A 115,343-nucleotide genomic window follows, 5' to 3' on the forward strand; every position below is an offset into this window, starting at 1 on the left:
GTCGATGCCCTGAAGGGATTGAGGCACGCCGTTGCGCCGGTACCTGAGGTGGGCGTACTGGCCGCTGCGCTGACGCGAGCCGAACGGCGCAGTACAAGTTTGACGGCGCAATTGGCGCAGCAGCAGCAGCGGGTAGACACCTTATTGGCCGAACGGCAACAGGCGACCGAGATGCCCTTGTTGACCAGCGATGTGGACAAACAGGCGTATGCCGCCGGCGTATCGCTGGGGCGCGACATTTTGCATCTGCAGCAGGAGAACCGGCGCGCGGGGCTGGAGGCGGACAGTCAGCTGTTGCTGGCGGGCATCGCCGATACCCTGGCCGGGCGGTCGCGGCTGGATGAGGCCACCATCGACAGCGCGCTGCGCACGGCGCAGCAGCGTTTGCAGCCGGTGCAGGCCCCCGTTTTGGACGGAAAAGCCTATCTGGCCGATTTCGCTCGTCAGGAAGGGGTCAAGAAAGATGCGCTCGGTTTCTACTACCGGGTGGACTATGCCGGCAGCGGCGCGATCGGCGCCGACGATCGGGTGGATATCGTGGTGCGCGAAAGCCTGACCGACGGCCGGGTGGTCAAAGACATGGAGCTGGCGGGGACGGTGATCTCGCAGCCGTTGACGCGCTATCCGCCGCTGTTTCGCGCCGCCATCGCGAAGCTGCAACGCCACGGTTCGATCACGCTGGCGGTGCCGTCGGCATTGGCCTACGGCAAGCGGGGCAGCCCGCCGGCGATCCCCCCGGACGCCACCATGATTTACACCCTGCGCATCGCTGACGTGCAGCCGTGAGCGGGGTGCTCAGCAGTAACCACTCAGGAGGAATGCTATGGCCAAGGCGCCGACAACGTTTGAAAGCAGAAAATCGCTGATGCTGAATGTGTTGCAAGGATTGTGCAGGGATCGTGTGGAAGGTTCCGGCGGGCATCATCCCCCGCCGGAGCAGTGGCCGAAGACGCGCGAGCTGGCGGATAAATGCGGTGAAAACATTTATACCACCCGCACCCTGCTGCTGGCGCTGGAAAAGGAGGGCAAGGTTCGCTGCACCCATCGCAGCATCAATAATTCTCTACGTTGGTACAGCTGCGACGAACAGGCGGCGATAAAAAAAGAGTGATTCGACCGTTGCGGTCGCTTTTGACTATTCCCACAGCCAATCATTAATTTTATTTATCATTTGGCGGGGCGTCTCGCTCCGCCAATCCGCCGCAACCCCCCACCTACACTGCACAGGCATTGCTAAGATGTTTTTTGCAGCCATATACTTATCGCTCAGATGGGAACAGGTGTAGGGAGCCGGCATCGTAATGAAGGAAAAGAAAGACATACTGAGATTGGATGATATTCATTATCAAATAGACCGCCAGGTGATCCTGGATTCCGTTTCTTTCAGGTTGGGCGAAGGGGAGTTCAAATTGATCACCGGCCCTTCCGGCTGCGGAAAGAGCACCCTGTTGAAAATCATCTCTTCATTAATGGATCCGACGAGCGGGAATATCTTTTTCGACGGCCGGGCGATGGCCGAAATGCCACCGGAAGAGTACCGCAAGCAGGTTTCTTACTGCTTCCAGACGCCGGCGCTGTTCGGCAATACGGTTTACGATAATCTGGCGCTGCCCTACCAGATCCGCCAACAGCCGCCGGCCGAGCGAAAAATGAAGGCCGACCTGGCGCGTTTCGGGTTGCCGGAAGCGATGCTGACCAAAAGCATCAATGAACTGTCCGGCGGTGAGAAGCAGCGCGTGTCCCTGATCCGCAATCTGCAGTTTATGCCTCGGGTGCTGTTGCTCGATGAGATCACCAGCGCGCTGGACGAGGAGAATAAGCGCAACGTCAACGACATCGTTCATCAACTGGTGGCGGAGCATCGGCTGGCGGTGCTGTGGGTGACGCACGATACCGAAGAGATAGCGCATGCGGACGAGGTGATCACCCTGCGCGCGCATCGCGCCGAGCAACAGGAGCAACATCATGAATCAGCATAACATCACCAATGAATCCTTAGGGTTGTCGATGGTCCTGGTGGTGGTCGCCATTCTGATCAGCCACCGGGAAAAGCTGGCGCTGGAAAAGGACATTATCTGGAGCATCTGCCGCGCGGTGGTGCAGCTGATCATCGTCGGCTATGTGCTGAAGTATATTTTCGATTTGGATAACGCCGTTCTCACCGTGTTGATGGTGTTGTTCATCTGCTTTAATGCGGCCTACAACGCCAAGAAACGCAGCAAGTACGTCGAGCACGCGTTCGTGACGTCGTTTATCGCTATCACCACCGGTGCGGTGCTGACGTTGGCGGTGCTGGTATTAACCGGATCTATCGAATTTACGCCGATGCAGGTGATCCCCATCTCCGGGATGATCGCCGGCAACGCCATGGTGGCGGTGGGATTGTGCTACACCAACCTCGGCCAGCGTTTTAAAAGCGAGCAGCAGAAGATCCAGGAGATGCTCAGCCTGGGGGCGACGCCCAAGTTCGCTTCGGCGGCGCTGATCCGCGACAGTATCCGCGCTTCGCTGATCCCGACCGTGGACTCGGCGAAAACCGTCGGGCTGGTCAGCCTGCCGGGCATGATGTCCGGGCTGATCTTTGCCGGCATCGACCCGGTGAAAGCGATCAAATACCAGATTATGGTGACCTTCATGCTGCTTTCCACTGCCAGTCTGTCGACCATCATCGCCGGCTATCTGGCCTACCGTAAGTTTTACAACGAGCGCCACCAGCTGGTGGTCGGCAACCTGAAGTAACGCCATGAAAAACGGCCTCCGCGGAGGCCGTTTTTTTTACCCTTGCAGCAGGGCGATGCTCTGGCGGATTTCCCGTTCGATATCCGCCTCGCTCCAGCTACCCAGCTGCGAAGAGAACGGCTCGAAGGCATAGACGCCGGTATAGCCCAGGCGCTCCAGATTCTGCACCTGGCGACGGCTCTCCAGCCGATCGCCCTCGCTCAGCATGATGCGCTCTTCGTCGCTCAGCGCGCTTTTCTCCCGCCCGTCTTCCACGCCGGACAGATGCACCAGTCCGATCTGCGCCACCTGGATCTGCGCGTCGAATTCGGCCTGCACCACGCCGCTCAGGTAGTGGTGGAAGGTATCGAGCACGATGCGGTACGGCGCACCCGAATCGCGGATGATCGCCTGGGCCAGCAGCGACGATCGCAGCGAACTGATGCCGAAACCCAGCGGCTCGACGTACCCCTGCACACCATAGCGTGCAAACAGCGGCGCCAGCAGCCGCAACGCGGCGAGGGTGTCGTCCCGCTTTTGCTGCTCGTTGCGCTTGTCGCCGGCGCTGCAGTGCGGGCACAGCACCAGTGCCCGGCTGTGGATGGCCTGAGCCTGCACCAGCAACGCTTCGGCACGCTGCAGCAGCGCCGCCGGGTCGTCCACCAGATTGAACATGCCGAGGGCGTTGATCGTGATGATCTCGATGCCGTATTGCGCGGCGAGCGCGTTGAGCTGCGCGTCGCTCAGATCGTCGGCCACCTTGCCGCTGGGCATGTCGTTGCGCAGCTCAACTTTGCTGAGCCCGCAGCGTTTCACCAGGCGGAAAAAACTGTCCAGATCGAGATTCGGCGCGATCTTGCGGTTAATGCAGAAGCGGTCCAGCGCAATGGTCATGAGGCATTACTCCAGCGGTCAGGGTTGAGAGATCAGGATTTACCGTTTTCCAGCGGCAGCGGCTCACCGTCGGGCAGGGGGTGGCGGTGGCGTTTGGCCAGCACCACTTGTTCCATTTTTTCCAGTGAGACACCTTTGGTTTCCGGGATATAGCGGCCGATAAACCAATAGCTGAACAGGCAGCAGGCGGCGAAGATCCACATCGGGAAGGCGCCGTGGAAATGCGAGAACAGATAAGGGTGCTCGTTGATCATCGGGAACGACTGCGACACCGCGAAGTTGGCCACCCACATGCAGCCGACGGCAATGCTCATCCCCTGCGCGCGCATGCGGTTCGGGAAGATCTCCGACACCAGCACCCAGGCGCCGACGCCCCAGGACAGCGCATAAAACACCATGAAGAACAACATGCCGAACAGCGCGAAATAGCCGGTGGCCTGCGTGTAGAGCGCGTACGAGGTGAGCAGCAGGCCGGCGATGGCACCCAGCGTGCCGTAGCGCATCAGCGGAATGCGGCCCATGCGATCCATCAGCATGGCGCCGATCACCGAGCCGACCAGTTGCAGCACGCCGATCCAGATGGTCTGGAACAGCGCTTCCTGCGCGTTTTCGGTGACGGTTTTCAGCACCACCGGCGCGTAGTACATCATCACGTTGACGCCGGTCACCTGCTGCAGCATGGCGATCATGCAGCCGACGAACAGGATGAAGCGCACCCGCACATCGCCGTAGTTCAGCTTCCGGTGCTGCTGCTGTTGATCCTGCCGCAACGACTCTTTGATTTCCTTCAGCAAATTCTGCGCGTGGGCGGCGTTGGAAACCTTGGTCAACATCGCCAGCGCCTGATCGTCGCGGCCAACCATGACGTTCCAGCGTGGGGATTCCGGGATAATCAGCACCAGGATCAGGAACAGGATGCAGGGAATGACTTCCGAGCCGATCATCCAGCGCCAGCCCATCTCCACCAGCCAGGCTTCGCTGGCGTAGCTGGCGATTTTGAAGTTGACGTAGAAAATCACGATCTGGCCGAACACGATGGCGAACTGCTGCATACTGAGCGCCCGCCCACGCATGTCTTTCGGCGAGACTTCCGACATGTACATCGGCGACACGGTGGCGGCTATGCCGACCGCCAGCCCGCCGATGATGCGATAGATGACGAACCAGGTGAAGGTCGATACCAATGCCGCACCGACGGCGGATACGGTGAACAGCAGCGCCGCCAGCATCAGCGCCTTTTTACGGCCCCAACGCGCCGCCAGCGGCCCGGCGGCGAAGGCGCCGACCACGCAACCGATCACCACGTTGGAGACCGCCCAGCCGGTTTCGGCCGGGCTGAGATCGAAATAGGTTTTCAACGCTTCGATCGCGCCGGAGATCACGGCGGTGTCGTAGCCGAACAGAATGCCGCCCAGGGCGGCGATGCCGCAAATTCGCAATATGTAGCCGGTATTGTGCTTACGCTGATATGACATGTGTTGCTCCGATTTTTATCCTGGCTTCCGTCCGCACGGTTGGGTTGTCGGGAAGAGGGCGAGCGGAAGGGTGTGAACCGTGCCTGTCATCAAGGCGATGTCGTCGATAAATGCTGGAACAAACAAGAACATTTATTTCATAATTAGTGAATAATGGAATATTGATTTTTAGATCCAGTTCAAAAAAAACCGTTGTGTCTGATCCGGATACCTTGGGCGTTCGGGGGTGTGCGATAACGGCGACAGGGCAGGCGCTGCGCGGATTTTCTGTAGCAAAGTCAGCGTGCATTGCCCACAATTTCTCTCCTGCCGCTGCGTTTTTCCTGGCACGGTAATGAAAGCGACAACCCGATCGACACCACAAAACTGCGACCTCACGCACTAAAAACAAATTTTCCAAAACAATTTATTTGAAACTTTTTTTTCAATGAAATAGAGTTTGCCGTATCCGGTCAGGATTTAGCCGGCTTGCCGACGGGGTTTGGCGAGCGGGACGATTAACGCCGCGCCGCCTGCGTGTGGCCAGGCGACAGCGGACTTGAAAAGAGGGCGTGACATGAAAACCGTGGGTAACTTTATTGACGGGCAGGTGTGCCTGAGCAGCAGCAATCAAACCGTCGACGTGTATAACCCGGCCTGCGGGCAGGTTGAGCGGCGCGTCACGCAGAGCACCGCCGCCGAAGTCAAACAGGCCATCGACGTGGCGCATCGGGCGTTTGCCGATTGGTCGCGCACCACGCCGCTGCGCCGTGCGCGCATCATGTTCAATTTCAAGGCGCTGCTGGAACAGCACCGCGACGAGCTGGCGGAACTTATCGTCAGCGAGCACGGCAAAGTGTATTCGGACGCGCTGGGCGAACTGACGCGCGGCATGGAAGTGGTCGAGTTCGCCTGCGGCATCCCGCATCTGATCAAGGGCGAGTATTCGCCGGACGTCGGCAGCGGCGTCGACAGCTTCTCGCTGATGCAGCCGCTGGGCGTGGTGGCGGGCATTACCCCGTTCAACTTCCCGGCGATGGTGCCGATGTGGATGTTCCCTATCGCGCTGGCCTGCGGCAACACCTTTATCCTCAAGCCGCCGGCGCTGGTGCCTTCCGCCTCGGTGCGCCTGGCGGAACTGCTGAAAGAAGCCGGTCTGCCGGACGGCGTGTTCAACGTGGTGCACTGCGCCAATGAAGACGCGGCACAGCTGTGTACCGATCCACGCATTCAGGCGGTGAGCTTCGTCGGCTCCTCTACCGTGGCGGAACACATCTATACCACCGCCAGTGCGCACGGCAAGCGGGTGCAGGCCTTCGGCGCGGCGAAGAATCAGGCGATCGTCATGCCGGACGCCGATCTCGACGCCACCGTCAACGCATTGATGGGCGGCGCGTTCGGCTCCGCCGGTGAGCGCTGCATGGCGTTGCCGATCGCCGTGGTGGTCGGTGACGACACCGCCGACAAACTGATCGCCAAATTGAAGCCGCTGATCGCGCAGCTGCGCGTCGGGCCGGGCTTGCAGCAGGGCGGCGAAGAGAATGAAATGGGGCCGCTGGTGTCGTCCGCCCACCAGAAGAAGGTGCTGGGCTATATCGATCTGGGCGTAGAAGAAGGCGCGACCCTGGTGGCCGACGGCCGCAATTATCAGGTGTCGGGCTATCCTGAAGGCTACTACGTCGGCGGCACGCTGTTCGACCATGTGAAACCGAGTATGCGCATCTACCGCGAAGAGATCTTCGGGCCGGTACTGGGCATCGTGCGGGTGCCGGACTATCGCACCGCCATCGACACGGTGAACGGCCACGAGTTCGGCAACGGCAGCGCCATCTTTACCGGCAGCGGCCACTATGCGCGCCAGTTCGTGCAAGAAGTGCAGGCCGGGATGGTCGGCGTCAACGTGCCGGTGCCGGTACCGATGGCGTTCCACAGTTTCGGCGGCTGGAAGCGTTCGGTGTTCGGCGCGCTGAACGTGCACGGTACCGACGGCGTGCGCTTCTACACGCGTATGAAGACCGCCACCGCGCGCTGGCCGGCCGGGCAGCAGACGGTGTCCGAATTCAGCATGCCGACGCTAGGTTAAGTGCTGTCATATTCAGGCCAGGCCGTTGCTCCTTCGGGGCAGCGGCCTTTGCACGGGTCATTAACAGGAGAATCGAGATGTCTTCACTGCTTGCCAAATGTCAGACGCCGAACGCCGAAGGGCGTATCCAGCACGTGACGCCGGAAAATGCCGGTTGGCGCTATGTCGGCTTTGACGTTTACCGCCTGGCCGCCGGGCAGTCGCTGCAGCTTGAGTGCGGCGACAAGGAGCTGTGCCTGGTGCTGGTGGCCGGTATCGCCTCCGTCGCCACGCGGCGTGCCGAGTACCCGCATATCGGCAAACGCATGAGCCCGTTCGAGCGCACGCCGCCTTACGCGGTGTATGTGCCGCATCACGATCGCATCGACGTGCGGGCAGAAACCGATCTGGAACTGGCGGTGTGCAGCGCGCCCGGCAGCGGCCACCTGCCCTCACGGCTGATTACGCCGGCGGATATCGGCGTGGAGCGGCGCGGCAAGGGGCGCAACCAGCGGTTGGTGCACAACATTCTGCCGGACAGCGAGCCGGCCGACAGCCTGCTGGTGGTGGAGGTTTACACCGACGAGGGCAACACCAGTTCCTACCCGAGCCACAAGCACGATCGGGAAGACTCGCCGGACGAAACCTATCTGGAAGAAACCTACTATCACCGCATTCAGCCGGAGCAGGGGTTCTGCATGCAGCGTGTCTATACCGACGATCGCACGCTCGACGAGTGCATGCCGGTCTACAATCGCGACGTGGTGAAAGTGCCGTGCGGTTACCACCCGGTGGCGACCCTGGCAGGCTACGATAACTATTATCTCAACGTGATGGCCGGGCCGGTGCGGCAGTGGAAATTCACCTGGGAAAAAGACCACGCCTGGATTAACGGCGACGGCTATCCCGCCGCGCAATAAGCGCTTGAGGCCCGGCTTGCCGGGCTTTTTTGTCAGCCTTACTCGTCCCGGGCGTTATTCAGCGCCAGCGAGACCGCCAGCGTCTGCGCCAGGCACATCGAGGCCACCTGCGAACGGAAGCCGTCCACCTGCGCTTCGCGCACCACGAAACAGACGTCGCTGAAGGCGGCCAGCGGGCTGACCTGGCTGTCGGTGATGGCGATCTGCTGCGCACCGCGCTTGGCGCCCAGTTCCACCAGTTCCACCGCCTCGCGGGCGTACGGCGAATAGCTGATGGCGATCACCACGTCCTTCGGTTTCACCATGCTCAGTTGTTCGGTGAACATGCCGCCCAGCCCGTCGATCAGAAACGCGCGGCGCTCCAGATGACGCAGCGCATAGGTAAGGTAGGAGGCGACGCTGAACGAACGGCGCAGGCCGATCACGTAGATGTTTTCGGCGTTGTTGAGCAGATCGACGGCGCGATCCAGCTGCTCGGGAGAGATCTGCATCGCCAGCTGCTGCAGTGCCTGCGCGTTGACCATGGTAAATACGTTGAGAATCTCCGCCGGCTTCTCCGGCGCGACGTTGTCGTCGGTGGAGGTTTGGCGGAACAGGCGCGCGCGCTCGGTATAGTTCACCGTTTCTTCCATCAGATGCTGACGGAACACCTGCTTCATTTCGTTGAAGCCGCTAAAGCCGAAGGCGTTGGCGAAACGGATCAGGGTGGAGGGCGGCACGCTGGCCTGTGCGGCGATGGAGGCAACGGTATCGAAAGCGATGCTGTTACTGTTATCCAAAATATAGCGCGCCACCTGCTTCAAACGCTTGCTCAGCGTTTCATAACGGTGGCGAATCTCGTCCTGTAACAGCGAAAGTTGAGTTGGGTTGTTCATCCATTCGGCTCGCAGTGGGGTGAAGGCGCATTGGCCTGATGCCTGAAATATTGACAAGGTATTTTAACAGACGGAGCGGAAATTTCATTTCCTCAAAAAGCGATTTATTCGATCGCACGTTGCGCGACTTCACAGAAAGTGGGCAAAAAAATCCCCTTAAAGCGGCGAAATGGCCTTAAGGGGACGTGAACTCGCAGTCGTCGTCAGTGAGCGCCGTTAGCCTGCGGGCGGTGTTGGCGCCAGAAACCGATCAGCGTCAGGTATTTTTGTTTCACCTGCTCGATCAGGGCCGCGTCGTCCAGCTCCCCTTGCAGCCAGCGGCGCGAAGGTTGGCCGAAGATGGTGCGGCCGACGGCGAAGCCTTTCACCCAGCGCGCATCCGCGGCGGCGGCAAAGCCAGCCTGCAGCACCGCCTCCGGGGAATCCAACCCCAGGATCAGCACGCCGCGGCAGAAGGGATCGTGGGTGTCGATCAACGCGCCGACTCGCTGCCAGTTTTCCGCGCTCAACGGCGGCAGTTTCCACCAGTCCGGCTGAATGCCCAATTGGTAGAAGTGTTCAATCATCTCCAGGTAATAGCGTTCGTCCTTGTCGGGGTTGCTGTCCGGCAGGATCACCTCCAGCAACAGCTCGTGGCCGGATTTGCAGCAGCCGCGGTAGACGTCGGCGATCAGCTCATCCTGCTCGCGGCGCAGTTCCGCCGCGTCGTGCGGGTGATAAAACACCAGGCACTTCACCACGTGCTCTTGCGGCCAGTCGATCAATTGCGAACCGATATTGCCGTGCTCCAGCCGCAGCGGGCGCGAGCTGGGCAGCTCCACCGGCCGGCCGATCCACCATCCCTGGCCGGTGATTTCGTTCAGCGCCGCTTGCCCGTAGGTGGTGTCGGCCAGAATGCCGCTGTTGCCGTTGAGGCCGGCCTGCACGGCGGCCTGTTGCGCCGCGGTCAGCAGCAGGGTTTTCAGGCGCGGGATGCGTTCCTCGCCGACGCCGGCTTCGCGTGCCATATCCGCCAGCTGCTTACGATGATCGAAGGCGAACACGCACAGTTCCGGCCACTGTTGCTTGCGGGTGGTCACCCGGTGCAGGTGGTTCAGGCGTGCGTCGCGATCCGGGCGCGTGACCTGTTGTTCACGTTGCAGATAGTCGTCCAGCTCCCGTTTGGTCGGCATCGCCGGCGCGCAGCCGTGGCGCGAGACCACCAACGCGCCGCAGGCGTTGGCGTAGCGGCAGGCTTGATCCCAGCCCTCATCGTTCAGGTAGCCGCGCAGCAGACCGGACATAAAGGCGTCGCCGGCCCCCAGCACGTTCAGCACCTCGACTCGCACGCCGGCGTGCAGCTTCACCTGCGCCCAGTCGTCGGCGATCTCGCCTTCGAACACCGAGCACCCCTGCGCGCCGCGCTTGCACACCAGCGTGGCCGCCGTGGCCCGGCGTACGTTTTTCAGCGCCGTCAGCGTGTCGGTGCTGCCGCCGGCGATATGAAACTCCTCTTCGGTGCCGACGATCAGATCGAAATGATGCAGCACTTCCTGCAGCTTGCGAGTCACCTGCTCGGATTCCACAAAGCGGGTTTCGCCGTCGCCCAGCGACGTCAGCCCCCACAGCACCGGGCGGTAATCGATGTCCAACGCGGTGCGCAGGCCGTGGCGGCGCGCGTATTCCAACGCCTTGAGCACGGCGGCGCGGGTGTTCGGGTGCGACAGGTGCGTGCCGGTGATGGCCAGTGCGCGCGAGGAGGCGATGTAGGCCTCGTCTATGTCGTCCGGCGTCAGCGCCATGTCCGCACAGTTTTCGCGATAGAAGATCAGCGGGAAGGTTTCCTGATCCTTGATGCCGAGGATCACCAGGCCGGTTAAGCGTTGCTTGTCGGTGATAAGACAGCGGGTATCGGCCCCGACGCGCTGCAGCTCTTCACGCAGAAAGCGGCCCATGTGTTCGTCGCCGACGCGTGCCAGCATGCCGGATTTTAACCCCTGAATGGCGGTGCCGTAGGCCACGTTGCCGGAGGAGCCGCCGAGGTATTTGGCGAATGTGCCGGCGTCTTCCAGACGCGCGCCGATCTGCTGAGCATAGAAATCGACGGCAATGCGCCCGAGACAAATGACATCAAGCTGTTTTTCTTGTGTAGCCATACCCGTTTCCTTCTGTTAAGCAAAACTCCGGCGGCGGCCCGAGCGTGGCGCCCTGCAGGATGCATGTGGACAGTATGGGGAATGAAAATTTCAATTTCAATATGGAATGAAATTTACACCCCAAAAATGTGATGCGTTTAAAACATCAGCAAAGGAGAGGGAAAAGTCAGTGAATTGGCCACGGAAGGGCGGCCAGGCGCGTGCAGAAAAGGGGCGTTGGGCAGGAGAAAGAGCGGTCGCCCCGCGTGTCGGAGGCGTTCACCGGCGGGTGCGTGGCGCTGAGTCAGTGAAGGCTAATCCACGAGATGAAACGGGCTTTTCATGTAATATGCGATCTTTATCGCAAAATGAAATGTTTCTTCTGTAATGTGATTTTATGAAAAATATATTTGTTTATAATCGCTTCACGTTTCAGGTTGTCGACTTCGTGAGCAGCGGGCATCGCCTGCTCAAGATAATAGCTGCCGCCGCGTAACACAAACACGGGATTGTCGGCTCGGCGCGACCTTTCCGGGGCGGCCCTCAATCTAAAGGGTGAGTAAATGGGCAAGATCAGGCTAACCATGGCGCAGGCGCTCGTCAGATTTCTCGATAACCAGTATCTGCTGGCCGACGGGGTGGAAACCAAATTCGTCGCGGGCATTTTCGCGATTTTCGGCCACGGCAACGTGCTGGGGCTGGGGCAAGCGCTGGAACAGGATAGCGGCGAGCTGCGGGTGCATCAGGGCCGCAACGAGCAGGGGATGGCCCACGCGGCGATCGGCTTCGCCAAACAGAAGCTGCGCCGGCAGATCTACGCCTGCACCTCATCGGTCGGCCCCGGCGCCGCCAATATGATCACCGCCGCGGCCACCGCCACCGCCAACCGCATCCCTTTATTGCTGCTGCCGGGCGACGTTTACGCCTCCCGCCAGCCGGATCCGGTGCTGCAGCAAATCGAGCAGTCTTACGATCTCAGCATCAGCACCAACGATGCGTTCCGCGCGGTGAGCAAATACTGGGACCGCATCGTGCGGCCGGAACAGTTGATGAGCGCCTGCGTCAATGCGATGCGCGTGCTGACCGATCCGGCGGAAACCGGCGCGGTGACGCTGTGCCTGCCGCAGGACGTGCAGGGTGAAGCCTACGACTATCCCGACTACTTCTTCCAAAAACGCGTGCACCGGCTCGATCGCCGCCCGGCGACCGACGGCATGTTGGCGGACGCGCTGGCGCTGCTGACCGCCAAGCGCAAACCGCTGCTGGTGTGCGGCGGCGGCGTGAAGTACTCGCAGGCTGGGCGGGCGCTGCGCGAATTCGCCGAGCGCTTCGGCATTCCGTTTGCCGAAACCCAGGCCGGCAAAGGCACGGTGCCGAGCGACCATGAATTTAACCTCGGTGGTATCGGCGAAACCGGCTGCCTGGCGGCCAACACGTTGGCCCGGCAGGCCGATCTGGTGATCGGCGTCGGCACCCGTTACACCGATTTCACCACCTCATCCAAATGGCTGTTCCAACACCCGGACGTCAGCTTCCTCAATATCAATGTCAGCGCCTTTGACGCCGGCAAGCTCGACGGCGTGCAGGTGCTGGCGGACGCCCGCGAAGCCCTGAGCGAACTGGGCGCAGGGCTGGCGCAGGCCGATTACCGCGCCGGCTGGGGCGACGCCATCGCCGCGGCGCGCAGCGCGCAGCGTGACGAGACCGCGCGGGTTTACGCGGTGGAATACGGCGGCGAAGGCTTTGTGCCGGAGATAGACGATCACCTCGACCGCGAGCGGGTGTTCGCCGAATTTATCGCCCAGACCGATTCCGCGATGACCCAGAGCCGGGTGCTGGGGGTGCTGAACCGCGAGCTGCCGCCGGACAGCGTGATCGTCGCTGCCGCCGGCAGCCTGCCGGGTGACTTGCAGCGGGTGTGGCACAACCACGGTGAGCACGGTTACCACGTGGAGTACGGCTACTCCTGCATGGGGTACGAGGTCAACGCCGCGCTGGGGGTCAAGCTGGCCGAGCCGCAGCGCGAGGTGTACGCGATGGTGGGCGACGGCGCCTTCATGATGCTGCATTCCGAACTGGTCACCTCGATCCAGGAAGGCTGCAAGATCAACGTGGTGCTGTTCGACAACATGACCAACGGTTGCATCAACAACCTGCAGATGGAACACGGCATGGACAGCTACACCACCGAATTCCGCTTCCGCAATCCACAGGGTGGCAAGCTCGACGGCAAGCTGGTACCGGTCGATTTCGCCATGCTGGCGGCGGCTTACGGCTGTAAAACCTATCGTGTTACTACCGAGCAGCAGCTGCTCGACGCGCTGGCCGACGCCCGCAGGCAAACCGTGTCCACGCTGCTGGACATCAAGGTGCTGCCGAAGACCATGGTGCACAAATATCTCAGCTGGTGGCGCGTGGGCGGCGCTCAGGTGGCCGACAGCGAGAAAATCGTCGCAGTGGCGCGCAAGCTGCAGGAAAACATCGATAAAGCGCGCGATTACTGATTCGTTTTCGAACACAGACACACTTTCCAGAGGGTAGCGAAAATGACATTGAACATTGGGGTTATCGGTACCGGCGCCATCGGCCGCGATCATATCCGTCGCTGCAGCAAGGTGTTGCAGGGCGCCCGCGTGGTGGCGGTGAACGACATCAACCGCGACAGCGCCGCCAAGGTGGTGAGCGATCTGCAGCTGGATGCGCGGGTGTATGACAGCGGCCACGATCTGATCAAGGCCGCCGACGTGCAGGCGGTGCTGGTCACCTCCTGGGGGCCGAGCCACGAAGAGTTCGTGTTGGCGGCCATCGCCGCCGGCAAACCGGTGTTCTGCGAGAAACCGCTGGCGGTGACTGCACAGGGCTGCAAAAACATCGTTGACGCCGAAGCGAAGCACGGCAAGCGGCTGGTGCAGGTCGGCTTTATGCGCCCCTACGACCAGGGCTATCGCGCGCTGAAACAGGTGCTGACCAGCGGCCAGATCGGTGAACCGCTGATGCTGCATTGCGCACACCGCAACCCGACGGTCGGCGAGGCCTACACCACCGATATGGCGATCACCGACACCCTGATCCACGAAATCGACGTGCTGCGCTGGTTGCTCGACGATGACTATGTGTCGGTGCAGGTGGTGTTCCCGCGTAAGAGTCCGAAGGCGTTCCCACACCTGAAAGATCCGCAGATTGTGCTGTTTGAAACCGCCAAAGGCACGCGCATCGACGTCGAAATTTTCGTCAACTGCCAGTACGGCTACGACATTCAGTGTGAAGTGGTGGGGGAAACCGGCATCGCCAAACTGCCGGAGCCGTCCTCGGTGCAGATGCGCAGCGGCGCCCGCCTGTCGACCGAAATCCTGACCGACTGGAAGGATCGCTTTATCGACGCCTATGACGTCGAGCTGCAGGGCTTCATCAACGACGTGGCGGCAGGCAAGCTGACCGGGCCTTCCGCCTGGGACGGCTACGCCGCTGCGGTGACCGCCGACGCCTGCGTGGCGGCCCAGCTCAGCGGCGAAATCGTGCCGGTGACCCTACCGGCGCGCCCGGCGTTTTACGGCAAATAACCGCTCGCAGCACGTAACCACGATTGCAGAGGAGTGACCATGAAGATCGCTTTTGATGTCGACGTTATACGGGATTTGGGCGTCACCAAAATGGTGCAGCAGGTGGCGGACTGGGGCTACAAATACATCGAGCAGTCGCCGCACCCGCAGATCAACCCGTTTTACAAGCATCCGAAGGCCAGCCGCGAAATCATGGCGGAGTATAAAAACGCCCTGAAAGCGACCGGCGTGGAGATCTCCTCGTTCATCGTGGTGTATCGCTGGTCCGGGCCGGGGGAAGATCGCCGCCAGGCGGCGGTCAAAAACTGGCGGCGGATGATCGAAATCGCGGTGGAGATGGGCGTGCAGGTGATCAACACCGAACTGGCGGGCAACCCTAACGAACCGGAGATCTGCGAGGAGCTGTGGTATCGCTCGATGGAGGAGCTGCTGCCGATCGTCGAACGCGAAGGCATCCGTCTGGAAATCCAGTCGCATCCGTGGGATTTCTGCGAGCTGAGCAACGAAACCGCCGATCTGGTGAAATCGCTGCGCAGCGACCACGTCAAATACCTCTACAGCGTGCCGCACACCTTCTACTACGACAAGGGGCAGGGCGATGTGGCCGGCATGCTGCAGTACGCCGGGGACGATCTTTCCCACGTGCTGGTCGCCGACACCATGAATCACACCAAGCATTGCCGCTATATCGTCAACCCGCCGGGCGTTGACGCGGCGGTGCACCAGCACGTCGGCATCGGCGAAGGCGAGGTGAATTTCGACGCCCTGTTCCAGACGCTGCGCGACATGGCGTTCGCCAACCGCAGCTTCAAGATCGGCGGCGAATCGATCATCTGCACCTCGCTGTTCGGCTACCCGGAAAAGATGCCGAGCCAGGCGGTGGCGACCAGAGAACGCATCGAGAGAGAGCTGTTGGGCAAATAATCTTATTCGGCTCGCCGGCGGCGTTTGCACCGGCGGCCCTCCAAGGACCGAGGCAAACCATGAATAAAGACAACGTGAAATTGGCCATCGCGCCGATCGGCTGGACCAACGACGACATGCCCGAGCTGGGCAAGGAAAACACCTTCCAGCAGTGCGTCAGCGAAATGGCGCTGGCCGGCTTCACCGGCAGCGAAGTGGGTAGCAAATACCCGCGCGATCCGGCGGTGCTGAAACCGATGCTGGATATTCGCGGCATCCAGATCTGCAACGCCTGGTTCAGCACCTTTTTCGCCGACGGTCAGAAAGACAAAACCATCGATGAATTTATCAACCACATGAATTTCCTGCATGCCATGGGCGCCAGGGTGATCGGCTGCTCCGAACAGAGCAAGAGCATTCAAGGCACCACGAAAGGGGTGTTCGAAGAGAAGCCGTACTTCAGCGATGAAGAGTGGCAGCGAGTGGCCGACGGTTACAACGCGTTGGCGAAGATTGCCGCCGGCAAGGGCATGCAGGTGTGTCTGCACCACCACATGGGCACCGGTATTCAGACCACGGCCGAAATCGATCGCTACATGAGCATGGTCAACGACGACGTCTATCTGCTGTTCGATACCGGCCACGCCTACTATTCGGAAGGCAGCCAGCAGGCAATGATGGCGATCCTGGAGAAGTATCTGCCGCGCATCAACCACGTCCACCTGAAGGATGTGCGCGATGAGGTGGTGGCGGAAGTGAAGGCCAATAAGCTGAGCTTCCTCGACGGCGTGAAGAAGGGCACCTTCACCGTGCCGGGTGATGGCGTGATCGACTTCAAACCGGTATTCAAGCTGTTGGACGAGCGCGGTTACAAAGGATGGATGGTGGTGGAGGCCGAGCAGGATCCGGCGCTGGCCAACCCGTTCGAGTATGCGGTGAAAGCGCGCCGTTATATTCGGGAAACCGCCGGCATTTAAGCGATAGGGGTTAATAAAGATTAAGGGGCGCTAGCGCCCCTTTTTTGATGGCGGCGCTTTAGCCGCCGAGCGTTTGCCAGGTTACGACTTGGCTGCCGGGCCACGGCGTGGCGGCATGCACGCCGCGGGCGATCGCCCTGGCCAGGGTGTCCGCCGCCAGCGCGCCGATTTGCAGCACCGCCAGTTCGCGGCTGCCCTGCACCTCGCGCTGCCCGGTGGACAGGGCGAATACCACGTCGCCGTCAAACGGGCTGTGCAGTGGGCGAATAGCGCGCGCCATGCCGTCTTGCACCATGATGGCCACCCGTTTCAACTCCACCCGCGTCAGCGCCAGATCGGTGGCGATGCAGGCCAGGGTGGTGTTCTTTCTGCCGCCCTGCGGCTCTTGTTCCATCCAGTCTTCGCCCTGGGCGCGCAGTTGCGCTAGCGCTGCCGCGCCGCCGTTGCCGAATTCACCGTCAATTTCATAGGGCGTCGCCCAGAAGGCGCGGGTGCCGGGTGCCACCACCGAGCCCAGACTGTTGACCGCTACCAGCGCACCGACGGTAGCGCCATTGGCGGCGACGATCGACGCCGAGCCGAGGCCGCCTTTCAGCTTGCCCATGCCGGTCATGGCGCCGTAGCCGGCGCCGACGGTGCCCAGCGGGAAGTCCAATCCGGCGTTGCCGACTGCGTCGATGCCCAGCTGGCGATACGGCGGCGTGAGTTGCCAGTTTTTGTCGCCGCCGTTGGCCAGATCGTACAGGCAGGCGGTGGGCACGATAGGAGAGACCGGTACGCCGGGCGCCGGGCGCAGCGCGTAGCCTCTGCCCTGTTGTCCCAGCCAGGCTGCGACACCATCCGCCGCCGCCAGGCCGTAAACCGAACCGCCGCTGAACGTCAGTGCATCGACGGTCTGTACCAAATTGTCTTCACCCAGCGCATCGGTTTCCCGGGTGGCGGGGCCACCGCCGCGCGCGTCTACGGCGGCGATCGCCGGGTTGTCCGGCAGGATCACCGTTGCGCCGGTGCGCACCCGGCTGTCCTGCGCCACGCCGACCTTCAGGCCCGGTACGTCGGTAATCAGGTTGCGGGCGCCTGGGCGCCCGGCGGCGGAAGTTGGCATAGTGGCACCTAATGGGGTGAGTGGAGAGAATATGCCGACGGCGGCGGTCAGGCCGGCCAGCGCTTGTAAAAAGGTTCGGCGGTTGATGCACAGGGGCCGGCGCAGCGGCCCCTGTGGGTGGGTACTATCACGCATCGCCGTGCGGCTGCCCGGAGCGCAAACGCGCCATATGGTAGGCGTCGACCAGCACGCCATCGCGCATGGCGTAGGCGCGGCTGGTACCTTCTATCTCGAAACCGAATTTGCGGTATAGCGCGATGGCCGCCGGGTTGTCGGTGAACACCGTCAGTTCGATGCGCTCAATGGCTGCCCAGTTGTCGCACAGGTCGATCATCGCCTGCATCAGGCGGCTGCCGACGCCTTTGCCGTGGTAGCGCGGATCGACGCCGATGCCGAAGGTGGCCACGTGGCGGCGGCGTACGCGCTGATTCAGCATCACGACCAACTGGCCGGCAAGCTGCCCGTCGATGATGGCCGCCAGGTTGTGCGTGCCCGGTTCAGGATTGGCGAGGCGTTTCTGCCAGAACTCGACGGACGGTAGCGGGAGCTGCAACGTGTCGCGGTAGACGGGCGCCTGAGAATAAAGATGATGCAGGGCCTGCGCATCCGTTGTTTCCACGTGGCGTATCACAATCTCGCTCATATTGCTGCTCCTGTTGCTTACCGGTTGAATAACCTCTGAATTTATCCGTTTACTGTATCGAGTCAATATTATTTCAACGGGTCAAAAAAAACGCTTTACAGACGCGAATGATAATGATTATTATTGCGATGCGTTCCGGGGAGGGTATCAACCCTTGATACTCTCGCTGCGAAGGCACGACATTGCTCACATTGCTTCCAGTGTTTACTTAGCCAGCTCGGGTGCTGGCTTTTTTTTGCCTTTTTTCAGCCGCTTCCGCCTTCAACAAATCCGTTGCCCATCCGCCGTTTCATTTCATCGAAATTTTTGAACAGAGGCATGAGTTTTTTACGCTTTCTTATTCTGCCGGCAGGACTAGACTGTTAAAAAACATTGAGGAGAGTTGAATATGATTTATGTACGTAAAGCGGAAGACCGCGGCCACGCCAATCATGGCTGGCTGGATAGCTGGCACACCTTCTCATTTGCCGACTACTACGATCCGAACTTTATGGGGTTCTCGGCGCTGCGGGTGATCAACGAAGACGTGATCGACGCAGGGCAGGGTTTTGGCACTCACCCGCATAAAGACATGGAAATTCTGACCTACGTGCTGAGCGGCACGGTGGAACACCAGGACAGCATGGGCAACAAGGAGCAGATCCAGGCCGGCGAATTCCAGATCATGAGTGCGGGCACCGGGGTACGTCACTCCGAGTACAACGCCAATCAGGATCGTCCGTTGCACCTGTACCAGATTTGGATCATTCCGGATCAGGTCGGGCTGGAACCGCGCTATGAACAGCGTATGTTTGACGCGCCGCAGGGCCGCCAGCTGGTGCTGTCGCCGGATGCGCGTGACGGATCGCTGAAGGTGTTCCAGGACATGACGCTGTCGCGCTGGGCGCTGAATAAAGGTGAGCAGGGAGAATACCCGATCGCCGCCGGCCGTCGCATTTGGATCCAGGTGGTGCGCGGCAAGGTATCGGTCAACGGCCAGGCCGCCGGCATCAGCGACGCGTTCGCTGTATGGGATGAATCGGCGCTGACGATTCAGGCCGACGAAGAGAGCGAAATCCTGCTGTTCGATCTGCCGCCGGTGTGATTAAGCGGTAAATATCAAAGGCTCACGGTGTGAGCCTTTTTTGCGTTGGCCATCGCATAACCGACAATATCGGCCCGCCGTTTTTTTTGCTAAAATGACTGCCCATTCACGGTTAGTCAGTTCATTGATAATGAAGAAAAAACGGCCGGTACTCCAGGATGTGGCGGACAAGGTGGGCGTGACCAAGATGACGGTGAGCCGTTATCTGCGCAATCCCGACCAGGTTTCCGCCGCCCTGCAGCAAAAAATCGCCGTCGCGCTGGATGAGCTGGGTTACATTCCCAACCGCGCGCCGGACATTCTCTCCAACGCCACCAGCCGGGCGATTGGCGTGCTGTTGCCGTCGCTGACCAACCAGGTGTTCGCCGAAGTGCTGCGCGGCATCGAAAGCGTGACCGACGCGCACAACTACCAGACCATGCTGGCGCACTACGGTTACCTGCCGGAGCGTGAAGAAGAGCGCTTGACCTCACTGCTTTCTTACAATATCGACGGGCTGATCCTGTCCGAACGCCACCACACGCCGCGCACCCTGAAAATGATCGAGGTGGCGGGCATTCCGGTGGTGGAGCTGATGGACTGCGTCTCGCCGTGCATCGATCTGGCGGTGGGCTTCAACAACTTCGAGGCGGCGCGCCAGATGACCCAGCAGATCATCGCGCACGGCCACCGTCACGTGGTCTATTTCGGCGCCCGTCAGGATGAGCGTACCCTCATCAAGCAGCAGGGGTATGAGCAGGCGATGCGCGAATCCGGCCTGGAGCCGTACAGCATCATGACCGCGCGCTCCTCCTCCTATTCCGCCGGCGGCGAGCTGCTGCGCCAGGCGCAGCGCGACTACCCGCAGATCGACAGTATCTTCTGCACCAACGATGACCTGGCGATCGGCGCGGCCTTCGAGTGCCAGCGGCAGGGGTTGTCGATCCCGCAGGAGATGGCGATCGCCGGTTTCCACGGCCATGACATTGGCCAGGTGATGGTGCCGAAGCTGGCCAGCGTGTTGACGCCGCGCGAACGCATGGGGCAGATCGGCGCCGAGCGTCTACTGGCCCGGCTGCGCGGCGAAACGGTTTGCCCGCGCATGGTGGACGTCGGTTTCACCGTGATCCCCGGCGGCAGCATCTGAGCCATTTTAACGTTATGTTTTAACACTCTTTCTTTTTGAAGCGCGCCGTCGAGCGCGCTTTTTATCCCGTCTGTAAGCCCGCCACTCGTTGCCGGCATAAGTTTGATCTCTGTCCCAGAACGCGAATTTTGGCCGCTTACCCGGTTCCGGTGCTTATTCTGTTACCGGTATCATGATACCGGTAACAACGAGTGTGCGGTCATCTTGCTGCAAGACTGAACCTCTGACTCAACAACACCTACAGCTCTTCTGATCGACACCGGGAAAGAGCCTAAAAATAAAACAACCGCACGCTTTACGCCTATTGTAAAGAGAGTCGCGATAAAAGGTTGGAGAAAAATTATGCCATTAGTGATTGTTGCAGGCGGCGTAGCGCTGCTGCTGCTGCTGATGATCCGCTTCAAGCTGAACGGCTTTATCTCTCTGGTTCTGGTTGCTCTGGCGGTCGGGATCGCGCAGGGTATGCCGGTCGATAAGGTCATCGGTTCCATCAAGGCCGGTGTGGGCGGTACGCTGGGCAGCCTGGCGCTGATCATGGGCTTCGGCGCCATGCTCGGCAAGCTGCTGGCGGACTGCGGCGGCGCGCAGCGCATCGCCACCACGCTGATCGATAAATTCGGCAGAAAACACATTCAGTGGGCGGTGGTGCTGACCGGTTTCACCGTCGGCTTCGCGCTGTTCTATGAAGTCGGTTTTGTGCTGCTGCTGCCGCTGGTGTTCACCATCGCCGCCTCCGCACGCATTCCGCTGCTGTACGTCGGCGTGCCGATGGCCGCCGCGCTGTCGGTGACTCACGGCTTCCTGCCGCCGCACCCGGGCCCGACGGCCATCGCCACCATCTTCCACGCCGACATGGGTAAAACCCTGCTGTACGGCACGCTGCTGGCGATCCCGACGGTGATCCTGGCCGGCCCGGTCTACGCCCGTTTCCTGAAAGGCATCGACAAGCCGGTGCCGGAAGGCCTGTACAACCCGAAAACCTTTACCGAAGCGGAGATGCCGAGCTTTGGCGTCAGCGTCGCCACGTCGCTGGTGCCGGTGATCCTGATGGCACTGCGTGCGGTCGCTGAAATGGTGCTGCCGAAGGGCCACAGCCTGCTGCGCTTCGCCGAGTTCTTCGGCGACCCGGTCATGGCGACCCTGATCGCCGTGCTGATCGCCATCTTCACCTTCGGCCTGAACCGCGGCCGCACCATGGATGAAGTGATGGGCACCATCACCGACTCGATTAAAATCATCGCCATGATGCTGTTGATCATCGGCGGCGGCGGCGCCTTCAAACAGGTGCTGGTGGACAGCGGCGTCGAGCAGTACATCGCCGGCCTGATGGAAGGCAGCAACGTTTCGCCGATTCTGATGGCCTGGTCGATCGCCGCCGCGCTGCGTCTGGCGCTGGGTTCCGCCACCGTGGCGGCAATCACCGCCGGCGGCATCGTGGCGCCGCTGATCGCCACCACCGGCGTCAGCCCCGAGTTGATGGTGATCGCGGTCGGTTCCGGCAGCGTTATCTTCTCGCACGTTAACGATCCGGGCTTCTGGTTGTTCAAGGAGTACTTCAACCTGAGCATCATGGAAACCATCAAATCCTGGTCGGTGCTGGAAACCATCATCTCGGTGTGCGGCCTGGTGGGCTGTCTGCTGCTGGCGACGGTCGTATAATCTTTATCCGACGCCCTGCGGGGCGTCGGCGTTCCAGAATATCTTTATCAGTTGGGACGTATTTGGCGCGTTCGCGCCAGTTCCCATAAGGGCATGACACAATGAGCAATCCGCAGAATCACGTATTTATCCTGATGGGGGTGTCCGGCAGCGGTAAATCCGCCGTGGCCAGCGCCGTCGCCCGTGAAGCCGACGCCGCCATGCTGGACGGCGATTACCTGCATCCGCGCGCCAACATCAACAAGATGGCCGCCGGGCACGCGTTGGACGATAACGATCGCGCGCCGTGGCTGGCCGCGCTCAATGACGCCATCTTCGCCATGCAGCGCACCAACGCCGTGTCGCTGCTGGTGTGCTCGGCGCTGAAAAAAAGCTATCGCGATCGCCTGCGCGAAGGCAATCGCAACCTGCATTTCCTCTACCTGAAAGGGGATAAGGCGGTGATTGAGGAACGGCTGAAGCAGCGCAAGGGCCACTTCTTCAAACCGCAGATGCTGGTTTCACAGTTCGCCACGCTGGAAGAGCCGGGTGAGCAGGAGCCTGATGTGCAAGCGATCGACATCAATCAGCCGCTGGACGGCGTGGTCGCCGATACGCTCGCCTGCATCAACCGCATCACCGCCCGCTAAGCGCGGGCCGTCGTCGGCGCCGTCAGGCGCCTACAGCTTCATGTAAGCCCGCACGCCGTCCAGGAACATCTGGGTCGACAGCATCACCAGAATCAACCCCATCAACCGCTCCAGCGCGCTGACGCCTTTGTTGCCCAGCAGGCGCAGGAACAGGTTCGACATCAGCAAAATGGCCGCGGAGAGGCCCCAGGCGATCAACAGCGCCGCCACCAGGTGGGGCAGCTGGCGCGGATACTGGTGCGACAGCAGCATCAGCGCCGCCAGAATCGACGGCCCGGCCACCAGCGGGATCGCCAGCGGTACCAGGAACGGCTCCTCGCCGGCGGACAGCCCCGAGCTGTTCCCCTCCTGAGACGGGAAAATCATCTTGATGGCAATAAGAAACAGGATGATGCCGCCGGAAATGGAGACGGTTTCGGTGCGCAGGTTGAGGAACGCCAGAATTTTCTCGCCGGCGAACAGGAAGATCAGCATCAGCAGCAGGGCGATCAGCAGCTCGCGGATCAGCACCACCCGGCGGCGGCGCGGTTCCAGGTGTTTGAGCACCGACATGAAAATCGGCAGGTTGCCCAGCGGATCCATAATTAAAAACAGCAATACCGTAGCGGAAATCATCTCTGTCATGGTGACCTCGTGATCGGGAAAACGCCTCGGCCTTTCCGGCCGCGTCCTTGCCTATACCCTATGGATTTCAAATTGCAGCTAGGCGCCCAGCGATCGCATCCCCAGGAGCTTACTCAAGTAAGTGACTGGGGTATGACAAATCTGCCGGGAGCAGATTTGAACGCTGCTCGCAGCGGCCCCTTGGGGCGTGGCCCACGGATGGGCCACGTAACTACGTGCAGGTAACAACGCTGCAGTTTGAAAGACGACGGGTATATAAGAAGGATTGCTGAGAAATCCTCAGCCATCGAATAAATTCACTTTGCGCCCGCGCCGACATTTTGTAAGGTGAGGAGATATTGCACACAACTCGTTATCACCTACATAGCCCTTATCCGGGCGGGACACAGATATTATGAAAAACGTTGGTTTCATCGGTTGGCGCGGAATGGTCGGCTCGGTTCTCATGCAACGCATGACGGAAGAGCGCGATTTCGACGCCATTCGCCCGGTCTTTTTCTCCACCTCGCAGCACGGTTCCGCCGCGCCGGCCTTCGGCGGCCAGCAGGGCACGCTGCAGGATGCATATGACGTCGACGCATTGAGCGCGCTCGATATCATTATTACCTGTCAGGGCGGCGATTATACCAACGAAGTTTATCCTAAGCTGCGCGCCAGCGGTTGGCAGGGCTACTGGATTGACGCGGCCTCTTCGCTGCGCATGCAGGACGACGCCATCATTATCCTGGATCCGGTCAACCACGCGGTGATTCAGCAAGGCCTGGACAAAGGCATCAAAACCTTCGTCGGCGGCAACTGCACCGTCAGCCTGATGTTGATGTCGCTCGGCGGCCTATTCGCCAACGATCTGGTTGAGTGGGCGTCGGTCGCCACCTACCAGGCGGCCTCCGGCGGCGGCGCGCGCCACATGCGCGAACTGCTGACCCAAATGGGCATGCTGCACGCCGACGTGGCGAAAGAGCTGCAGGACCCGGCTTCCGCCATTCTGGATATCGAACGCAAGGTGACCGAGGCCACCCGCAGCGGCAAACTGCCGACCGACAACTTCGGCGTGCCGCTGGCCGGCAGCCTGATCCCGTGGATCGACAAGCAGCTCGACAACGGCCAAAGCCGCGAAGAGTGGAAGGGCCAGGCGGAAACCAACAAGATTCTGAACACCGGCAGCGTGATCCCGGTCGATGGCCTGTGCGTGCGCGTCGGCGCGCTGCGCTGCCACAGCCAGGCGTTCACCCTGAAACTGAAAAAAGACGTGTCGCTGCCGGAAATCGAGCAGATACTGGCGACGCACAACGACTGGGTGCGCGTGATCCCGAACGATCGCGAGCTGACCATGCGCGAACTGACGCCTGCTGCGGTCACCGGCACGCTGAATACGCCGGTTGGCCGTCTGCGCAAGCTGAATATGGGGCCGGAGTACCTGTCGGCGTTCACCGTGGGTGACCAGCTGCTGTGGGGCGCGGCCGAACCGCTGCGCCGCATGCTGCGCATCCTGCTGTAACCTGTACTTCCCGGGGGCTGGCTGTTTTCAGCCCCCTAACGCCTCATTTTCCGCTTTTTTGTTCGCCGCGCTCTGCGCCGGGCAACGTCACCGCAAGCCCCGCTTCAATGGGCTGTATCCCGCATATTCCCTCGTCGGCCGCCGCAGGCAGACGCCGTCGGGCTGGCAGTTTTCTTAATGAAGAATTTTCCTGAGCAATGCTGAGCAGTTTTTAACAGACATTGGCTATGCTTAACGCAATGGCGAACAATTTTTCACCATGACTGAAATATTTCAAAAAATAAGCATAAAGAGCGAAATTCAGGTCGGCAGAGTAAAGATTGGTCAATAACCGACCGCAATCACGCTTTAGAGTCCGAACGCATTGCATGATGATCAAAACGGCCAAGGATTAACCAACACGCCGTCGCTTAGATCATGCTGTTAATCTAAGGAAGAAGACTATGCCTGTACTTCTCGATCGTGACGTGATTGATCAGATCATCTCCGGCCATTACGCCGATCCCTTTGCTCTGCTTGGCATGCATGCGACCGATAACGGTCTGCAGGTGCGCGCTCTGCTGCCGGACGCCACTGAAGTCTGGCTGGTGGAGCAGCAGACCGGCCGGCGGCTGGCGCAACTGAGCTGCGACGATCCGCGCGGTTTCTTCAGCGCCGTGGTGCCGCGGCGCAAAAATCCATTCCGCTATCAGCTGCAGGTCAACTGGCGCGATCATCAACAGACCGTCGACGATCCCTACCGGTTCGGCCCGCTGCTGCAGGATATCGACAGCTGGCTGCTGGCCGAAGGCACGCACCTGCGTCCCTATGAACGGCTGGGCGCTCATCTCGCCACGTTGGATGGCGTCGACGGCGTCAGTTTTGCGGTGTGGGCGCCCAACGCCCAGCGCGTCTCGGTGGTAGGGGAATTCAACTTCTGGGACGGCCGCCGCCATCCGATGCGTCTGCGGCGTGAAAACGGCATCTGGGAACTGTTCCTGCCCGGCGTGCGGGCCGGCCAGCTGTACAAATATGAAATCGTCGATTGCTATGGCAATACCCAGCTGAAAGCCGACCCTTACGCTTTCGAGGCGCAGATGCGCCCGGACACCGCCTCGCTGGTGGCACCGCTGCCGGAGGTGGTGCCGACGACGGAGGCGCGCCGTCGCGCCAACGACTTTGACCAGCCGATCGCCATCTATGAGGTGCATCTCGGATCGTGGCGCCGCCACACCGACAATCACTTTTGGCTCAGCTACGGCGAACTGGCGGTGCAGCTTATCGACTATGTGAAGGACATGGGATTCACCCATATCGAGCTGCTGCCGGTCAACGAGCACCCGTTCGACGGTAGCTGGGGCTATCAGCCGCTGGGGCTGTATGCGCCGACCCGGCGCTTCGGTACGCCGGCCGACTTCAGGGCGTTCGTGGCGGCGGCGCATCAGGCGGGCATCAATGTGATCCTCGATTGGGTGCCGGGGCATTTCCCCAGCGATGCCTACGGTCTGGCGAACTTCGACGGCACCGCACTGTACGAATACGCCGATCCGCGCGAGGGCTTCCATCAGGACTGGAATACGCTGATCTACAACTACGGCCGCCACGAGGTGCGCAACTACCTGGCGGGCAACGCGCTGTATTGGCTGGAACGCTTCGGCATCGACGCGTTACGGGTCGATGCGGTGGCGTCGATGATTTACCGCGATTACAGCCGCGCCGATGGCGAGTGGGTGCCGAACTACTATGGCGGCAACGAAAACCTGGAGGCGATCTCCTTCCTGCGTTACACCAACCAAACCGTCGGCAAGGCGCAGCCGGGCGCGGTGACGCTGGCGGAGGAGTCCACCGATTATCCCGGCGTCACCCTGCCGCCGGACGCTAACGGCCTGGGGTTCCACTACAAATGGAATCTCGGCTGGATGCACGACACGCTTAATTACATGAAGTGCGATCCGGTACACCGCAAGTATCACCACAATCAAATGACCTTCGGCATGCTGTATGCCTATACCGAGAACTTCGTGCTGCCGATCTCGCACGATGAAGTGGTGCACGGCAAAAAGTCGATTCTCGATCGCATGCCGGGCGATGCCTGGCAGAAGTTCGCCAACCTGCGTGCCTATTACGGTTTTATGTGGGCGCATCCGGGCAAAAAGCTGCTGTTCATGGGATGCGAGTTTGCGCAGGGGCATGAGTGGAATTTCGATAGCAGCCTCGACTGGCATTTGCTGGAAGGGTTGGATAACTGGCATAACGGCGTACAGCGCTTGGTACGCGATCTGAACCATTGCTACCGGCAGCAGGCGCCGCTGTACGAGCGCGACTACCGCCCGGACGGCTTCGAATGGCTGGTGGTCGACGATCACGAGAACTCGGTGTTCGCCTTCGCACGCTACGATTCAAAGGGCAATGAGCTGATCGCCATCAGCAACTTTACCCCGGTGCCGCGTTACCGCTACCGCATCGGTATCTCGCGCGCCGGCGACTATCGCGAGATCCTCAATACCGATTCGCATCACTATCACGGCAGCAACGCCGGCAATCAGGGGCGGGTTTGTTCTGAAGCGGTCGGCAGCCACGGCCGCGACTTTTCCATCTGTGTGACGTTGCCGCCGCTGGCGACCCTCTACCTGCTGCGGGAGGCGTCATGACGGAGCTGACAACCGGCCTTGCCGCGCCGCTGGGCGCGCATTATGACGGCGAAGGTATCAACTTCACCCTGTATTCGGCGCACGCCGAGCGGGTGGAGTTGTGCCTGTTCGACGGCCAGCAGCGCGAAGTGCGTTTGCCGCTGCCGGCGCGCAGCGGCGACGTTTGGCACGGCTATCTGCCGGGTGGCAAGCCGGGGCAGCGTTACGGCTACCGGGTCTACGGCCCGTTCGAACCGGCGAGCGGGCTGCGTTTCAACCCCAACAAGCTGTCGCTCGATCCCGCCGCCCGCGCGGTGGATGGGCCAGTGGCGGATCACCCGCACCTGCACGGCGGTTACGATCAGCCGGATCCGCACGACAGTGCGGAACTGATGCCGAAATGCGTGGTGGTGGACGAACATTACGACTGGCAGGACGATTGCCCGCCTGACACGCCTTGGGGACAAACGGTCATCTACGAAGCGCACGTGCGCGGCCTGACGCTGCTGCACCCGGCGATCCCGCCGGCGCTGCGCGGCAGCTTCGCCGCGCTGGGGCACCCGGTGATGATCGCCTACTTCAAACGCCTTGGCATCACCGCGCTGGAACTGCTGCCCGTGCAGCAACATACCTCAGAACCGCGTCTGCAGCGGCTGGGGCTGATCAACTACTGGGGCTATAACGTGCTGGCGCCCTATGCGCCGGACAACCGCTACGCCAGTCTGCGCACCGAGGGCACGCCGCTGAACGAATTCCGCGACGCGGTCAAGGCGCTGCACAAAGCCGGCATCGAGGTGATCATCGACGTGGTGTTCAACCACAGTGCCGAGCTGGATATGGACGGGCCGATGCTGTCGCTGAGCGGCATTGATAACCCGAGCTACTACTGGCTGACGCCGGAAGGGGATTACGTCAACGACACCGGCTGCGGCAACACCCTGCGGTTGGATCAGCCGCAGGGCGTGGCCTGGGTGATGGACTGCCTGCATTTTTGGGTACGGGAGTGCCATGTCGACGGGTTTCGCTTCGATCTGGGCAGCGTGCTCGGCCGCACGCCGGGCTTCGATCGCGATGCGCCGCTGTTTCAGGCGATGCTGGCGGACGATCTGCTGTCGCGCTGCAAGCTGATCGCCGAGCCCTGGGACATCGGCCCCGGTGGCTATCAGGTGGGGGCGTTTCCCGGGCGCTTCGCCGAATGGAACGACCATTACCGCGACGACATGCGCCGTTTCTGGCTGCAGAGCGGCGTGTCGCTCGGCCAGTTCGCCCGGCGCTTCGCCGCCTCCAGCGATCTGTATAACCAGCACGGGCGGGCGCCCTACGCCACCGTCAACATGCTGACCGCCCATGACGGCTTTACCCTGCAAGACGTGGTCAGCTTCAACGAGAAACACAACCAGTTGAACGGCGAAGGCAACCGTGACGGCAGCGATCGCAATTTCAGCAACAACCACGGCGTTGAAGGCCTGGTCGCCGACGACGCCATTGTGCAACGCCGCAGGGCCAGCCAGCGGGCGATGCTCGCCACGCTGCTGCTGTCCCAGGGAACGCCGATGCTGCTGGCCGGCGATGAGCAGGGACACAGCCAGCAGGGGAACAACAACGCCTATTGTCAGGACAACGCCACCACTTGGCTCGACTGGTCCACGGCGGATGACGCGCTGACCGATTACGTCGCGGCGCTGATCGCGCTGCGGCGACAGATCCCCGCTTTGCTGCAGGACAGCTGGTGGCAGCAGGACGACGGCAGCGTGCAGTGGCTGAACGCGCAAGGGCAACCGCTCGACGCGCAGCAGTGGGAGCAGGGAGAGCTGTACATGCAGATCCTGTTGTCGCAGCGCTGGCTGCTGCTGGTCAACGCCACGTCGCAAACGGTGGAAATGAAGTTGCCGGCAGGCGATTGGCACGTTGTCGCCCCCTTCATTCAGGAAGACTCACGGGCGGTACTGCCCGCCTGGCACCAGGCCGCGCGCTCGCTTTGCGTACTGGTACGGAAATAATAAAAGGAGTCAGCTATGGTTAGGTTTGAAAATAAAGACCCCCTGATGTTGGCGCGCCAGCTGCCGATTAAATCCGTAGCGCTGATCCTGGCCGGCGGCCGCGGCTCACGCCTGAAAGATTTGACCTCCACCCGCGCCAAGCCCGCCGTCCACTTTGGCGGCAAGTTCCGCATCATCGATTTCGCCCTGTCGAACTGCCTGAACTCCGGCATCCGTCGTATCGGTGTGATCACCCAGTACCAGTCGCACACGCTGGTGCAGCACATTCAGCGCGGCTGGTCGTTCCTCAACGAAGAGATGAACGAATTCGTCGACCTGCTGCCGGCCCAACAGCGCCTCAGCACTGAACATTGGTACAAGGGCACCGCCGACGCGGTGTACCAGAATCTGGATATCATCCGCCGCTACGAGGCCGAATACGTGGTGATCCTGGCGGGCGATCACATCTACAAGATGGATTACTCGCGCATGCTGATCGACCACGTCGAGAAGGGCGCACAGTGCACCGTGGCCTGTCTGCCGGTGCCGCGCAGCGAGGCCAGCGAGTTCGGCGTAATGAAGGTGGATGAGAGCGACCGCATCATCGAGTTTCTGGAAAAACCCGCCAATCCGCCGGCGATGCCGGGCAACCCGGATATGTCGTTGGCCAGCATGGGCATCTATATCTTCAATGCCGCCTACCTGTTCCAACTGCTGGAAGAAGATATGTCGACCCCCGGCTCCAGCCACGACTTCGGCAAGGATCTGATCCCGAAAATCACCGCGCAGCAGGCGGCGTGGGCGCATCCGTTTACCTTGTCTTGCGTGACCTCCAACCCCGATCTGCCGCCTTACTGGCGCGACGTGGGCACGCTGGACGCTTACTGGCGCGCCAACCTCGATCTGGCATCGGTGACGCCGGAGTTGGATATGTACGACCGCGCCTGGCCGATCCGTACCCACATGGAACCGCTGCCGCCGGCCAAGTTCGTGCAGGATCGCTCCGGCAGCCACGGCATGACCATGAACTCGCTGGTCTCCGGCGGCTGCATCGTGTCCGGTTCGGTGGTGGTGCATTCGGTGCTGTTCCCGCGCGTGCGAGTGAACTCGTTCTGCACCATCGACTCTACCGTACTGTTGCCGGACGTGAACGTCGGCCGTTCCTGCCGCCTGCGGCGCTGCATTATCGACCGCGCCTGCCATATTCCTGAAGGCATGGTGATCGGGGAAAACGCCGATGAAGACAGCAAGCGTTTTTATCGCTCGGAAGGCGGCATCGTGCTGGTGACGCGCGAAATGTTGTCAAAATTGTGAGTTAACGTGGGCGGCGGAACGATAGCCTGCCGCCCGATGAACGGTTCGATGGCTTGCGCAACGCGGTACGCATAACAGCGGCAAGCCTGCTTTATTTCTTATCCAGAGGCCGTTGGCCGACTTTCAGGAGTGATAATGCAGGTCTTACACGTATGTTCTGAAATGTTCCCCCTGCTGAAGACGGGCGGACTCGCAGACGTGGTAGGTGCGCTGCCGGCGGCGCAAATCGCCGAAGGCGCCGATGTTCGGGTGTTATTGCCCGCTTTCCCTGACGTACGTAATGGCATACCGGACACCGTGCTGGTGGCGGAGATCGATTCGTTTGCCGGCCGGGTGGCCCTGCGTTATGGCAACTATCACGGCGTAGGCATTTACCTGGTTGATGCCCCCTGGCTGTATGACCGGCCGGGCAGCCCGTACCACGATCAATCCATGTACGCGTACCCCGACAACCACCGCCGCTTTGCGCTGCTGGGCTGGATGGCCTGCGAGCTGGCCAAGGGGCTGGATCGCTACTGGCGGCCGCACTTGGTGCACGCCCACGATTGGCACGCCGGCCTGACCTGTGCCTATCTGGCGGCTAATGGCCACCCGGCGCGCTCGGTGTTCACCGTGCACAACCTGGCCTATCAGGGGCTGTTCTCCGCTCACCACGTGACTGAACTGTGGCTGCCGGCGTCGTTCTACGATCTCTACGGCCTGGAGTTCTACGGTCAGATGTCATTCCTCAAGGCCGGGCTGTTTTATGCCGACCACGTGACCGCCGTCAGTCCGACCTACGCGCGCGAGATCACCCGGCCGGAGTTCGGTTACGGCATGGAAGGGCTGCTGCAGGAGCGGCAGCGGCAGGGGCGGCTGAGCGGCATTCTCAATGGGGTGGACGACAAGATTTGGGATCCGGCCCACGACCCGCGGCTGACCGCCCGTTATGACGCCGACGATCTGAAAAGCAAGGTCAAAAACAAGCTGCATCTGCAAAAGACCATGGGGCTGAAGGTGGACGAATCACTGCCGGTGTTTGCGGTGGTGAGCCGGCTGACCAACCAAAAAGGCCTGGATCTGGTGCTGCAGGCGTTGCCTGATCTGCTGGCGCAGGGCGGGCAACTGGCGCTGTTGGGCGCCGGCGACGCGGTGTTGCAGCAGGCGTTTCTGGCCGCCGCCGCCGACTACCCCGAGCAGGTTGGCGTGCAGATCGGCTATCACGAATCCTTCTCCCACCGCATCATCGGCGGCGCCGACGTGATCCTGGTGCCGAGCCGCTTCGAACCCTGCGGCCTGACGCAGCTCTACGGCCTGAAGTACGGCACGCTGCCGCTGGTGCGGCGCACCGGCGGGCTGGCTGACACGGTGGTGGACTGCGCGCTGGAGAATCTGGCCGACGGCACCGCCAGCGGCTTCGTGTTCGATGATTGCGACGCCGTTGCGCTGGGCAATGCCATTCGCCGCGCGATGGTGCTGTGGAGCCGGCAGAAACACTGGCGCCACGTTCAGCGCCACGCCATGAGCGTGGACTTCGGTTGGCCGGTGGCGGCGAAAGAGTATTTATCGCTTTATCAACGTTTGTAGTTCGCATTTCGCGCTTCGGGTTGGCGCGCGGCGGACAGCCGTATGGGTAGATTGTCAGGGCGCGGCGTGACGCGTCCATGTTCAGCGGGGCCAGCTATTCCACGGCGAATGGCTGGGCTCCCTACAAGGGATCAAAAGCCATGACTTCACCGTTTAGTTACACCTCACCCACGGTCAGTGTGGAAGCGCTGAAACACTCCATCGCCTATAAACTGATGTTTATCGTCGGCAAGGATCCGGCCATCGCCAATCGGCACGACTGGCTGAACGCCGTGCTGTTTGCGGTGCGCGATCGCATGGTGGAGCGCTGGCTGCGCTCCAACCGCGCCCAGCTGTCGCAGGATGTGCGGCAGGTGTATTACCTGTCGATGGAGTTCCTGATCGGCCGCACCCTGTCGAACGCGCTGCTGTCGATGGGCATCTATCAGGATATCGACAACGCGCTGAACGAGATGGGGCTTAGCCTGGCGGAACTGCTGGAAGAAGAGAACGACCCCGGGCTCGGCAACGGCGGGCTGGGGCGCTTGGCGGCCTGTTTCCTCGATTCGTTGGCAACGCTGGCGCTGCCGGGACGCGGCTACGGCATTCGCTATGAGTACGGCATGTTCAAGCAGAACATCGTCAACGGCCAACAGATGGAGTCGCCGGACTACTGGCTGGAGTACGGCAATCCGTGGGAGTTTCCGCGCCACAACACCCGCTACAAAGTGCGCTTTGGCGGCCGGGTGCAACAGGAAGGCGCCAAGGCGCGCTGGCTGGAGACCGAAGAGATCGTGGCCACCGCCTACGATCAGGTGATCCCCGGTTTCGACACCGACGCCACCACCACCCTGCGGCTATGGGGCGCGCAGGCCAGTAACGAGATCAACCTCGGCAAGTTCAATCAGGGCGATTACTTCGCGGCGGTGGAAGATAAAAACCATTCGGAGAACGTGTCTCGCGTGCTCTATCCGGACGACTCGACCTCATCCGGGCGCGAGCTGCGGCTGCGGCAGGAGTATTTCCTGGTGTCGGCCACGGTGCAGGATATCCTCAACCGCCATTGGCTGATGCACAAAACCTTCGACAACCTGGCGGACAAGATCGCCATTCACCTTAACGACACCCATCCGGTGCTGTCTATTCCGGAATTGATGCATCGGCTGATTGACGAACACAAGTTCAAGTGGCTCGACGCCTGGGAAGTGGTGGAGCAGGTGTTCTCCTACACCAACCACACGCTGATGAGCGAGGCGCTGGAAACCTGGCCGGTGGACATGATCGGCCGCATCTTGCCGCGCCATCTGCAGCTGATTTTCGAAATCAACGATCACTTCCTCAAGATGGTGCAGGAGGTGGCGCCGGGCGACAACGATCTGCCGGCGCGGGTCTCGATCATCGACGAAACCAACGGCCGCCGGGTGCGCATGGCGTGGCTGGCGGTCGTGGCCAGCCACAAGGTCAACGGCGTTTCTGCCTTGCATTCCGAGCTGATGGTGCAATCGCTGTTCGCCGACTTCGCTCAGCTGTTCCCTAACCGTTTCTGCAACAAAACCAACGGGGTGACGCCGCGCCGCTGGTTGGCGCTGGCCAACCCGCCGCTGGCGGCGGTGCTGGACGACTGCATCGGCCATACCTGGCGTACCGATCTCAGCCAGCTGAGCGAGCTCAAAGCCAACGTCGACTACCCGAGCTTCCTGCAGGCGGTGCAGCGTGCCAAACGGCAAAACAAGGAGCGGCTGGCGCTGTATATCGCCAAGAAGCTCAACGTGGTGGTCAACCCGGATGCGCTGTTCGACGTGCAGATCAAGCGCATCCACGAGTACAAACGGCAGTTGCTCAATGTGTTGCATGTCATCACGCTGTATAACCGTTTGCTGGATGATCCGGAAACCGAGCGCGTGCCGCGGGTGGTGATTTTTGCCGGCAAGGCGGCGTCGGCCTACTATGCCGCCAAACAGATCATCCGTTTGATCAACGACGTGGCGACGGTGATCAACAACGATCCGCGTGTACATACCCAGCTGAAGGTGGTGTTTATTCCGAACTACGGCGTCAGCCTGGCGCAGATCATTATTCCGGCGGCGGATCTTTCCGAACAGATTTCGCTGGCGGGCACCGAAGCTTCGGGTACCAGCAACATGAAGTTCGCGCTGAACGGCGCGCTGACCATCGGCACCCTGGACGGCGCCAACGTCGAGATGCGCGAACACGTGGGGGAGGAGAACATCTTTATCTTCGGCAATACCGCCGAACAGGTGGAAGAACTGCGCCGCAACGGCTACAACCCGCACCAGTATTACGAGCAGGATCCTGAACTGCATCAGGCGCTGACGCAGATCGCGACCGGCGTCTTCAGCCCGGGTGAACCGAAGCGTTACAGCAATCTGTTCGACTCGCTGGTGAACCTGGGTGACCATTACCAGCTGCTGGCGGACTACCGTAGCTATGTGGACACGCAGGACAAAGTGGACGAGGTGTATCTCAATCGGGACGAATGGACGCGGCGCGCGGTGCTGAATATCGCCAATATGGGCTACTTCTCGTCCGACCGCACCATCCAGGAGTATGCGGATGAGATCTGGCACATCCAGCCGGTGAAGCTGTAAAACGTGGGAAGGTGAAAAAAGAAAAGGGCCGGATAACCGGCCCTTTCGTTACGCTGCGGCTCAGGAAGCCAGAGACAGCGCTTTCGTTTTCGCGTGTTCCGCCAGCCAGGCTTGCACTCGCGCCTGCTGCGCGTCGTCCAGCCACATGCCCAGCTTGGTGCGGCGCCAGATGGCGTCATCCAGCTCCACCACCCACTCTTTCTCGGTCAGGTAGCGCAGTTCGGCTTCATACAGACCGTGGCCGAAGTCTTCGCCCAGATCGCCGAGGCCGTTGGCGCCGGCCAGGATCAGCTCACTCTGGCTGCCGTAGGTGCGGGCATAGCGGCGCGCCAGCGCTTCCGGCAGCCAGCCGTGCGCGTGGCGCAGTTTGGCCGCATAGCTGTCGCGGTCGCCGTCGATGTCACCGCCCGGCAGCGTGGCGTTTTTGGTCCACGCCGGGCCGCAGCCAGGGTAGTAGTTCGCCAGTTTTTCCATCGCGTGCTCGGCCAGCTTGCGGTAGGTGGTCAGCTTGCCGCCGAATACCGACAGCAGCGGCGCCTTGCCCTGCTCGTCGTGCACGTCCAGCGTGTAATCGCGGGTGATTGCCTGCGGTGAATCGGACTCGTCGTCGCACAGCGGACGCACGCCGGAGTAAGTCCAGACGATGTCGTCACGGCCCAGCTGCTTCTTGAAGTGGTCGTTGTACACTTTCAGCAGATAAGCGATTTCGTTCTCGTCGATCTTCACATCCTTCGGATCGCCTTTGTACTCCACGTCGGTGGTGCCGATGATGGAGAACTCGTCATTCCACGGGATCACGAACACGATGCGGTGGTCTTCGTTTTGCAGAATGTAAGACTGCGGCTGATCGTGCACGCGCGGCACCACGATGTGGCTGCCCTTGATCAGACGGATGCCGTAAGGTGATTTCAGTTTCAGGCCGTCGTCGAAGAAGTTTTTCACCCACGGGCCGGTGGCGTTAACCAGGCCTTTGGCGCGCCAGGTGAAGGTTTTGCCGCTGTCGATATCGACCGCTTCCACCATCCACAGGCCGTTTTCACGCCAGGCGCGGGTCACTTTGGTGCGGGTACGCACTTCGCCGCCGCGTTTTTCCACTTCCTGCGCGTTCAGTACCACCAGGCGAGCATCATCGACCCAGCAGTCGGAATATTCGAAACCGCGCTTCAGCTCAGGCTTCAGGACCGATTCTGGTCCAAAGCGCAAGCCCTTGCTGCCCGGCAGGCTGGTGCGTTTGCCCAGGTGATCGTACAGGAACAGGCCGATGCGGATCATCCAGGCCGGACGCAGGTGTGGCTGGTGCGGCAGGCGGAAACGCATCGGGAAAGCGATGTGCGGCGCCAGCTTCAGCAGCACTTCACGCTCGGCCAGCGCTTCGCTCACCAGACGGAATTCGTAGTGTTCCAGGTAGCGCAGGCCACCGTGGATCAGTTTGGAACTGGCGGAAGACGTAGCACAGGCCAAGTCTTGCGCTTCCAGTAGCAGTACCGACAGCCCGCGCCCGGCAGCATCCGCCGCGATGCCGGCACCGTTGATGCCGCCACCGATAACGATCAAGTCTTTGGTTTCCACGTCATCTTCCTCCAGATGTTCGAAATAGCTCTTTCATGTTCGTTTTCGCTCATGATTGTAATCAAAAACCAACAAGCAAGCCAAGACTTAACCAAACAAAAACATTTAGGCGTGATAGAGCTAACAGTTTGGTGATGATAGTCACACAAATGATATGGATATGGTGCGCGCGCGCAAACGGCGGTCGGTGAGGGGAGTTTTGGGAGCGAAACGGGGCGGCGGCGCGCCCCGCAGGTTAGGCCAAGGTCAGCACAGCTCCAGCTGTACGTCGTACTGTTCAATGATTTTCATCACGCTTGGCGGTGGCAACTGGTCGGTAAACAGGTAGTCGATCAGGTTCATGTTGCCCAGGTTGACCATGGCGTTGCGGCCGAATTTGGAGTGGTCGGTCACCAGCATCACGCAGCGGGAATTTTCGATAATCGCGCGTTTGGTGCGCACTTCATGATAGTCGAATTCGAGCAGCGAACCGTCCATATCGATACCGCTGATGCCGAGAATGCCGTAATCGAGGCGGAATTGGGAGATGAAGTCCAGGGTGGCTTCACCCATGATGCCGCCGTCGCGAGTACGCACTTCGCCGCCGGCCAGGATCAGGCGGAAGTCTTCTTTGGCGGTCAGCAGGGTGGCGACGTTCAGGTTGTTGGTAACCACGCGCAGGTTCTTGTGGTTCATCAGCGCATGGGCCACCGCTTCCGGCGTGGTGCCGATATCGATGAACAGCGTGGCGCCGTCCGGGATCTGGCTGGCGACGCGCTGCGCGATGCGGGCTTTCTCTTCCGACCACATCACCTTGCGATCGTTATAGGCAGCGTTGACCGAGCTGGAGGGCAGCGCCGCACCACCGTGGTGGCGCTGGATTTTGTTCTGGTCGGCGAGGTCATTCAAATCACGGCGAATCGTTTGCGGGCTGACGTCAAAATGTTCGACCAGCTCTTCCGTGCTGACGTAACCCTGCAGGCGCACCAGCTCGATAATTGCGTCATGACGCTGTGTTTGCTTCACGATAATCCCCTAAAACGCCCGCTATGCCCGTTGGGGCATAGCTCCCGGCTGTTATTGTTCGTTGTGTGCGCGATGACGCGTATCCCAAAATGCCATCAATAACCCTAACACTAAACCGGCTACGTGTGCCGCATTGGCGATCGACATTCCTAAAATATCGAAATATCCGGCTACCAGCCACAATACCGAAAACACCATCAGGCCGCGCGGCAGCATCAGGCCGCGCTCCGGCGCCCGTTCGCCCGAGAGCCACACATAGCCCATCAGCGCATAGACCACGCCGGACAGCCCGCCGAACAGTGCGCCGCTGAACAGCGATTGCGCCCAGCCGCTGAAGAAGGCCGACACCACCGCCAGCACGAACAGCTTGCCGGTGCCGAGGCGTTTTTCCATCTGGCCGCCGAGATACCACCACCACATCAGGTTAAACAGGATATGCAGCAGGGAGAAATGCAGGAACGCATGGCTGACCCAGCGCCACAGCTGTAAATACTGGTCGCTGTTTTGCGGCCAGGAGAGCCAGTGCATCACGGTATCGTCGCCCAGCACCTGCATCAGGATATAGACCGCGATGCACAGCACCATCACGCCGAGCGTTAGCGGCCCGGCCTTGCTGCGCAGGGTGTGCAGGTAGGATTCGCTCTGATAGTGCAGGCCGGCGTCGGTATGGCCAGTCTGCCAGCTGGCGGCCTGATAACGGCGGTTGAGCGGATCGACCAGAAACTGCTGCAGCTCGTGTTGCACCTGTTCGAGGTGGCCGTCGTCGGCCAGCCAGATTTCCGCCGCCTCGCCGCTGTTGCGCAGCTCAAGCCGGATGCCCTGGGTCGCCATATAGTCGACAAAGGCCAGCGCCAGGCGCGGGTTGGATATGGCGATTACTCTAACCATTGCTCTTCCGTCGTAAGTGAATGATTTTGGTCGCGGCTTGCGCGCCGGCGACCCTGACGGCCGATTATAACGTCGAAATCCTGAGCGCTGGCAAACGGATCTGCGAAAAACCCGCGAAAACGCGCACAAATGACGAAAGGAGACGCCCGCCGATGCGGCGGGCGGGGGGATCAGGCTGAGGTTTCCACATCTTGTGGGTATTGGCGCGCCCAGGCTTCGAAGCCGCCATCGATGCTGTAGACCGCATCGAACCCCTGGTGCAGCAGGTACTGCGCCGCGCTGCGGCTGCTGTTGCCGTGGTAGCACATCACCATCACCGGCCGCTCGAAGTCGTTTTGCTGCATGAAAGCAGACAAGGTGGTGTTGGTGAGGTGAAAGGCGCCCGGCGTATGCCCGGCTTCAAAACTTTGCGGATCGCGGATGTCGACCAGGGCGGCGCTGCCCTCTTTCCAGCGGGCGTGTGCCTGCTCCACGTTGATCGCTTCGAACTGTTCCATACTGCTGACTGCCTCGTGATTGGGGGACGCCGCTATTGTAACCAACTCTGCGGCGTTTAAGACCAGAGCAAGGGTGTGGTTTTGTCACACCAGCAGCACTTCAACACCTTGTTGACGCAGTTGTTCAACGATCGCCGGATCGGCGGCCCGGCCAGTGATCACCATGGCGATTTGCTCGGTGCGGCTAAACAGCATGCCGGCGCGTTGGCCGACTTTACTGCTGTCAACCAGCACCACCAGTTTACCGACGTAGTTGAGCATCTTTTGCTCCGCCATGGCGGTCAGCATATCCGTTTTATACAAACCCTCGGCGGTAAGGCCGATACCGCTGGTGAACATCCAGTGCCCGGCGTACAGAGTCGCGTCGCCGTCCTGAGGTGCCAGGGTAATCGACTGAGTTTTGTTGTACTGGCCACCCATGATCACCACGCTGTCATGGTCCTGTTCGATCAGATAGTTGGCCAGCGGCAGGTAGTTGGTGATCACCTGAACCGGCTTGCCGCAAATTTCACGCCCCAGCAGAAATGCAGTGGAACCGCAGTTGATCACCACGCTTTCGCCCGGCTGACAGAGTTGCGCCGCCGCTGCCGCGATGCGCATTTTTTCGTCGAGATGCTGGGTTTGGTGGATGTTGAGCGGCGTCCAGGCCGGGCGCGGGGTTTGCGTGGCTTCGGCGCCGTTGCGCACTTTGCGCAATTTGCCAATTTCATTCAGTTTGTTGATGTCCCGGCGCGCGGTGGCCGGAGAGATGTCAAACGCCGCGATCACGTCCGCCACGGAGATTTGCCCCTTGCGATGCAAGAGATCGAGAATGGCATTGTGGCGTTGGGACTCTGTCATGCGGGCTCCATCAGGGTGAGAAGAACGTCGTTGCCTTCGATTATATGCGCGCCGTTTGACGATTTGAATCATTGCCGTTCAAAAGCGCGCATCAGTATGCAACACCGGTTGATTACAAGAAAGACTTGAAGGGCAGGTCGGGTTCCTGGGTGAAACAATCATCGAACCCGCGCGGATAGTGATATTCCAGATTGTCTTTGTCCTGCGGCCAGATGAACTTGCCGCCAACCTGCCAGATAAACGGTTTGAAACCGTACTTGAGCCGGTCCTTTTTCATATCCCACAACACGCGGATCTCCTGCGGATCTGCCTGGAAATTCGACCAAATATCGTGGTGGAAGGGGATCACGACCTGGGCATTCAACGACTCCGCCATACGCAAGATGTCGGCGCTGGTCATCTTGTCGGTAATGCCGCGCGGGTTCTCGCCGTAGGAGCCGAGGGCGACATCAATGTGGTGATCGTTGCCGTGCTTGGCGTAATAGTTGGAATAGTGAGAATCGCCGCTGTGATAAAGGTTGCCGCCCGGCGTTTTGAACAGGTAATTGACCGCACGCAGGTCCATGCCGTCCGGCAGAACGCCTGCCGCTTTTTGTTCCACCGGTAATGTGATCAGCGCCGTGCGATCGAAAGCATCCAGCGCATGAATTTCGACGTCTTTGATTTTTATCACGTCGCCAGGTTTGACGGTGATGCAGCGCGCCGGCGGAACGCCCCAGCCGATCCAGATATCCACGCAGCTTTTCGGCCCGATAAACGGGACGGTGTCTGGACAGTTCTGCAACACTGCCGCCGCGACGTTCACATCGATATGATCGTTGTGATCGTGCGTGGCCAACACGGCGTCGAGCTGGGTGATGGCGAACGGGTCGAGTACGAATGGGGTGGTGCGCAGGTTCGGCTGCAGCTTCCGCACCCCGGCCATGCGCTGCATTTGATGGCCGGTTTTCATCAGAGGATTGCCGTGGCTCTGCTTGCCAGTGCCGCACCAGAAATCGACGCACAGGTTGGCGCCTTCTTCAGACTTGAGCCAGATGCCGGTGCATCCCAGCCACCACATGGCGAAGGTGCCGGGTGCGACTTCCTCCTGCTCTATCTCTTCGTTCAGCCAAGTGCCCCATTCGGGAAAGGTGTTCAATATCCAGGACTCGCGGGTGATGTCGTTGACTTTACTCATGGGTCTTTCCTCATTGGCGGTGATGATAAAATCACAAGTGATCATAATAAGGTTTTATGTGATTTGTTTTGATTGAATCTAGCATCGTTTTTTTCAACTGACAACGATCTTAATTCACGTCAACGCCGCATTATTCGCGCATGGCACTGCCCTTGGCCCTTATGTTTCTCCTGATTACTGCTATTAAATTCAATGGGTAATAAAATATGCGTTGCCTAATCCATTGAATGTTAGTGGAATTGATTTTTATCTTGCGAGGTTGTTCACAAATAATCATTTATGATCTTTTTGTGATTGTTGGTGATTGATATGGTGAGGGCGTTACCTGCACGCCAACCTTTCCGGGAGAGCCGTATGGAAACCCTTTACACCATCTTCACCGTCTTTTTTAACCAGGTGATGACCAATGCGCCGCTGCTGCTGGGGCTGGTTACACTTCTGGGTTACACGTTGCTACGCAAAAGCGCGGCGGTCATCATCAAAGGCACTATCAAGACCATTATCGGTTTCATGTTATTGCAGGCTGGCTCCGGCATCCTGACCGGCACGTTCAAACCCGTTGTGGCGAAGTTGTCTGAGGTATACGGCATCAACGGGGCGATTTCGGACACCTATGCTTCGATGATGGCCACCATCGAACGTATGGGGGACGCCTACAGCTGGGTCGGCTACGCGGTATTGCTGGCATTGGCGCTGAACATTCTCTACGTACTGCTGCGGCGTATTACCGGTATTCGTACCATTATGCTCACCGGCCACATCATGTTTCAGCAGGTTGGGCTGATCGCAGTATTTTTCTACATTCTGGGTTACGGCATGTGGACGACGGTATTGTGCAGCGCGCTCTTGGCTTCACTGTACTGGGGCATCACCTCCAACATGATGCTCAAACCGACGCAGGCGGTAACGGAAAACAGCGGATTCTCGATCGGGCACCAACAGCAGTTCGCTTCGTGGCTGGCATACAAGGCCGCACCGTATCTCGGTAAAAAAGAGGACAGCGTGGAAGATCTGAAGCTGCCCGGGTGGCTGAACATTTTCCATGACAACATCGTGTCCACCGCCATCGTGATGACGCTGTTTTTCGGCATCATTCTGTGCTCGTTCGGCTTGGATACTCTGCAGGCGATGGCCGGTAAAATTCACTGGAGCATCTATATCCTGCAAACCGGGCTGATGTTCGCGGTGGCGATTTTCATCATCGTGCAGGGCGTGCGCATGTTCGTCGCCGAATTAACCGAGGCCTTTAACGGCATTTCCCAACGTCTGATCCCTGGTGCAGTACTGGCCATCGACTGTGCCGCCATTTATAGCTTCGCGCCCAACGCCGTGGTGTGGGGTTTTATGTGGGGCACCATCGGCCAACTGATCGCCGTCGGCATACTGTTAGCGCTCGGCTCTTCCATCATGATTATTCCCGGTTTCATTCCCATGTTCTTTTCTAACGCCACCATCGGCGTATTCGCTAACCACTTTGGTGGCTGGCGCGCGGCGATGAAGATCTGTCTGGTGATGGGAATGATAGAGATCTTCGGCTGCGTGTGGGCCATCAAACTGACCGGGCTAAGCGCCTGGATGGGCATGGCGGACTGGTCGATTCTGGCGCCGCCGCTGATGCAGGGGCTGAGTCTGGGCCTGTGGTTTATGGGCGTGGTGATCGTTATCGCCCTGCTGTACATGTTCTTCGCCGGACGCACCCTGCGTGCGGAAGAAGATGCTGAAAAACAATCGGTTGAATCGGCGTCACGTTAATAGGAGTGCAGATTATGACGGTACGAATCCTGGCGGTATGCGGTTGCGGACAAGGCAGTTCCATGATCATGAAAATGAAAGTCGACCAATTTTTAACGCAGCAAGGCGTGGATCATTCGGTCAACAGCTGTGCGGTGGGGGAATACAAATCCGAGTTGAATGGGGCTGACATCATCATTGCTTCCACCCATGTCGCGGATGAAATCGTCGTCAGCGGCAACAAATATGTGGTCGGGGTACGCAATATGCTCTCGGCGGCGGACTTCGGCCCGAAGCTGATGGACGTCATCGGCGCGCATTTTCCGCAAGATTTGAAGCAGTGAGGAGCGAGTAATGAAGCTGAGCGATTCGTTGGCGCAGAATAACGCTATCCAACTGCAGGCAGAGGCTGCCGACTGGCGCCAGGCGGTGCGGTTGGGGGTCGATCTGCTGGTGGCCGCCGGCGTGGTGGAACTACGCTATTTCGACGCCATTTTGGCCGGCGTCGAACGGCACGGTCCTTACTTCGTGCTGGCGCCGGGCTTGGCGATGCCACACGGCCGGCCGGAAGAAGGGGTGCTGAAAACCGGCTTCGCCTTAGTCACCCTGAAGACGCCAGTGTGTTTCGGTGATGAGGACAACGATCCGATAGACATCTTGATCACCATGGCGGCGGTGGACGCCAAAACGCATCAGGAGGTGGGGATCATGCAAGTGGTGAACCTGTTTGAAGATGAGGCGAACTTCGATCGCTTGCGGGCCTGTCGTCACGCGAGCGAGGTATTGGCGTTGATCGACAAAACGTCTACGGCGGCGGCGAATTGAAGGAGACAAACAATGAACACGCATTTACCGATGTTGCAGGTGGCACTGGATAACCTGTCCATGGCTGCGGCTTACGACACGACTCGCCTGATCGCGGCCGAAGTCGACATCATCGAAGTCGGCACTATTTTGTGCGTGGCGGAAGGTGTGCGAGCCGTGCGCGATCTGAAAGCGCTGTATCCGGATCGCATTGTGTTGGCGGACGCAAAAATCGCAGATGCGGGTCAGATTTTGGCGCGAATGTGCTTCGAGGCGCATGCCGATTGGATCACGGTGATCTGCTGTGCCGATATCAATACGGCCAAGGGAGCCCTGCAGGTGGCGCATGAGTTCGGTGGTGACGTGCAGATAGAACTGACGGGGTTCTGGACCTGGGAACAGGCGCAGGCGTGGCGTGAAGCGGGAATTGGTCAGGTGGTGTATCACCGCAGCCGTGACGCGCAGGCGGCGGGGGTATCCTGGAGCGATGACGATATCCGCGCGGTTCGTCGCCTGAGCGAGATGGGTTTTAAGGTGACGGTCACCGGCGGACTGGCGCTGGAGGATTTGCCTCTGTTCCAAGGTATTCCCATCCATGTCTTTATCGCCGGGCGCAGCATTCGCGATGCCGCCGACCCGGTCGCGGCGGCACGGGAATTTAAACGTGTTATCGCCCAGCTGTGGGGCTGAGGAGCGGTTATGTTGCACAAATCCGTGCCGTTGGGCATCTATGAGAAAGCGTTGCCGCCGGGCGAGGACTGGCTGACGCGCCTGCAACTGGCGGGTGAGTTGGGATTCGATTTCGTTGAAATGTCGATCGATGAAAGCGACGGCCGCCTGGCGCGGCTGGACTGGAACACTGAACAGCGGCTTGCGTTGGTTAGCGCCGTTGCGGCGAGCGGTGTGCGCGTCCCTTCTTTATGCCTTAGCGCCCACCGGCGTTTTCCGTTGGGCAGTGAAGACGACACGACGCGCGACCGGGGACTGGAGATCGTGCGAAAAGCTATTCGGCTGGCGCAGGATACCGGCATCCGGGTGATCCAACTGGCCGGGTATGACGTTTATTACCAGCAGTCGACTGCGCAGACCCGCGCCCGGTTCCGCGCCGGATTGATGCAGGCGGTAGAGATGGCCAGCCGTGCGCAGGTCATGCTGGCGATGGAAATCATGGACTATCCACTGATGAACTCGATCAGCAAGGCGCTGGGCTACGCCCACTACCTGAATAACCCGTGGTTTCAGCTGTACCCGGATATCGGTAACTTGTCTGCCTGGGACAACGATGTGCCGATGGAGCTCATGGCCGGACGCGGACATATCGTGGCGGTACACGTTAAGGATACGCGGCCGGGGGAGTTTAAGAATGTGCCGTTCGGCGAAGGCGTGGTGGATTTCGTACGCTGTTTCGAAACGCTGTTGCAGAGCGGCTATCGTGGCCCCTATCTGCTCGAGATGTGGAGCGAGAAAGCGAACGATCCGCTGCGGGCGGTGCGGGAGGCGCGTGCCTGGGTGGTTGAACGCATGGCCGAGGCCGGGTTGGAAATAAGGAGGTAGCATGCTGGAACAACTGAAAAGTCAGGTGTACCGAGCCAATATGGCGTTGCCTGAGCACGGGCTGGTGACCTATACCTGGGGCAATGTCAGCGGCATCGATCGGGCCAGTGGGCTGGTGGTGATCAAACCCAGCGGCGTACCTTATGAAACGATGCGGGCTGAGGATATGGTGGTGGTGAATGCGCGAGGTGAGGTTGTTGAGGGGCAACTGCGACCTTCGTCCGATACGCCGACGCATTTGGCGCTGTACCGGGCGTTCCCTCAACTCGGCGGTGTGGTGCATACACACTCCACCCATGCCACCGCCTGGGCGCAGGCGGGGGAAGCGATACCGGTGCTCGGCACCACCCACGCCGACTATTTTTCCGGCGATATTCCTTGTACCCGCGGGCTGACGGCAGAAGAGGTGGCGCGGGAATATGAGCTGAACACCGGTCGGGTGATTATCGAAACCCTGAAAGGGCGTGAACCGTTGCACATTCCCGGTATCCTGGCGTATCAGCATGGCCCGTTCAGTTGGGGAAGGACGCCGGATGAGGCGGTGCATAACGCCGTGGTGTTGGAGGCGGTGGCGAAAATGGCGTGGATCAGCCGGGATATTAACCCCGGCCTAAGGCGGATAGATGACTATCTGCTGGAAAAGCATTTCAGCCGCAAACATGGCGCCGGTGCCTATTACGGCCAGCGCTGACTCTCAGGCGCCGTAGCCCATCATCTTCAACAGCTGCTGCGCCTGCTGCACCGCTTCCTGGCGATGGGCGACGCCCAGTTTCTGGTACAGGTTGCGGATGTGGGTCTTGATGGTGGTGGCCGCTACGTCCAGCTCGCCGGCGATCTGATCGTTGCTGTAGCCGGAATAGATCAGCCCCAGCACCTGCCATTCGCGCTGGGTGAGCGGGCTGGTACGGATCAGCTCCGGCACCTGCGGGTGAGTCAGCAGTTTATCGACGAAGTTCTCGTCAAAATGCGCGAACTTATGCCGATGATGCTGGTTGATGTCGCGCAGAATGCGCTGGGCGCGATGCTGTTCCAGCTCCGGCAGCGTGTTGAGCTGGATCAGCTGGCGCAGCTGCTGCGCCATCACTTCGCCCTCGATGACGAAGTGGCTGATAAAGCCGGTGCGGTTGGCCAGCGACAGCGCTTCGATCAGCGCCTGCTGTGCTTCGCCCTTGCGCTCTTGCAGCCAGTAAAGCTGGTTGCTGAGCAGCAGGTTGCGGTTGAGATCGCTCACCAAACGCAGGCGGCGGGCGTTTTCGTTCAGTTCATCCAGCACCACGCCGGCTTCTTCATACTGGCCGAGCAGGATCTGCACCCGCGCGATGTTGCGCCATTGGCCCTGAGTGAAGTGGTTGTCCGCCATGCCGGGCTTTTCGGTATGGCGCAGCCACTGGGCGGCGGCGGCGGCGTCGCCGGTCATCTGCCAGTGAATCACCCGCGACTTGTCGGTGTTGGTCAGCCAGTCGCGGTGGTAGTGGGCGCCGTGCAGCAGGGTTTCGCAGCGCTGCAGGTGGGAATTGGCATTATCCAGATCGCCGCGCGCCAGCGAGCATTTGGCCAGCATGGCGATGCACTGCAGCTGCTGCTGCGGTTGGTAGTTCGCCAGGATCTTCAGCCCGGTGCGCGCCGCGTCTTCCGCTTCGTCCAGCCGCGACCACGACCACAGGATCTGCGCGCGAATGCGCAGCAGAAATTCGTGCATCGGCAGCTGTTCCAGATGCTGCTCGCGGATCAGCTCAAATGCCTTGTCCTGGGTTTCGTAAGCGGCCTGCAGGAAGCCTTGGGCGATGAGGATCTCGCTCTGCTGCAGCAGCGCCCAGAGCGCGTAATGGTTGGCCTGATGGCGGCGCGCCATCTGCTCGGTTTGCTGCATCATCGGCAGCGCGCGCGCCAGTTCACCCTTGCAGTGGTGCACTTCGCCGGTCACCGATGTGGCGACGATGCGGCTGTAGTAGCTGGACAGCGGCAGGAATTTCAACGCTTCGGTCGCCAGCCGCTCGGCCTCTTCCGGTTTGCCGGCGTTGATCGCCACCTGGGCGCGCAAGGCGTTGAACTCGGCGTGCAGCGTCTGGTCTATTTCGATTTTCTGTTCGTGCATGGTGCGCTCGGCGCGCTCCAGCAGGGTATTGACCTCGCTGTAGCGGTGCTGGCTCTGCGCCAGCCAGGCCTGCAACAGCGCCAGCTTGGGGTTTTGGATCAGGCGCTCATACGGCAGCGCGTTGAGGCATTCTTCCAGCAAGGCCAGCTCGCTGTGGTGGAACAGCGACCAGGCGTGTTGCAGCAGGATATCGCGCAGCATGCTGACGTCGCTGGCCGCCAGCGCATGGTGAATGGCCTCCGCCGGGTAACCCAGCGCCAGCCAGCCCTCGGCGGCGGCGCGGTGCAGCCCCGGTAGCTCCAGCGCCAGCTCCCACTGACAGCGCTGGCGAAGGAAAGAGGCGAACAGCGGGTGGAAGTTGAACCATTCGCCGGTATCGTCCATGCGGTGGATGAACAGCCCCTGGCGCTCCAGTTCTTCCAGCCGCTGCTGGCCGTTTTCTTCGCCGGTCAGGCGCACGATCAGCGCGTCGTTCATCGAACGCAGCACCGAACAGCGCAGCAGGAAGGCGCGCGCATCGCTATCGACGTGATCCAGCACTTCGTCCACCAGGTAGTCGGACAGGTGACTGGCGTTCAAGCCCGCCAGCCGTTTGGCCGACAGCTGGGCCGAAGAGGCGGACTGGCGGGCCGACAGCGCGATCAGCTGCAGCGCGGTGGCCCAGCCTTCCACCTCGTCGCACAGGCGGCTGCTGTCTTGCTGTTCCATCGGTGCCGCCAGGCGGCAATCGAAGAACTGTTTGGCTTCCTGATGGGTGAATGCCAGCTGTTGCGTGCCCATTTCCAGCAGCTGATCGCGTACCCGCAGATTGGCGATGCCGAGCGGCGGCAGGGTGCGCGAGAGCAGGAGCAGCGTCAGGTTTTCCGGCTGGTGGCGCAGGAAAAAGCGCATGGCTTCGTGGATAGCGTCGTTGGTGATCAGGTGGTAGTCGTCGATCACCAGGTACAGCGGCTGGTGCCAGTCGGCCAGCTCGATAAACAGCTGGGCGAACAGCGCCGACAGGCTGGCGTATTGGTGCTTTTGGCTCAGCGCCTCGCTTTTGACGCAGCGGCCGCCGCTGGCCTGCTGCAGGGCGGCGATCAGGTAGCTGGCAAAGCGCTCCGGTTGGTTGTCGCTCTCGTCCAGCGAATACCAGCCCAGATCGGCCTTGCCGGCCGCCCATTGGGCGACCAACGTGGTTTTCCCGTATCCCGCCGGGCAATTGACCAGTGTCAGGCGATAGTTGCCCGCGCTGGCCAGTTTGGCCAGCAGGCGATCGCGGATCACGGTATTTTGCAGCCGTACCGGGCGGCTCAGTTTTGATGGGATCAGCATAGTATTCCAGGGTATAAATCGCGGTTCCCGCCGGGATTGGAGTGGCGCTAATTATTTTATGGTTCGTAATTAATAGCTCCTCCTAACTTCTGCCAACCCTAAACGTATTGCAACAAGCTTCCGCATTGGCTTGGAGTTAAGTTGCTATCGATCACACTTTTTTACGTTTGGCGCCGGCGCGCGGCGATGCCGTTACGGATCGCATTTCCGGCCCTGGACAAAACTTCAGCAGTGCGAATACTTGTGCTAACGTCATGGTTAACGTTCTCAGTGCTCGCCGCACGCGTTGGCGGGCTTTTTTGCATCGTTGCAAGGGAGTCAAAAAGTGCCTGAGATCACAATTCCAGCTACGCCCCAATCCTCCTCCCCAGCTAATCCCCAGGCGGGATGATGCCGTCAGGCGTTCTCACCGGCACGATAGCGGCAATTTGACCCACTTACTGGATAGAGAGTTTTCCTTATGTCACAGCCTACGCTCAAGAAGGATGCTTTTCTGGCGGCGCTTACCCGTCAGTGGCAACGGTTCGGCCTCAGTTCCGCACAGCAGATGACGCAACATCAATGGTGGGAAGCCGTCAGCGCGGCGCTGGCCGAACAGCTGGCCGCGCAACCGGCACCGCGTAAAAGCGCCAAACCGCTGCGCCACGTGAACTACATTTCGATGGAGTTTCTGATCGGCCGGTTGACGGCGAATAACCTGATCAACCTGGGCTGGTACGACACCGTCGAGCAGGCGCTGGCGGAGCAGAACGTCAAGCTGGCGGATCTGCTGGAGCAGGAAACCGATCCGGCGCTGGGCAACGGCGGGTTGGGGCGTTTGGCGGCCTGTTTCCTCGACTCGATGGCGACGGTGGAGCAACCGGCCACCGGCTATGGGCTGAACTACCAATATGGGCTGTTCCGCCAATCGTTCCTGGGCGGGCAACAGCAAGAGGCGCCGGATAACTGGCAGCGCGAGAGCTACCCGTGGTTCCGCCACAACGCCGCGCTGGCGGTGGACGTGGGCATCGGCGGCAAGCTGGAGAAACAGGCCGACGGCCGCGAGCTGTGGCGCCCGGCCTTCACCCTGCGCGGTGAAGCCTGGGATCTGCCGGTGCTGGGGTACCGCAACGGCGTGGCGCAGCCGCTACGCCTGTGGCAGGCGACCCATCAGCACCCGTTCAACCTGAGCGATTTCAACGACGGCAAATTCCTGCAGGCGGAGAAGCAGGGCGTAGAAGCCGACAAGCTGACCAAGGTGCTCTACCCGAACGACAACCACCAGGCCGGCAAACGCCTGCGCCTGATGCAGCAGTATTTCCAGTGTGCCTGCTCGGTGGCGGACATTTTGCGCAAGCACCATCAGGCCGGCCGCAAGATTGAAGAGTTGCCGAAGTACGAAGTGATCCAGCTGAACGACACTCACCCGACCATCGCCATTCCGGAAATGCTGCGCATTCTGCTGGATGAGCACCAGCTGGAGTGGGATGCGGCCTGGGCGATCACCAGCAACACCTTTGCCTATACCAACCACACCCTGATGCCGGAAGCGCTGGAGTGCTGGGATGAAAAACTGGTGCGCAGCCTGCTGCCGCGTCACTTCTCCATCATCAAACAGATCAACGCCAGGTTCAAAAAATTGGTGGATAAGCATTGGCCGGGCGACGAGGCGGTGTGGGCCAAGCTGGCGGTACACCATAACAAGCAGGTGCGCATGGCCAACCTGTGCGTGGTCAGCGGCTTTGCGGTCAACGGCGTGGCGCAGCTGCATTCGGATCTGGTGGTGAAAGATCTGTTCCCGGAATATCACCAGCTGTGGCCGAACAAATTCCATAACGTCACCAACGGCATCACGCCGCGCCGCTGGTTGAAACAGTGTAACCCTGCGCTGTCGGGTTTGATCGACGAGACGCTGAAGGTGGAGTGGGCCAACGATCTCGACGCGCTGCGTGGGCTGGAGAAATTCGCCGACGACGCGGCGTTCCGCCAGCGATATCAGCAGATCAAACGCGACAACAAGGTGGCGCTGGCCAACTATGTGCACGGCGTGATGGGACTGACGCTCAACCCGGACGCGATCTTCGACGTGCAGATTAAACGCCTGCACGAGTACAAGCGCCAGCACTTGAACCTGTTGCACATTCTGTCGCTGTATCGTCAGCTGCGCGACAACCCGAATCTGGACATCGTGCCGCGCGTTTTCCTGTTCGGTGCCAAGGCGGCACCGGGTTACTACCTGGCGAAAAACATCATCTACGCCATCAACCAGGCGGCCGAGAAGATCAACAACGATCCGCTGGTGAAAGATCGTCTGAAAGTGGCGTTTATCCCCGACTACCGCGTGTCGGTGGCTGAGCTGATGATCCCGGCGGCGGATATCTCCGAGCAGATCTCCACCGCCGGTAAAGAGGCCTCCGGTACCGGCAACATGAAGTTGGCGCTGAACGGCGCGCTGACGGTCGGCACGCTGGACGGCGCCAACGTCGAAATTGCCGAGCAGGTGGGCGAAGACAATATCTTTATCTTCGGCAACACCGTGGAGCAGGTGAAGGCGCTGTTGGCGAAGGGCTACGACCCGCTCAGCTACCGCAAGAAAGACAAGCACCTGAAGGCGATTTTGGACGAGCTGGCGAGCGGCGCGTTCAGCCACGGCGACAAGCACGCGTTCGACATGATGCTGCATAGCCTGTTGAAAGGCGGCGACCCCTATTTGGTGCTGGCGGACTTCGCTTCGTACTGCCAGGCGCAGCTCCGGGTCGATGAACTGTACCGCGATCGGGACGAATGGACGCGGCGGACTATCCTTAACACCGCACGCGTCGGCATGTTCAGCTCGGATCGCTCGATTCGCGATTACCAGCAGCGCATCTGGCAAGCCAAACGTTAAGGAGAGCGAATGGATCGCAAGCGTATCGATCAGGTGGCAGCGCAGGCGGGGATCGCTGCCGATTTCATCAATGCCCACGGCAAGCGGCAGGCGATTGAGCCGGAGACCAAACGCAAGCTGCTGGCGGCCATGAACCGCACCGGCGCCGTGCAGGAAAGCGCGCCGTCGCCGTTACCGGCGGTCAAGGTGTTCTATCAGGGTGCGCCGCTGGCGCTGACGCCGGCGGGCGAAGGCGAATACCTGTGGGCGCTGCAGCGTGAAGACGGCGAATGCTTGCAAGGGCGCGTCGGCGCGCGCAAGACCCTGACGCTGCCCGGCGATCTGCCGACCGGCTACCACCAGCTGACGCTGAGCCAGGGCGCGCAGCAGTGGCCATGTCGGCTGATCGTCGCGCCGAGGCGTTGCTTCGAGCCGGACGCCTTGCTGACTGGCAAGAAGCTGTGGGGTGCCTGCGTGCAGCTGTATACGCTGCGTTCCGATCGCAACTGGGGCATCGGCGACTTCGGCGATCTGCGCCTGATGGTGGAGCAGGTGGGTGAACGCGGCGGCGCTTTCGTCGGCCTTAATCCGATCCATGCGCTGTATCCGGCCAACCCGGACAGCGTCAGCCCGTACAGCCCCTCGTCGCGCCGCTGGCTGAATCTGGCGTATATCGACGTCAACGCGGTGGAGGATTTCCAGCGCAGCGAAGCGGCGCAGCGCTGGTGGCTGAAGCCGGCGACGCAGAAACAGTTGGCCAAGGCGCGCGCCGCGGAGTGGGTGGATTACGCCGCCGTGATGCCATTGAAGCTGGCGGCGCTGAAGCTGGCGTTCCCGGTATTTCAGGCGCGCAAACCGGGCGATGCGCAGCGCCAGGCGTTTGAGCAATTCGTGGCGGACGGTGGTGACAGCCTGTATCAGCAGGCGTCTTTCGACGCGCTGCATGCGCATTTGGCGGCGAAAGACGTCAGCCAATGGGGCTGGCCGGCTTGGCCTGAGCGTTATCGGCAGGGCAATGGCAAAGCGGTGCGGCAGTTCTGCGAAGAACATCAGGATGCGGTTCGTTTTTACCTGTGGTTGCAGTGGCTGGCAGCCGCTCAGTTCGCTGAGTGTTTCGTGCAGAGCCAACGGCAGCAGATGCCGATCGGCCTGTATCGCGATCTGGCGGTTGGAGTGGCGGAGGGCGGTGCGGAAACCTGGTGCGACCGCGAGCTGTACTGCCTGAAAGCGTCGGTCGGCGCACCGCCGGATATCCTGGGGCCGCTGGGGCAAAACTGGGGCCTGCCGCCGATGGATCCGCACGTGATGACGGCGCGTGGTTATCAGCCGTTTATCGATCTGCTGCGCGCCAACATGACCAGCTGCGGCGCGCTGCGCATCGATCACGTGATGGCGCTGCTGCGGCTGTGGTGGATCCCCTATGGCGAAACCGCCGATCGTGGCGCCTACGTCAAATATCCGGTAGACGATCTGCTGGCGGTGCTGGCGCTGGAAAGCCAGCGTCACCGCTGTATGGTGATCGGCGAGGATCTCGGCACTGTGCCGGTGGAGATCATCGGCAAGCTGCGGGACAGCGGCGTCTACTCCTACAAAGTGCTCTATTTCGAACGCGACGGCGAGCACCATTTCCGTGCGCCGCAGGCTTATCCGGTGCAGGCGATGGCGACCATTACCACTCACGATCTACCGACGCTGCGCGGCTATTGGCAGAGCGACGATCTGACGCTCGGCAAGACGCTGGGGCTTTACCCGGACGCGGAACTCCTGCAGGCGCTGTTCGCCGATCGGGAACGCGCCAAGCAGGGGCTGCTGGATGGGCTGCACCGCTACGGCTGCGTGCCGCAGAAGGTGGGCAAGAAGGCGGCGCTGCTCGGCATGAGCCCGCAGCTCAATCGCGGCCTGCAGCGCTATGTCGCCGACAGCGCCAGCGCCTTGCTCGGCCTGCAGCCGGAAGACTGGCTGGATATGGCCGATCCGGTCAACATTCCCGGCACCAGCGATCAATACCCTAACTGGCGGCGCAAGCTGACCCAAACGCTGGAGGAGATGTTCGCCGATCCGCGGATAAACCGGTTGTTGAAGGACTTGGATAAGCGGCGTCGCAAAGTGTCGGTGGGGTGACGATCGAGTGCCGTTGTATTAAGACAAAGGATGAGGACCGTAGCCCTATCCAAATGATGGATACCCGAATTAATTGGAGTTGCAGCTAGGCGGCAAGTGCGTAAATCCCCAGGAGCTTACTTAAGTAAGTGACTGGGGTGCGCGCACGCAGCCAACAACGCTGCAACTTCAAGTAAGAAGGGGGATCAGTAGTAAGAGTGTTCGCCGCGCTGGTGCTCGGTCAAGTCACGCACGCCCTTCAGTTCCGGGAACTTCTGCAGCAGCTCTTTCTCGATGCCTTCTTTCAGCGTGACATCCACCATCGAACAGCCGTTGCAACCGCCACCGAACTGCAGGATCGCCATGTTGTCGTCGGTGATCTCCATCAACGTCACGCGGCCGCCGTGGCCCGCCAGCTGTGGGTTGATCTGCGATTGCAGCACGTATTCAACGCGTTCCATCAGCGGTGCATCGTCATCGACCTTGCGCATCTTGGCGTTCGGCGCCTTCAGCGTCAGCTGGGAACCCAGCTGGTCGGTCACGAAGTCGATTTCGGCGTCTTCCAGATACGGCGCGCTCAGCTCATCGACATAGGCGGACAGCTTGTCGAACTTCAGTTCGGTATCCGTCGCTTCTACCGCGTCCGGCGGGCAATAAGAGACACCGCATTCGGCCGTCGGCGTGCCCGGGTTGATCACGAATACGCGGATTTGGGTGCCTTCTTCTTGATTTGCCAACAGTTTGGCAAAGTGTTCCTGTGCAGCATCTGTTATACGGATCATAGCATTAGCTCAATAGTTGACTTCTATAGTCGGTTATAATACGCCCATTGCCGTGGCACTACAACGTGCGGCAAACGCACCAGACCTGCACCGAGGCGGCGCCTTGCCGCTGCAGCAGCGCCGCGATCTCCGAGACGGTGCTGCCGGTGGTCACCACGTCATCCACCAGAGCGATATGCCGGCCGGCAACCGATGCCGCGCAGACGAAAGCGCGCTGTAGATTGCGCCGGCGCGCCCCGGCGTTCAGCCGTTGTTGCAGGGCGGTCTTGCGCACCCGGCGCAAGGTGGCGGGCTGAAAGGCGCAGCCCAGCCAGTGCGCCAGCGGCCGGGCCAGCAGCTCGCTTTGGTTATAGCCGCGGCGCCAACAGCGCGTTGCATGCAAGGGTACCGCTAAAATCATATCGGGTCTGTTCAGATACTGCTCTGTGCATGCGTGCCGCCACTGCAACAGCATCAGGCGCGCCAGCGTCGGTGCCAGTTCGGGCGCGTGCTGGAACTTGAACCTTTTCACCAGCTGGCTGAGGGGCGCAACGTAGTCGCCGACGAACACCAACCGCAGCCAGGGCGGTGGCCGTTGCAGGCAGCGGCCGCAGGGCGTTTGTGTATTCCCGGCGGGCAGCCCGCAGCGCGGACAACAAGGGGGTTTGGCCGGCAGATGGCGCAGGCAACAGCTGCAGATACCATGACGCATCAGGCTCAACGGCTGCCGGCATAGCCAACAGCGGCTGCGGATTGATAGCATAGAGGCTCCGTGACGGATAAGCATGAAAGGACAATAACCAATGACAGCGCTGTACTGGCAAACAATAGGTGAAGGCGAACGCGATCTTGTGCTGCTGCACGGCTGGGGATTGAACGCCGAAGTGTGGAGTTGCATTCAGGCGCGACTGACGCCGCATTTTCGCCTGCACCTGGTCGATCTGCCGGGGTATGGCCGCAGCCAGGGGTTCGGCGCCCTGTCGCTGGAGCAGATGACGGAGATCGTGCTGGCGGCCGCGCCGCCGCAGGCCTGGTGGCTCGGCTGGTCGCTCGGCGGGCTGGTGGCCAGCCAGGCGGCGTTGATGCAGCCTGAGCGGGTCAAGGGGCTGATCACCGTGGCCTCCTCGCCGTGCTTCGCCGCACGCGATGAGTGGCCGGGGATCCGCCCGGACGTGTTGAGCGGCTTCCAGCACCAGCTGAGCCTGGATTTTCAGCGTACCGTCGAGCGCTTTCTGGCGTTGCAGACGCTGGGCACCGAGAGCGCGCGTCAGGATGCACGCCAGCTGAAAGCGGTGGTGCTCAATCAACCGACGCCGAGCGTCGAGGTGTTGAACGGCGGGCTGGAGATCCTGCGCACTGCCGATCTGCGCGTGCCTCTGGCGGTACTGACGTTGCCGCTGCTGCGGATCTACGGCTATCTGGATGGGCTGGTGCCGCGCAAGGTCGCCGAGCTGCTCGACGCCGCTTGGCCGCACTCCAGGTCGCAGATCGTGGCCAAGGCCGCCCATGCGCCGTTTATCTCTCACCCTGATGAATTTGTGACGATGATCGAAGCGTTTATTGCAGCACATTGAATACGGCGGGAAAACGCACGATAGAGCGCTAAAAAAAACGCCGCCGGGTGGATAAAAGACAAAGCTGTTCGATACTTAGTGAGTCAATGCGTTGGCTGAAAAATGAAAAAAACGCGAGCGGCGTTTTTCATTTTGGCGTTTCGTCTCTGGGCAACAGGCCCCGTCAGGGAAAGCAACGAGGCCTGAGGATGTCGCGGCAGCCTGCGGTACTGCGCATGGATTCTTGACGGCTTTCATAACAGATAAATTATCCATTGAGAGGTTAGTGTCATGAAATCATTGAAGATGATTATTGCAGCGGCAGTGCTGGGTTCGGTGTCTTTCGGCTCCATGGCGGCAACCCTGCTGACCAAGGAAGATCTGGATAAGAATCCGGGTAAATACGAGAAGTTAGGCACCGTCACCACCACGGCGCAGACCACGTCGCCGATGGATGCCAAGGAAGAGCTGTCCAAACTGGCGGACGAAAAGGGCGGGCAATACTACGTGATCCTGGCGGGCCGCGAGCACGGTAAATTCAGTGCCATCGCCGAAGTCTACAAAGACAAAAAATAAGTCTTGAACGGCAAAGGGGCGCCTGTCAGCGGCGCCCCTGGCTTTCAGGCTTTCAGCCGATAGGTCACCGTGCTGCATCCTTGGCCCTGCGGGCAGCTTTTGCAACTGCCGCTCAGGCAGGCACTGTCATCCTGCTCGATACGTTCCACTTTCCCCATCGCCATTAAACGTTCCAGCATCGCCTGCACCAGCGGCAGCGGCGTCGCCAGCGATTGGCTGAGCTGCTGTGCCTGGGCGCTGCCGAGCAGCGCCAGCGCATCGCGCACCTGCAGCAGCCCGGCCATCAGTGACAGCTCCCTTTGGCGCTCTGGCAACAAGACGCCGGCGTGGCGTTGCCCAGGCGCACCGTGACGCGGCTGCGCGCCCGGCGTAGGCCGAACAGCACCAGCAGGTTCACCAGCACCACCACCAGGATCGCCGTCAGGCTGTACTGCGGGTGTTGGTTGAAGGTGGCCACCTGATAGAACAGCGTCGCCAGCGAGTAGGCCACGTTCAGCCCCCACAGGATAGAGAAGGTCATCCAGCCGCGGCTCGACTCGCGGGCGATGGCGCCCATCACCGAGACGCAAGGCACGTAAAGCAGCACGAAAATCAGATAGCTGTAGGCGGAGATGCCGGAGCCGAATTTGCTGCTCATCACGCCCATCGAGCCGACGCCCATCTCGCCGTCGCCCTTGCTGGCTTCGATTGGGTTGGAGAGCACGCTCAGGCTGAAGGTATTTTTCAGGCCATCCCAGGTTTCTTTCAGCGCGCCGCCCAGCTCATCGAGCAGGTTGAAGTTGGCGGCGTCGAACGCCTCTTTGTTGATGTGCTCGGCGGTGTACAGCGTATTCAGCGTGCCAACCACCACTTCTTTCGCCATCGCGCCGGTCACCAGGCCGACGGTGGCCTGCCAGTTATCGCTGTGGACGCCCATCGGCTGCAGCAGCGGCGTCAGCACTTTGGACACCGAGGCCAGCGCGGAGTCGTTGATGTTATCGACCGGCTTGCCGCTGAACGAGAAGCTGTTCAGGCCGCCGATGAACATGCTGGCTACCACGATCACCTTACCGGCGCGCAGCACGAAGCCTTTCAGCCGCTGCCAGGTTTGCAGCAGCAGGCTTTTCAGGTGCGGCACGTGGTAGACCGGCAGTTCCATCACGAACGGCGAGGCCTCACCGCGCATGATGGTGTATTTCAGCACCAGGCCGGTGAGGATCGCCACCGCAATGCCGAGCATGTACAGCGAGAACACCACCCCGGCGCCGTCCTGGCCGAAGAAGGCGGCGGCGAACACTGCGAAGATCGCCAGACGGGCGCCGCAGGACATGAACGGCGCCATCATGATGGTGATCAGGCGCTCGCGCTGGGCGTCCAGCGTCCGGGCACCCATGATTGACGGTACGTTGCAGCCGAAGCCGACAATCAGCGGCACGAAGGACTTGCCCGGCAGCCCAAGCGCCTGCATCAGGCGGTCCATCACGAACGCCGCGCGCGCCATGTAGCCGGAGTCTTCCAGGAACGACAGGAACAGATACATCATGCCGATCTGCGGCACCAGCGGCAGCACGGTGTTGATGCCGCCGCCGACGCCCTGCGCCAGGAAGACGGTCAGCCAGTCGGGGAAGTGCAGGGTATAGCCGAGCCACTGAATGCCCTGAATGAAGATCGCCGCCGAGCCGATATCGAAGATCGGCTGCAGCGCGCCACCGATGTTGATCGCCAGCAGGAACATCAGGTACATCACCAGCAGGAAGATCGGCACGCCCAGCCAGCGGTTGAGGATCACTTTATCCAGCATTTCGGTCAGGCGGTTGGGCATCGCCTGCTGCGAGTTGCTGACCGCGTCGCACAGGGCGGCGATGGACTGGTAGCGCGCGTCGGCGATCACCAGCGCCGGGTCTTCTTGCTGCTGTTGGTGCAACGCCTGGGTGGCTGCAGGCAGCAGTGCGACAGCAGGGCCGGCCAGACGGTGGCTGTAGATGTCGCCTTCCAGCATCTGCAGCGCCAGCCAGCGGCGCTGCGCCGCCGGCAGCGTTTGCGGCATGGCGTCGCTCAGCGTGGCGACCTCTTTGAGCAACAGCGGCGGGTAGTTCACCAGCGCCTGTTGCTCATTAAGCCGATGATTGTCGAGCATCTGTTTCAGCACGCCAATGCCGTCGGCGCGGGTGGAGACCATCGGCACCACCGGGCAGCCGAGGCGCGCCGACAGCGCGGCGACGTCGATTTCGATATGCTGACTTTTGGCGATGTCGAGCATGTTCAACGCCACGATGCAGGGAATGCCCAGCTCCAGCAGCTGCAGCGTCAGGTAGAGGTTACGCTCCAGGTTGGAGGCGTCGACCACGTTGATCAGCAGATCGGCGTCGCCGCTCAAAATGTAGTGGCAGGCGATCTGCTCATCGAGCGAGGTTTGTTCCGAGATGGTGGTCAGGGAGTAGGTGCCGGGCAGATCGACCAGCCGCACGTCAGACTGCGGGGTGGTGAAATGGCCTTCTTTGCGTTCAACCGTCACACCCGCCCAGTTGCCGACCCGCTGGCGCGCGCCGGTCAGCTGGTTGAACAGCGTGGTCTTGCCGGAGTTCGGGTTGCCGATTAAGCCGATGGTGAGTTTTTTCATAGTTCAGCGTGTCGTCTTCAAGGAGAACAGCGCCGGCGCAAGGGCGCGTCGGCAAACGGAGGGCGCACCGGCTCAGGACTGGCCGTCGAGCTGCAGCAGCGCCAGATCCTTCCTGCGCAGCACCAGGCTGACGCGGCGAGTTTTAATTTCTATCGGATCGCCCAGCGGCGCGACGCGCACCACTTCAAACGAAGAGCCGGGCAGCATGCCGAGCGATAACAGTTTCTGGCGGTAGGCCGGCGCAATCTCGCTGGAAAAGCCGGCGATCTTATACGTGTGTTTCGGTTGAAGATGCATGTATTAAACCTTCCGGGAGCCGATGGTGTTCGGGCTGATGATTCTTGGACGTGGCCGGCGAAAGCTTCACACCGTCGGCGTTATTCATCCATAAGGTCATGCAATAATACGGAACGCAATAATAGTGAGAACCATTATCACATTCAATAAAAAAAGTAGGGGTATTGGTAACCAATTATTATCACCTTGCCGTTGTTTTACCACCGGCGCGGGCGCGCGGCAAATGCGAATGGCGGGTTAAATCGGTTGCATAATTACGGTTAATTTTTCCTGATTGCAAACGCGGCGGCTTATTCTTTCGTTTTGGTTAGCGAGGCGGAAAATATTAATAACATTCCTGGCGCGTAATGCGAGCGGTAACTATTTGTGTTTCGCCCACAATGTGTGAAATGAAAACGCATTGTTAATCGCCGTGTTAATAATCCGGCGTTGATAGTGAGTTTTTTGAGAACCGGGTCACAGGCGGCGCGAAAATAAAAAGATGGCGGTTTATTGAGACGGGTCAAAAAACGCCGCCAGTTTTTTTCATCAGCAAGGGCGGAGCAGGCTCCGCCCTTGCTGGTTCTGACTTAGCGTTTTTTACCGAACGCCGCCGCCAGCGCATCGCCCATGGCGCTGTTGCCGGCCGGTGCCGCGTTGCGCGGTTTGGCTTTGTTGGCGCCTGCCGAACGGTTGGCGTTGTCGCGTGCCTGTGCTGGCGCGTTGCCGCCGCGGCGCGGTGAACCTTCGCCCGGCTGCTCATCCAGGCGCATGCTCAGCGCGATGCGTTTACGCTGCAGATCGACTTCCATCACCTTCACTTTGACGATGTCGCCGGCCTTCACCACGGTGTGCGGATCTTCAACGAACTTGTCCGCCAGCGAGGAGATGTGTACCAGGCCGTCCTGATGCACGCCGATATCCACGAAGGCACCGAAGTTGGTGACGTTGGTCACCGACCCTTCCAGGATCATGCCCACCTGCAGATCGTTGAGGGTTTCCACCCCTTCGGCGAAGGTGGCGGTTTTGAATTCCGGCCGCGGGTCACGGCCCGGCTTCTCCAGCTCTTTCAGGATGTCGGTGACCGTCGGCACGCCGAACTTGTCGTCGGTGAAATCGACCGCTTTCAGGCTGCGCACCGCCGAAGCGTTGCCCATCAGATCCTGCAGCGCCTGCTCGGTGGCAGCCAGAATGCGCTGCACCACCGGGTAGGCTTCCGGGTGAACGGTGGAGGCGTCCAGCGGGTTGTCACCGTGGTTGATGCGTAGGAAGCCGGCACACTGTTCAAAGGCTTTCGGCCCCAGGCGGCTGACCTTCAGCAGCTGTTCACGGTTGCTGAAGCGGCCGTTCTCGTCGCGCCAGTTGACGATATTTTGCGCCATCATGCGCGTCAGGCCGGCCACGCGGGTCAGCAACGGTACCGACGCGGTGTTCAGGTCGACGCCGACGGCGTTCACGCAGTCTTCCACCACCGAGTCCAGTTTCTTCGCCAGCTGGCTTTGGCTGACGTCGTGCTGATATTGGCCGACGCCGATGGATTTCGGGTCGATCTTCACCAGCTCCGCCAGCGGATCCTGCAGACGGCGGGCGATGGACACCGCGCCGCGCAGCGACACGTCGAGATCCGGGAACTCAAGCGCCGCCAGTTCGGACGCGGAGTACACCGACGCGCCTGCTTCGCTGACGATCACTTTCTGCGCCCGGACGTCGCCGAACTGCTTTTGCAGGTCGAGATAGAAGCGCTCGGTTTCACGCGAAGCGGTGCCGTTGCCGATGGCCACCAGCTCCACGTGGTGTTTGATGCACAGCGCCGCGACGATGGCAGCGGCCTTCGCCGCTTGCCCGGTGTGCGGGTAGACGGTGTCGGTGGCGACCAGCTTGCCGGTGGCGTCGACCACGGCGACTTTCACCCCGGTGCGCAGGCCCGGATCGAGGCCCATGGTGGCGCGCATGCCGGCCGGCGCGGCCATCAGCAGATCGTGCATGTTGCGGGCGAACACGTTGATCGCTTCGTCTTCCGCGCGTTCGCGCACCGTGCCCATCAGCTCGGTTTCCAGGTGCAGCAGCACCTTGATGCGCCAGGTCCAGTTGACCACCGCTTTGCGCCAGGCGTCGGCCGGGGCGTTGTTCAGGCGCAGATTGAGGTGATTGATGATGATCAGTTCCGCCTGGCTTTCGCGCGGCGTTTCCTCAAACTGCGGATCGGCGTTCAGCGCCAGCTGCAGCACGCCTTCGTTGCGGCCGCGGAACATCGCCAGCGCGCGGTGCGAAGGCACTTGAGAAATCGGTTCGTGGTGATCGAAATAGTCGCGGAACTTGGCGCCTTCTTCTTCCTTGCCCTCGACCACTTTGGCCACCAGGTGGGCGTTTTTCCACAGGTAGTCCCGCACCTTGGCCAGCAGAGAGGCATCTTCGGCGAAGCGCTCCATCAGGATATAGCGCGCGCCGTCGAGGGCGGCTTTGACGTCCGCCACGCCCTTGTCGGCGTCGACGTAGCCTTCGGCCAACTGTTCCGGCTGTTGTTGCGGATCCTGCCACAGCGTGTCCGCCAGCGGTTCCAGACCGGCCTCGATGGCGATCTGGCCGCGGGTGCGGCGCTTCGGTTTGTACGGCAGGTAGAGGTCTTCGAGTTCGGTCTTGCTCAGCGTGGTGTTGATCGCCCCCGCCAGTTGTTCGGTCAGTTTGCCCTGTTCATCGATCGACTTCAGGATAGTCTGGCGACGATCTTCCAGTTCACGCAGATAACCCAGGCGGGTTTCCAGCTGGCGCAGTTGGGTGTCGTCCAGGCCCCCGGTGACTTCCTTACGATAGCGTGCAATAAAGGGCACGGTATTACCTTCATCCAGCAGACGGATGGCGGAGTCGACTTGCTCCGGCCGGGCCTGCAGTTCTGTTGCAATAATGCGGCTCAGTGGGTCATTCATAGGTCTGGTATCTGTATTGAGAACGGTGAATAAACAGGGGGACAGTTATACGGATTGATCGGGGAAAATGCCAGTGGAGCGGGCCGCCGCCGCGCGGCCGCGGCGTGGAGAACTGCGCAGGCGGCGGCGCTGGCGGCGGTTCGGAAAAAGCTGAAAGCTTACTTCGGGTAATCTATCTGGTTAACGTACCACTGCGCCTCGCCCAGCGGGGTATTGACGGTGGCGACGTCCCCGACCTCTTTTTTCAGCAGGGCGCGCGCCATCGGCGCGTCGATAGAGATGTAATCCTTGCGGCCGAAGATTTCGTCGTAGCCGACGATACGAAAGCGTTTGATCTCGCCGTCTTCGTTCTCCACTTCCACCCAGGCACCGAAGAACACCTTGCCTTCCTGCTGCGGGGAGTAATCGACGATCTTCAACTGCTCCAGGCACTTGGTCAGATAGCGGACGCGGCGGTCGATCTCGCGCAACCGCTTTTTGTTGTATTGGTAGTCGGCGTTTTCGCTTCTGTCGCCCAGGCTGGCGGCCCAGGTCACTTTCTTGGTCACCTCGGGGCGTTCTTCGCGCCAGAGGTAATCCAGCTCTTGTTTGAGCTTGTCATACCCTTCACGGGTTATCAGTTGAGTTCTCATCGTCATTTATCTTTATGGGGCCACCGCCACAGTGTACGTGAATGCGGGGGGGTTTAGAAATGGCGTGCGGGCCTGCGCCTTGTCGCACGGTTTTTATTCAGTTTGCGCAGCTTTTAACAATCGGGAGTATGCTTAGCGATAGCGGAAAAGGAATGTGACAAAAGGAGGATATCTGGCGAGAGAGACAAGGATTTTTGGCGCACAACCCAACACATTGAAGGTATTACCGCATGGAATTTAAAGATTACTACGCAACGATGGGCGTCGAGCCCACCGCCGATCTGAAAACCATCAAAACGGCCTACCGCCGGCTGGCGCGTAAATATCACCCTGACGTGAGCACCGAAGAAGACGCCGAGAGTAAATTCAAGGCGCTGGCCGAAGCCTATGAGGTGCTGAAGGACGAAGAGCGCCGCGCCGAGTACGATCAGATCCGGCTGCACCGCAACGATCCGAACTTTGGCCGCCAGGCGCGCGGCGATCACGGCGGCTATCAGCAGAGCGCTTCATGGCACGGCGGCGGCGCCGACGCGCAAGACTTCTCCGACTTTTTCGAGAGCATGTTCGGCGGCCGTGCGGCGGGTGGGCACCGTTCCGCTTCGCACTCGCACGGTGGGCATGGCTTCCGTGGCCAGGATCTCGAAATGGAGGTGCCGCTGTTCCTCGAGGAAACGCTGCATGGCCAAAGCCGCGAGATTTCCTACACGCTGCCGGTGTACGACGAGCTGGGGCGGCAGGTGAGCGAAGCCAGCAAAACGCTGAACGTGAAAATTCCGGCGGGCGTGGGCGACGGCGAGCGCATTCGCCTCAAGGGGCAGGGCGTTGCCGGCGTGGGCGGCGGCCAGAACGGCGACCTGTATCTGGTCATCCGCCTCGCACCGCACCCGCTGTTTGAAATTGACGGCCACAACCTGAGTATCGTGGCGCCGCTCGCCCCGTGGGAAGCGGCGCTGGGCGCCAGCATCGAGGTGCCGACGCTGACCGGCAAAATCGCGCTGACCGTGCCGGCCGGCAGCCAGAGCGGCAAACGGCTGCGGGTCAAAGGCAAAGGGCTGGCGGGCAAGAAAGAGCCCGGCGATCTGTACGTCATTCTCAAGGTGGTGATGCCGCCGAAGCCGAACGAGCAGGCCAGTGCCCTGTGGCGAGAACTGGCTGCGCAGGCGGCGTTCAACCCGCGCGCGGAATGGGAGTAAAGCACATGATGAAGAAAGAGATCACGTTCACCGTGGTGGAACTGTGTCAGAGGGTGGAAATTTCAGAAGATGAGCTGGTCGAGATCGTCGGTTTGGGCGTGATCGTGCCGCTGGAGCCGGCGCAGCCACGCTGGGAGTTCGATTACCCGGCGCTGAGCCATCTGCAGCGCGCGCGCAGGCTGCGGACCGAGCTGGATCTGGATTGGCCGGGGATTGCCATGGCGCTGACGCTGCTCGATCGGGTCGATGCGCTGCAGCAAGAGAACCGGCAATTGCGCCGGCAGTTGGCGCGTTTCCTGCAGACGTCCTGATCCGATGCCAAAATGCCACCGTGCGGTCCGCCGGTGGCGAAATTGCCTAAAATTGGGCGGCCGCCCCACATTGCGCCGATAAAGGGCAAAATTTTGACGAACCCCCGTCGACATTTGATGAAAATTGTTGATAAATGGGGAAAAGAATAAGCTTTGTAACAATTTCGTCTAGAATACATACCATTAAACGCTGTCTCAAATGGCAAGGTTTTTTAACAATATTCGAGTCAGGCAATAAAGCCTTTGGGAGTAATACCATGCAAGAGAATCATAAGATCCTGGTTGTCGATGATGACATGCGCCTGCGCGCGCTTTTAGAACGTTATTTAACCGAGCAGGGCTTCCAGGTTCGCAGCGTCGCCAACGCTGAGCAAATGGATCGCTTGCTGACCCGTGAATCCTTCCATCTGATGGTGCTCGATCTGATGTTGCCGGGCGAAGACGGCCTGTCCATCTGCCGCCGCCTGCGCAGCCAGAGCAACCCGATGCCGATCATTATGGTCACCGCTAAAGGCGAAGAGGTCGATCGCATCGTGGGGCTGGAAATCGGCGCCGACGACTACATTCCTAAGCCTTTCAACCCGCGTGAGCTGTTGGCTCGCATCCGCGCGGTGCTGCGCCGCCAGGCGAACGAACTGCCGGGCGCGCCTTCGCAGGAAGAGGCGGTGATCGCTTTCGGCAAATTCAAGCTGAACCTCGGCACCCGCGAGATGTTCCGCGAAGACGAACCGATGCCGTTGACCAGTGGCGAGTTCGCGGTACTGAAGGCGTTGGTCAGCCACCCGCGTGAACCGCTGTCGCGCGATAAGCTGATGAACCTGGCGCGTGGCCGCGAATACAGCGCCATGGAGCGCTCCATCGACGTGCAGATCTCTCGCCTGCGCCGCATGGTTGAAGAAGATCCGGCGCATCCGCGTTATATCCAGACCGTTTGGGGTCTCGGCTACGTGTTCGTCCCGGACGGCAGCAAGGCATGAGGCGATTGCGCTTTTCACCGCGTAGCTCGTTTGCCCGAACCCTGTTGTTGATCGTCACCTTGCTGTTCGTCAGCTTGGTGACGACCTATCTGGTGGTGCTGAACTTCGCCATCCTGCCCAGCCTGCAGCAGTTCAACAAGGTATTGGCTTACGAAGTGCGTATGCTGATGACCGATCGGCTGCAGCTGGAGGACGGCACGCTGCTGGAAGTGCCGCCGGCGTTCCGCCGTGAGATCTACCGCGAGCTGGGCATCTCTCTCTACACCAACTCGGCGGCGGAGGAGAGCGGCCTGCGCTGGGCGCAGCACTACCAATTCCTCAGCCAGCAGATGGCGCAACAGCTCGGCGGGCCGACCGATGTACGGGTGGAGGTGAACAAGAACTCCCCGGTAGTGTGGCTGAAAACCTGGCTGCAGCCCGACATCTGGGTGCGCGTGCCGCTGACGGAAATCCACCAGGGTGACTTCTCTCCGCTGTTCCGCTATACGCTGGCGATCATGTTGCTGGCGATCGGCGGCGCCTGGCTGTTTATCCGCATTCAAAACCGCCCGCTGGTGGAGCTGGAACATGCGGCGCTGCAGGTGGGCAAGGGCATCATTCCGCCGCCGCTGCGCGAGTATGGCGCTTCCGAAGTGCGGTCGGTGACTCGCGCATTCAATCAGATGGCGTCGGGCGTCAAGCAGCTGGCGGACGACCGCACCTTGCTGATGGCCGGGGTCAGCCATGACCTGCGCACGCCATTGACGCGCATCCGCCTGGCGACGGAGATGATGAGCGCCGAAGACGGCTATCTGGCCGAGTCGATCAATAAAGACATCGAAGAGTGCAATGCCATCATCGAGCAGTTCATCGATTATCTGCGCACCGGGCAGGAGATGCCGACCGAAAGCAGCGATCTGAACGCCATTTTGGGCGAGGTGGTCGCGGCGGAAAGCGGCTATGAGCGGGTGATTGAAACCGCGCTGTCGCCGGGTGAGCTGATGATGAACGTGCACCCGCTGTCGATTAAGCGGGCGGCGGTGAACATGGTGGTGAACGCGGCGCGTTACGGCAACGGCTGGATCAAAGTCAGCAGCGGCCGCGAGCTGCAGCGTGGCTGGTTCCAGGTGGAAGACGACGGCCCGGGCATCAAACCGGAAGAGCTGAAGCACCTGTTGCAGCCCTTCGTGCGCGGTGACAGCGCGCGCAGCACCAGCGGCACCGGTTTGGGATTGGCGATCGTGCAGCGCATTATCGACGCCCATGACGGTGCGTTGGATATCGGCACCAGCGAGCGCGGCGGGCTATTGATCCGCGCTTATATTCCGCTGCCGATGGAGAAAAAAGAGTCGGCCAACGGTCATCAAACGGCCAGGGAAAACGCCTGACGCTCTTGGCGCGGGCCGCGCCGCTGCGGCCCCGTCAGGACTTCCTGCTCATCACGTAGTATTCCGCCGCATCCTCATGCAACCGACGGCCGGTCGGCGCCTGCCACGGGTCGATTAACTCGATGCCGTAGTGGAGGAAATCTTTGGTATTGCGGGTGGCCAGGGCGGCGCCGTAATGCAGGCAGGTGGCGGCGATCTGGGTATCCGGCATGCTGACGCCAATGCCTCGGCGGCGATTAGCGCTGATTAATTCCGCATGCTGCATCGCACAGCCGACGTCAAAGGGTAAGATTCTGTCTGAAAACTCTTCCTGCAGCATGTCGCCGAGGTGAGTTTGCAGTTCGAGCTGTTTCTTACCGTGAGGTATGCAGGCGATGCCCGTATACAACTCCGCAACCACGATGGCGCTCAAATAGAACCGATACGTATCCTGCTCATCTAACCAGCGCAATACATTGTAGTGAGGCGCCGGCCGCAGCAATTCCGAAACGACGTTGGTATCCAGCACAATCATTTTTCATCATCTTCATCAAAGTTGACGATACGATGCGGGGCTTCATCACGTGGGGGGATTTCCAACTCAACGCCGCCGAACTCAGCGAAGTACTGATGCATGCGTGTTCCTAACCCATAGCGCGGCGGTTTTTTCACCAGCGCCTGTTTCAGGATCATGCGCGCTTCCTCTTCCATGGAATGACCGTTTTTCGCCGCTGAAATACGCAGCAGCTCTTTGATTTCGTCGTCCAGATTTCTGACGGTGATAGTAGCCATTGAAACCTCCTTTGCTATCAATGATTGCATTGAATTATTTTCTCGCCTCGCTGGTCAGAAAGCAATCATCAAAAATAAAAAAAGGCGCGGAATCCGCGCCTTAGCTGAAGAGGTAATGCTACCGAATTACAGCTTAGGGCCGGCGCTGACCAGCGCGGCGCCCGCAGGCGTGTCGGTGTATTTGTCGAAGTTGGTGATGAAGCGTTCGGCCAGATCCTGCGCTTTTTCCTGCCACTGCTCGAGGCTGGCGTAGGTGTTGCGCGGATCGAGGATCTCCGGGTTCACGCCCGGCAGCGCGGTTGGCATCGCCAGATCGAAGATTGGCAGGGTAACGGTTTCCGCCTTGTCGATTTCACCGCTCAGGATGGCGTCGATGATGCCGCGCGTATCTTTGATCGAGATGCGTTTGCCGGTGCCGTTCCAGCCGGTGTTGACCAGGTAAGCCTGGGCGCCGGCGGCCTGCATGCGTTTCACCAGCACTTCGGCGTACTGCGTCGGGTGCAGCGACAAGAACGCGGCGCCGAAGCAGGCGGAGAAGGTTGGCGTCGGTTCGGTCACGCCGCGCTCGGTGCCGGCCAGCTTGGCGGTGAAGCCGGACAGGAAGTGGTACTGAGTCTGGTTGGCGGTCAGACGCGATACCGGCGGCAGCACGCCGAAAGCGTCGGCGGTCAGGAAGATCACCTTGGTGGCGTGACCCGCTTTGGACACCGGTTTGACGATGTTCTGGATATGGTAGATCGGGTAAGAAACGCGGGTGTTCTCGGTTTTCGAACCGTCGTTGAAGTCGATGGTGCCGTCGGCCAGTACGGTGACGTTCTCCAGCAGCGCATCGCGTTTGATGGCGTGGTAGATGTCCGGCTCGGCCTCTTCCGACAGCTTGATGGTCTTGGCGTAGCAGCCGCCTTCGAAGTTGAATACGCCGTCGTCGTCCCAACCGTGCTCGTCATCGCCGATCAGCTGACGTTTCGGATCGGTGGAGAGGGTGGTCTTACCGGTGCCGGACAGGCCGAAGAACACCGCCACGTCGCCTTTCTCGCCCACGTTGGCTGAGCAGTGCATCGAGGCGATGCCTTTCAGCGGCAGCAGGTAGTTCATCATCGAGAACATGCCTTTCTTCATTTCGCCGCCGTACCAGGTGCCGCCGATCAGCTGCATGCGCTCGGTCAGGTTGAAGGCGACGAAGTTCTCCGAATTCAGGCCTTGTTGCTGCCAGTTCGGGTTGGTGCATTTGGCGCCGTTCATCACCACGAAGTCTGGCTCGAAGTCAGCCAGCTCTTCGTCGCTTGGGCGGATGAACATGTTTTTCACGAAGTGCGCCTGCCAGGCCACTTCGGTGATGAAGCGCACTTTCAGGCGCGAGTCGGCGTTGGCGCCGCAGAAGGTATCCACCACGAACAGGCGTTTGCCGGACAGTTGCTCGGTGACCAGGTGTTTCAGATCGGCCCACACTTCCGGGCTGAGAGGTTTGTTGTCGTTTTTGCCTTTGCCCTGATCGGCCCACCACACGGTATCGCGGGTGATGTCGTCGCGGACGATGTATTTGTCTTTCGGCGAACGGCCGGTGAAGATGCCGGTATCGACGGAGACGGCACCCAGCTTGGTGACTACCCCACGCTCAAAACCTTCCAGAGATGGGTCTGTTTCTTCCTTAAACAGCAGTTCATAGCTCGGGTTGTGAACGATTTCGCTAACGTCGTGAATGCCGTAAGCGGCCAGATCCTGAGGGGTTATACCTTTAACGCGCATGTTACTACTCCTTGGTCACAGAATTTCTGGCGGCAATTGTAGGGATCTAGCGGTGCGTAACCGCGATGGGTATCAAATATTTAACGTTTTAGGCGGTATTTCGTTACGATCTGAGAGATAGCACACGGAAAAAAGCAAACGTGCAAACGGCGGGCATTGGCGGGCGCTGGGGGCGCCCGCCGAGAGGGTATAACTTAGTGCAACTTGTCGCTTTCGCTGGTGTTACCTGCATACAAAGCGGCAACATCAACCGGGTCAAAGACATAGTGGCTGCCACAGTAGTCGCAGTGCATGTCGATATTGCCGTCCTGTTCCAGCATGTCGGCCACTTCGTCGGTCGGCAGGGTCAGCAGCGCGTCGGCGCAACGCTGGCGTGAACAGGTGCAACGGAACTGCACGTCCTGCGGTTCGTACAGGGTGACTTCTTCCTGGTGGTACAGGCGGTACAGCACCTCGTTGGCCGGCAGGCCGAACAATTCTTCGCTTTTCACCGTGTTGGTCAGTTGCACCAGGTGATCGAAATCGTCGAGGTTGCCGTCCTGCGCCGGCAGCACCTGCAGCAGCATACCGGCCGCTGCGGCTTTGCCTTCCGCTTCGCCGGTGCGGATGAACAGGCGGGTCGGCAATTGCTCGGACTGGCGGAAGTAGGCTTCCAGGCATTCGGCCAGGGTTTCACCTTCCAGACCAACCACGCCCTGATAGCGCTCACCTTCCGTCGGGGAAATGGTGATGACCATGACGCCGTTGCCGATCATCTGATGCAGGGTGCTGTCGTCGGCGATTGGCGCCTGGGTGCGGGCAACGCCGCGCATTTCCTGACGGTTGTTGCCGTTGATCACCGCCAGTTTCAGCGGGCCGTCGCCTTGCAGCTGCACGGTGATGTCGCCGTCGAACTTCAGGGTCGCGGTCAACAGACTGGTGGCGACCAGCAGCTCGCCCAGCAGCTTTTGCACCGGCGCCGGGTAGTCGTGGTTGTTCAGGATCTGCTGATAGGTTTCGCTGACGGTAACCAGCTCGCCGCGCACCGCGTAGTTTTCAAACAGGTAACGGTGCAATTGGTCATGGTTGGACATAATCTTCTCTCATTGCGGTGAGGGGGTTATTCCGGCTCACCAAATTTAAATTTCATCAGGTCGCGCCGCTCCTTTTTGTCCGGACGGCGGTCCGGATGCGGCATGGTCAACGCGTTCATCTTGCGCGCCAGCGCCATTTTTTCGCGGTTGGCGATGCTGGCTTCGGTTTCCTGATACATTTGCTGCGCCTCGCCGGCGCCGCGGCGTTGGCTGGTCAGCGCCAGCACGATCACCGTGCGTTCTTCGTTGCCCTGCCGCAGCTTGAGCTCGGCGTTGAGTTCGACAATCTTGCTCGGCTTGCCGCGCTGGCCGTTGTAATGCACCTTGCCGCCGTCGATCATTTCGCGCGCCAGCGCGCGGGTTTTATAGAAGCGCGCGGCCCATAGCCACTTATCCAATCGGACTGCGTCGTCGCGCGTCGCTTTTTCCTTCATGCTTCCCCCTTGGCCAGCGCCGGAATCAACAGGCGATAGTCGCGCATCGACGGATGGCGCTGGAAGCTTTTCTCCGTCGTGCTGGAGTCCGGGTTTTGCACGCCCAGGCAGTAACGAATGCCGAAAGTGCGCGCCGCGTCGAGGATCGGCTCGCCATCGTCGACAAACAGCGTGCGCTGCGGATTGAATCCGGTGTGCTGCTGTACCGCCTGCCACAAACGCTGATCTTCTTTCGGATAACCAAATGTGTGGGTGGAAAACAATAAATCAAGGTGCCGATCCAGACCGGTATGCGCGATTTTCACCGCCAGGCTGTGCGGATGGGCGTTGGTCAGCAAAATGGTTTGCAGGCCGGCGTCGCGCAGCGCCCGTAAAAACGGCTCGGTGTCTTCACGTAGCCGGGCGCGGCTGCCCACTTCGCTGGTCATGCGGTAAATATCCAGATCCAGCCGCTCGCACCAGTAGTCGAAGCAGTACCAGTTCATGGTGTGCTGCACCGCCTGATATTCCCGCTGAATGATATCACGGGCTTCGTCGAGCGGAATGGTGCGCCTTTCGCTCAGTGCCTGCGGCACCAGGCTGAGCCAAAAGTGGCTGTCGAACTCCAGGTCCAGCAAGGTGCCGTCCATATCCAGCAGCACAGTATCGATCTGCGGCCAGTCAAACTCGGGAACCATAAAAACTCCACGGGCGGACCGTCGGGCGGTCCGCAGATGAGAATAATAGCGTTAGCGTAGCATAAGCAGATGACAGGGCAGAGGCCCCGGCGTCAGGTTCAGGCCATCGGCCGTATCGACATCGGATTGAGCTGCGGGTTGAAGCAACTGTCGTAGTAACGCTGGATATCGGCGACGCGGTGCTGATTGATGCGCCGGCGCTGCACCAGCCGCCAGGCGTTATAACCCAGGCTGACGACCACCGCCAGCAACAGCAGGCTGGTGCCGAGGTAGCGCCACAGGGTAATCATGTCCGGTTCGCTGTGCAGCGCCACATGGCGGGTGCCGTTAGCGTCGACGCTGAGGCTGGTGATTACGCCCTGCGCCTGGAACGGGGTATGCAGCAGCAGATTGGAAAGACGCTGCAGTTCATTCCACTGGTCGAGCGCGTTGTACTCGCTTTGCGGCACCTGCGGTTGCGGATGGCTGACCAACTGACGGCCTTCGTCGCTGCTGATCAGGAAACCGCCCGGCGGTGGGCTGTTGAGCGCCGCGGCGGCCAACCGCGTTTCATTGTAGATGAACGACGAGGTGGCGACTTTGGTCAGGCTTTCCAGCGATTCGGCGCTTACCGGGCGCAGCAGAACGTTGACGCCTTGCAGCGTGCCGGACTTGGCGCGTTTCACCAGGCTGCCCCAGTTTTTGGCGTTGCCCAGGTTGACCAGCGCGTTTTTCAGTCGCACGCAGTCGTTTTCCGTCTGGCACAGATCCTGCGTTTTCAGCACGATATCGGAGAAGTCGTCCAACAGGATCATGCCGGATTTCTCGATGGCGCTGGCCAGCTGCGGGTTGACCTTCTGATCGGTGCCGCTCGGGTGGAGTTGGCCGTTGACCGTCGCCAGCAGGGCCGTCGCTTTATCGATCACTTCCGACTCCGGTTGCGGCAGCGGAGCGGCGTTGTTCCAGTAGATGCCGGAGCAGTCGAACGGCGCAAAGTTGGCGGCGGCGCCGCCGTTGGCCGGCGGCGGCACGTAGCACATGCCGCTGCCGCGCACCTTCAGCGTATCGCCGATGCGCAACGGCGTGGCTTCCAGCGCCTGCACGCTGGTCACTTCCACTTTTTGTGCGCCTTGCAGCCAGGCCATGCTGAGGGTCAACGGCAGGTTGAGCGGGATATAGATCAGCAGCAGCAACAGCACCAGCGCCGAGCTGGCGACCAGCACCGCATTGCGCCCCCACTGCTGCAGCGGGAAATTCTTCACTTCGTCATGCAGCGAGAGGAAACGTCCCTGGCGCACCACCTGACGATTGAGGTAGACGTCCACATCGGTGGTTTTGCCCAGATCCTGAGTCAGGTAAGGCTGCCAATGCGGCGGGTAGATCAGATCGATGATGCCGAGCGAGATGTTGCTGATCTGCCCCTGGTCGGATTCGCCGAACAGGCCCCAGCGTTTTGGCGTGCCGCGCAGGCAGTGGATCTCTTTCAGCTCGCGGGTCGCCGGGCGGCGGAACAGGTTCCAGCATCCCCAGGCGACCATCAGCACCGCGACGAAAATCATCCAGGGGATCACCAGCACCGGGCTGATCAGGCTGAAGAACAGCAGCAGCAGCGCGGCGGAGATGATGACGGCTTCACGGATGCCGTTCGGCCGGTTCAACGCATGCTCTTCCGGCGTTTCTTTGCGAATATTCACCAGCTCGACGTGTTCGCTCTCTTCCTTGCGAATGGAAGCGTTTTGGGTCGGTGCGGCGGTCACCACCGGCGGCTGTGGCCGGTCGTGAATATGATCTTTCAGCGAGTGCCCGTTGAGCGAGATCACCAGCGGCAGTGTCTGGGTTCGGATCACCTCCACATGGTTGTCGGCGGTGATGTACGGTTCCCAAAACGGCGGCAGGTGCACTTCTTCGGCGTCGAGGTAATAACGCCATTTGTTGGGATCGTCGCTGGCCAACCCGTAGCGGGTGATGGCGTGGGTCACGGGATAAACGTTATCGCTTTGCGGAGTGAGCGCCAGTTTGGCCGCAGGCAGCGTAGAACTGCCGCCGGGCAACAGCTTGTTGCTCAACTTGTTTTGCTGATTGAGGTAGTACTCGACCGCGGCGCGTTCTTCGCCGGTCAGCTTGCGGTGGGCGGGTTTGATAAACGGCAGCGAACGCGCCAGCGTCGGCTGGCTGCGCCCCTTGAACCACAGGTACAGGCCGGCGGCAATCAGGCAGACAAGCACTAAGGCCAATATCAACACTATTGTGCTCATGCAATCCCCATCTCACACCCGTGAACTTCGCCAACCTGATGAAAAGCTGAATATTATACGGAGTAAACCGCCAGGAGGCACCCAGAACTAATGAGGGAACAAACAGATTTTCGCTCTGGATCTCATTCCTTCATGACGCAAGGCCATTTTATCACTGATTCTTGCCTGCGTGATACTAGCAACCGGTGCCCACCGTCGATATCGGTATTATCCTATTTTCATGCGCGCTGTTTGCTGAATCAGTACGGAAAATCGCCCGCCGCTGGCTACGCTTGTTAAAAGAAAGTAAATTACTGTTCATGCTCGTTGCGGCGGAGCTTACCCTTAACGCACAATGTGATCCAAATCGAATTTGGTCAGCGTTTGAGCGCCAACGAGCCGTGCGTTACGCCAGTTATTATTTCGGTTGCCCGCCCGCGCCTGGGTAACCTATTTGAGGCAATCATGGATAAACACCTGCAAAAACCTAAAATTCTGAAAGTGGAAACGGTCGCACGTTCGCGTTTGTTCAACGTCGAGTCGGTCGATTTGGAATTCAGCAACGGTGTTCGGCGGGTGTATGAGCGCATGCGGCCTACGGATCGCGAAGCGGTGATGATCGTGCCGGTGATCGGCGATGACCTGTTGCTGATCCGCGAATATGCGGTGGGCACCGAATCTTATGAGCTGGGTTTCCCGAAAGGGCTGATCGATCCCGGTGAAGGGGTGTTGGAGGCGGCCAACCGCGAGCTGATGGAAGAGGTGGGATACGGCGCGAAGCGCTTTGATTTCCTCAGCAAGCTGACGATGGCGCCGTCTTACTTTTCCAGCAAAATGAACATTGTGCTGGCGCACGATCTCTATCCGCAGAGCCTGGAAGGGGACGAGCCGGAGCCGCTGCCGCAGGTGCGCTGGCCGATCGCCGATATGATGGCGCTGCTGGCGGAACCGGATTTCCGTGAGGCACGCAACGTCAGCGCGCTGTTCCTTTCCGAGGCGTTTTTGCGCGCTTCACGCTGATACTCCCCGCGCTGAATGCTGAATAAAGAAAGGGCCAGATTTCTCTGGCCCTTTTCGATCAGAACAGCTCGTGGCTTTCACCGCCCGGATCCGTCAACGTGGTGCCGGTATCGCGCGATGGGTAGTCCGTCGGTTGCGTTCCTTCGATAAAGTACTCGGAACGGCTGCCGCCGCCACCGCCAGAGAGCTTGCCGCTGCTCTTGTCGATAGTGACGCTGATGATGCCCGGCGGCGGCGTGACTTTTTGCTCCGGGATGCCTTCCAGCGCGGTCTTCATGAAGTCGTCCCACGCCGGCTGGGCGCTCTTGGCACCGCCTTCACCGCCGGAAATCTGATCCGGGATGGCGCCGGACACCGTCGAACGGCCCAGATCGCGGCGATGATCGTCGAAGCCGATCCACACTGACGTCACGGTATCCGGGCCATAACCGGAGAACCACGCGTCTTTGGAGCTGTTGGTGGTGCCGGTTTTGCCGCCGATATCGTGGCGTTTCAGATCGCGGCCGGCGCGCCAGGCGGTGCCCATCCAACCCGGTTCGCCGAAGATATTGCTGTTCAGCGCGTCGTGGATCAGGAAGGCCAGCGGCGTGCTGATCACGTGCGGCGCATACTGTTGGTCGCCGTCCTGTTGCACCTGAGCCGGGGTCACCTGCTCCAGCTGCGGCATCGGCACCGTGCTGTTATTGCCTTCCTGCGAAGTGGCGACGTTTTCGATGTTATCGTCGGACAGCACCGCCGAGCGGTGAGTGTCGCCGTAGATCACCGGCAGGTTGCAGCTGCTGCATACCACTTTCGGTTTGGTTTCGAACACCGTATTGCCGTTATCGTCTTCAATCTTGGTGATGAAGTACGGGTCGACCAGGTAACCGCCGTTCGCCAGCACCGCGTAGCCACGCACCAGCTGCATCGGGGTAAAGGAAGCGGATCCCAGCGCCAGCGATTCGGTATGCACGATGTTCTGCGCCGGGAAGCCGAAGCGCTGCAGGTATTCCGCCGCGTAGTCGACGCCCATCGCGCGCATCGCGCGCACCATCACCACGTTCTTCGATTGCCCCAGCCCCTGACGCAGGCGAATCGGGCCGTCGTAGGTCGGCGGCGAGTTCTTCGGCCGCCAGTCGGTGCCGGCGCCGGCATCCCAACGGGTGATCGGCAAGTCGTTCAGGATGGTGGCCAGCGTCAGGCCTTTATCCATCGCGGCGGTGTACAGGAACGGTTTGATGTTCGAACCCACCTGACGCAGGGCCTGCGTGACGCGGTTGAACTTGCTCTGGTTGAAGTCGAAGCCGCCGACCAGCGCTTTGACCGCGCCGTCGTTCGGGTTGATCGACACCAGCGCCGAGTTGACGTCCGGCACCTGCGACAGCCACCAGGCCTCGTTCACTTTACGCACCCACACCTGCTGGCCGGCCTGCACCACGTCGGTGACGCGTTTCGGCGTCGGGCCTTGCTGCGTGTCTGAACGGTATGGGCGCGCCCAGCGCACGGTCGCCATCGGCAGGGCAATGCTGCTGCCGTCGGCCAGCATCGCCGTCGCTTCCTGCGGGTTGGCGGCGGTGATCACCGCCGGTGCCAGCGGGCCGTAGCTCGGCAGGTTTTTCAACGAATCGACTATCTGTTTGCGATCCCAGGCCGCTTCGCCGACTTTCCACAGCACGTTGGACGGGCCGCGATAGCCGTGGCGCATGTCATAGGCCAGCACGTTGTTGCGCACCGACTCCTGCGCTGCCAGCTGCAGCCGTTTGGTGACGGTGGTGTAAACCTTGTAACCGTCGGTATAGGCGTTTTCACCGTAGCGCTTGATCATTTCCTGACGCACCATCTCGGAGAGATACGGGGCGGAGAAGCTGATTTCCGGCGCGTGGTAGTTGGCCACCAGATCTTCGGAACGCGCCTGATCGTACTGCGCCTGAGTGATGTAGTGCTCGTCCAGCATGCGCGACAGCACCACGTTGCGGCGGGCGACGGCGCGATCGTGGGAATAAAGCGGGTTGAAGGTGGACGGCGCTTTCGGCAAGCCGGCGATGGTCGCCATTTCGCTCAGGGTGAGCTGGCTGACGTCTTTACCGAAATAGACCTGCGCGGCGGCACCCACACCGTAGGCGCGGTAACCCAGATAGATCTTGTTCAGATACAGCTCAAGGATTTCATCCTTGGTGAGCATCTGCTCGATGCGCACCGCCAGGAAGGCTTCCTTGATTTTACGCATCAGAGTGCGTTCCGGGCTTAAGAAGAAGTTGCGCGCCAGCTGTTGGGTAATGGTACTAGCCCCCTGCGAAGCGTGGCCGGAGACCAACGCGATGGAGGCGGCGCGGAAGATGCCGACCGGATCGACGCCGTGGTGATCATAGAAGCGGCTGTCTTCGGTGGCGATAAATGCGTGCACCATTACCGGCGGAATTTGATCCAGCTTCAGTGGAATGCGGCGCTTCTCGCCGTATTGGGCGATCAGTTCGCCATCGGCGCTGTAAACCTGCATCGGTATCTGCAGCCGCACGTCTTTCAGCGTTGCAACGTCGGGCAGCTGCGGCTCGACATATTTGTACAAGCCGAAAATCGAGGCTGCTCCCAGCACGATGCAACATACTGCAAGGATTAGTAAATACTTTACGAACTTCACCTGAGATTTCCCATTTCTAAGTCATTTGGGCAGTTTATAAACAACCGCGCGGTAGTATAAAGGCAAGCCTGCGACATGGATATGTTCTTTTATCATCTGATGTTATGGAGGCTTGCGAAACATGTTCCCTCAAGCATGGCAGGTGGGGCTGGATATACAAATCGACTGCGTGCGGGCGGTGGCGGTGCAACGCCGCCGCAACGGATGGCAGTTGCGCCACTGGTGGCAGCAGGCGCTGCCGCAAGCGGTCTTGCGCGATGGCTGCCTGGAACCCTCTGAGGCCCTGATTCGGGCGCTGCGACAGTGGCGCGTACAGCTGCCGCGACATATTTCCTTACGCATTGCCCTGCCGGCGCAGCGCGTGCTGCAGCAGCGCATGGCGCGGCCGGACGCGCGGTTGAGAGAGCCGGAACGCAGCGACTATATCGACGGCCACGGCTTGAAGCAGTTCCCGCTCGACGGCCAGACGCTGGCGCTCGACTATCGTACCGCGCCGGCGGATGAGGCGGCGCTGTTATTGACCGCCGCGCGGCGGCAGGAGCTGCAACAGTGGCTACATTGCCTGCGTCAGGCGAACCTGTATCCGCAGGCGGTCGATATTACGCCCTGCGCGCTACGGGTAATGGCGACTGCGGCGGGCGTGCCGGTCGGTGCGGGGTTGCTGCATCGCCTCGAACGGGAGTGGCTCTGGGTGGCGCCGGCTGACGGCGCGTTCGCCTTTGGCCTGACGCCGGGCGACGATGGCGCGCAAGCGCTGCAGGCTCTGCGGACACAGACTCAGGCGGGCGGCGACATGCCTGTCTATGCCGGCAGCGTGCTGGCGGAAGCCTTGCCCGCCGGCTGCCTTTCCTGGTCACCGCTCAGCGCCTTTACGCAGCTGCGTCCGCCGCTGCCTGTGCAGCCGTCGGCGTTCGCGTTGGCCGGCGGTCTGGCGCTACGCGAGGAGGACCGCTGATGTATCAGGTTAACTTTCTGCCTTGGCGGCAACGTCGCAGTCGGCGGCGCGGCTATTTCTGGCTGGGCATGCTGCTGTTGCAGTTAGCGGTACTGTTGTTGGCGCTGTATCTCGCCGCCGGTCAACTGCGTCACCAGCAGGGGCAGCGGCATGAACGGCTGGCGGCGTTGGGTGAAGAACTGGCGGTATTGACACTGCGCGTCCGTCAGCAGCAGCAAGACCGGGCGCAGCGCGTGCAGCGCAGCGCCCTCGAACAACGGCAGGCGCGCAACGCCCAACACAACCGGCGTTATTTGCGGCTGCTGCAACAGTTGTCCACCGCCGTTCCAGCACCGCTGTGGCTAACGGCATTGGAAAGCGATCCGGAGAACGGGCTGCGGCTGCGTGGGCTGAGCCGCTCTCCTGCGGCCATCACGCAGTTCGAACGGCGGCTGGCGGGGATGCCCATGTTGCAACAGCAGCGTTTGGCGGAGGTGACGCAACGCGACGACGGCCTGTTCTCCTTTCATTGGGTGGCGCAATGGGGGCGAGATGGATAGCCGTTTACCGCCTGGGCTGCGTTTCTGGCTGAGTTTGCCGGGCTGGCGATTGTTGGCCGCGCAATGGCTGGGCCTCGGCACGCTGATGTTGTTGGTCGGTGGTTGGGCATTGCAGGACGAATGGCGCCAGCGGGCAAGGGCGGGAGAGCGGGAGCAGCGTCTTCTACAACAGATCGCTCTGGTGCAGCGTCAACTGGACGAGACACCGGAAATGCAGATTCCGCCGGCGGTTGCTCCGGTTGCTCCGGTTGAGCCAGGCGATCTGGCCAGCGTGCTGCAACGGGCGGGGGGCGCCTTATTGCGTTGGCAACGGCAGGAAAAACCGCCGCGTCAAACGTTGAGCTTACGCATTGATTATATGGGCTTGCTGGCGTTGCTCGAGGCGTTGCCCGCCGGCCTGCGCCTTGAGCAACTGAGCGTAGAGACGCAGACTCAGGGCATGATGGCGCGGCTGGTTTTGCAGGATGCCACAGCGGAGCAGACCGATGAGTAAAAGACCCGGCCGTTGGTGGTGGCTGCTATGGCCGTGGGCACTGTGCGCCGAACCGCGCGACCCGTTTGCGCCGCCTTCGCCGCCAGCCTGTTCTCTGGCGGAGGCGTCGCCGGCAGGCTGGCAACTGAGGGGCGTCATCGGGCAACCGACGCTGCGTTATGGCTGGGTGGTGACGCCAACGGGGCAATGGTTGCGTCTGCGGCCGCAGCAGCGGGTGCTTGCCGAGCGTTGGCAGGTAACGCAAGTGCAGGTTCGCAGCCTGACGTTAATGGCGCTGGCGGCCGAGCCGGATTGTCCGGCGAACCGCGACGGCGTATCGCTGATGATGGATAACAAGGACGGTAAACCGTGAAAGGACGCGATGGAATGGGCGTGGCGCTGTGGTGCCTGGCGTTCGGCGCTGCACAGGCACAGGATAAACAGGTTGTTTCACTGGAGTTTCAGGACGCGCCGGTCGCGGTTATCTTGCAGGCGTTGGCGGATTATCGGCAATTGAACCTGATCGCCGCACCCGGCGTGAGCGGCAACCTGACGCTGCGGCTGGAGGATGTGCCTTGGTCGCAGGCGCTGGCGCTGACCCTGCGCATGGGCAAGCTGGCGATGACGCGAGAGGGCAACGTCATGCTGATCTCGCCTGAGCCGGACGCGCAGGAGAAACGGCGGCAGCGAGAGGCGCAGGCGCAACGGCAAGCGCTACACAGCCTGACCCTGACGTTACAGAACGGCGATGCGGCAGAGATTGCCGAAAGCCTCAATGCCCAACGCGACACCTTGCTCAGCGAGCGTGGCAGCGTGATGGCGGATAAGCGCACCAATATGCTGCTGCTCCGTGACACCGCGCCGATCCTGGCGCAGTTGAAAAAGCGGGTGACGGACATGGACGCTCCCCTGGCGCAGGTGCAGTTGGCGGCACATATCGTGACCATCAACAGCGAAAGCCTGCGTGAGCTCGGCGTGCGTTGGGGATTGGCGCCCGATGCCCGGCCGGCGCAGCCGCTGCGGCCGGGCAATATCGGCGTCAACCTGCCGCTGGAGCGCAGTGCGGTGAACGCCGGCTTCCATCTGGCGCGTATCAGCGGGCGTCTGCTGAGCCTGGAGTTGACGGCGCTGGAACAGGAAAATCAGGTGGAGATCATCGCCAGCCCGCGTTTGCTGACGGCACATCTGCAAACTGCCAGCATCAAGCAGGGGACGGAGATCCCCTATGAAGTATCCAGCGGCGCCAGCGGTGCGACCGCGATCGAATTCAAAGAGGCGGTGCTGGGCATGGAGGTGACGCCGAGGGTGCTGCCGGACGGACGCATCACGCTGACGCTGCACATCAGCCAAAATATGCCGGGGCGCGCCATCGGTCGGGGAGCCGGGGAGGCGTTGACTATCGACAAGCAGGAGATAAAAACGCAGATCACGGTGAAAAATGGTGAAACCCTGGTGCTCGGTGGCATTTTTCAACGGCATCGCGGCAAGACGGCGGACAAGGTGCCGGGATTGGGGGACGCGCCGTTGCTGGGTTCTCTGTTCAGGCAGAGCGGTGCGCAACAGAAAAAGCGCGAGTTGGTGATTTTCATTACGCCGACCCTGATTAAGGGATAAGCGGCGGCTCGTCGTCCAGGCGGCAAATCTCTTAAAGTTGATGAGCAGATACACTTTTTTGTCTCCTTGGGGGTATCTGCGTTTGACGCTGCGGCCGATTTAGCTTACAAGGGTTACCGAATTGAGCACCGAGGTTTTTTGTTAGCGCCAAGACGCCGTTAAAAACATATGGTTTCCCTCCTGCGGCGTGGATTGCGATTTATTCGGTTGCCAAACTACCAAGAGTGTTGAGATAATTTTTCGTCTGATCTCGCACTATAGCTCATGAGGTTTCAGTTTAGGTCCCGCCGCTGATTTGATTGGCGGGGCGGGTTAACATTAACGAATTGTCTTAGTAATACCGAAAAACATGGCAGAGAAACGCAATATCTTTCTGGTTGGGCCTATGGGTGCCGGCAAAAGCACTATTGGCCGTCAGTTAGCTCAGCAACTCAATATGGAGTTCTTCGACTCCGATCAAGAAATTGAGCGACGTACCGGAGCTGACGTGGGCTGGGTATTCGACGTGGAAGGGGAAGAAGGTTTCCGCGATCGTGAAGAAAAAGTCATTAATGAACTGACGGAAAAACAAGGGATTGTGTTGGCGACCGGCGGCGGTTCGGTGAAGTCGCGCGAAACGCGCAACCGTCTGTCCGCGCGCGGCGTGGTGGTCTATCTGGAAACCACGATCGAGAAGCAGCTGGCTCGCACCCAGCGTGATAAAAAACGCCCGCTGCTGCAGGTTGATTCTCCGCCGCGTGAGGTGCTGGAAGCCCTGGCGAAAGAACGCAATCCGTTGTACGAAGAGATTGCCGACGTCACCATCCGCACCGACGATCAGAGCGCTAAAGTGGTTGCCAACCAGATCATCAATATGCTGGAAAGCAACTGATTGTCGATTTTCGCGTTCGCCGTCGGCCAATGCGGAAGACTGATTTGTGTTCCCCGCCGCAGCGGGGAGCAACCACCGCCGCACCATACAGAGAACTGAGCGCGACATGGAGAGAATTACTGTAACGCTTGGGGAGCGCAGCTACCCGATTACCATCGCCGCCGGATTGTTTAACGATCCGGCTTCTTTTATGCCGTTGAAGGCGGGTGAACAAGCGATGTTGGTCACCAACCAAACCCTGGCGCCACTCTATCTGGATCGTGTACGGCAAGTGTTGGAACAGGGCGGCGTCGTGGTGGATCAGGTCATTCTTCCCGATGGTGAACAGTACAAATCTCTGGCGGTGTTGGAGCAGGTGTTTTCGGCACTGCTGGAAAAACCGCACGGGCGCGATACCACGCTGATCGCCCTTGGCGGCGGCGTCGTCGGTGACTTGACCGGCTTTGCCGCCGCGTGTTACCAACGTGGCGTGCGCTTCATTCAGGTTCCCACCACGCTGTTGTCGCAGGTGGACTCTTCCGTCGGCGGCAAGACCGCTGTCAACCACCCGCTCGGCAAAAACATGATCGGCGCTTTCTATCAACCCGCTTCGGTGGTGGTTGATCTGGATTGCCTGAAAACGTTGCCGCCGCGTGAACTCTCTTCCGGCCTGGCTGAAGTCATCAAATACGGGATTATTCTCGATCGCGAGTTCTTCGTTTGGCTGGAAAACAACATTGATGCGTTGATGGCGCTGGATATGCAGGCATTGGCCTACTGTATTCGCCGTTGCTGCGAGCTGAAGGCCGAAGTGGTGGCTGCCGACGAACGCGAGAGCGGTCTGCGCGCGTTGCTGAATTTGGGCCATACTTACGGCCATGCCATCGAGGCCGAGATGGGCTACGGTGTGTGGCTGCACGGCGAAGCGGTGGCGGCGGGCATGGTGATGGCGGCGGAAACCGCACGCCGTCTTGGTCAGTTCTCCGCTGAAGACATCGAACGCATCAAAGCGCTGTTGCTGCGCGCCGGTTTGCCGGTTTGCGGGCCGCAGGAAATGACGCCGGGATCCTATCTGCCGCACATGCTGCGCGATAAGAAAGTGCTGGCGGGTGAACTGCGTCTGGTGCTGCCGACCGCGATCGGTGCGGCGGAAGTGCGTGGCGGCGTAGGGCATGAATTGGTGCTGGCGTCGATCACTGCCTGCCTGCCTGAGCACAAACGTAATTAAATCGGATGAAGTAACAGTGGCTTAGCTGCCATTTGCATCTATATTAATACAGTGAGCAGAGCACGACGGGTGTCGCTTTGCCATCATCGGGTTAATCTGCCCGTGCCACGGTAGGTCTACGGTGGTGGGCTTTTGCCTCTAGTTGGAGGGTTTCAGATGGACGAGTTTAAACCGGAAGACGATCTCAGACCTGATAGCAGCGATCGTCGTCCTACGCGTTCGCGCAAGCCGGCTTCTGCGCCGCGCTTCGCCGTGTCGCGTCAGCATTTGATGATTGGCATCGGCATTTTGGTGTTGTTGCTGCTGATTGTCGGCATCGGTTCCGCCTTGAAGGCGCCGACCAAACATGAAGCGGCTCAGGATAGCGGCGCGCAAAACGGCGCGGCCCGCGATATCAATCTGTCCGGCTCTTCGTCGCTGACCACCGCCAACAACGGCGTGCCGGGCGGCACGACGGATACCCATGACAACAACGGCGTGAGCGCGACTCAGCCGCAGCAACCGCAAAACGTCAGCGTTCCGCCGATCTCCGGCACGCCGACCGAAGCGCAGACTCAGCCTCAGCAGGGCGGTGCGCAGCAGCGTGTCGATCTGCCGGGCAACATGGCGGATGCGCTGTCGCAGCAGCAGGGGCAGGTTGATGCAGTAAGCCAGGGTATGACCGGCGCAGCGTCGACCTTGCCGACCGCACCTGCGACGGTGATGAGCGGCGCAGCGGCGCGTGAAGCGACGCGTCCCGCACCGGGGGCTGCTCAACAGCCGCATAAGACGCCGGCGAAAACCGCCGCCGCGAAACCGACCGCAACGCAGCATAAATCACCGACGACGGTGTATACGCCGCCGGCCAAGCCGTCTTCCACCGTGAAAGCGGGCGCGGTCAGCAGCAGCGGTAGTTCGCTGCAATCTGCACCGGGCAGTCACTATACTTTGCAGCTGAGCAGCGCTTCGCGTTCCGATACGTTGAACGCCTACGCCAAACAGCAGAAGTTGCAGAATTATCTGGTGTACACCACCAAACGCGACGGCAAGCCGTGGTATGTGCTGGTGAGTGGCAACTACGCGTCCTCTGCGGAAGCGAAGCGCGCCATCGCCACGCTGCCGGCGGATGTGCAGGCGAAAAAACCATGGGTCCGACCTGTACATCAGGTACAGCAAGATCTTAAAAAATAAATCATTTAAATTTGTGCGCTGATGTGCTGTCTGAAACAGAGTACAATCCGCCGCTCTGAATTGTATAAGTAGCTAATTGACGGCATGAAGAAGAACCGCGCTTTTTTAAAATGGGCTGGTGGAAAATACCCGCTGGTGGACGAGATTCGTCGCCATCTGCCAGCGGGAGACTGCTTAATCGAGCCCTTCGTGGGTGCGGGATCCGTCTTTCTGAATACGGATTACGACGCCTACATTCTCGCCGACATCAATAGCGATCTTATCAACCTGTATAACATCGTTAAGCTGCGCACGGATGACTTCGTGCGCGATGCCCGCATTCTTTTCGCCGATGAATTCAATAACTCGGATCAGTTTTACCTGCTGCGAGAAGAGTTCAATACTAGCAGCGAGCCCTACCGCCGGGCGTTGCTGTTCCTGTACCTGAACCGCCACTGCTATAACGGCCTGTGCCGCTATAACCTGCGCGGCGAGTTCAATGTGCCGTTTGGCCGCTACAAGAAACCCTACTTCCCGGAAGAAGAGCTCTACTGGTTTGCTGAAAAATCGCGCAATGCCACTTTTGTCTGCGAGCATTACCGCGATACCATGGCGAAGGCCGTGGCCGGCGCCGTGGTGTATTGCGATCCGCCTTACGCGCCGCTGTCGGCGACGGCGAATTTCACCGCTTACCACACCAACAGTTTCAGCATCGCCGATCAGCAGAGCCTGGCACATCTGGCGCACCAGCTCTCGGTAGAGAGTCAGGTACCGGTATTGATCTCCAATCACGATACCGAACTGACGCGTGACTGGTACCAGCATGCTTCGCTGTATGTGGTGAAAGCGCGCCGCACGATCAGCCGCAACATTCTCGGCCGCAGTAAAGTGAACGAGCTTTTGGCGCTGTATCGCTAAGCCGGGGGCACCCCGGCGCATAACAACTCGACCCTACGTTTGGAGAAGCGGATGAAAAAGTTTTTGATTGCCCCGTCCATTCTGTCGGCAGATTTTGCCCGGTTAGGTGAAGATACCGCCAACGTGCTGGCCGCAGGCGGCGACGTGGTGCACTTCGATGTGATGGACAACCACTATGTACCCAACCTGACCATCGGCCCGATGGTGTGCGAAGCGCTGCGCAACTACGGCATTACCGCGCCGATCGACGTGCACCTGATGGTCAAGCCGGTGGACCGCATCGTGCCTGACTTTGCCAAGGCCGGCGCGTCTTATATCTCTTTCCATCCTGAAGCTTCCGAACATGTCGATCGCACCATTCAGCTGATCAAAGAACACGGCTGCAAGGCCGGCCTGGTGTTCAACCCGGCCACGCCGCTGAGCTATCTCGATTACGTGATGGATAAAATCGACGTGATCCTGCTGATGTCGGTCAACCCGGGCTTCGGCGGCCAGTCGTTCATCCACGGCACCCTGGACAAGCTGCGCCAGGTGCGCAAGCTGATCGACGACAGCGGCCGTGATATCCGCCTGGAGGTCGACGGTGGGGTGAAGGTGGATAACATCGCCGAAATCGCCGCCGCGGGCGCCGATATGTTTGTCGCCGGTTCTGCCATCTTTGGTCAGCCGGACTACCGCAAGGTGATCGACGAGATGCGCAGCGAACTGGCGAAGGTTTCCCATGGCTGATTTCGGCGCGATCCGCGCGCTGGCCTTCGATCTGGACGGCACGCTGGTTGACAGCGCACCGGGCCTGGCGGCCGCCATCGATATGGCGCTGGAAGAGATGGGCCTGCCGCAAGCGGGTGAGGAGCGGGTCGGTACCTGGATCGGTAACGGCGCCGACGTGCTGGTGCAGCGCGCGCTGCGCTGGGCGGAGGCGGAAGGTGCGCCGGATCAGTGCAGCCGGCTGCGTGAACGCTTCGACCATTTCTACGCGCAGACCGTCGACAGCGGCAGCCGCCTGTTCCCGCAGGTGCAAGAGACGCTGGCCCGACTGGCCGCGCACGGCTACCCGATGGCACTGGTGACCAACAAGCCGACGCCGTTCGTGGCGCCGCTGCTGGCGTCGCTGGGCATTGGCGGCTCTTTCTCGCTGGTGATCGGCGGCGACGACGTGACAGAAAAGAAACCGCACCCGGCGCCGTTGTACCTGGTGCTTGGCAAGCTTGGGCTGCGCGCGCATGAACTGCTGTTCGTCGGCGACTCACGCAACGATATTCAAGCCGCACAGGGCGCCGGTTGCCCGAACGTCGGCTTTACCTACGGTTATAACTACGGCGAGTCGATCGCCCTGAGCCACCCCGATCGGGTGTTGGAGCGCTTCGCCGATTTGTTGCCCGCTCTTGGGCTGTCATCTTTAGAGAATCAGGAAATTTAAACATGAGTAAGCCCATCGTATTTAGCGGCGCGCAGCCGTCCGGCGAACTGACCATCGGCAACTACATGGGTGCGCTGCGTCAGTGGGTGCAGATGCAGGACGACTACGACTGCATCTACTGCATCGTCGATCTGCATGCCATCACCGTGCGTCAGGACGCCGAGAAGCTGCGTAAGGCCACGCTGGATACGCTGGCGCTGTACCTGGCCTGCGGCATCGATCCGGAAAAAAGCACCATCTTCGTGCAGTCGCACGTGCCGGAGCACACGCAGCTGAGCTGGGTGCTGAACTGCTACACCTATTTCGGCGAACTGAGCCGCATGACGCAGTTCAAGGACAAATCCGCGCGCTACGCGGAGAACATCAACGCCGGGCTGTTCAGCTATCCGGTGCTGATGGCGGCGGATATTCTGCTGTATCAAACCAACCAGGTGCCGGTGGGTGAAGATCAGAAACAGCACCTGGAACTGAGCCGCGACGTGGGCCAGCGTTTCAACGCGCTGTACGGCGAGGTGTTCAAAGTGCCGGAGCCGTTCATTCCTAAATCCGGCGCGCGCGTGATGTCGCTGCAGGAGCCGACCAAAAAGATGTCCAAGTCGGACGACAACCGCAACAACGTGATCGGTCTGTTGGAAGATCCGAAAGCGGTGACCAAGAAGATCAAACGCGCGATGACCGATTCGGAAGAGCCGCCTGTCGTGCGCTACGACGTGGTCAATAAGGCGGGCGTTTCCAACCTGCTGGATATCCTCGTCGGCGTGACCGGCAAGAGTATCGCGCAGCTGGAAGCCGAGTTCGAAGGCCAGATGTACGGCCACCTGAAAGGCGCGGTGGCGGAAGCCGTTTCCGGCATGTTGGGTGAGCTGCAGGAGCGCTACCACCGCTTCCGCAACGACGAAGCCTACCTGCAGCAGGTGATGCGCGACGGTGCCGCCAAGGCCCGGGCACGCGCGCAGGAAACCCTGGCGAAGGTCTATCAGGCCGTCGGTTTCGTACCGCCGCAGGCGTAACGCCGGCGCAAATAAAAAAAGCGGCCTTTGGCCGCTTTTTTTACGTCGGTATCATGCCATTTGCGCCAGGCTGGCGGGCGGTGTCTCGCTGGCGAACCAGTTGAGCTTGCTGCGCAGGCTGACCACGCTGCCGACGATGATCAGGCTGGGGCTGGCGGCCTGCAAGGACAGGGCGCCCAGTTGGCCGAGCTCGCCTTCAATCACCCGCTGGCGGCTGGAGGTGCCGTTTTCCACCAGCGCCACCGGCGTGGCGGCCGGCAAGCCGTGTGCAATCAGCTGGCGCTGGATCTCCGCCGCCTGCGACAGCCCCATATAGAACACCAGCGTCTGTTGCCCGGCGGCCAATGTCGCCCAGTCCAAACCGCCGTCGGCCTTGGCGTGGCCGGTCACCAGGCGCACGCTCTGCGCGTGGTCGCGATGGGTGAGCGGGATGCCGCTGTAGGCGGAGCAACCGGAGGCGGCGGTGATGCCCGGCACCACCGAGAACGGCACGTTGGCGTCCGCCAGCGTCTCCAGCTCTTCGCCGCCGCGGCCGAAGATAAAGGGATCGCCGCCTTTCAGCCGCACCACGCGTTTGCCTTGCTGTGCCTGTTGCAGCAGGATTTGGTTGATCTGTTCCTGTGGCACGCAGTGGTGGCCGGCGCGTTTGCCGACGAAGATGCGCTCGGCGTCGCGGCGTACCAGCGTCATGATCTCTTCGGAGACCAGCCGGTCGTAAACCACTACATCGGCCTGCTGGATCTGCTGCAGCCCTTTCAGCGTCAGCAGGCCGGCATCGCCCGGCCCGGCGCCCACCAGCACCACTTCACCGCGATCTTCCGGCTGTTCGCTGAACAGCTGATCGAGCTGACGTTCGGCCAGGGCCGCGTCGTTGTTGGCCAGCGACTGCGCCAGCCGGTCGTGGGCGAACAGCCGTTCCCAAAAGCGGCGGCGCGCGCCGAGGCTGCTAAAGCGTTGTTTTACCCGCTGCCGCAGCGAACCGCCCAGCTGCGCCAGCTTGCCAAGGTGCTGCGGTAGCATCGCTTCCAGCTTCTCGCGCAGCAGCCGCGCCAGCACCGGCGCTTTGCCGCCGGAGGACACCGCCACCATGATCGGCGAGCGATCGATGATCGACGGCATGATAAAGCTGGCGCGTTTCGGGTCATCGACCACGTTGCAGAATACCCGTTGTTGGTTGGCGCACTGGTACACCAGCGCGTTGACTTCCAGCCGGTCGGTGGCGGCGATCACCAGCCATTTTTCCGCCAGCAGGGCCGGGCTGAATTCGCCTTCGGCCAGCGTCAGCAGGCCTTCTTCCGCCCACTGACGGAACTGCGGGTTGAACACCAGGGCGTTGACGGTCAACGCCGCACCGGCATCCAGCAGCAGGCGGGCCTTGCGTTCGGCGATCTCGCCGCCGCCGACCAGCAGACAGGCTTTGTGTTGCAGTTGGCAGAAAATCGGCAGGTAGTCCATCGGCACTCCTCGGGATAATCAGTATGGGGGCGGGATGCGCCCCCGGAAACTCAGGCGGCCTGACGTGCGGCGGCTTTGGCCGCCTGCGGGCGTTCGGCGCGCGGTGTGGCGTACCAATAACCCAGGCCCATCAACACCGAGCCGGACAGGATATTGCCCAGCGTCACCCACAACAGGTTGTGGCCGATGCCGGCGAGGGTGTAAGCCTCGCTGTGGTTGCCGAACCAGGAGAGGGCGAACAGCGTCATGTTGGCGACGGAGTGCTCGTAGCCCGAGGCAATAAAGGCCAGCAGACACCACCAGATGGCGATGAACTTGGCGGCGCCTTCGACGCGGATCGCCATCCAAATCGCCAGGCAGACCAGCCAGTTGCACAGCACGCCCTTGAAGAACAGCACCTCGGCCGGCGCGGTGGTTTTCGCCAGCGCGGCGCTGTGCACCAGGCTGGTATCCACCGGCAGCAGGCTACCGCCGCCGTAGTAATACATCAGCGCCACCAGCACCGAGCCGAGCAGATTGCCGAGCCAGGTTTGCGGCAGCACCGCCCACATCTGGCTCTGGCGGATGGTGCCGGCCTTGACGCCGAGCGTCAGGAACATCGTATGGCCGGTGAACAGCTCGGAACCGGCGATGATCACCAGCGTCAGCGCGATGCCGAAGGTCGCGCCCATCACCAGCGGCCTCACGCTTGGATCGACCAGGTTGCCGAGGGTGAAGATCAGGATGATGCCGAGGCCGACGTAGGCGCCGGCCATCGCCGAGCTGATCCAGAAACCGAGCGGGCTCTCCTTCGCCAGGCGGACGATGCGCGCCGCGTTGGCGGCGCATTTGTTGATAGTGTCGGTAAACATGTTGCCTCCCGAAAGGTTATGCCGCGACTTGCACGAGGCCGTCGACCACCCGGCTGGTGAAACTGGCGACGGAACGGCTGTCGTCTTCCAGACAGTGGCCGTCGTACAGGCGGAAATGCTGCTTCTTCAGCGGGCTGGCGACCCACAGCTCGCCCTGATGTTCGGCGATCAGCCCGCGTGAGAGCACGCTGGCCTGGGCGAACGGGTCGATATTGCTGATGGCGAACACCTGCTCGTCGGCATAGGGGCGGAACACCGCCACCTGCCGCTCGCCGATCAGGGCGCACACGCCGGTGCCGGGCAGGATGTCGGCGACGGGACAAACGGTAATCCACTGGCTCATGCGTGGCTCTCCTCGGTATCGATCAGGGTAACGGGAATGCGCTCGTCAGGGCGCGCCGGGCGGTGCTGGTCGCGTTCGGCCACCACCTGCACGTTCGGATCGCGCAGCGGGCTGTTGATGAAGTGGGCGAAGCGCAGCTGCGTTTCCGGATGCTCGACGGTCTCTTTCCACTCGCAGATCACCGCGTCGCGCAGGCGGGCAATCTCCGCTTCCAACTGGTCATTGATGCCGAGCTTGTCGTCGATGATCACCTTGCGCAGGTAATCGATACCGCCTTCCAGGCTCTCCAGCCATACCGAGGTGCGTTGCAGCTTATCGGCGGTGCGGATATAGAACATCATGAAACGGTCGAGGTAGCGCATCAGGGTATCGCTGTCGAGATCGGCGGCCAGCAGGTCGGCGTGGCGCGGCTTCATACCGCCGTTGCCGCAGACATACAGGTTCCAGCCGTTTTCGGTGGCGATGATGCCGACGTCTTTGCCCTGCGCTTCGGCGCATTCACGGGTACAGCCCGAGACGCCGAACTTCATTTTGTGCGGGGTGCGGATGCCTTTGTAGCGGTGTTCCAGCTTGACGCCGAAGCCGACGCTGTCGCCGACGCCGTAGCGGCACCAGGTGCTGCCGACGCAGGTTTTCGCCATGCGCAGTGCCTTGGCGTAAGCGTGGCCGGTTTCAAAGCCGGCGGCGAGCAGCTTGCGCCAGATGGCTGGCAGGTCGTCTTTTTGCGCGCCGAACATGCCGATGCGCTGCGAGCCGGTCATTTTGGTGTAGAGGTTGTATTCCTTGGCGATCTGGCCGATGGCCAGCAGGCCGTCCGGGGTGATTTCGCCGCCGGCGGAGCGCGGGATCACCGAGTAGGTGCCGTCTTTCTGGATATTGCCGAGGAAGTTGTCGTTGGTATCCTGCAGCGGCGTATGTTGCGGCTTGAGAATGTACTCGTTCCAGCACGAGGCCAGCAGCGAGCCGACGGTCGGTTTACAGACTTCGCAGCCGTAGCCTTTACCGTATTTGGCCAGCAACGCCTCGAAAGACTTGATGCCTTCGACGCGGATCAGATGGAGCAGCTCCTGGCGCGAGTAGGCGAAGTGTTCGCACAGGTGATGGTTGACCTCGATGCCTTGCTTGCTTAGCTCGGCGTTCAGCACCTGGGTGAGCAGCGGGATGCAGCCGCCGCAGCCGGTGCCGGCCTTGGTTTCGGCCTTCAGCGCCGCCACGGTGTGGCAGCCTTTGTTGACCGCCTGAATGATGTCGCCTTTGCTGACGTCGAAGCAGGAGCAGATCTGCGCGCTTTCCGGCAGTGAATCCACGCCGATGGCCGGCTTGCTGCCCGCATGAGCCGGCAGGATCAGGCCGTCCGGATTCTCCGGCAACTCGATGCCGTTCAGCGCCAGCTGCAGCAGGTTGCCGTAATCGCTGGTGTCACCCACCAGCACCGCGCCGAGCAGGGTTTTGTTGTCGGCGCTGACCACGATGCGTTTGTAGACTTCTTTGCTTTCATCCAGATAGACGTAGCTGCGGGCGCCCTCGATGCGGCCGTGGGCATCGCCGATGCCGCCGACGTCCACGCCCAGCAGCTTCAGCTTGGCACTCATGTCGGCGCCCTGGAAGCCGTTTTCGCGGCCCAGCAGGTGATCGACGGCCACCTGCGCCATTTTGTAACCCGGCGCCACCAGGCCGAAGGTGCGATCGCGCCAGGCGGCGCACTCACCGATGGCATACACGTCCGGATCCGACGTCTGGCAGCTGTCGTTGATGGCGATACCGCCGCGGCAGCCGATCTCCAGCCCGCACTGACGCGCCAGCTTGTCCTGGGCGCGGATGCCGGTGGAGAACACGATGAAATCCACTTCCAGCAGGCTGCCGTCGGCGAAATGCATGGTTTTGCGCGCCGTGCCACCGCCGTTGACGATCTCCTGGGTGTTTTTCCCGGTGTGTACCTTGACGCCCATGCGTTCGATCTTGCGGCGCAACTGGTCGCCGCCCATCGGGTCGAGCTGTTCGGCCATCAGCACCGGAGCGAACTCGATCACGTGCGTTTCCACCCCCAGGCTTTTCAGCGCGCCGGCAGCTTCCAGCCCCAACAGCCCGCCGCCGACCACCGCCCCGCGTTTGCTGCGGCGCGCGCAGGCTTCGATGGCGTTCAGGTCTTCGATGGTGCGGTAAACGAAGCAGTCCTGGCTATCCGAGCCTTTAATCGGCGGGATCCACGGGTAGGAGCCGGTGGCCATGATCAGCTTGTCGTAATAGACGGTGCGGCCGGTGTTGGAGTGGATGACCTTCTCGTCGCGATTGATGGTGATGGCGCGTTCGCCGACCAGCACTTTGACGCCGTGTTTTTCGTAAAAGCCTTCGCGCACCAGCGACAGCTCTTCGGCGGTATGGTGAGAAAAATAGGAAGAGAGGTGCACGCGATCGTAAGCGATGCGCGGCTCTTCGCAAAATACGGTGATTTCGAACTGGTCTTTGTCTGCTTTATCCAACAGATCTTCGATGAACCGGTGGCCGACCATGCCATTGCCGACGACGGCAAGTTTGACTCTGCTCATTATTGCCTCAAAATTCTGGTTTCCTAGGCTTACCTTATCTCTCCCGATGGGCAATTTATTGATGCAAATCAATCGCGCCCTTATATACCTCTAATGTGGTATATGGATGATTTTCCACGTTTTTTGATAAGTTGCGGATTTTATTCACCTTTAGCTGAAGCGAGTCAGTTTTCATGCAAACTACCCCGCAGGGAGTAAACGCAGGGGGTAGGCTCGAAACGGTGACTTTGTCAGCGCGATCCGCTGCCAGTATGATGAAGAAAACCAGCGCAACGGCAGAGGTGAAGGGTGGCGAAACGTCCATTGAAGTTTATCGACAACCTGCGTTTAAGCGGGCATGAAGGATTGTGGCAACTGGCGATCGAGCAGGGGCGCATCGCGCATCTGGTGCCGCAGCCGGAAGGGCAGGAGTGGCGCAGCGATGTGCTGGATGCACAGGGCGGGCTGGCGTTGCCGGCGTTCGTCGAACCGCATATCCACCTGGATACCACGCAAACCGCCGGTCAGCCGGCCTGGAACCAATCCGGCACGCTGTTCGAAGGCATCGAGCGCTGGGCCGAACGCAAGGCGCTGTTGACTCATGAAGACGTTAAGCAGCGTGCCTGGCAAACGCTCAAGTGGCAGATCGCCAACGGCGTACAGTATGTGCGTACCCACGTCGACGTTTCCGATCCCTCGCTGACCGCGCTGCGCGCCATGCTCGAGGTGAAGCGGGAGGTGGCGCCCTGGGTGACGCTGCAGATCGTCGCCTTCCCGCAGGAGGGCATCCTCTCCTATCCCAACGGTGAAGCGCTGCTTGAAGAAGCGCTGCGGCTGGGGGCCGACGTGGTGGGCGCCATCCCGCACTTCGAATTCACCCGCGAGTACGGCGTGGAGTCGTTGCACAAGGCGTTCGCGCTGGCGCAAAAATACGATCGGCTGGTGGACGTGCACTGCGATGAGATCGACGACGAGCAATCGCGCTTCGTCGAGACCGTGGCGGCGCTGGCGCTGAAGTTGAATATGGGGGCGAAAGTCACCGCCAGCCACACCACGGCGATGCATTCTTACAACGGCGCTTACGCCTCGCGGCTGTTCCGCCTGCTGAAAATGTCCGGCATCAACTTCGTCGCCAATCCGCTGGTGAATATTCATCTGCAGGGGCGTTTCGACAGCTACCCGAAACGGCGCGGCGTGACGCGGGTGAAGGAGATGCTGGAGGCGGGGATCAACGTCTGCTTCGGCCATGACGACGTGTTCGATCCCTGGTATCCGCTCGGCACCGCCAACATGCTGCAGGTGCTGCATATGGGGCTGCACGTGTGCCAACTGATGGGGTATGGTCAGATCGATGACGGGCTGAAGCTGATCACCAGCCACAGTGCACGCACCCTTAACCTGAGCGACTACGGCTTGGCGGCCGGCAACAGCGCCAATCTGGTGATTTTGCCGGCGGAAAGCGGCTTCGACGCGGTGCGCCGCCAGACGCCGGTGCGCTATTCGATTCGCCAGGGGGCAGTGATCGCCGAAACGCGGCCGGCGGAAACCACGCTGCATTTGCAGCAGGATGAGACGGTGGATTTTCGGCGTTAGTCGATGATTGCCTGAAGCCGCGCCAGCGCGTCGGCGATGACTTCGCCGGGAGCATGTTCAACGAATTGCGCGCTGCGCCCGGCCAGATCCATCATGCGAACCTGGTTGATCAAGACGACGCCTTGGGTTGTCGTGCCACTCCCGCTCAGGCTGACGGTGAAACCCGCGGTACGGGCAAAATTCGCCCCTTGCGAAATAGGGGCGACCAGCACCATGCCCAGCGCATTGAACTCGCGGGGAGAGAGCACCAGCGCCGGGCGGAAGTCGCCCTGTTGCTCACGGCCAACCACGGGATTCAGGCTGACCCGGATAAGATCTCCGCGCTGAAAAACGGGGCGTTTCACCATACTTCTTTCCCCGCCGGCGGCATGTTTTCCCAGTTGCCGTCTGCGGCGGCCGGCGCTTCACTGTCGCAACCATCGAGCAACTGCTGCAGTGAATAGCGTCTCTTAACCGGTTTAATGACCAACGCTCCATCGATGACCTGCATGTCCATTTCCTGACCTACCTGGAGTTCCAGCTCGTTCATTAGCGCTGAGGGCACCAGCATTCCCGCGCTGTTGCCCCATTTTTTGATAGAAACTTTCATGAGCAATCCCTCTCCATTGTTCATGTATAAACAATGTATAACTCAGTGCAAAAAATGTACAGTAAAAAAAAGGGCGCCTTGCGGGCGCCCTGGGTGCATCTGATGCGATGGGATCAGTGCGTGACGTGGCCGTGGCTGCGGTGCTTGGTCACGAAGCCCAGCAGCAGACACATCACGAACACCGCCAGGTACAGGCCGTTGGCGGTGGTCAGCGCCGCGTGCGCGCCGCCTTTTGCCACGATCGGGCCGGTGACCACGAAGGTCAGCATGGTGCCGATGGTGCCGCAGGTCAGGATAAAGTTGACCAGCTTCGGCGAGGAGACCTTGGTCTGCAGCGAGCCGAGGGTGATCAGCGTGGTGTAGATGGCGCTGGAAACGAAGCCCAGAGCCATGATGTAGTAGCCCAGGTGCTCCGGATTGTCGGTGCTGACGAACAGGTACATCGCGCCGGTGGCCAACGCGGCCAACACGGTAACGATGCGCTGCAGATCGAAGAAGCGCAGGATGAAGCTGAACACCCACATCCCGACCATGTAAGAGGTCCAGAAGTCGCTCACCAGCTTACCGGCCTGGCCGATGTCCATGTTGAACGACTTGGTGGCGTACTCAGGCACCCACTGAATGAAGCCCAACTGGCCGAGGATGTAGCACAGTGCGGCGATCGACAGGAACAGCACGCCGATGCCCCATTTTTCTTTTGCGACCGGCTGACCGGCGTCGGCGCCTTTCTTGCCCAGCACCGGGAATTCGGAGCACAGGGTCAGCACGAAGATCGCCACGTACAGCAAGCCGATGCAGGCGTAAACCCAGTACCAGCCAATATGGCGAGCCAGCAGCATCGCGGCGACGATCGGGAAGATCATCCCGGCCATGCTGAAGAAGGAGTCGGTGAACAACAGGCGCGAACCGCGCTGGCGGCCGGCATACATGTGGGTGATCAGGAAGGTGCCGATCGACATGGTGATGCCGCTAACCACACCGAGGATAAACATGCACAGCGAGAACATGGTCAGGCTCTTGCCGAGCATCAGCCCTGCAACCGCCAGCACCATCAGCACAAAGCCGAAGATCAGCTGACGCTTCAGCGGGATGATTTCCATCAGCCAGGCATTGAGGAAGATCGAAATCAAAATACCGGCGTTGAGGAAAGTAAAGGTGTTACTCATGCTGGAAACCGGCAGATTAAAGTACTCTGCAATGTTTCCCATCACCATCCCTGTGACGATCACTAAAGCACCGGTCAGCGCGTACGAAAAGAAGCTGATCCAGGTAAGCCGTATGCGGTTACTGTCATTCATTGTATAGGCCTGAATATGTCTGTTAGAAGTTTTAAAACTGGCATAAGGCCGCTGGCTTTTCCTGGCAAACGCAGAAAAAAGTCCCGATCAGGCCACCAGGGGGCGGATCCTAGCACAGACAACGGGATTTTTTGTGATGGCTGTCGATTTTTTGATGCAACCCATGAAGGGGAGATGCGCATTATTGTGATCTATTTGCGTACCGTCACAATGGAATCACGGTTGACGATCGTCGGCTCAAACCGGTGCGCCGGGGTGGTGGGATCGATCAGAAGGCGCGCCGCATATTGCGCCATCTCGCTGATGGGAAAATGCACGCTGGTCAGCGCCGGGCGCACGAATGGCGCGCGTTCGCCGCTGTCGTAACAAATCAATGAGATATCCTGCGGCACCCGCAGACGGTGCTCGTTGATCGCCAGCAGGGCGCCGATCGCCATCTCTTCATTGCAGCAGTAGATGGCGCTGGGCGGTGCGGCTTGCCGCAGCAGTTGATCGGCGCAGCGGTAACCGCTTTCCAGATCGTAGACGCCCTCCAGACAGCCCACCGGCTCGAGGTTCGCCGCCTGCATCGCCTCTTCAAACCCCTGTAGCCGCAGCCGGCTTGACGGGCGCTCGCGTGGGCCGCTGATGCAGGCGATGCGCCGATGCCCGGCATCGAGCAGCCGCTGCGTCGCCATGCGGCTGGCAAGTGGGTGATCGAAGATGACGCAGCGCGCTTCCAGCCCTGGCACCAGACGATCGAGCAACACGAAATGACGCTGCTCCGCCGCCAGCTGGCGCAGTTGAACATCGCTGAGAAAACGCACGTGCAGGATCACGCCGTCGCAACGCAGGCTGAACAGCCGCTGCACCGCCTGCCATTCGTTTTCGGCGCTGTTGCGGCCCTGGGTCACCAGCAGCTGCTTGCCGTGGGATTCGGCCTCGGTTTGCACGAAGTCCATCAGCGCACCGAAGAAACCGCCGCGATATGACGTGGTGACCAGCCCCAGGGTGTTGCTGTGGCTGGAGGCGAGCGCGCGCGCTGCGGGGTTGGGGGTATAACCGAGCTGGGCGACGGCGCGTTCGACTTTCTCGCGGGTCGGTGCCTTAACGTTGTTGTCGCCGTTTACCACGCGCGATACGGTGGCGCGCGATACGCCCGCCAGCGCCGCGACATCTTCCAGTGTCACCATCGTCCAACTCCTGATTACGGCTAAAAAAATGGGTTCGGCGCGCCGAACCCCTGTCTGGCTGCGCGCAGGTGTTTACCTGAACTGCGGCAAATACGGCGCGTTTATCGCCAACACCTCGTCCAGCAGCGGCTGCGCCAGATTGGCGTTGCCCACCAACGGGTTGGCGATCAGCGCCAGCAAACCGCTGCGGCGATCGCCGTGCACCGCGGCTTCGATGGTCAGACGCTCGTAGGCCTTCACCTGTTGCGTCAAGGCATTCATCGCCTCCGGCAGCGGGCCGAAGGTCAGCGGATGCGCGCCTTGGGCATCGACGATACAGTTGATTTCTATCACAGCATCATCCGGCAGGCCACGGATTGCGCCGCGGTTTGCGGTATTGACCACTAATTGCGTGCCGAGATTATTATGGATAGCACGAATCAGCTCCAGCGCAACTTCGGAATAGTAAGAACCGCCGCGGAAGCTGAGTTGCTCCGGTTTACTGGCCAGCTGCGGATCGGCATACAGTTCGAACAGCTCTTTCTCCACCTGCATCACCTGCTCGGCGCGGGTGCCGCGTTCGCCGGCGGCGGCCATCTCTTCCGCCAGCATCTCGCGGGTCTGGTAGAAATAGCGGTGGTACGGGCAGGGGATGGCACCGAGCGCGCGCAGGAAGTCCGGCTGCCAGGGCTCTTCCTTGATGTTGTTCATGGTCAGCGCCGCGCCGTCGCACAGCATGTCGATCACCTTGGCGGTGACGTCGCGCCCCAGGTGCGTGACCTGATGTACCCAGACCATGTGGTTCAGGCCGGCGAACCGCAGCTGCACGTCGGCGTAAGGCGCCTGCAGCATGTTGGCGATCATGTGATGCATGCTGATCGGCACGTTGCACAGGCCGATGATCTTCGCTTTGGTAAAGCGGGATACCGCTTCGGTGACGATGCCGGCCGGGTTGGTGAAGTTGATGATCCAGGCGTCCGGTGCCAGTTTTTCCACCCGCCGGGCGATATCCAGCATCACCGGAATGGTGCGTAGCGCCTTGGCGAAGCCGCCGACGCCGGTGGTCTCCTGGCCGAGCAGCTGGTATTTCAGGCCCAGCCGTTCGTCGGCGGCGCGCGCCGGCAGTTGCCCGACGCGGAATTGGGTCAGCACGAAAGCGGCGCCGCGAATCGCGTCGTCCAGCGCGAAGTGCACGCTGACCTTAACCTGCTCCAACCCGTGACGCGCCAGCATGCGGCGCGTCAGGGCGGCGATGATCTCCACTTTTTGCCGGCCCGGTTCGACGTCCACCAGCGCCAGTTCGGTGACCGGCAGCTCCTCGATACGCTGGATCAGCCCATCGACCAGTTCCGGGGTGTAGCTGCTGCCGCCGCCGATCACGGCGATTTTGAGTGCGTTCATGGGCGGCCCTCCGTCTGCGACTGACGGCGATAGAGTTCGATCATGTCGTCGGCCAGATCCTGGATCACCATGGCGTTCATCAGATGATCCTGCGCATGCACGGTGATCAGGTTGATCGCCAGCTTGCCGCAGCCCTCGTCCAGGCCGATCAGTTCGGTCTGGATCAGGTGCGCCTTCTTCACCCATTCTTTGGATTCGGCCATGTGTTTGGCCGCGGCGGCGAAGTCGCCGGCACGCGCTTGCCGCAGCGCCATCAGCGCATTGCTGCGCGCGCTGCCGGAGAACACCAGCAGTTCCATGATGGTGCTTTCAAACTCGGGGCTGACTTCAGTCATCAATTCACTCACGTCATTTCTCCAGGGGTTGCGCGGCGACGCCGCCGTGGAATGTCTCAGTATCCGTTATTTTTAAAATGAGAGCGCTCTCATTTATATAGAGTAACGACAATGCGTGTGCAAACTGGGAGGCAGGTCGCAAAAACTAACCAAGGGTGACAGCGGGCAAAAAATGCGTGATGCGGTTGGCAAAAAAGCCTTCTGCGCCCATACTTTCCGCAACAAAATTCAGGGCTACCTAGGATATGTCCCGTAATTGGGTAAATATAGGTAAATGGCTGGCACTTGCCGATACAGCTCTTTAGAATCAAAGCGCTTTTCCGTTGTTTGTCTCTCAGAGAAAGGACCCGTTAATGTTCAAACGTACTTTAGTGACCTTCGTCGCGCTGTGTTCCCTGACCGCAGTGGCGCCTGCCGCACTCGCCGCCGGTGAGACCCACGTCATGCTGACCACCTCGGCGGGGAATATCGAATTGGCGCTCGACAGCAAGAAGGCACCGGTTTCCACCCAGAACTTCGTCGATTACGTGAACAACGGGTACTACAACAACACCATTTTCCACCGCGTGATCCCGGGCTTTATGATCCAGGGCGGCGGTTTCACCGCTGACATGCAGCAAAAATCCACCAAGGCGCCGATCAAAAACGAAGCCGACAACGGTTTGCGCAACCTGCGCGGCACCATCTCGATGGCGCGCACTGCCGACAAAGACAGCGCCACCAGTCAGTTCTTCCTGAACGTGGCGGATAACGCCTTCCTGGATCACGGCCAGCGCGACTTCGGCTACGCGGTATTCGGCAAAGTGGTGAAAGGCATGGACGTGGTGGACAAGATTGCTCAGGTACCAACCGGCAACGTCGGCCCTTACCAGAATGTGCCGACCAAACCGGTGGTGATTCTGTCGGCCAAGGTACTGCCGTAAGTTTTTTGGCCGATCCCGCGGGGGTCGGCCGTTCCTTCCTCCCGAAGCCTTGCCTTCATCACTGTTTTCTCCCGCGCCTCATGCTCTAATCAGCAGACAATAATCAGACCGGAAATCCGGCGTTAGCCCTTTGTTGTCTCTGGATGAGTTGCTGCCATGTATGAATTTAACCAGGTGCTGTTGCTGTTGCAGCAGATGTGCGTCTATCTCGTTATCGCCTATCTGTTGAGTAAAACCCCGCTGTTCATCCCGCTGATGCAGGTGACCATCCGCCTGCCGCACAAGTTGCTGTGCTACGTGATCTTCTCGGTGTTCTGCATCATGGGCACCTACTTCGGTCTGCATATTCAGGATTCGATCGCCAACACCCGCGCGATAGGCGCCGTCTTGGGCGGCCTGCTGGGCGGGCCGTCGGTAGGCTTTCTGGTCGGGCTGACCGGTGGTTTGCACCGGTATACGCTCGGTGGCATGACCGACGTGGCCTGTGCCATCTCCACGGTGTCGGAAGGCCTGGTCGGCGGCATCGTGCACAGCATCGCCATGCGCCGCGGGCGCATCGAACTGCTGTTCAATCCGCTGTTTGTCGGCGGCGTGGCGCTGGTGGCGGAAGTGTTGCAGATGGCGATCATCCTGGCGGTGGCGCGCCCTTACGACGAGGCGCTGCAGCTGGTGGAGCACATCGCGCTGCCGATGATGATCGCCAATACCGTCGGCGCGGCGATGTTCATGCAAATCCTGCTGGATCGGCGCGCGATGTTCGAGAAGTACACCAGCGCCTTTTCTTCCAAGGCGCTGAAGATTGCCGAGCGCACCGAGGGCATCCTGCGGCAGGGCTTCGATCAGGAAAACAGCATGAAAGTCGCCCGGGTGATTTATCAGGAGCTGGGCATCGGCGCGGTGGCGATCACCGATCGCGACAAGCTGCTGGCGTTTATCGGCATCGGCGACGATCACCACCTGCCGGGCACGCCGATCGCCTCGGTGCATTCGCATCGCGCCATCGACAATAACGAGGTGGTGTACGCCGACGGCAATCAGCTCTCTTACTGCTGCTCGATCAATCCGGCCTGCAAGCTGGGATCGACGCTGGTGATCCCGCTGCGCGGTGAAAACCAGCGGGTGATCGGCACCATCAAGCTGTACGAACCGAAAAGCCAGCTGTTCAGCACCATCAACCGTACGTTGGGCGAAGGCATCGCCAGCCTGCTGTCGGCGCAGATCATGGCCGGACAATACGAGCGCCACAAGCAGCTGCTGGCGCAGTCGGAGATCAAGTTGCTGCATGCGCAGGTCAACCCGCATTTCCTGTTTAATGCCTTGAACACCCTGCTGGCGGTGATCCGCCGCGACGGCGAGCGCGCCTGCGAGCTGGTGCAGTCTCTCTCGACCTTCTTTCGCAAGAACCTCAAACGCTCGGATGACGAAGTCAGCCTGGCGGACGAGATTGAACACGTGAACGCCTACCTGCAGATCGAGAAAGCGCGCTTCGCCGATCGGCTGGAGATCGCGGTGTCGCTGCCGGAGGCGCTGTTGGCGGTGCGGTTGCCGGCGTTCTCGCTGCAGCCGATCGTCGAAAACGCCATCAAGCATGGTACCTCGCATCTGCTTGGCGTGGGCCGCATCGAGATTGGCGCCTGCTGCGAAGGCGAGCATCTGCTGCTGCAGGTGACGGACAACGCCGGGCTGTTCCAGCCGAAACCGAACTGCAGCGGGCTGGGCATGAACCTGGTGGATAAGCGCATTCGCGTGCGCTACGGCGAAGGCTACGGCGTGCAGGTGGATTGCCGGCCGGACGCCTACACCCGCATTACGCTCAATGTTCCCATGGAGAGGGCCGCCTGATGTTAAACGCACTGATTGTTGACGATGAACCTTCCGCCCGCGACAACCTGCGCCATCTGCTGGAGGCCGAAGCGGAGATCGCGATCATCGGCGAATGCGCCAACGCCATCGAGGCCATCAGTCAGATCCACCGGCTGCAGCCGGACGTGGTGTTTCTCGATATTCAAATGCCGCGCATCAGCGGGCTGGAAATGGTCGGCATGCTGGATCCCAACCGCATGCCGCACATCGTGTTTCTGACCGCTTACGACGAATACGCGGTGCAGGCGTTCGAGGAGCACGCCTTCGACTATCTGCTGAAGCCGGCGGAGCCGAAGCGGCTGAGCAAGACGCTGCAACGCCTGCGGCAGCGCAGTGCGCCGCAGGACGTGGCGGCGCTGGACGAGAGCGCCGGTTACCTGAAATATATTCCCTGTACCGGCCACAGCCGCATCTATCTGCTGCGGTTCGATGAAGTGCTGGCGATCCGTTCCAAGCTGAGCGGGGTCTTCGTGGTGCGCAGCGACGGCATGGAGTGTTTCACCGAACTGACGCTGCGCACGCTGGAAAGCCGCACGCCGCTGGTGCGCTGCCATCGGCAGTATTTGGTCAACCTGGAGCAGGTGCGCGAGATCCGCTTTGAAGAGGGCGGCGCGGCGGAAATGATCATGTCGGCCGGCGATCCGGTGCCGGTCAGCCGGCGCTATCTGAAGGCACTGAAGGAGCAACTGGGGCTGCGGGGGTGACGCAGGTCTTAGGGGGATTCTGAAAAGACAGGCATCATGGGCGTCCCGACGGCGCCCATTTTGTTTGTCCTTGACGGGGTTACGTGGCGCTTATAGCTTTATTGCATCAACAGGCGTGTTTCGCGCCGCGTCAGCGTCAAAGGAACAGAAAATGAGTGAACCACGGATTATCGCCAAAGCGATGAAAGACGGAAAACCGGAACAGGATCTGGTGATTTTGCCGGCGTTGGCCAACCGCCACGGGCTGATCACCGGGGCGACCGGCACCGGCAAAACGGTGACGCTGCAGAAAATGGCCGAACAGTTCTCGCGTATCGGCGTGCCGGTGTTTCTGTCGGATGTGAAGGGCGATCTGTCCGGCATCGGCGCCGAGGGCGTGCCTTCCGAGAAACTGCAGGCACGCTTGGCGGCGATCGGCGTCACCGACTGGCAGCCGCAGGCCTGCACCATTATCCCGTGGGATATTTACGGTGAAAAGGGCCATCCGATCCGCGCCACGGTTTCCGATCTCGGGCCGCTGCTGTTGGGGCGCCTGTTGGATCTGAACGAGGTGCAAAGCGGCGTGCTGCAGCTGGTGTTTAAAATCGCCGATGACAATGCGCTGCTGTTGCTGGACATGAAAGATCTGCGCGCCATGGTGCAGTTTGTCGGCGATAACGCCAAACAATTCCAGACCCAGTACGGCAACATCTCCACCGCATCGATCGGTGCGATCCAGCGCGGGCTGCTGACGCTGGAAGAACAGGGTGCCAACCTGTTCTTTGGCGAGCCGATGTTGGACATCAACGATCTGATGAAAACCGATGCCAACGGCCACGGCGTGATCAACCTGCTGGCGGCGGACAAACTGATCAATCAACCGAAGCTGTATTCGGTGTTCCTGCTGTGGCTGCTGGCCGAGCTGTTTGAGCACCTGCCGGAAGTGGGCGACCCTGAACAGCCGAAGCTGGTGTTCTTCTTTGATGAAGCGCACCTGCTGTTCAACGACGCGCCGGCGGCGCTGCTGACCAAGATCGAGCAGGTGGTGCGCCTGATCCGCTCCAAAGGCGTCGGCATTTACTTTGTCACCCAGAACCCGCTGGACATTCCGGACAGCGTGCTGGGCCAGCTGGGCAACCGCGTACAGCATGCGCTGCGCGCCTTTACCCCGCGCGATCAGAAAGCGGTGAAGACGGCGGCGCAAACCCTGCGCGCCAATCCGGCCTTCGATGCCGAAACGGCGATCACCGAGCTGGGCGTGGGCGAAGCGCTGGTATCGTTCCTTGACGAAAAAGGGCGCCCGAACGTGGTGGAGCGAGCGATGGTGATCGCGCCGGAATCCAAAATGGGCATGCTCGGCGCGGAAGGGCTGAACAGCGCGATCAACAAATCGCCGCTGTATGGCCGCTATGAGGATATGGTCGATCGCGAGTCAGCCTACGAAATCCTGTCTGCGGGTGGTTTCGCCACCGTCGGTGGGCAGCAGTCCGGCCAGCAGGCCCAGCCGCCGCAGGCGCAACAGCAGGCGGGCGGCGGCCTGATGGGCAGCTTGAACGAGCTGCTGTTCGGTTCCACTGGCCCGCGCGGCGGTAAGCGCGACGGCATCGTCCAGACTGCCGCCAAGAGCATGGCGCGCGATCTCGGGCGCCAGATCCTGCGCGGCGTGTTGGGTTCGATCACCGGCGGTCGTAAAAAGTAAGCGGAAATTATCGTCGGCAGCGGCGGGTTAAATCAGTACACTATGGCGGCATTTTTCTCTGCCGGACCTAACATGCTGCTGCTGATCGATAACTACGACTCCTTTACCTATAACCTTTACCAGTACTTCTGCGAATTGGGCGCCGAGGTGCTGGTGAAGCGCAACGATGAGCTGCAGCTGGCCGATATCGAGCGGTTGGCGCCGCAGCATCTGGTGATTTCTCCCGGCCCCTGTACCCCGAACGAAGCGGGCATTTCGCTGGCCGCCATTCGCCATTTCGCCGGCAAGCTGCCGATCCTCGGCGTGTGTTTGGGGCACCAGGCCCTGGGGCAGGCGTTCGGCGCCGATGTGGTGCGCGCCCGCGCGGTGATGCACGGCAAAACCTCGGCGATTCGCCATCTGGGCGTCGGGGTGTTTCGCGGCCTCAACGATCCGCTGATCGTGACCCGCTACCACTCGCTGGTATTGAAAGCCGATACGCTGCCGGACTGTTTTGAAGTAACCGCCTGGAGTGAACGCGACGGGGTGCGTGACGAGATCATGGGCATCCGCCACCGCACGCTGGCGCTGGAGGGCGTACAGTTCCATCCGGAAAGCGTGCTCAGCGAGCAGGGCCACCAGCTGCTGGATAATTTCCTCAAGCGTTAATCCCGGTGCATTTTTTTCATCCGTCAGGCGTTTTACATTTGCGCTTGATTGGTTTTTTATGCATATTTCGTGATTATATTTTCAATCTGATATTACGATAGCGCTAAAAAACCTTCAGGGTGGAGCCGAAAATGACTGACAAATCCGCAGTGAGCCGCAGCACCTTCGACCAGGTGATCCTGCCTGTTTATGCACCCGCTCAGTTTGTGCCGGTGCGTGGCAAAGGCAGCCTGGTCTGGGATCAGCAAGGAAAAGAGTACATCGATTTTTCCGGCGGCATCGCGGTGACGGCGCTGGGGCACTGCCACCCGGCGCTGGTCGATGCGCTCAAGCGTCAGGGCGAAACCCTGTGGCATACCAGCAACGTCTTCACCAATGAACCGGCACTGCGTTTGGCCGGCAAATTGATCGACGCCACCTTCGCCGACCGGGTGTTCTTCGCCAACTCCGGCGCGGAGGCCAACGAGGCGGCATTCAAACTGGCGCGTCATTACGCCATCACCCGCCACAGCCCATACAAAACCAAAATCATCGCCTTCTATAACGCGTTCCACGGCCGCACGCTGTTCACCGTGTCGGTGGGTGGGCAGGCCAAATACTCCGACGGGTTCGGGCCGAAGCCGGCCGACATCGTGCACGTGCCGTTCAACGATTTGGCGGCGGTGAAGGCGGTGATGGACGACCACACCTGCGCGGTGGTGATGGAGCCGATTCAGGGCGAGGGGGGGATTACACCGGTCGACGCCGGCTTCCTCAAAGGCGTACGCGAGCTGTGCGACCAACATCAGGCGCTGCTGGTGTTCGACGAAGTGCAGAGTGGCATGGGGCGCAGCGGCAAGCTGTTTGCCTATATGCATTATGGCGTGACGCCGGACATTCTCACCACCGCCAAGGCGTTGGGCGGCGGTTTCCCGGTCAGCGCCATGCTGACCACCGAAGAGATTGCCTCGGTGATGCAGGTGGGCACCCACGGCACCACCTACGGTGGCAACCCGCTGGCCTGCGCAGTGGCGGAAGCGGCGCTGGACGTGATCAATACGCCGGAGGTGCTGAGCGGCATCGAACAGCGCCACGCGCTGTATGTGCAGGCTTTGCAGAGCATCGGCGATAAATACGGTATTTTTACCGCCATTCGCGGCATGGGGTTGCTGATCGGCGCCGAGCTGACGCCGCACTATCACGGCAGAGCGCGCGACTTCCTCACCGCCGCCGCCGCACGCGGGCTGATGATCCTTAACGCCGGGCCGAACGTTATCCGTTTCGCGCCGTCGTTGGTGGTGGAACTGCAGGATATCGAGGCCGGTATGGCGCTGTTCGAGCTGGCGGTGCAGGATGTGATCAACGCCTGAAGCCCGTGCGGCATATGACGGGGCGCGGCATGCCGCGCCCTTATTGATCGCGCAGTTTGCGCTTCAGCCAGATGCCGTGGTGCGGGCGTTGGCGCCAGGCCAGCGACGAAATGGTGTGCATCACGTTCAGGTGCGACAGAATGCGCCGCAGATGGCGCTCCATCTCGGTGACAGGCATGTCCGGATGCAGATCCGGCGGCTGCATGATGCCGCTGTTGCCGCTGCTCGGGCCGTCGTATTCCAACCGCTGCTGGCAGCTTTGCAGCGCGATTTCGCAGGTTTGCAGATACGCTTCCGCCAGTTTCGGCGTCAGCATGTAATGCTCGCGCGCCAGAATGGTCATGGCGTTCAGGTGTTCGACGATGAACTGGCTGTGGGTTACCCACAGCCGCATGTCCGCCAGATAGTTCGAAGCGAATCCCGGTTCCTGCATCGCCTGATTAAGCGAAGTGAACAGTGCGTTGTGCACCTGGTTGACCTGCATGCGGGCGTAGGCCAATGCGGTGGCGTCCGGCTCCGGTTGCTCCAGCATCAGCCGCAGCGCGGTTTGGTCGTTCTCCAGCGCCTGATGGGCATTCTTGCGCAGCAGCCCGCTTTGCCACTGTGGCCACAGCCAAATGGTGCCGCCGAACGCCAGCACGCAGCCGATCAGTGTATCGATCAGGCGCGGCACCAGAAAATGTGAGCCGTTCAGCGCCAGTAGCTGCAGGGTGTAAACCGCGGTGACCGTAAAGCCAATCACCGACAGCCCGTAGTTCTTACGTGAAACCAGATAGGCCAGCAGCGTGATCACCAGCATGATGCTCAGGGTTTCCCCCTCCGGCAGCTGCAGCTGCAGCAACCCGGCCGCCAGCAATAACCCGGCGATTGTGCCGAGCGCACGGTGCTGAATACGCACCCGCGTGGCGTTATACCCGTTTTGGCTCACCAGCATGATGGTGAGCAGGATCCAGTAAGGTTTCGGCAGGTTGAGCACCGCGCCCAGGCTACTGCCGACTGCCAGCGTCACCCCCAGCCGCGCGGCGTTGCGCAGGGCGGTGGATTTAAACGACAGATAGCTGGCCAACGCCGGCCAAAACGGCAGGCGGTGCTGGCCGGGCATCAGATCGCGGCGGTACAGCGGATGCTGGGTGCGCAGCAGGCGGGCGATGCGGCTGAAGTGGTAATAACAAAACTGGCCGACCGGATTGTCGGGATGCTGCGCCGCCATTTTTTCCAGCGCCGCCAGCTCGTGCGTCATGGAGAAGCGCTTCGAATGTTGATGGTAGAGAATATCGTGCGCCACCACGCGCAGCCTGCCGGCGATCACCTGAGCATTGCGGCGAATGATCGCTTCGGCCTGGCTTTGCTCCACCAGTTTTTGTACCTCTTCCGGCAGATGCAGGCTGACAGTGATGTGCTCTTGCAAGTCCATCGCCACCTGAAAGGCGCGCTGCAGGCGCTTTTGTTCGAGATTGTCGGCGTGCGGCAGGAAATTAAGCTGCTGGTACAGCAGGCTGATCAGATCCATCACCTTTTGCTGGCGTACCAGCAGCGGCGGCAGCGCGGTTTGCGGATCGGTGTGCTGGGTCAGCAGCGAGTATTTGGCTTCGAAGTAGTCCGCCAGTTCCAGGTAAAGCTGGCTCAGCGTTTCGCGCATCGGCTGCTCTTTCCACAGTTTGAACCAGAACCAGGTGAATAAGCCGTACCAGGCGGTGCCGATCACGTACAGCAGCGGCGCCTGCCAGATCGGCACCGTGCCGGCCATGCTGAGGGCGAAGATGGCGGCTACCAGCGCCGCCGGCAACAGCCGGGCGTGCAGCGGGCTGATTTCGCCGGTGACGCCGAGCAGCAGCGCCAGGCCCAGCATCAGCGCCGGCAGCGGCACGTGCCACAGCAAGGCCTGTTGCAGCAGCAGGCTGCTGAGGGCGAACAGCGAACCGCCGACGATCAGACGTTTAAAGAAGCGCTTATGCGGTGTGTCCAGACCCGCGATATTGCAGCAGGCAGGCACCAGAGAGAACATCAGGCCAAGCTGCAGCTGGCCGATCAGCAGACCGAACAGCACCGGCAGGCATAACACCAGCGTTTGTCGCAGTGCGTAGTTGACTTCCGGGTGGTAGATCAGGCGGCGCCACATGGCAGGGAGCAGACAAAAAACGGCGCAGGTTGCGCCGTTTATTCAGGGATTAACGGGTGCCGTAGACGACAATGGTCTTGCCGTGGGCGGAAATCAGGTTTTGGTCTTCCAGCATTTTCAGAATACGGCCAACGGTTTCACGCGAGCAGCCGACGATCTGGCCAATCTCCTGGCGGGTGATCTTGATCTGCATGCCGTCCGGGTGAGTCATGGCGTCGGGTTGCTTCGCCAGATTCAGCAGGGTTTGCGCGATGCGGCCGGTAACGTCCAGGAAGGCGAGGTTGCCCACCTTTTCGGAGGTGACCTGCAGGCGGCTCGCCATTTGGGCGGACAGACGCATCAGGATGTCCGGGTTCACCTGGATCAGCTGGCGGAATTTCTTGTAGGAAATCTCGGCCACTTCACAGGCGGTTTTCGCGCGAACCCAGGCGCTGCGCTCCTGGCCTTCTTCGAACAATCCAAGCTCGCCGATGAAATCCCCCTGGTTGAGGTAGGACAGGATCATCTCTTTACCTTCTTCATCCTTGATCAGCACCGCGACGGAGCCTTTCACGATGTAGTAAAGCGTTTCGGCCTTTTCACCTTGGTGAATCAGCGTACTCTTCGATGGATATTTGTGGATATGGCAATGAGACAGGAACCATTCGAGAGTAGGGTCTGTTTGCGGTTTGCCGAGAACCATTCGCTGTTATCCTCTGTTGTTATCGCTGCCTTGTGTCACAGGGGTCAGAGTTCCCTGTAAAACCCGCCTGTAGCCGCAGTCATGAGCGAGGGCTACCGGAAAGTTTTGAGGCGTGTCATAAAAATACGCTGTCGCTCTAGCATATTAACTTGCCGTAAGCGCTGCAAGCTACATTCTGTTAACATACCGGTAAAGGAGCCTTTCTCTGGGCTTTTCCCTGATATTCAGTGTCCCGGAAAGATTTATTGCGGCTCTGTTTGTAGCACAGAGTAAGGCGGGTGTCTCGTGTTGTCTCGCTTCAGCATGATTAGCATCAGGTTACGTTGCCTGTTTCTATGCGAAAGCGTACTCTGATTTTAAGAAATCAACCGGAGTGACCAGAATGCAGGCAAGAGTTAAATGGGTGGAAGGATTAACGTTTTTGGGCGAATCGGCCTCCGGCCATCAGGTACTGATGGACGGCAACGCCGGTGATAAAGCGCCCAGCCCGATGGAGATGGTGCTGATGTCGGTGGGCGGCTGCAGCGCGATCGACGTGGTGTCCATCCTGCAAAAAGGGCGCAACGACGTACGCGATTGCGAGGTGAAGTTGACCTCCGAGCGCCGTGAAGAAGCCCCGCGGCTGTTTACCCATATCAACCTGCACTTCATCGTCACCGGCCAGGACCTGACCGACAAGATCGTCGAGCGTGCGGTGAACCTGTCGGCGGAGAAATACTGCTCGGTGGCCCTGATGCTCAACAAAGCCGCGACGGTGACCCACAGCTTCGAGATCCACCAGCCGGCGTAATCGAGACGGAGCGCGGCCCGGCGCCGCGCTCAACGCATTTATTCGATCTTCTTGCCTTCCAGCAGCCGCTGTACCAGCGGCGCCATGATCAACTCCATCGCCAGCCCCATCTTGCCGCCCGGTACCACTAACGTATTGATGTGCGAGATAAACGAGCCCTGCAGCATCGCCAGCAGATAGGGGAAGTCTATCTGATCCAGCCCGCGGAAGTGGATCACCACGAAGCTTTCGTCCAGTGAGGGAATCGCCTTGGCGGCGAACGGGTTGGAGGTGTCCACCGTCGGCACGCGCTGGAAGTTGATGTGGGTGCGCGAGAACTGCGGCGTGATGTAGCTGATGTAGTCTTCCATCGAACGCACCACCGAGTCCATCACCGCTTCGCGGGAGTGGCCGCGCTCGCCGGTATCGCGGATCAGTTTCTGGATCCACTCCAGGTTGACGATCGGCACCACGCCGACCAGCAGATCGACGTGTTTGGCCACGTCATGGTGCTCGGTGACCACGCCGCCGTGCAACCCCTCGTAGAACAGCACGTCGGTCGGCGCCGGCAGCGGCTCCCACGGGGTGAAGGTACCCGGCACCTGATTGTAGGGCACCGCTTCGTCGTAGGTGTGCAGATACTTGCGCGAGCGGCCGGTGCCGTTTTTGCCGTAGTCGATAAAGCTCTGCTGCAGCAGGCCGAAGTCGTTGGCCTCGGGGCCGAAATAGCTGATGTGTCTGCCCAGATCGCGCGCCTTGCGGATCGCCGCGTCCATTTCCGGCCGGGTGTAGCGGTGGAAGCTGTCGCCCTCCAGTTCGGCGGCGCGGATGTTGAGCTGCTGGAAGATCTTGCGGAACGCCACGCTGGTGGTGGTGGTGCCGGCACCGCTGGAACCGGTCACCGCGATAACGGGATGTTTGGCAGACATGATGGTTGTCACTCCGTGTTGAATGCGCCGGCGTCAGGGGGGTATTGTGGGTCTGGTTGACGCTCTCTATTTCAGGGCAAAAATGGTGCGCGCTGGTTTGCAATGCCCCATTGTTACCTGATTTTTTCCGTCAGTCATAGAACCGAGCGCCACTAAATTTCCTCCTGCCCGGCGCGGAACTGGCCGCGCGGCATGATGTTGACGCTCTCGTGCAGTTCCGACCACACCAGCACCACTTCGCCGTTTTTCAGCTGGCGGCGCACGTCCTCCACCTTCTGTTCCAGCGAACGTTCGTGTTCGCCGTAATCGGTGCCTTCGCGCAGTACAAAGGATTCGATCAGGCTGTTCAGGGTGTCGGTTGCCAGTTCTTGCCAGGGAATGATCACGTCGGGATGTCCAGATAAGGGGAAAGCCAGGCTGGAATGCGGTGCTCCAGCCACATATGCGGTTTTTTCAGCGTGCCGCCGACGAAGCCGACGTGGCCGCCGAACTCGGTCAGCTGATATTCGATATTGCGCGGCAGGCCGGCGATGTCGGGGATCACCTCATGGGTCATGAAGGGGTCGTCCTTCGCATGGATGATCAGCAATGGCGTCTGGATCGCCGGCAACAGCGGCAAGGCGCTGCAGCGGCGATAATAGTCGGTGGCATCGCTGAAGCCGTGAATGCGCGAGGTGATGGCGTCGTCGAATTCGCGGATGCGCCGCAGAGCGTTGAGCTGCGACAGCTTGAGCGGCAGGGTGTCCGGGTAATGCAGCAGTTTGCGGGTGGCGTTTTGTTTCAGCTGCCCCAGCAGGTAATGCTGATAAACGCGGGAGAAGCCTTTCTCCATGCGGAAGGCGCAGGGCTCCAGCATCAGCGGTGCCGAGACCACTACCGCCGCCTGCAACAGGCTGTCGGCGCCTTGCTGAGCCAGATAGCAGGCCAGCATGTTGCCGCCGAGCGAAACGCCCACCGCGGCGGTCGGCACCTCGCCGTAGCTGTCGCGCAGCCAGTGCAGGAAGAAGCGTGCATCTTCGGTTTCACCGGAGTGGTAGATGCGCTGCTTGCGGTTGGGCACGCCGCTGCAACCGCGAAAGTGCATCACCACGCCGAGCCAGCCGCGCTCACGCCAGGCGTTGAGCAGGCCGTGCGCGTAGGGGCTGTAGAAGCTGCCTTCCAGGCCGTGGAACAGCACCGCGCGCGGTTTGTCGCGCGCCTGCGCCGGATCCTCACTCCAGGCGAGATCGACGAAATCACCATCGGGCAATTCCAGCCGTTGCCAATGCGGTTTCAATAACACGCGGCGGCGCACCAGCCGCGGCAACAGAGTTTGCAGATGCGGGTTACTGGCCCCGGTCAGAGGGCGAAAGGTGTTAGGCATAGGCTGAGTAAAAATGTTGTGGGTGGCTATTGTGAGATCCCTGGCGCACTGTTAGCTTCAATACCAATAACTAACAATGATACTGCAAAAAAGCGCCTTGGGTGAGGAGCACCCGTGCCATGGAACCGAGTTTATTCCTTTCGATGTTGGGCTTCCTGTGGGTCGCCGCCATTACGCCTGGCCCCAATAACCTGCTGCTGACCACCTCCGGTGCCAATTTCGGCTTTATGCGATCGCTGTGGCTGATGCTCGGCATCATGCTCGGCATGCAGAGCATTTTGCTGCTGGTGGCCTTCGGTGTCGGCAGCCTGATCCTGGTCTACCCGTCGCTGCACCTGATCCTGAAAATCCTCGGCAGTTTGTACCTGTTATGGCTGGCGTGGAAAGTCGCTACCGCCGCCTATGAAAAACTGGAAACCGACGTGGCGCCGCCGCAACCGGTGCGGCTGTATCAGGGCTGGCTGCTGCAGTTCCTCAACCCGAAAGCCTGGCTGATGGCGCTGGGGGCGGTGGCCAGCTTCAGCCTGGCGGGCGATAAGTACAACGGCTCCATTGCGGCGATCGCGCTGGGCATTTTGGTGGTAAACATCGTCGCCGGCATTATCTGGCTGGCGTTCGGCACCGTGATCGGCCGCCTGCTACGCAGCAAAAAGGCCTGGGTTATCTTCAACGTTTCCATGGGGTTGTTGACCGCAGCCTGTGTGTTACTGATCTGGCATTAAGGAGCGAACGATGGCGGAAAACTATTATCACGTGGTTGCCTTTACCGGCGAAGGGCTGCGCGGCAACCCGGCCGGGGTTTGCCTGCTGACGCAGCCGCTGCCGACGGCGCGGCTGCAGGCGATCGCCAACGAGATCGGCCTGCCGGAAACCAGCTTTGTCTGGGATGACGGCGACATGACCGCTATCCGCTGGTTTACCCCGGAACGCGAGGTCGATCTTTGCGGCCACGGTACCCTGGCGGCGGCGCATGTGATGTTCAGCGCGGTCAATCCGGCGCTGCAGGATATCCGCTTCCGTTCGGCCGGCGGCGAGCTGTTCGTCAAGCGCGATGCGCAGGACGGGGAACGGCTGGTGCTCGACTTCCCCGCCCGGCCGCCGCAGAAAGTGGCTGAACCGGCGGACCTGGCGGCGCTGCTGGGCGTGCAGCCGCAGGAAGTGTGGCAGGCGAAAGCGCTGCTGGTGGTGCTGGAAAGCGAGGCGCAGGTGCGCGCGCTGCGGCCGGACATTCCGGCGCTGATCGCGTTGGCCGGGCGTGCGGTGATCGTTACCGCGCGGGGTAACCGTGTGGACTTCGTTTCGCGCTATTTCACGCTCGACGGCGGTGAAGATCCGGTCACCGGCTCCGCGCACTGCACGCTGATGCCTTACTGGACGGCGCGCCTCGGCCGCCATCGGCTGCATGCGCGGCAGATCTCGGCGCGCGGCGGCGAGCTGTTCTGCGAACTGCAAGGGGACCGCACGCTGCTCGGCGGCTATGCTCACGTGTTCCTGCGCGGGACGATCGCGCTGTAACCTCCTCTAATATTACATTGGGTAATAAAAAAGACTTTTTTATTCTTTTATCGCTCGTCATCGCTCAGATAAAACTGTCAGTAACTGAACAGATTTTTATCAATGGAGCGGAACATGGCGGGCAAATTCTTTTCCTTACGCAACGCGGCGCTGTTGGCGCTGTCGTTCAGCGCGGCCAGCGCCTACGCGGTGGACGTGACCGTGGCGTACCAGACCTCGGCGGAGCCGGCCAAGGTGGCGCAGGCGGAAAACAGCTTCGCCAAACGATCCGGCGCGACCGTCGACTGGCGTAAGTTCGACAGCGGCTCCAGCGTGTTGCGCGCGCTGGCCTCCGGCGACGTGCAGATCGGCAATATCGGCTCCAGCCCGCTGGCGGTGGCTGCCAGCCAAAAACTCCCCATCGAAGTGTTCCTCATCGCCTCGCAGCTCGGCAGCTCCGAAGCGCTGGTGGTGAAGAACGACATCAAAAGCCCGCAGGATCTGATCGGCAAGCGCATCGCGGTGCCGTTTATCTCCACCACCCATTACAGCCTGCTGGCCTCGCTCAAGCATTGGGGCATCAAGCCTGAACAGGTGAAGATCCTCAATCTGCAGCCGCCGGCCATCGCCGCCGCCTGGCAGCGCGGTGATATCGACGGCGCTTACGTCTGGGCGCCGGTGGTCAATGAACTGGCCAAACAGGGCAAGGTGTTGACCGACTCCGCGCAGGTGGGCGAATGGGGTTCGCCGACGCTGGACGTGTGGGTGGTGCGCAAAGACTTTGCCGAGAAACATCCCGACGTGGTGACCGCCTTTGCCGCCAGCGCCCTGCAGGCGCAAAAGGCCTACCTGGCGGCGCCGGAACAGTGGCTGAAAGAGCCGAGTCATCTCAGCACGCTGGCGCGCTTGAGCGGCGTGCCGGAAGCGCAGGTGCCGGAGCTGGTGAAGGGGAACCGTTATCTGCCGGTGGCGGATCAGGTTGCCCAGCTCGGCCAGCCGGTGGACAAGGCGATCCGCGATACCGCCGAATTCCTCAAGCAGCAGGGCAAGATCCCGCAGGTCGACAGCGACTACAGCGCCTACGTGACCGACCGTTTTGTGAAACAGGTGCAGGCTGCGCCGCAGTCGTAAGGAAGCAGGATGCTAAACGTCAATCATCTTTCAGCAGAGTATCAGGGGCGGCCCGCGCTGCGTGACGTATCGTTCCAGATCGCCGCCGGGCAACTGGTGGTGGTGCTCGGCCCGTCGGGCTGCGGCAAGACCACGCTGCTGAATTTGATCGCCGGGTTTATCGAGCCTTCAGCTGGCAGCATCACGCTGGATGGAGCGCCCGTTCATGGCCCGAGCGCCGAACGGGGCGTGGTGTTCCAGCATGAGGGCTTACTGCCGTGGCGCAACGTGGTGGACAACGTCGAGTTCGGCCTGCAGCTGGCCGGCGTCGGCAAGGCGCAGCGCCGCCAGGTGGCGGAGCAGATGCTGCAGCGCGTGGGGCTGGCGGGCTATGAACAGCACTTTATCTGGCAGCTGTCCGGCGGCATGCGCCAACGCGTCGGCATCGCCCGCGCTCTGGCCGCCGATCCGCGTCTGCTGTTGCTGGACGAGCCGTTCGGCGCGCTGGACGCGTTCACCCGCGAGCAGATGCAGGAGCTGTTGCTGACCATTTGGCGCGATACCGGCAAGCAGGTGCTGCTGATCACCCACGATATCGAAGAGGCGGTGTTCCTCGCCAGCGAGCTGCTGCTGCTGTCGCCGGGGCCGGGGCAGGTGGTGGAGCGGCTGTCGCTGAACTTCGGCCAACGCTATGCCGCTGGTGAAGACTGCCGCACCATCAAGTCCGATCCTGAATTTATCGCGCAGCGCGAATACGTGTTGGGCAAAGTTTTCCAACAGCGCGAGGCCTTGCTATGAGCCTGCATTCCACTCTGAAGGCCGCGGCGCAGCCGCAGGGCAAAGCGATGCGCCGTTTCAGCGTGCCGCGCAACGTTTGGCTGAGCGGCGCCACACTGTTGACGGTGTTGATCGTCTGGTGGGGCGTGACGGCGTTGCAGCTGATCAGCCCGCTGTTTTTGCCAGCGCCGCAGCAGGT

The 115,343-nt window shown here is 60.6% G+C and carries 104 protein-coding genes (2 of these 104 cut by a window edge); 60 read left to right on the top strand and 44 right to left on the bottom strand.

Features of this window, described 5'->3' with window-relative positions; all coding sequences use genetic code 11:
* From BHU62_RS12685 to fetB, 4 genes are all read left to right on the top strand, one after another.
* Positions 1-786 carry the 3' portion of an FKBP-type peptidyl-prolyl cis-trans isomerase N-terminal domain-containing protein gene (locus BHU62_RS12685; RefSeq protein ID WP_236720674.1) on the top strand. The gene continues 303 nt to the left of window position 1, outside the view, so the window shows 786 of its 1,089 coding nt (coding positions 304-1,089); its start codon lies beyond the left edge, outside the window; the stop codon is at positions 784-786.
* A gap of 37 nt (positions 787-823) precedes the next feature.
* Entirely contained in the window at positions 824-1,111 is a 288-nt protein-coding gene (locus BHU62_RS12690; RefSeq protein WP_073532336.1) for a FaeA/PapI family transcriptional regulator, read from the top strand.
* Positions 1,112-1,301: 190 nt separating this feature from the next.
* Positions 1,302-1,979, top strand: a complete 678-nt coding sequence (fetA, locus tag BHU62_RS12695; protein WP_073532337.1) for an iron efflux ABC transporter ATP-binding subunit FetA — start codon at positions 1,302-1,304, stop codon at positions 1,977-1,979.
* Entirely contained in the window at positions 1,966-2,739 is a 774-nt protein-coding gene (fetB, locus tag BHU62_RS12700) for an iron efflux ABC transporter permease subunit FetB (RefSeq protein WP_073532338.1), read from the top strand. Before fetA ends, fetB begins: the two co-directional genes overlap by 14 nt.
* A gap of 36 nt (positions 2,740-2,775) precedes the next feature.
* Here the strand turns inward: fetB and BHU62_RS12705 are convergent, their stop codons facing one another.
* Complete coding sequence (locus BHU62_RS12705; protein WP_073532339.1) at positions 2,776-3,612, bottom strand: TIM barrel protein; 837 nt, start codon at positions 3,610-3,612, stop codon at positions 2,776-2,778.
* Positions 3,613-3,644: 32 nt separating this feature from the next.
* Positions 3,645-5,087 (bottom strand): sugar porter family MFS transporter, encoded by a 1,443-nt coding sequence (locus BHU62_RS12710; protein WP_073532340.1) that lies wholly within the window; start codon positions 5,085-5,087, stop codon positions 3,645-3,647.
* Between the two features lie 556 nt (positions 5,088-5,643).
* Between BHU62_RS12710 and BHU62_RS12715 the strand changes: the two genes are divergently transcribed.
* Both BHU62_RS12715 and iolB read left to right on the top strand, forming a co-directional pair.
* A complete protein-coding gene (locus BHU62_RS12715; RefSeq protein WP_073532341.1) occupies positions 5,644-7,149 on the top strand; it encodes a CoA-acylating methylmalonate-semialdehyde dehydrogenase in 1,506 nt (501 codons plus the stop codon).
* Between the two features lie 77 nt (positions 7,150-7,226).
* On the top strand, positions 7,227-8,048 hold the full coding sequence (iolB, locus tag BHU62_RS12720) for a 5-deoxy-glucuronate isomerase (RefSeq protein WP_073532342.1): 822 nt from the start codon (positions 7,227-7,229) through the stop codon (positions 8,046-8,048).
* A gap of 38 nt (positions 8,049-8,086) precedes the next feature.
* Here the strand turns inward: iolB and BHU62_RS12725 are convergent, their stop codons facing one another.
* Entirely contained in the window at positions 8,087-8,923 is an 837-nt protein-coding gene (locus tag BHU62_RS12725; protein WP_073532343.1) for a MurR/RpiR family transcriptional regulator, read from the bottom strand.
* Between the two features lie 203 nt (positions 8,924-9,126).
* The gene (locus tag BHU62_RS12730) at positions 9,127-11,058 is read right to left on the bottom strand and encodes a bifunctional 5-dehydro-2-deoxygluconokinase/5-dehydro-2-deoxyphosphogluconate aldolase (RefSeq protein ID WP_073532344.1); all 1,932 of its coding nucleotides are present in this window, start codon (positions 11,056-11,058) and stop codon (positions 9,127-9,129) included.
* Positions 11,059-11,600: 542 nt separating this feature from the next.
* Here BHU62_RS12730 and iolD point away from each other — a divergent pair.
* From iolD to iolE, 4 genes are read left to right on the top strand one after another with little or no spacing between them, the layout of a single operon-like run.
* On the top strand, positions 11,601-13,541 hold the full coding sequence (gene iolD, locus BHU62_RS12735; protein WP_073532345.1) for a 3D-(3,5/4)-trihydroxycyclohexane-1,2-dione acylhydrolase (decyclizing): 1,941 nt from the start codon (positions 11,601-11,603) through the stop codon (positions 13,539-13,541).
* A 42-nt stretch (positions 13,542-13,583) separates the two neighbouring features.
* The gene (locus BHU62_RS12740; protein WP_073532346.1) at positions 13,584-14,597 is read left to right on the top strand and encodes a Gfo/Idh/MocA family protein; all 1,014 of its coding nucleotides are present in this window, start codon (positions 13,584-13,586) and stop codon (positions 14,595-14,597) included.
* 39 nt (positions 14,598-14,636) lie between these two features.
* Entirely contained in the window at positions 14,637-15,521 is an 885-nt protein-coding gene (locus tag BHU62_RS12745; protein WP_073532347.1) for a sugar phosphate isomerase/epimerase family protein, read from the top strand.
* A gap of 59 nt (positions 15,522-15,580) precedes the next feature.
* Positions 15,581-16,477, top strand: coding sequence for a myo-inosose-2 dehydratase (gene iolE / locus BHU62_RS12750; RefSeq protein ID WP_073532348.1), 897 nt, complete (start codon positions 15,581-15,583; stop codon positions 16,475-16,477).
* A 58-nt stretch (positions 16,478-16,535) separates the two neighbouring features.
* On the opposite strand, the gene BHU62_RS12755 is transcribed toward iolE, so the two are convergent.
* Positions 16,536-17,717, bottom strand: a complete 1,182-nt coding sequence (locus tag BHU62_RS12755; protein WP_073532349.1) for a P1 family peptidase — start codon at positions 17,715-17,717, stop codon at positions 16,536-16,538.
* Complete coding sequence (locus BHU62_RS12760; RefSeq protein WP_073532350.1) at positions 17,710-18,225, bottom strand: GNAT family N-acetyltransferase; 516 nt, start codon at positions 18,223-18,225, stop codon at positions 17,710-17,712. Before BHU62_RS12760 ends, BHU62_RS12755 begins: the two co-directional genes overlap by 8 nt.
* 388 nt (positions 18,226-18,613) lie before the next feature.
* On the opposite strand from BHU62_RS12760, the gene BHU62_RS12765 reads away from it, so the two are divergent.
* From BHU62_RS12765 to gntK, 4 genes are all read left to right on the top strand, one after another.
* On the top strand, positions 18,614-19,309 hold the full coding sequence (locus BHU62_RS12765) for a pirin family protein (protein WP_038873615.1): 696 nt from the start codon (positions 18,614-18,616) through the stop codon (positions 19,307-19,309).
* Positions 19,310-19,439: 130 nt separating this feature from the next.
* Positions 19,440-20,435 (top strand): gluconate operon transcriptional repressor GntR, encoded by a 996-nt coding sequence (gene gntR / locus BHU62_RS12770; protein WP_073532351.1) that lies wholly within the window; start codon positions 19,440-19,442, stop codon positions 20,433-20,435.
* A gap of 342 nt (positions 20,436-20,777) precedes the next feature.
* Positions 20,778-22,094, top strand: coding sequence for a gluconate transporter (gene gntT, locus BHU62_RS12775; RefSeq protein WP_033636339.1), 1,317 nt, complete (start codon positions 20,778-20,780; stop codon positions 22,092-22,094).
* A gap of 101 nt (positions 22,095-22,195) precedes the next feature.
* On the top strand, positions 22,196-22,723 hold the full coding sequence (gene gntK / locus BHU62_RS12780) for a gluconokinase (protein ID WP_073532352.1): 528 nt from the start codon (positions 22,196-22,198) through the stop codon (positions 22,721-22,723).
* Positions 22,724-22,753: 30 nt separating this feature from the next.
* On the opposite strand, the gene BHU62_RS12785 is transcribed toward gntK, so the two are convergent.
* Entirely contained in the window at positions 22,754-23,347 is a 594-nt protein-coding gene (locus BHU62_RS12785; RefSeq protein WP_073532353.1) for a YhgN family NAAT transporter, read from the bottom strand.
* A gap of 394 nt (positions 23,348-23,741) precedes the next feature.
* Here BHU62_RS12785 and asd point away from each other — a divergent pair, with 394 nt between their 5' ends.
* The 6 genes from asd (at position 23,742) to glgP (ending at position 34,901) form a co-directional block, all read left to right on the top strand.
* A complete protein-coding gene (gene asd, locus BHU62_RS12790; protein ID WP_073532354.1) occupies positions 23,742-24,845 on the top strand; it encodes an aspartate-semialdehyde dehydrogenase in 1,104 nt (367 codons plus the stop codon).
* 443 nt (positions 24,846-25,288) lie between these two features.
* Positions 25,289-27,475 carry a 1,4-alpha-glucan branching protein GlgB gene (gene glgB / locus BHU62_RS12795; RefSeq protein ID WP_073532355.1) on the top strand — a complete coding sequence of 729 codons (2,187 nt, stop codon included), beginning with the start codon at positions 25,289-25,291 and terminating at the stop codon, positions 27,473-27,475.
* Entirely contained in the window at positions 27,472-29,454 is a 1,983-nt protein-coding gene (gene glgX / locus BHU62_RS12800; protein WP_073532356.1) for a glycogen debranching protein GlgX, read from the top strand. Before glgB ends, glgX begins: the two co-directional genes overlap by 4 nt.
* Before the next feature lie 15 nt (positions 29,455-29,469).
* Positions 29,470-30,747, top strand: a complete 1,278-nt coding sequence (gene glgC / locus BHU62_RS12805; protein WP_073532357.1) for a glucose-1-phosphate adenylyltransferase — start codon at positions 29,470-29,472, stop codon at positions 30,745-30,747.
* Positions 30,748-30,882: 135 nt separating this feature from the next.
* Complete coding sequence (glgA, locus tag BHU62_RS12810) at positions 30,883-32,313, top strand: glycogen synthase GlgA (RefSeq protein ID WP_073532358.1); 1,431 nt, start codon at positions 30,883-30,885, stop codon at positions 32,311-32,313.
* 140 nt (positions 32,314-32,453) lie between these two features.
* The gene (gene glgP / locus BHU62_RS12815; protein WP_073532359.1) at positions 32,454-34,901 is read left to right on the top strand and encodes a glycogen phosphorylase; all 2,448 of its coding nucleotides are present in this window, start codon (positions 32,454-32,456) and stop codon (positions 34,899-34,901) included.
* Positions 34,902-34,961: 60 nt separating this feature from the next.
* Here glgP and glpD read toward each other — a convergent pair whose 3' ends face one another.
* From glpD to ulaG, 6 genes are all read right to left on the bottom strand, one after another.
* The gene (gene glpD, locus BHU62_RS12820) at positions 34,962-36,470 is read right to left on the bottom strand and encodes a glycerol-3-phosphate dehydrogenase (protein ID WP_073532360.1); all 1,509 of its coding nucleotides are present in this window, start codon (positions 36,468-36,470) and stop codon (positions 34,962-34,964) included.
* A gap of 246 nt (positions 36,471-36,716) precedes the next feature.
* Positions 36,717-37,475 carry a DeoR/GlpR family transcriptional regulator gene (locus BHU62_RS12825; protein WP_004930797.1) on the bottom strand — a complete coding sequence of 253 codons (759 nt, stop codon included), beginning with the start codon at positions 37,473-37,475 and terminating at the stop codon, positions 36,717-36,719.
* Between the two features lie 51 nt (positions 37,476-37,526).
* A complete protein-coding gene (gene glpG / locus BHU62_RS12830; protein WP_073532361.1) occupies positions 37,527-38,363 on the bottom strand; it encodes a rhomboid family intramembrane serine protease GlpG in 837 nt (278 codons plus the stop codon).
* Between the two features lie 170 nt (positions 38,364-38,533).
* The gene (gene glpE, locus BHU62_RS12835; protein WP_073532362.1) at positions 38,534-38,860 is read right to left on the bottom strand and encodes a thiosulfate sulfurtransferase GlpE; all 327 of its coding nucleotides are present in this window, start codon (positions 38,858-38,860) and stop codon (positions 38,534-38,536) included.
* 84 nt (positions 38,861-38,944) lie between these two features.
* Positions 38,945-39,700: an HTH-type transcriptional regulator UlaR gene (gene ulaR, locus BHU62_RS12840; protein ID WP_073532363.1), complete on the bottom strand. Its 756-nt coding sequence runs from the start codon at positions 39,698-39,700 to the stop codon at positions 38,945-38,947.
* Positions 39,701-39,812: 112 nt separating this feature from the next.
* Complete coding sequence (ulaG, locus tag BHU62_RS12845) at positions 39,813-40,877, bottom strand: L-ascorbate 6-phosphate lactonase (RefSeq protein ID WP_073532364.1); 1,065 nt, start codon at positions 40,875-40,877, stop codon at positions 39,813-39,815.
* A gap of 354 nt (positions 40,878-41,231) precedes the next feature.
* Here ulaG and ulaA point away from each other — a divergent pair, with 354 nt between their 5' ends.
* From ulaA to BHU62_RS12875, 6 genes are read left to right on the top strand one after another with little or no spacing between them, the layout of a single operon-like run.
* The gene (gene ulaA / locus BHU62_RS12850; protein WP_073532365.1) at positions 41,232-42,629 is read left to right on the top strand and encodes a PTS ascorbate transporter subunit IIC; all 1,398 of its coding nucleotides are present in this window, start codon (positions 41,232-41,234) and stop codon (positions 42,627-42,629) included.
* Positions 42,630-42,643: 14 nt separating this feature from the next.
* Positions 42,644-42,952: a PTS ascorbate transporter subunit IIB gene (gene ulaB / locus BHU62_RS12855; protein ID WP_047729673.1), complete on the top strand. Its 309-nt coding sequence runs from the start codon at positions 42,644-42,646 to the stop codon at positions 42,950-42,952.
* Positions 42,953-42,962: 10 nt separating this feature from the next.
* The gene (gene ulaC, locus BHU62_RS12860) at positions 42,963-43,433 is read left to right on the top strand and encodes a PTS ascorbate transporter subunit IIA (RefSeq protein WP_073532366.1); all 471 of its coding nucleotides are present in this window, start codon (positions 42,963-42,965) and stop codon (positions 43,431-43,433) included.
* A gap of 12 nt (positions 43,434-43,445) precedes the next feature.
* Positions 43,446-44,102: a 3-keto-L-gulonate-6-phosphate decarboxylase UlaD gene (locus tag BHU62_RS12865; RefSeq protein ID WP_073532367.1), complete on the top strand. Its 657-nt coding sequence runs from the start codon at positions 43,446-43,448 to the stop codon at positions 44,100-44,102.
* A 9-nt stretch (positions 44,103-44,111) separates the two neighbouring features.
* A complete protein-coding gene (locus BHU62_RS12870; RefSeq protein WP_073532368.1) occupies positions 44,112-44,966 on the top strand; it encodes an L-ribulose-5-phosphate 3-epimerase in 855 nt (284 codons plus the stop codon).
* Positions 44,967-44,970: 4 nt separating this feature from the next.
* Positions 44,971-45,657 (top strand): L-ribulose-5-phosphate 4-epimerase, encoded by a 687-nt coding sequence (locus tag BHU62_RS12875; RefSeq protein WP_073532426.1) that lies wholly within the window; start codon positions 44,971-44,973, stop codon positions 45,655-45,657.
* Between the two features lie 3 nt (positions 45,658-45,660).
* Here the strand turns inward: BHU62_RS12875 and malT are convergent, their stop codons facing one another.
* Positions 45,661-48,375, bottom strand: a complete 2,715-nt coding sequence (malT, locus tag BHU62_RS12880) for an HTH-type transcriptional regulator MalT (RefSeq protein ID WP_073532369.1) — start codon at positions 48,373-48,375, stop codon at positions 45,661-45,663.
* Positions 48,376-48,835: 460 nt separating this feature from the next.
* Here malT and malP point away from each other — a divergent pair, with 460 nt between their 5' ends.
* Together malP and malQ are read left to right on the top strand one after the other, a co-directional pair.
* Complete coding sequence (malP, locus tag BHU62_RS12885) at positions 48,836-51,241, top strand: maltodextrin phosphorylase (protein WP_073532370.1); 2,406 nt, start codon at positions 48,836-48,838, stop codon at positions 51,239-51,241.
* 9 nt (positions 51,242-51,250) lie between these two features.
* Positions 51,251-53,341, top strand: coding sequence for a 4-alpha-glucanotransferase (malQ, locus tag BHU62_RS12890; protein ID WP_073532371.1), 2,091 nt, complete (start codon positions 51,251-51,253; stop codon positions 53,339-53,341).
* A gap of 185 nt (positions 53,342-53,526) precedes the next feature.
* Here malQ and nfuA read toward each other — a convergent pair whose 3' ends face one another.
* Positions 53,527-54,102, bottom strand: coding sequence for a Fe-S biogenesis protein NfuA (gene nfuA / locus BHU62_RS12895; protein ID WP_004930777.1), 576 nt, complete (start codon positions 54,100-54,102; stop codon positions 53,527-53,529).
* 58 nt (positions 54,103-54,160) lie between these two features.
* Positions 54,161-54,844 carry a DNA utilization protein GntX gene (gene gntX / locus BHU62_RS12900; protein ID WP_073532372.1) on the bottom strand — a complete coding sequence of 228 codons (684 nt, stop codon included), beginning with the start codon at positions 54,842-54,844 and terminating at the stop codon, positions 54,161-54,163.
* Positions 54,845-54,884: 40 nt separating this feature from the next.
* Between gntX and bioH the strand changes: the two genes are divergently transcribed.
* On the top strand, positions 54,885-55,655 hold the full coding sequence (gene bioH / locus BHU62_RS12905; RefSeq protein ID WP_073532373.1) for a pimeloyl-ACP methyl ester esterase BioH: 771 nt from the start codon (positions 54,885-54,887) through the stop codon (positions 55,653-55,655).
* 270 nt (positions 55,656-55,925) lie between these two features.
* Positions 55,926-56,210: a YdgH/BhsA/McbA-like domain containing protein gene (locus tag BHU62_RS12910; protein WP_073532374.1), complete on the top strand. Its 285-nt coding sequence runs from the start codon at positions 55,926-55,928 to the stop codon at positions 56,208-56,210.
* 44 nt (positions 56,211-56,254) lie between these two features.
* Here BHU62_RS12910 and BHU62_RS12915 read toward each other — a convergent pair whose 3' ends face one another.
* The 5 genes from BHU62_RS12915 to greB all read right to left on the bottom strand — a co-directional run bounded on the left by BHU62_RS12915 (position 56,255) and on the right by greB (position 62,641).
* Positions 56,255-56,494 (bottom strand): FeoC-like transcriptional regulator, encoded by a 240-nt coding sequence (locus BHU62_RS12915; protein ID WP_073532375.1) that lies wholly within the window; start codon positions 56,492-56,494, stop codon positions 56,255-56,257.
* Entirely contained in the window at positions 56,494-58,809 is a 2,316-nt protein-coding gene (feoB, locus tag BHU62_RS12920) for a Fe(2+) transporter permease subunit FeoB (RefSeq protein WP_073532376.1), read from the bottom strand. The genes BHU62_RS12915 and feoB overlap by 1 nt, the downstream gene beginning before the upstream one ends.
* A 72-nt stretch (positions 58,810-58,881) precedes the next feature.
* Positions 58,882-59,106, bottom strand: coding sequence for a ferrous iron transporter A (feoA, locus tag BHU62_RS12925; RefSeq protein WP_073532377.1), 225 nt, complete (start codon positions 59,104-59,106; stop codon positions 58,882-58,884).
* Positions 59,107-59,675: 569 nt separating this feature from the next.
* Positions 59,676-62,009 (bottom strand): Tex family protein, encoded by a 2,334-nt coding sequence (locus tag BHU62_RS12930; protein ID WP_073532378.1) that lies wholly within the window; start codon positions 62,007-62,009, stop codon positions 59,676-59,678.
* Positions 62,010-62,167: 158 nt separating this feature from the next.
* A complete protein-coding gene (gene greB, locus BHU62_RS12935; RefSeq protein ID WP_073532379.1) occupies positions 62,168-62,641 on the bottom strand; it encodes a transcription elongation factor GreB in 474 nt (157 codons plus the stop codon).
* Between the two features lie 230 nt (positions 62,642-62,871).
* Here greB and cbpA point away from each other — a divergent pair, with 230 nt between their 5' ends.
* The 4 genes from cbpA (at position 62,872) to envZ (ending at position 66,489) form a co-directional block, all read left to right on the top strand.
* On the top strand, positions 62,872-63,834 hold the full coding sequence (cbpA, locus tag BHU62_RS12940) for a curved DNA-binding protein (protein ID WP_073532380.1): 963 nt from the start codon (positions 62,872-62,874) through the stop codon (positions 63,832-63,834).
* A 5-nt stretch (positions 63,835-63,839) separates the two neighbouring features.
* Complete coding sequence (locus tag BHU62_RS12945; protein ID WP_073532381.1) at positions 63,840-64,145, top strand: chaperone modulator CbpM; 306 nt, start codon at positions 63,840-63,842, stop codon at positions 64,143-64,145.
* A 257-nt stretch (positions 64,146-64,402) separates the two neighbouring features.
* Entirely contained in the window at positions 64,403-65,122 is a 720-nt protein-coding gene (gene ompR, locus BHU62_RS12950) for a two-component system response regulator OmpR (RefSeq protein ID WP_004709363.1), read from the top strand.
* Positions 65,119-66,489, top strand: a complete 1,371-nt coding sequence (envZ, locus tag BHU62_RS12955; protein ID WP_025159901.1) for a two-component system sensor histidine kinase EnvZ — start codon at positions 65,119-65,121, stop codon at positions 66,487-66,489. The genes ompR and envZ overlap by 4 nt, the downstream gene beginning before the upstream one ends.
* A gap of 34 nt (positions 66,490-66,523) precedes the next feature.
* Here the strand turns inward: envZ and BHU62_RS12960 are convergent, their stop codons facing one another.
* From BHU62_RS12960 to BHU62_RS12990, 7 genes are all read right to left on the bottom strand, one after another.
* The gene (locus BHU62_RS12960) at positions 66,524-67,003 is read right to left on the bottom strand and encodes a type II toxin-antitoxin system VapC family toxin (RefSeq protein WP_073532382.1); all 480 of its coding nucleotides are present in this window, start codon (positions 67,001-67,003) and stop codon (positions 66,524-66,526) included.
* Positions 67,000-67,260, bottom strand: coding sequence for a FitA-like ribbon-helix-helix domain-containing protein (locus tag BHU62_RS12965; RefSeq protein WP_015379309.1), 261 nt, complete (start codon positions 67,258-67,260; stop codon positions 67,000-67,002). Before BHU62_RS12965 ends, BHU62_RS12960 begins: the two co-directional genes overlap by 4 nt.
* A 126-nt stretch (positions 67,261-67,386) precedes the next feature.
* Positions 67,387-69,006, bottom strand: a complete 1,620-nt coding sequence (gene pckA, locus BHU62_RS12970; protein ID WP_025159902.1) for a phosphoenolpyruvate carboxykinase (ATP) — start codon at positions 69,004-69,006, stop codon at positions 67,387-67,389.
* Between the two features lie 194 nt (positions 69,007-69,200).
* Positions 69,201-70,079, bottom strand: a complete 879-nt coding sequence (hslO, locus tag BHU62_RS12975) for an Hsp33 family molecular chaperone HslO (protein WP_073532383.1) — start codon at positions 70,077-70,079, stop codon at positions 69,201-69,203.
* Positions 70,080-70,105: 26 nt separating this feature from the next.
* The gene (gene hslR, locus BHU62_RS12980; protein WP_015379306.1) at positions 70,106-70,513 is read right to left on the bottom strand and encodes a ribosome-associated heat shock protein Hsp15; all 408 of its coding nucleotides are present in this window, start codon (positions 70,511-70,513) and stop codon (positions 70,106-70,108) included.
* Positions 70,510-71,190, bottom strand: a complete 681-nt coding sequence (gene yrfG / locus BHU62_RS12985) for a GMP/IMP nucleotidase (RefSeq protein ID WP_073532384.1) — start codon at positions 71,188-71,190, stop codon at positions 70,510-70,512. The genes hslR and yrfG overlap by 4 nt, the downstream gene beginning before the upstream one ends.
* Before the next feature lie 98 nt (positions 71,191-71,288).
* Positions 71,289-73,424, bottom strand: coding sequence for an intracellular growth attenuator family protein (locus tag BHU62_RS12990; protein ID WP_073532385.1), 2,136 nt, complete (start codon positions 73,422-73,424; stop codon positions 71,289-71,291).
* Positions 73,425-73,868: 444 nt separating this feature from the next.
* Between BHU62_RS12990 and nudE the strand changes: the two genes are divergently transcribed.
* Entirely contained in the window at positions 73,869-74,423 is a 555-nt protein-coding gene (gene nudE / locus BHU62_RS12995; RefSeq protein ID WP_073532386.1) for an ADP compounds hydrolase NudE, read from the top strand.
* 58 nt (positions 74,424-74,481) lie between these two features.
* Here nudE and mrcA read toward each other — a convergent pair whose 3' ends face one another.
* The gene (mrcA, locus tag BHU62_RS13000; RefSeq protein WP_073532387.1) at positions 74,482-77,040 is read right to left on the bottom strand and encodes a peptidoglycan glycosyltransferase/peptidoglycan DD-transpeptidase MrcA; all 2,559 of its coding nucleotides are present in this window, start codon (positions 77,038-77,040) and stop codon (positions 74,482-74,484) included.
* A gap of 121 nt (positions 77,041-77,161) precedes the next feature.
* Here mrcA and pilM point away from each other — a divergent pair, with 121 nt between their 5' ends.
* From pilM to trpS, 12 genes are all read left to right on the top strand, one after another.
* Positions 77,162-77,995, top strand: a complete 834-nt coding sequence (pilM, locus tag BHU62_RS13005; RefSeq protein ID WP_073532388.1) for a type IV pilus biogenesis protein PilM — start codon at positions 77,162-77,164, stop codon at positions 77,993-77,995.
* On the top strand, positions 77,995-78,534 hold the full coding sequence (locus tag BHU62_RS13010) for a PilN domain-containing protein (protein WP_073532389.1): 540 nt from the start codon (positions 77,995-77,997) through the stop codon (positions 78,532-78,534). The genes pilM and BHU62_RS13010 overlap by 1 nt, the downstream gene beginning before the upstream one ends.
* Positions 78,527-79,027, top strand: a complete 501-nt coding sequence (locus BHU62_RS13015; protein ID WP_073532390.1) for a hypothetical protein — start codon at positions 78,527-78,529, stop codon at positions 79,025-79,027. Before BHU62_RS13010 ends, BHU62_RS13015 begins: the two co-directional genes overlap by 8 nt.
* A complete protein-coding gene (locus tag BHU62_RS13020) occupies positions 79,020-79,379 on the top strand; it encodes a HofP DNA utilization family protein (RefSeq protein WP_073532391.1) in 360 nt (119 codons plus the stop codon). The genes BHU62_RS13015 and BHU62_RS13020 overlap by 8 nt, the downstream gene beginning before the upstream one ends.
* 14 nt (positions 79,380-79,393) lie before the next feature.
* Complete coding sequence (gene hofQ / locus BHU62_RS13025) at positions 79,394-80,620, top strand: DNA uptake porin HofQ (RefSeq protein WP_073532392.1); 1,227 nt, start codon at positions 79,394-79,396, stop codon at positions 80,618-80,620.
* A 349-nt stretch (positions 80,621-80,969) separates the two neighbouring features.
* The gene (aroK, locus tag BHU62_RS13030; RefSeq protein WP_004391482.1) at positions 80,970-81,491 is read left to right on the top strand and encodes a shikimate kinase AroK; all 522 of its coding nucleotides are present in this window, start codon (positions 80,970-80,972) and stop codon (positions 81,489-81,491) included.
* A 106-nt stretch (positions 81,492-81,597) separates the two neighbouring features.
* The gene (gene aroB, locus BHU62_RS13035; RefSeq protein ID WP_073532393.1) at positions 81,598-82,698 is read left to right on the top strand and encodes a 3-dehydroquinate synthase; all 1,101 of its coding nucleotides are present in this window, start codon (positions 81,598-81,600) and stop codon (positions 82,696-82,698) included.
* Between the two features lie 156 nt (positions 82,699-82,854).
* On the top strand, positions 82,855-83,868 hold the full coding sequence (locus tag BHU62_RS13040) for an SPOR domain-containing protein (RefSeq protein ID WP_073532394.1): 1,014 nt from the start codon (positions 82,855-82,857) through the stop codon (positions 83,866-83,868).
* Between the two features lie 84 nt (positions 83,869-83,952).
* Positions 83,953-84,765 (top strand): adenine-specific DNA-methyltransferase, encoded by an 813-nt coding sequence (gene dam, locus BHU62_RS13045; RefSeq protein ID WP_073532395.1) that lies wholly within the window; start codon positions 83,953-83,955, stop codon positions 84,763-84,765.
* 51 nt (positions 84,766-84,816) lie between these two features.
* Positions 84,817-85,494 carry a ribulose-phosphate 3-epimerase gene (rpe, locus tag BHU62_RS13050; protein WP_019456160.1) on the top strand — a complete coding sequence of 226 codons (678 nt, stop codon included), beginning with the start codon at positions 84,817-84,819 and terminating at the stop codon, positions 85,492-85,494.
* The gene (locus BHU62_RS13055) at positions 85,487-86,185 is read left to right on the top strand and encodes a phosphoglycolate phosphatase (RefSeq protein ID WP_073532396.1); all 699 of its coding nucleotides are present in this window, start codon (positions 85,487-85,489) and stop codon (positions 86,183-86,185) included. The genes rpe and BHU62_RS13055 overlap by 8 nt, the downstream gene beginning before the upstream one ends.
* A gap of 2 nt (positions 86,186-86,187) precedes the next feature.
* Positions 86,188-87,195, top strand: a complete 1,008-nt coding sequence (trpS, locus tag BHU62_RS13060) for a tryptophan--tRNA ligase (RefSeq protein WP_073532397.1) — start codon at positions 86,188-86,190, stop codon at positions 87,193-87,195.
* A gap of 51 nt (positions 87,196-87,246) precedes the next feature.
* Here trpS and cysG read toward each other — a convergent pair whose 3' ends face one another.
* Genes cysG through nirB form a run of 4 tightly spaced genes read right to left on the bottom strand, consistent with a single transcriptional unit; the run spans position 87,247 to position 92,390 of the window.
* Positions 87,247-88,650, bottom strand: coding sequence for a siroheme synthase CysG (gene cysG, locus BHU62_RS13065; RefSeq protein ID WP_073532398.1), 1,404 nt, complete (start codon positions 88,648-88,650; stop codon positions 87,247-87,249).
* A 50-nt stretch (positions 88,651-88,700) separates the two neighbouring features.
* Positions 88,701-89,501 (bottom strand): nitrite transporter NirC, encoded by an 801-nt coding sequence (gene nirC, locus BHU62_RS13070; RefSeq protein WP_073532399.1) that lies wholly within the window; start codon positions 89,499-89,501, stop codon positions 88,701-88,703.
* Between the two features lie 16 nt (positions 89,502-89,517).
* Complete coding sequence (gene nirD / locus BHU62_RS13075; protein WP_073532400.1) at positions 89,518-89,844, bottom strand: nitrite reductase small subunit NirD; 327 nt, start codon at positions 89,842-89,844, stop codon at positions 89,518-89,520.
* The gene (gene nirB / locus BHU62_RS13080; RefSeq protein WP_073532401.1) at positions 89,841-92,390 is read right to left on the bottom strand and encodes a nitrite reductase large subunit NirB; all 2,550 of its coding nucleotides are present in this window, start codon (positions 92,388-92,390) and stop codon (positions 89,841-89,843) included. The genes nirD and nirB overlap by 4 nt, the downstream gene beginning before the upstream one ends.
* A 303-nt stretch (positions 92,391-92,693) precedes the next feature.
* Here nirB and BHU62_RS13090 point away from each other — a divergent pair, with 303 nt between their 5' ends.
* Positions 92,694-93,962, top strand: coding sequence for a cytosine deaminase (locus BHU62_RS13090; protein ID WP_321970034.1), 1,269 nt, complete (start codon positions 92,694-92,696; stop codon positions 93,960-93,962).
* Here the strand turns inward: BHU62_RS13090 and BHU62_RS13095 are convergent.
* The 6 genes from BHU62_RS13095 to BHU62_RS13120 form a co-directional block, all read right to left on the bottom strand.
* The gene (locus BHU62_RS13095) at positions 93,959-94,309 is read right to left on the bottom strand and encodes a type II toxin-antitoxin system ChpB family toxin (RefSeq protein WP_073532403.1); all 351 of its coding nucleotides are present in this window, start codon (positions 94,307-94,309) and stop codon (positions 93,959-93,961) included. The genes BHU62_RS13090 and BHU62_RS13095 overlap by 4 nt on opposite strands.
* Positions 94,303-94,551, bottom strand: coding sequence for an AbrB/MazE/SpoVT family DNA-binding domain-containing protein (locus BHU62_RS13100; RefSeq protein ID WP_073532428.1), 249 nt, complete (start codon positions 94,549-94,551; stop codon positions 94,303-94,305). The genes BHU62_RS13095 and BHU62_RS13100 overlap by 7 nt, the downstream gene beginning before the upstream one ends.
* A gap of 113 nt (positions 94,552-94,664) precedes the next feature.
* A complete protein-coding gene (tsgA, locus tag BHU62_RS13105; protein ID WP_073532404.1) occupies positions 94,665-95,849 on the bottom strand; it encodes an MFS transporter TsgA in 1,185 nt (394 codons plus the stop codon).
* A 191-nt stretch (positions 95,850-96,040) separates the two neighbouring features.
* Entirely contained in the window at positions 96,041-97,021 is a 981-nt protein-coding gene (locus BHU62_RS13110) for a LacI family DNA-binding transcriptional regulator (RefSeq protein WP_073532405.1), read from the bottom strand.
* 72 nt (positions 97,022-97,093) lie between these two features.
* Complete coding sequence (locus BHU62_RS13115) at positions 97,094-98,401, bottom strand: 6-phospho-beta-glucosidase (RefSeq protein WP_073532406.1); 1,308 nt, start codon at positions 98,399-98,401, stop codon at positions 97,094-97,096.
* Positions 98,398-98,736, bottom strand: coding sequence for a PTS lactose/cellobiose transporter subunit IIA (locus tag BHU62_RS13120; protein ID WP_038878111.1), 339 nt, complete (start codon positions 98,734-98,736; stop codon positions 98,398-98,400). Before BHU62_RS13120 ends, BHU62_RS13115 begins: the two co-directional genes overlap by 4 nt.
* Before the next feature lie 353 nt (positions 98,737-99,089).
* On the opposite strand from BHU62_RS13120, the gene ppiA reads away from it, so the two are divergent.
* The 6 genes from ppiA to argD all read left to right on the top strand — a co-directional run bounded on the left by ppiA (position 99,090) and on the right by argD (position 105,901).
* Entirely contained in the window at positions 99,090-99,659 is a 570-nt protein-coding gene (gene ppiA, locus BHU62_RS13130; RefSeq protein WP_073532407.1) for a peptidylprolyl isomerase A, read from the top strand.
* Positions 99,660-99,815: 156 nt separating this feature from the next.
* Positions 99,816-101,501 carry a sensor histidine kinase gene (locus BHU62_RS13135; RefSeq protein ID WP_073532408.1) on the top strand — a complete coding sequence of 562 codons (1,686 nt, stop codon included), beginning with the start codon at positions 99,816-99,818 and terminating at the stop codon, positions 101,499-101,501.
* Positions 101,501-102,226 (top strand): two-component system response regulator BtsR, encoded by a 726-nt coding sequence (gene btsR / locus BHU62_RS13140; protein WP_038878105.1) that lies wholly within the window; start codon positions 101,501-101,503, stop codon positions 102,224-102,226. Before BHU62_RS13135 ends, btsR begins: the two co-directional genes overlap by 1 nt.
* A 151-nt stretch (positions 102,227-102,377) precedes the next feature.
* The gene (locus BHU62_RS13145; protein WP_073532409.1) at positions 102,378-103,904 is read left to right on the top strand and encodes a helicase HerA-like domain-containing protein; all 1,527 of its coding nucleotides are present in this window, start codon (positions 102,378-102,380) and stop codon (positions 103,902-103,904) included.
* A gap of 72 nt (positions 103,905-103,976) precedes the next feature.
* Positions 103,977-104,552, top strand: a complete 576-nt coding sequence (locus tag BHU62_RS13150; protein WP_073532410.1) for an aminodeoxychorismate synthase component II — start codon at positions 103,977-103,979, stop codon at positions 104,550-104,552.
* A gap of 131 nt (positions 104,553-104,683) precedes the next feature.
* A complete protein-coding gene (argD, locus tag BHU62_RS13155; RefSeq protein WP_073532411.1) occupies positions 104,684-105,901 on the top strand; it encodes a bifunctional acetylornithine/succinyldiaminopimelate transaminase in 1,218 nt (405 codons plus the stop codon).
* Between the two features lie 40 nt (positions 105,902-105,941).
* On the opposite strand, the gene BHU62_RS13160 is transcribed toward argD, so the two are convergent.
* Both BHU62_RS13160 and crp read right to left on the bottom strand, forming a co-directional pair.
* Positions 105,942-108,020, bottom strand: coding sequence for a YccS/YhfK family putative transporter (locus BHU62_RS13160; protein ID WP_073532412.1), 2,079 nt, complete (start codon positions 108,018-108,020; stop codon positions 105,942-105,944).
* Between the two features lie 49 nt (positions 108,021-108,069).
* Positions 108,070-108,702, bottom strand: coding sequence for a cAMP-activated global transcriptional regulator CRP (gene crp / locus BHU62_RS13165; RefSeq protein WP_004090925.1), 633 nt, complete (start codon positions 108,700-108,702; stop codon positions 108,070-108,072).
* A gap of 382 nt (positions 108,703-109,084) precedes the next feature.
* Here crp and BHU62_RS13170 point away from each other — a divergent pair, with 382 nt between their 5' ends.
* The gene (locus BHU62_RS13170; RefSeq protein ID WP_073532413.1) at positions 109,085-109,492 is read left to right on the top strand and encodes an OsmC family protein; all 408 of its coding nucleotides are present in this window, start codon (positions 109,085-109,087) and stop codon (positions 109,490-109,492) included.
* Positions 109,493-109,530: 38 nt separating this feature from the next.
* Here BHU62_RS13170 and BHU62_RS13175 read toward each other — a convergent pair whose 3' ends face one another.
* The 3 genes from BHU62_RS13175 to BHU62_RS13185 form a co-directional block, all read right to left on the bottom strand.
* The gene (locus tag BHU62_RS13175) at positions 109,531-110,400 is read right to left on the bottom strand and encodes a phosphoribulokinase (RefSeq protein ID WP_073532414.1); all 870 of its coding nucleotides are present in this window, start codon (positions 110,398-110,400) and stop codon (positions 109,531-109,533) included.
* A gap of 152 nt (positions 110,401-110,552) precedes the next feature.
* Complete coding sequence (locus BHU62_RS13180) at positions 110,553-110,786, bottom strand: YheU family protein (RefSeq protein ID WP_004930376.1); 234 nt, start codon at positions 110,784-110,786, stop codon at positions 110,553-110,555.
* Entirely contained in the window at positions 110,783-111,763 is a 981-nt protein-coding gene (locus tag BHU62_RS13185; RefSeq protein WP_073532415.1) for a hydrolase, read from the bottom strand. Before BHU62_RS13185 ends, BHU62_RS13180 begins: the two co-directional genes overlap by 4 nt.
* Positions 111,764-111,882: 119 nt before the next feature.
* Between BHU62_RS13185 and BHU62_RS13190 the strand changes: the two genes are divergently transcribed.
* The 5 genes from BHU62_RS13190 to tauC all read left to right on the top strand — a co-directional run.
* Positions 111,883-112,485, top strand: coding sequence for a LysE family translocator (locus BHU62_RS13190; protein ID WP_073532416.1), 603 nt, complete (start codon positions 111,883-111,885; stop codon positions 112,483-112,485).
* Between the two features lie 10 nt (positions 112,486-112,495).
* Positions 112,496-113,278 (top strand): PhzF family phenazine biosynthesis protein, encoded by a 783-nt coding sequence (locus BHU62_RS13195; RefSeq protein ID WP_073532417.1) that lies wholly within the window; start codon positions 112,496-112,498, stop codon positions 113,276-113,278.
* A gap of 114 nt (positions 113,279-113,392) precedes the next feature.
* Positions 113,393-114,388 carry a taurine ABC transporter substrate-binding protein gene (gene tauA / locus BHU62_RS13200; protein ID WP_073532418.1) on the top strand — a complete coding sequence of 332 codons (996 nt, stop codon included), beginning with the start codon at positions 113,393-113,395 and terminating at the stop codon, positions 114,386-114,388.
* 9 nt (positions 114,389-114,397) lie between these two features.
* The gene (gene tauB, locus BHU62_RS13205) at positions 114,398-115,165 is read left to right on the top strand and encodes a taurine ABC transporter ATP-binding subunit (protein WP_073532419.1); all 768 of its coding nucleotides are present in this window, start codon (positions 114,398-114,400) and stop codon (positions 115,163-115,165) included.
* Positions 115,166-115,212: 47 nt separating this feature from the next.
* Positions 115,213-115,343, top strand: partial view of a taurine ABC transporter permease TauC gene (gene tauC / locus BHU62_RS13210; protein WP_236720675.1) — the start only. The gene runs 655 nt beyond the window's last position; only the first 131 of its 786 coding nucleotides appear in the window; its start codon is at positions 115,213-115,215; its stop codon lies beyond the right edge, outside the window.

Origin of the sequence: Serratia marcescens, assembly GCF_001902635.1 — a bacterium.
GTDB lineage: Bacteria > Pseudomonadota > Gammaproteobacteria > Enterobacterales > Enterobacteriaceae > Serratia > Serratia marcescens_F.

Coding starts and splice junctions, on each gene's coding strand:
- dam (WP_073532395.1), top strand. CDS start 83,953: ATGAAGAAGAACCGCGCTTTTTTAAAATGGGCTGGTGGAAAATACCCG.
- aroB (WP_073532393.1), top strand. CDS start 81,598: ATGGAGAGAATTACTGTAACGCTTGGGGAGCGCAGCTACCCGATTACC.
- pckA (WP_025159902.1), bottom strand. CDS start 69,006: ATGCGCGTTAAAGGTATAACCCCTCAGGATCTGGCCGCTTACGGCATT.
- tauA (WP_073532418.1), top strand. CDS start 113,393: ATGGCGGGCAAATTCTTTTCCTTACGCAACGCGGCGCTGTTGGCGCTG.
- BHU62_RS13010 (WP_073532389.1), top strand. CDS start 77,995: ATGTATCAGGTTAACTTTCTGCCTTGGCGGCAACGTCGCAGTCGGCGG.
- BHU62_RS13020 (WP_073532391.1), top strand. CDS start 79,020: ATGAGTAAAAGACCCGGCCGTTGGTGGTGGCTGCTATGGCCGTGGGCA.
- BHU62_RS13160 (WP_073532412.1), bottom strand. CDS start 108,020: ATGTGGCGCCGCCTGATCTACCACCCGGAAGTCAACTACGCACTGCGA.
- BHU62_RS12960 (WP_073532382.1), bottom strand. CDS start 67,003: ATGATTGTGCTGGATACCAACGTCGTTTCGGAATTGCTGCGGCCGGCG.
- crp (WP_004090925.1), bottom strand. CDS start 108,702: ATGGTTCTCGGCAAACCGCAAACAGACCCTACTCTCGAATGGTTCCTG.
- feoB (WP_073532376.1), bottom strand. CDS start 58,809: ATGAAAAAACTCACCATCGGCTTAATCGGCAACCCGAACTCCGGCAAG.
- BHU62_RS12870 (WP_073532368.1), top strand. CDS start 44,112: ATGTTGCACAAATCCGTGCCGTTGGGCATCTATGAGAAAGCGTTGCCG.
- malP (WP_073532370.1), top strand. CDS start 48,836: ATGTCACAGCCTACGCTCAAGAAGGATGCTTTTCTGGCGGCGCTTACC.
- BHU62_RS13190 (WP_073532416.1), top strand. CDS start 111,883: ATGGAACCGAGTTTATTCCTTTCGATGTTGGGCTTCCTGTGGGTCGCC.
- nirB (WP_073532401.1), bottom strand. CDS start 92,390: ATGAGCAGAGTCAAACTTGCCGTCGTCGGCAATGGCATGGTCGGCCAC.
- BHU62_RS13150 (WP_073532410.1), top strand. CDS start 103,977: ATGCTGCTGCTGATCGATAACTACGACTCCTTTACCTATAACCTTTAC.
- iolB (WP_073532342.1), top strand. CDS start 7,227: ATGTCTTCACTGCTTGCCAAATGTCAGACGCCGAACGCCGAAGGGCGT.
- hslR (WP_015379306.1), bottom strand. CDS start 70,513: ATGAAGGAAAAAGCGACGCGCGACGACGCAGTCCGATTGGATAAGTGG.
- bioH (WP_073532373.1), top strand. CDS start 54,885: ATGACAGCGCTGTACTGGCAAACAATAGGTGAAGGCGAACGCGATCTT.
- BHU62_RS13175 (WP_073532414.1), bottom strand. CDS start 110,400: ATGTCTGCCAAACATCCCGTTATCGCGGTGACCGGTTCCAGCGGTGCC.
- BHU62_RS12965 (WP_015379309.1), bottom strand. CDS start 67,260: ATGGCTACTATCACCGTCAGAAATCTGGACGACGAAATCAAAGAGCTG.
- BHU62_RS12785 (WP_073532353.1), bottom strand. CDS start 23,347: ATGACAGAGATGATTTCCGCTACGGTATTGCTGTTTTTAATTATGGAT.
- BHU62_RS13195 (WP_073532417.1), top strand. CDS start 112,496: ATGGCGGAAAACTATTATCACGTGGTTGCCTTTACCGGCGAAGGGCTG.
- greB (WP_073532379.1), bottom strand. CDS start 62,641: ATGAGAACTCAACTGATAACCCGTGAAGGGTATGACAAGCTCAAACAA.
- BHU62_RS12760 (WP_073532350.1), bottom strand. CDS start 18,225: ATGAGCGAGATTGTGATACGCCACGTGGAAACAACGGATGCGCAGGCC.
- tauB (WP_073532419.1), top strand. CDS start 114,398: ATGCTAAACGTCAATCATCTTTCAGCAGAGTATCAGGGGCGGCCCGCG.
- pilM (WP_073532388.1), top strand. CDS start 77,162: ATGTTCCCTCAAGCATGGCAGGTGGGGCTGGATATACAAATCGACTGC.
- malT (WP_073532369.1), bottom strand. CDS start 48,375: ATGCTGATCCCATCAAAACTGAGCCGCCCGGTACGGCTGCAAAATACC.
- nfuA (WP_004930777.1), bottom strand. CDS start 54,102: ATGATCCGTATAACAGATGCTGCACAGGAACACTTTGCCAAACTGTTG.
- BHU62_RS13110 (WP_073532405.1), bottom strand. CDS start 97,021: ATGGTGACACTGGAAGATGTCGCGGCGCTGGCGGGCGTATCGCGCGCC.
- BHU62_RS12725 (WP_073532343.1), bottom strand. CDS start 8,923: ATGAACAACCCAACTCAACTTTCGCTGTTACAGGACGAGATTCGCCAC.
- BHU62_RS12865 (WP_073532367.1), top strand. CDS start 43,446: ATGAACACGCATTTACCGATGTTGCAGGTGGCACTGGATAACCTGTCC.
- ompR (WP_004709363.1), top strand. CDS start 64,403: ATGCAAGAGAATCATAAGATCCTGGTTGTCGATGATGACATGCGCCTG.
- ulaG (WP_073532364.1), bottom strand. CDS start 40,877: ATGAGTAAAGTCAACGACATCACCCGCGAGTCCTGGATATTGAACACC.
- aroK (WP_004391482.1), top strand. CDS start 80,970: ATGGCAGAGAAACGCAATATCTTTCTGGTTGGGCCTATGGGTGCCGGC.
- BHU62_RS12990 (WP_073532385.1), bottom strand. CDS start 73,424: ATGAGCACAATAGTGTTGATATTGGCCTTAGTGCTTGTCTGCCTGATT.
- nudE (WP_073532386.1), top strand. CDS start 73,869: ATGGATAAACACCTGCAAAAACCTAAAATTCTGAAAGTGGAAACGGTC.
- malQ (WP_073532371.1), top strand. CDS start 51,251: ATGGATCGCAAGCGTATCGATCAGGTGGCAGCGCAGGCGGGGATCGCT.
- glgB (WP_073532355.1), top strand. CDS start 25,289: ATGCCTGTACTTCTCGATCGTGACGTGATTGATCAGATCATCTCCGGC.
- BHU62_RS12930 (WP_073532378.1), bottom strand. CDS start 62,009: ATGAATGACCCACTGAGCCGCATTATTGCAACAGAACTGCAGGCCCGG.
- cbpA (WP_073532380.1), top strand. CDS start 62,872: ATGGAATTTAAAGATTACTACGCAACGATGGGCGTCGAGCCCACCGCC.
- BHU62_RS13100 (WP_073532428.1), bottom strand. CDS start 94,551: ATGAAAGTTTCTATCAAAAAATGGGGCAACAGCGCGGGAATGCTGGTG.
- BHU62_RS13185 (WP_073532415.1), bottom strand. CDS start 111,763: ATGCCTAACACCTTTCGCCCTCTGACCGGGGCCAGTAACCCGCATCTG.
- BHU62_RS13055 (WP_073532396.1), top strand. CDS start 85,487: ATGGCTGATTTCGGCGCGATCCGCGCGCTGGCCTTCGATCTGGACGGC.
- BHU62_RS12710 (WP_073532340.1), bottom strand. CDS start 5,087: ATGTCATATCAGCGTAAGCACAATACCGGCTACATATTGCGAATTTGC.
- ppiA (WP_073532407.1), top strand. CDS start 99,090: ATGTTCAAACGTACTTTAGTGACCTTCGTCGCGCTGTGTTCCCTGACC.
- BHU62_RS12745 (WP_073532347.1), top strand. CDS start 14,637: ATGAAGATCGCTTTTGATGTCGACGTTATACGGGATTTGGGCGTCACC.
- rpe (WP_019456160.1), top strand. CDS start 84,817: ATGAAAAAGTTTTTGATTGCCCCGTCCATTCTGTCGGCAGATTTTGCC.
- glgP (WP_073532359.1), top strand. CDS start 32,454: ATGACTTCACCGTTTAGTTACACCTCACCCACGGTCAGTGTGGAAGCG.
- BHU62_RS13095 (WP_073532403.1), bottom strand. CDS start 94,309: ATGGTGAAACGCCCCGTTTTTCAGCGCGGAGATCTTATCCGGGTCAGC.
- glpG (WP_073532361.1), bottom strand. CDS start 38,363: ATGGTTAGAGTAATCGCCATATCCAACCCGCGCCTGGCGCTGGCCTTT.
- ulaC (WP_073532366.1), top strand. CDS start 42,963: ATGAAGCTGAGCGATTCGTTGGCGCAGAATAACGCTATCCAACTGCAG.
- BHU62_RS12740 (WP_073532346.1), top strand. CDS start 13,584: ATGACATTGAACATTGGGGTTATCGGTACCGGCGCCATCGGCCGCGAT.
- BHU62_RS13040 (WP_073532394.1), top strand. CDS start 82,855: ATGGACGAGTTTAAACCGGAAGACGATCTCAGACCTGATAGCAGCGAT.
- argD (WP_073532411.1), top strand. CDS start 104,684: ATGACTGACAAATCCGCAGTGAGCCGCAGCACCTTCGACCAGGTGATC.
- iolD (WP_073532345.1), top strand. CDS start 11,601: ATGGGCAAGATCAGGCTAACCATGGCGCAGGCGCTCGTCAGATTTCTC.
- yrfG (WP_073532384.1), bottom strand. CDS start 71,190: ATGGTTCCCGAGTTTGACTGGCCGCAGATCGATACTGTGCTGCTGGAT.
- tsgA (WP_073532404.1), bottom strand. CDS start 95,849: ATGAATGACAGTAACCGCATACGGCTTACCTGGATCAGCTTCTTTTCG.
- asd (WP_073532354.1), top strand. CDS start 23,742: ATGAAAAACGTTGGTTTCATCGGTTGGCGCGGAATGGTCGGCTCGGTT.
- BHU62_RS12945 (WP_073532381.1), top strand. CDS start 63,840: ATGATGAAGAAAGAGATCACGTTCACCGTGGTGGAACTGTGTCAGAGG.
- envZ (WP_025159901.1), top strand. CDS start 65,119: ATGAGGCGATTGCGCTTTTCACCGCGTAGCTCGTTTGCCCGAACCCTG.
- BHU62_RS13015 (WP_073532390.1), top strand. CDS start 78,527: ATGGATAGCCGTTTACCGCCTGGGCTGCGTTTCTGGCTGAGTTTGCCG.
- gntR (WP_073532351.1), top strand. CDS start 19,440: ATGAAGAAAAAACGGCCGGTACTCCAGGATGTGGCGGACAAGGTGGGC.
- BHU62_RS13115 (WP_073532406.1), bottom strand. CDS start 98,401: ATGAACGCACTCAAAATCGCCGTGATCGGCGGCGGCAGCAGCTACACC.
- hslO (WP_073532383.1), bottom strand. CDS start 70,079: ATGTCCAACCATGACCAATTGCACCGTTACCTGTTTGAAAACTACGCG.
- glgA (WP_073532358.1), top strand. CDS start 30,883: ATGCAGGTCTTACACGTATGTTCTGAAATGTTCCCCCTGCTGAAGACG.
- BHU62_RS13145 (WP_073532409.1), top strand. CDS start 102,378: ATGAGTGAACCACGGATTATCGCCAAAGCGATGAAAGACGGAAAACCG.
- fetA (WP_073532337.1), top strand. CDS start 1,302: ATGAAGGAAAAGAAAGACATACTGAGATTGGATGATATTCATTATCAA.
- ulaB (WP_047729673.1), top strand. CDS start 42,644: ATGACGGTACGAATCCTGGCGGTATGCGGTTGCGGACAAGGCAGTTCC.
- trpS (WP_073532397.1), top strand. CDS start 86,188: ATGAGTAAGCCCATCGTATTTAGCGGCGCGCAGCCGTCCGGCGAACTG.
- hofQ (WP_073532392.1), top strand. CDS start 79,394: ATGGGCGTGGCGCTGTGGTGCCTGGCGTTCGGCGCTGCACAGGCACAG.
- BHU62_RS12765 (WP_038873615.1), top strand. CDS start 18,614: ATGATTTATGTACGTAAAGCGGAAGACCGCGGCCACGCCAATCATGGC.
- glgC (WP_073532357.1), top strand. CDS start 29,470: ATGGTTAGGTTTGAAAATAAAGACCCCCTGATGTTGGCGCGCCAGCTG.
- feoA (WP_073532377.1), bottom strand. CDS start 59,106: ATGCATCTTCAACCGAAACACACGTATAAGATCGCCGGCTTTTCCAGC.
- iolE (WP_073532348.1), top strand. CDS start 15,581: ATGAATAAAGACAACGTGAAATTGGCCATCGCGCCGATCGGCTGGACC.
- BHU62_RS12755 (WP_073532349.1), bottom strand. CDS start 17,717: ATGCGTGATAGTACCCACCCACAGGGGCCGCTGCGCCGGCCCCTGTGC.
- glgX (WP_073532356.1), top strand. CDS start 27,472: ATGACGGAGCTGACAACCGGCCTTGCCGCGCCGCTGGGCGCGCATTAT.
- gntK (WP_073532352.1), top strand. CDS start 22,196: ATGAGCAATCCGCAGAATCACGTATTTATCCTGATGGGGGTGTCCGGC.
- fetB (WP_073532338.1), top strand. CDS start 1,966: ATGAATCAGCATAACATCACCAATGAATCCTTAGGGTTGTCGATGGTC.
- BHU62_RS12730 (WP_073532344.1), bottom strand. CDS start 11,058: ATGGCTACACAAGAAAAACAGCTTGATGTCATTTGTCTCGGGCGCATT.
- nirD (WP_073532400.1), bottom strand. CDS start 89,844: ATGAGCCAGTGGATTACCGTTTGTCCCGTCGCCGACATCCTGCCCGGC.
- BHU62_RS12690 (WP_073532336.1), top strand. CDS start 824: ATGGCCAAGGCGCCGACAACGTTTGAAAGCAGAAAATCGCTGATGCTG.
- gntX (WP_073532372.1), bottom strand. CDS start 54,844: ATGCTATCAATCCGCAGCCGCTGTTGGCTATGCCGGCAGCCGTTGAGC.
- BHU62_RS12715 (WP_073532341.1), top strand. CDS start 5,644: ATGAAAACCGTGGGTAACTTTATTGACGGGCAGGTGTGCCTGAGCAGC.
- BHU62_RS12910 (WP_073532374.1), top strand. CDS start 55,926: ATGAAATCATTGAAGATGATTATTGCAGCGGCAGTGCTGGGTTCGGTG.
- BHU62_RS12915 (WP_073532375.1), bottom strand. CDS start 56,494: ATGGCCGGGCTGCTGCAGGTGCGCGATGCGCTGGCGCTGCTCGGCAGC.
- gntT (WP_033636339.1), top strand. CDS start 20,778: ATGCCATTAGTGATTGTTGCAGGCGGCGTAGCGCTGCTGCTGCTGCTG.
- ulaA (WP_073532365.1), top strand. CDS start 41,232: ATGGAAACCCTTTACACCATCTTCACCGTCTTTTTTAACCAGGTGATG.
- ulaR (WP_073532363.1), bottom strand. CDS start 39,700: ATGACAGAGTCCCAACGCCACAATGCCATTCTCGATCTCTTGCATCGC.
- BHU62_RS13170 (WP_073532413.1), top strand. CDS start 109,085: ATGCAGGCAAGAGTTAAATGGGTGGAAGGATTAACGTTTTTGGGCGAA.
- glpE (WP_073532362.1), bottom strand. CDS start 38,860: ATGGAACAGTTCGAAGCGATCAACGTGGAGCAGGCACACGCCCGCTGG.
- nirC (WP_073532399.1), bottom strand. CDS start 89,501: ATGTTTACCGACACTATCAACAAATGCGCCGCCAACGCGGCGCGCATC.
- cysG (WP_073532398.1), bottom strand. CDS start 88,650: ATGGACTACCTGCCGATTTTCTGCCAACTGCAACACAAAGCCTGTCTG.
- BHU62_RS13120 (WP_038878111.1), bottom strand. CDS start 98,736: ATGACTGAAGTCAGCCCCGAGTTTGAAAGCACCATCATGGAACTGCTG.
- BHU62_RS12705 (WP_073532339.1), bottom strand. CDS start 3,612: ATGACCATTGCGCTGGACCGCTTCTGCATTAACCGCAAGATCGCGCCG.
- btsR (WP_038878105.1), top strand. CDS start 101,501: ATGTTAAACGCACTGATTGTTGACGATGAACCTTCCGCCCGCGACAAC.
- BHU62_RS13135 (WP_073532408.1), top strand. CDS start 99,816: ATGTATGAATTTAACCAGGTGCTGTTGCTGTTGCAGCAGATGTGCGTC.